This window comes from Streptomyces sp. NPDC046881, assembly GCF_040645015.1.
Lineage (GTDB): Bacteria > Actinomycetota > Actinomycetes > Streptomycetales > Streptomycetaceae > Streptomyces.
Genome location: NZ_JBEYXJ010000021.1, coordinates 1 through 95,309, shown reverse-complemented (window position 1 = coordinate 95,309; position 95,309 = coordinate 1). Strand labels below are relative to the sequence as shown.

The 95,309-nt window shown below is 72.2% G+C and carries 97 protein-coding genes, 5 tRNA genes, 4 pseudogenes and 1 riboswitch; of the genes and pseudogenes, 48 read left to right on the top strand and 58 right to left on the bottom strand.

Annotated elements, in window-relative coordinates:
* Positions 1-140: 140 nt before the first annotated feature.
* Positions 141-743, top strand: coding sequence for an oligoribonuclease (gene orn, locus ABZ923_RS13690; protein ID WP_361470573.1), 603 nt, complete (start codon positions 141-143; stop codon positions 741-743).
* Between the two features lie 129 nt (positions 744-872).
* Positions 873-945: transfer RNA gene (locus tag ABZ923_RS13685), tRNA-His, on the top strand.
* Between the two features lie 117 nt (positions 946-1,062).
* Here ABZ923_RS13685 and ABZ923_RS13680 read toward each other — a convergent pair.
* Positions 1,063-2,118, bottom strand: a complete 1,056-nt coding sequence (locus ABZ923_RS13680; RefSeq protein WP_361470571.1) for a LacI family DNA-binding transcriptional regulator — start codon at positions 2,116-2,118, stop codon at positions 1,063-1,065.
* 308 nt (positions 2,119-2,426) lie between these two features.
* Here ABZ923_RS13680 and ABZ923_RS13675 point away from each other — a divergent pair, with 308 nt between their 5' ends.
* From ABZ923_RS13675 to ABZ923_RS13660, 4 genes are all read left to right on the top strand, one after another.
* Positions 2,427-3,758, top strand: coding sequence for an ABC transporter substrate-binding protein (locus ABZ923_RS13675; RefSeq protein WP_361470570.1), 1,332 nt, complete (start codon positions 2,427-2,429; stop codon positions 3,756-3,758).
* Positions 3,755-4,780, top strand: a complete 1,026-nt coding sequence (locus ABZ923_RS13670) for a sugar ABC transporter permease (protein ID WP_361470568.1) — start codon at positions 3,755-3,757, stop codon at positions 4,778-4,780. The genes ABZ923_RS13675 and ABZ923_RS13670 overlap by 4 nt, the downstream gene beginning before the upstream one ends.
* Positions 4,777-5,661 (top strand): carbohydrate ABC transporter permease, encoded by an 885-nt coding sequence (locus ABZ923_RS13665; RefSeq protein WP_361470566.1) that lies wholly within the window; start codon positions 4,777-4,779, stop codon positions 5,659-5,661. The genes ABZ923_RS13670 and ABZ923_RS13665 overlap by 4 nt, the downstream gene beginning before the upstream one ends.
* A 100-nt stretch (positions 5,662-5,761) precedes the next feature.
* Entirely contained in the window at positions 5,762-7,192 is a 1,431-nt protein-coding gene (locus ABZ923_RS13660; RefSeq protein WP_361470565.1) for a GH1 family beta-glucosidase, read from the top strand.
* 73 nt (positions 7,193-7,265) lie between these two features.
* Here ABZ923_RS13660 and ABZ923_RS13655 read toward each other — a convergent pair whose 3' ends face one another.
* From ABZ923_RS13655 to ABZ923_RS13645, 3 genes are all read right to left on the bottom strand, one after another.
* Positions 7,266-8,738, bottom strand: coding sequence for a cellulose binding domain-containing protein (locus ABZ923_RS13655; protein WP_361470564.1), 1,473 nt, complete (start codon positions 8,736-8,738; stop codon positions 7,266-7,268).
* Positions 8,739-8,849: 111 nt separating this feature from the next.
* The gene (locus ABZ923_RS13650; RefSeq protein WP_361470563.1) at positions 8,850-10,253 is read right to left on the bottom strand and encodes a HAMP domain-containing sensor histidine kinase; all 1,404 of its coding nucleotides are present in this window, start codon (positions 10,251-10,253) and stop codon (positions 8,850-8,852) included.
* Positions 10,253-10,969, bottom strand: a complete 717-nt coding sequence (locus ABZ923_RS13645; RefSeq protein WP_361470561.1) for a response regulator transcription factor — start codon at positions 10,967-10,969, stop codon at positions 10,253-10,255. The genes ABZ923_RS13650 and ABZ923_RS13645 overlap by 1 nt, the downstream gene beginning before the upstream one ends.
* A 98-nt stretch (positions 10,970-11,067) precedes the next feature.
* Between ABZ923_RS13645 and ABZ923_RS13640 the strand changes: the two genes are divergently transcribed.
* Complete coding sequence (locus ABZ923_RS13640; protein ID WP_361470559.1) at positions 11,068-11,580, top strand: hypothetical protein; 513 nt, start codon at positions 11,068-11,070, stop codon at positions 11,578-11,580.
* Positions 11,581-11,658: 78 nt separating this feature from the next.
* Here the strand turns inward: ABZ923_RS13640 and ABZ923_RS13635 are convergent, their stop codons facing one another.
* From ABZ923_RS13635 to ABZ923_RS13625, 3 genes are read right to left on the bottom strand one after another with little or no spacing between them, the layout of a single operon-like run.
* Positions 11,659-11,793, bottom strand: a complete 135-nt coding sequence (locus ABZ923_RS13635; RefSeq protein WP_361470557.1) for a hypothetical protein — start codon at positions 11,791-11,793, stop codon at positions 11,659-11,661.
* Positions 11,794-11,817: 24 nt separating this feature from the next.
* A complete protein-coding gene (locus tag ABZ923_RS13630) occupies positions 11,818-12,684 on the bottom strand; it encodes a fused MFS/spermidine synthase (RefSeq protein WP_361470555.1) in 867 nt (288 codons plus the stop codon).
* Between the two features lie 48 nt (positions 12,685-12,732).
* Complete coding sequence (locus tag ABZ923_RS13625; RefSeq protein ID WP_361470553.1) at positions 12,733-13,143, bottom strand: hypothetical protein; 411 nt, start codon at positions 13,141-13,143, stop codon at positions 12,733-12,735.
* A 265-nt stretch (positions 13,144-13,408) separates the two neighbouring features.
* Here ABZ923_RS13625 and ABZ923_RS13620 point away from each other — a divergent pair, with 265 nt between their 5' ends.
* Positions 13,409-14,893: a hypothetical protein gene (locus ABZ923_RS13620; RefSeq protein WP_361470552.1), complete on the top strand. Its 1,485-nt coding sequence runs from the start codon at positions 13,409-13,411 to the stop codon at positions 14,891-14,893.
* A 10-nt stretch (positions 14,894-14,903) separates the two neighbouring features.
* On the opposite strand, the gene ABZ923_RS13615 is transcribed toward ABZ923_RS13620, so the two are convergent.
* On the bottom strand, positions 14,904-15,500 hold the full coding sequence (locus ABZ923_RS13615; protein ID WP_361470550.1) for a histidine phosphatase family protein: 597 nt from the start codon (positions 15,498-15,500) through the stop codon (positions 14,904-14,906).
* Between the two features lie 237 nt (positions 15,501-15,737).
* Between ABZ923_RS13615 and ABZ923_RS13610 the strand changes: the two genes are divergently transcribed.
* The 5 genes from ABZ923_RS13610 to ABZ923_RS13590 all read left to right on the top strand — a co-directional run bounded on the left by ABZ923_RS13610 (position 15,738) and on the right by ABZ923_RS13590 (position 21,914).
* A complete protein-coding gene (locus ABZ923_RS13610) occupies positions 15,738-16,718 on the top strand; it encodes a phosphatase PAP2 family protein (protein WP_361470548.1) in 981 nt (326 codons plus the stop codon).
* Position 16,719: 1 nt separating this feature from the next.
* Entirely contained in the window at positions 16,720-17,802 is a 1,083-nt protein-coding gene (locus ABZ923_RS13605; protein ID WP_361470580.1) for a hypothetical protein, read from the top strand.
* Positions 17,793-19,382 carry a hypothetical protein gene (locus tag ABZ923_RS13600; RefSeq protein ID WP_361470546.1) on the top strand — a complete coding sequence of 530 codons (1,590 nt, stop codon included), beginning with the start codon at positions 17,793-17,795 and terminating at the stop codon, positions 19,380-19,382. Before ABZ923_RS13605 ends, ABZ923_RS13600 begins: the two co-directional genes overlap by 10 nt.
* Positions 19,379-20,716, top strand: coding sequence for an AAA domain-containing protein (locus ABZ923_RS13595; RefSeq protein ID WP_361470544.1), 1,338 nt, complete (start codon positions 19,379-19,381; stop codon positions 20,714-20,716). The genes ABZ923_RS13600 and ABZ923_RS13595 overlap by 4 nt, the downstream gene beginning before the upstream one ends.
* Before the next feature lie 100 nt (positions 20,717-20,816).
* Positions 20,817-21,914, top strand: a complete 1,098-nt coding sequence (locus ABZ923_RS13590; protein ID WP_361470543.1) for an LLM class flavin-dependent oxidoreductase — start codon at positions 20,817-20,819, stop codon at positions 21,912-21,914.
* On the opposite strand, the gene ABZ923_RS13585 is transcribed toward ABZ923_RS13590, so the two are convergent.
* Complete coding sequence (locus ABZ923_RS13585) at positions 21,893-23,698, bottom strand: bifunctional diguanylate cyclase/phosphodiesterase (protein WP_361470541.1); 1,806 nt, start codon at positions 23,696-23,698, stop codon at positions 21,893-21,895. The genes ABZ923_RS13590 and ABZ923_RS13585 overlap by 22 nt on opposite strands.
* Before the next feature lie 331 nt (positions 23,699-24,029).
* On the opposite strand from ABZ923_RS13585, the gene ABZ923_RS13580 reads away from it, so the two are divergent.
* Complete coding sequence (locus ABZ923_RS13580) at positions 24,030-25,289, top strand: M6 family metalloprotease domain-containing protein (protein WP_361470539.1); 1,260 nt, start codon at positions 24,030-24,032, stop codon at positions 25,287-25,289.
* A gap of 84 nt (positions 25,290-25,373) precedes the next feature.
* On the opposite strand, the gene ABZ923_RS13575 is transcribed toward ABZ923_RS13580, so the two are convergent.
* The 5 genes and pseudogenes from ABZ923_RS13575 to ABZ923_RS13555 form a co-directional block, all read right to left on the bottom strand.
* Positions 25,374-25,447: transfer RNA gene (locus ABZ923_RS13575), tRNA-Lys, on the bottom strand.
* On the bottom strand, positions 25,438-26,007 hold the full coding sequence (locus ABZ923_RS13570; protein WP_361470537.1) for a bifunctional DNA primase/polymerase: 570 nt from the start codon (positions 26,005-26,007) through the stop codon (positions 25,438-25,440). Before ABZ923_RS13570 ends, ABZ923_RS13575 begins: the two co-directional genes overlap by 10 nt.
* Before the next feature lie 109 nt (positions 26,008-26,116).
* Positions 26,117-26,485 carry a hypothetical protein gene (locus ABZ923_RS13565; protein ID WP_361470536.1) on the bottom strand — a complete coding sequence of 123 codons (369 nt, stop codon included), beginning with the start codon at positions 26,483-26,485 and terminating at the stop codon, positions 26,117-26,119.
* A gap of 104 nt (positions 26,486-26,589) precedes the next feature.
* A complete protein-coding gene (locus ABZ923_RS13560; RefSeq protein ID WP_361470534.1) occupies positions 26,590-27,321 on the bottom strand; it encodes a decarboxylase in 732 nt (243 codons plus the stop codon).
* A pseudogene (locus tag ABZ923_RS13555) lies at positions 27,318-27,467 on the bottom strand (decarboxylase); the annotation flags it as partial. The pseudogene ABZ923_RS13555 and the gene ABZ923_RS13560, both read right to left, overlap by 4 nt.
* 118 nt (positions 27,468-27,585) lie before the next feature.
* Here ABZ923_RS13555 and ABZ923_RS13550 point away from each other — a divergent pair.
* Together ABZ923_RS13550 and ABZ923_RS13545 are read left to right on the top strand one after the other, a co-directional pair.
* The gene (locus tag ABZ923_RS13550; protein WP_361470532.1) at positions 27,586-28,539 is read left to right on the top strand and encodes a D-2-hydroxyacid dehydrogenase; all 954 of its coding nucleotides are present in this window, start codon (positions 27,586-27,588) and stop codon (positions 28,537-28,539) included.
* 28 nt (positions 28,540-28,567) lie between these two features.
* On the top strand, positions 28,568-29,974 hold the full coding sequence (locus tag ABZ923_RS13545; RefSeq protein WP_361470531.1) for an amidase: 1,407 nt from the start codon (positions 28,568-28,570) through the stop codon (positions 29,972-29,974).
* 110 nt (positions 29,975-30,084) lie between these two features.
* Here ABZ923_RS13545 and ABZ923_RS13540 read toward each other — a convergent pair.
* Positions 30,085-30,153, bottom strand: a pseudogene (locus ABZ923_RS13540) (hypothetical protein); the annotation flags it as partial.
* Between the two features lie 143 nt (positions 30,154-30,296).
* Between ABZ923_RS13540 and ehuB the strand changes: the two are divergent.
* The 6 genes from ehuB (at position 30,297) to ABZ923_RS13510 (ending at position 34,389) form a co-directional block, all read left to right on the top strand.
* Positions 30,297-31,211, top strand: coding sequence for an ectoine/hydroxyectoine ABC transporter substrate-binding protein EhuB (ehuB, locus tag ABZ923_RS13535; RefSeq protein ID WP_361470529.1), 915 nt, complete (start codon positions 30,297-30,299; stop codon positions 31,209-31,211).
* Positions 31,211-31,858, top strand: coding sequence for an ectoine/hydroxyectoine ABC transporter permease subunit EhuC (gene ehuC, locus ABZ923_RS13530; RefSeq protein ID WP_361470527.1), 648 nt, complete (start codon positions 31,211-31,213; stop codon positions 31,856-31,858). The genes ehuB and ehuC overlap by 1 nt, the downstream gene beginning before the upstream one ends.
* On the top strand, positions 31,855-32,505 hold the full coding sequence (gene ehuD / locus ABZ923_RS13525; RefSeq protein WP_361470525.1) for an ectoine/hydroxyectoine ABC transporter permease subunit EhuD: 651 nt from the start codon (positions 31,855-31,857) through the stop codon (positions 32,503-32,505). The genes ehuC and ehuD overlap by 4 nt, the downstream gene beginning before the upstream one ends.
* Positions 32,495-33,277: an ectoine/hydroxyectoine ABC transporter ATP-binding protein EhuA gene (ehuA, locus tag ABZ923_RS13520; RefSeq protein WP_361470523.1), complete on the top strand. Its 783-nt coding sequence runs from the start codon at positions 32,495-32,497 to the stop codon at positions 33,275-33,277. The genes ehuD and ehuA overlap by 11 nt, the downstream gene beginning before the upstream one ends.
* A 194-nt stretch (positions 33,278-33,471) precedes the next feature.
* A complete protein-coding gene (locus tag ABZ923_RS13515) occupies positions 33,472-34,224 on the top strand; it encodes an IclR family transcriptional regulator C-terminal domain-containing protein (RefSeq protein WP_361470521.1) in 753 nt (250 codons plus the stop codon).
* 91 nt (positions 34,225-34,315) lie between these two features.
* A tRNA-Lys gene (locus ABZ923_RS13510) sits at positions 34,316-34,389 on the top strand.
* Here ABZ923_RS13510 and ABZ923_RS13505 read toward each other — a convergent pair.
* The 5 genes and pseudogenes from ABZ923_RS13505 to ABZ923_RS13485 form a co-directional block, all read right to left on the bottom strand.
* Positions 34,355-34,550, bottom strand: a pseudogene (locus tag ABZ923_RS13505) (acyl-CoA synthetase); the annotation flags it as partial. The gene ABZ923_RS13510 and the pseudogene ABZ923_RS13505 sit on opposite strands and share 35 nt — an antisense overlap.
* Positions 34,551-34,581: 31 nt before the next feature.
* Entirely contained in the window at positions 34,582-35,049 is a 468-nt protein-coding gene (locus ABZ923_RS13500) for a DUF3592 domain-containing protein (protein WP_361470520.1), read from the bottom strand.
* Positions 35,050-35,168: 119 nt separating this feature from the next.
* A complete protein-coding gene (locus tag ABZ923_RS13495; protein WP_361470518.1) occupies positions 35,169-35,774 on the bottom strand; it encodes a lytic polysaccharide monooxygenase in 606 nt (201 codons plus the stop codon).
* A 125-nt stretch (positions 35,775-35,899) separates the two neighbouring features.
* Positions 35,900-37,036, bottom strand: coding sequence for an SPFH domain-containing protein (locus tag ABZ923_RS13490; RefSeq protein ID WP_361470517.1), 1,137 nt, complete (start codon positions 37,034-37,036; stop codon positions 35,900-35,902).
* A 63-nt stretch (positions 37,037-37,099) separates the two neighbouring features.
* On the bottom strand, positions 37,100-38,377 hold the full coding sequence (locus ABZ923_RS13485; protein ID WP_361470516.1) for a peptidoglycan-binding protein: 1,278 nt from the start codon (positions 38,375-38,377) through the stop codon (positions 37,100-37,102).
* Between the two features lie 186 nt (positions 38,378-38,563).
* Between ABZ923_RS13485 and ABZ923_RS13480 the strand changes: the two genes are divergently transcribed.
* Both ABZ923_RS13480 and ABZ923_RS13475 read left to right on the top strand, forming a co-directional pair.
* Positions 38,564-38,637: transfer RNA gene (locus ABZ923_RS13480), tRNA-Lys, on the top strand.
* Between the two features lie 76 nt (positions 38,638-38,713).
* Positions 38,714-39,403 carry a FadR/GntR family transcriptional regulator gene (locus ABZ923_RS13475; RefSeq protein ID WP_361470514.1) on the top strand — a complete coding sequence of 230 codons (690 nt, stop codon included), beginning with the start codon at positions 38,714-38,716 and terminating at the stop codon, positions 39,401-39,403.
* A gap of 27 nt (positions 39,404-39,430) precedes the next feature.
* Here ABZ923_RS13475 and ABZ923_RS13470 read toward each other — a convergent pair whose 3' ends face one another.
* The 5 genes from ABZ923_RS13470 to ABZ923_RS13450 form a co-directional block, all read right to left on the bottom strand.
* Positions 39,431-40,096, bottom strand: a complete 666-nt coding sequence (locus ABZ923_RS13470; protein WP_361470512.1) for a class F sortase — start codon at positions 40,094-40,096, stop codon at positions 39,431-39,433.
* Between the two features lie 8 nt (positions 40,097-40,104).
* On the bottom strand, positions 40,105-40,665 hold the full coding sequence (locus ABZ923_RS13465) for a hypothetical protein (RefSeq protein WP_361470510.1): 561 nt from the start codon (positions 40,663-40,665) through the stop codon (positions 40,105-40,107).
* Between the two features lie 129 nt (positions 40,666-40,794).
* A complete protein-coding gene (locus tag ABZ923_RS13460) occupies positions 40,795-41,574 on the bottom strand; it encodes an HAD-IIA family hydrolase (protein WP_361470509.1) in 780 nt (259 codons plus the stop codon).
* A gap of 802 nt (positions 41,575-42,376) precedes the next feature.
* Entirely contained in the window at positions 42,377-43,360 is a 984-nt protein-coding gene (locus tag ABZ923_RS13455; protein ID WP_361470508.1) for a hypothetical protein, read from the bottom strand.
* A gap of 290 nt (positions 43,361-43,650) precedes the next feature.
* The gene (locus ABZ923_RS13450; protein ID WP_361470507.1) at positions 43,651-44,826 is read right to left on the bottom strand and encodes an ROK family transcriptional regulator; all 1,176 of its coding nucleotides are present in this window, start codon (positions 44,824-44,826) and stop codon (positions 43,651-43,653) included.
* Positions 44,827-44,882: 56 nt separating this feature from the next.
* Here ABZ923_RS13450 and ABZ923_RS13445 point away from each other — a divergent pair, with 56 nt between their 5' ends.
* The 3 genes from ABZ923_RS13445 to ABZ923_RS13435 all read left to right on the top strand — a co-directional run bounded on the left by ABZ923_RS13445 (position 44,883) and on the right by ABZ923_RS13435 (position 47,415).
* The gene (locus ABZ923_RS13445) at positions 44,883-45,956 is read left to right on the top strand and encodes a Gfo/Idh/MocA family oxidoreductase (protein ID WP_361470505.1); all 1,074 of its coding nucleotides are present in this window, start codon (positions 44,883-44,885) and stop codon (positions 45,954-45,956) included.
* Entirely contained in the window at positions 45,956-46,453 is a 498-nt protein-coding gene (locus ABZ923_RS13440; RefSeq protein ID WP_361470503.1) for a heme-degrading domain-containing protein, read from the top strand. Before ABZ923_RS13445 ends, ABZ923_RS13440 begins: the two co-directional genes overlap by 1 nt.
* Before the next feature lie 95 nt (positions 46,454-46,548).
* Positions 46,549-47,415 carry an LLM class F420-dependent oxidoreductase gene (locus tag ABZ923_RS13435; protein WP_361470501.1) on the top strand — a complete coding sequence of 289 codons (867 nt, stop codon included), beginning with the start codon at positions 46,549-46,551 and terminating at the stop codon, positions 47,413-47,415.
* Positions 47,416-47,463: 48 nt separating this feature from the next.
* On the opposite strand, the gene ABZ923_RS13430 is transcribed toward ABZ923_RS13435, so the two are convergent.
* The 4 genes from ABZ923_RS13430 to ABZ923_RS13415 all read right to left on the bottom strand — a co-directional run bounded on the left by ABZ923_RS13430 (position 47,464) and on the right by ABZ923_RS13415 (position 50,211).
* A complete protein-coding gene (locus tag ABZ923_RS13430; RefSeq protein WP_361470500.1) occupies positions 47,464-48,321 on the bottom strand; it encodes a fumarylacetoacetate hydrolase family protein in 858 nt (285 codons plus the stop codon).
* 135 nt (positions 48,322-48,456) lie between these two features.
* A complete protein-coding gene (gene yidC, locus ABZ923_RS13425; RefSeq protein WP_361470499.1) occupies positions 48,457-49,167 on the bottom strand; it encodes a membrane protein insertase YidC in 711 nt (236 codons plus the stop codon).
* A gap of 97 nt (positions 49,168-49,264) precedes the next feature.
* Complete coding sequence (locus tag ABZ923_RS13420) at positions 49,265-49,588, bottom strand: DUF6412 domain-containing protein (protein ID WP_361470497.1); 324 nt, start codon at positions 49,586-49,588, stop codon at positions 49,265-49,267.
* 74 nt (positions 49,589-49,662) lie between these two features.
* Positions 49,663-50,211: a helix-turn-helix domain-containing protein gene (locus ABZ923_RS13415; RefSeq protein ID WP_361470578.1), complete on the bottom strand. Its 549-nt coding sequence runs from the start codon at positions 50,209-50,211 to the stop codon at positions 49,663-49,665.
* Between the two features lie 136 nt (positions 50,212-50,347).
* Here ABZ923_RS13415 and ABZ923_RS13410 point away from each other — a divergent pair, with 136 nt between their 5' ends.
* Complete coding sequence (locus tag ABZ923_RS13410; protein ID WP_361470495.1) at positions 50,348-51,739, top strand: MFS transporter; 1,392 nt, start codon at positions 50,348-50,350, stop codon at positions 51,737-51,739.
* A gap of 19 nt (positions 51,740-51,758) precedes the next feature.
* On the opposite strand, the gene ABZ923_RS13405 is transcribed toward ABZ923_RS13410, so the two are convergent.
* From ABZ923_RS13405 to ABZ923_RS13395, 3 genes are all read right to left on the bottom strand, one after another.
* Positions 51,759-52,559 carry a class E sortase gene (locus ABZ923_RS13405; protein ID WP_361470494.1) on the bottom strand — a complete coding sequence of 267 codons (801 nt, stop codon included), beginning with the start codon at positions 52,557-52,559 and terminating at the stop codon, positions 51,759-51,761.
* A 214-nt stretch (positions 52,560-52,773) separates the two neighbouring features.
* On the bottom strand, positions 52,774-53,502 hold the full coding sequence (locus tag ABZ923_RS13400; protein WP_361470492.1) for a TIGR03943 family protein: 729 nt from the start codon (positions 53,500-53,502) through the stop codon (positions 52,774-52,776).
* Positions 53,499-54,515 (bottom strand): permease, encoded by a 1,017-nt coding sequence (locus ABZ923_RS13395; protein ID WP_361470491.1) that lies wholly within the window; start codon positions 54,513-54,515, stop codon positions 53,499-53,501. The genes ABZ923_RS13400 and ABZ923_RS13395 overlap by 4 nt, the downstream gene beginning before the upstream one ends.
* A 115-nt stretch (positions 54,516-54,630) precedes the next feature.
* Between ABZ923_RS13395 and ABZ923_RS13390 the strand changes: the two genes are divergently transcribed.
* Both ABZ923_RS13390 and ABZ923_RS13385 read left to right on the top strand, forming a co-directional pair.
* Positions 54,631-55,647 (top strand): tetratricopeptide repeat protein, encoded by a 1,017-nt coding sequence (locus tag ABZ923_RS13390; RefSeq protein WP_361470489.1) that lies wholly within the window; start codon positions 54,631-54,633, stop codon positions 55,645-55,647.
* 57 nt (positions 55,648-55,704) lie between these two features.
* The gene (locus tag ABZ923_RS13385; protein ID WP_361470487.1) at positions 55,705-58,854 is read left to right on the top strand and encodes a DUF3427 domain-containing protein; all 3,150 of its coding nucleotides are present in this window, start codon (positions 55,705-55,707) and stop codon (positions 58,852-58,854) included.
* Between the two features lie 23 nt (positions 58,855-58,877).
* On the opposite strand, the gene ABZ923_RS13380 is transcribed toward ABZ923_RS13385, so the two are convergent.
* A complete protein-coding gene (locus ABZ923_RS13380) occupies positions 58,878-59,213 on the bottom strand; it encodes a hypothetical protein (protein WP_361470582.1) in 336 nt (111 codons plus the stop codon).
* The gene (locus tag ABZ923_RS13375) at positions 59,161-59,511 is read right to left on the bottom strand and encodes an ATP-binding protein (protein WP_361470576.1); all 351 of its coding nucleotides are present in this window, start codon (positions 59,509-59,511) and stop codon (positions 59,161-59,163) included. Before ABZ923_RS13375 ends, ABZ923_RS13380 begins: the two co-directional genes overlap by 53 nt.
* A gap of 229 nt (positions 59,512-59,740) precedes the next feature.
* On the opposite strand from ABZ923_RS13375, the gene ABZ923_RS13370 reads away from it, so the two are divergent.
* Both ABZ923_RS13370 and ABZ923_RS13365 read left to right on the top strand, forming a co-directional pair.
* On the top strand, positions 59,741-60,586 hold the full coding sequence (locus ABZ923_RS13370) for a helix-turn-helix transcriptional regulator (RefSeq protein WP_361470485.1): 846 nt from the start codon (positions 59,741-59,743) through the stop codon (positions 60,584-60,586).
* Positions 60,586-60,783 (top strand): DUF397 domain-containing protein, encoded by a 198-nt coding sequence (locus ABZ923_RS13365; protein WP_361470484.1) that lies wholly within the window; start codon positions 60,586-60,588, stop codon positions 60,781-60,783. Before ABZ923_RS13370 ends, ABZ923_RS13365 begins: the two co-directional genes overlap by 1 nt.
* Before the next feature lie 76 nt (positions 60,784-60,859).
* Here the strand turns inward: ABZ923_RS13365 and ABZ923_RS13360 are convergent, their stop codons facing one another.
* From ABZ923_RS13360 to ABZ923_RS13350, 3 genes are all read right to left on the bottom strand, one after another.
* Complete coding sequence (locus ABZ923_RS13360) at positions 60,860-61,666, bottom strand: DUF6551 family protein (RefSeq protein ID WP_361470482.1); 807 nt, start codon at positions 61,664-61,666, stop codon at positions 60,860-60,862.
* Positions 61,667-62,204: 538 nt separating this feature from the next.
* Positions 62,205-62,690 (bottom strand): DUF2267 domain-containing protein, encoded by a 486-nt coding sequence (locus ABZ923_RS13355; protein ID WP_361470480.1) that lies wholly within the window; start codon positions 62,688-62,690, stop codon positions 62,205-62,207.
* 297 nt (positions 62,691-62,987) lie between these two features.
* Positions 62,988-63,416: an Hsp20/alpha crystallin family protein gene (locus ABZ923_RS13350; protein WP_361470479.1), complete on the bottom strand. Its 429-nt coding sequence runs from the start codon at positions 63,414-63,416 to the stop codon at positions 62,988-62,990.
* A 157-nt stretch (positions 63,417-63,573) separates the two neighbouring features.
* Between ABZ923_RS13350 and ABZ923_RS13345 the strand changes: the two genes are divergently transcribed.
* Positions 63,574-63,879 carry a hypothetical protein gene (locus tag ABZ923_RS13345; RefSeq protein WP_361470478.1) on the top strand — a complete coding sequence of 102 codons (306 nt, stop codon included), beginning with the start codon at positions 63,574-63,576 and terminating at the stop codon, positions 63,877-63,879.
* A gap of 97 nt (positions 63,880-63,976) precedes the next feature.
* Here ABZ923_RS13345 and ABZ923_RS13340 read toward each other — a convergent pair whose 3' ends face one another.
* Positions 63,977-64,927 (bottom strand): helix-turn-helix domain-containing protein, encoded by a 951-nt coding sequence (locus tag ABZ923_RS13340; protein WP_361470574.1) that lies wholly within the window; start codon positions 64,925-64,927, stop codon positions 63,977-63,979.
* 370 nt (positions 64,928-65,297) lie between these two features.
* Between ABZ923_RS13340 and ABZ923_RS13335 the strand changes: the two genes are divergently transcribed.
* Positions 65,298-65,786, top strand: a complete 489-nt coding sequence (locus ABZ923_RS13335; RefSeq protein WP_361470476.1) for a hypothetical protein — start codon at positions 65,298-65,300, stop codon at positions 65,784-65,786.
* A 3-nt stretch (positions 65,787-65,789) separates the two neighbouring features.
* Here ABZ923_RS13335 and ABZ923_RS13330 read toward each other — a convergent pair whose 3' ends face one another.
* Both ABZ923_RS13330 and ABZ923_RS13325 read right to left on the bottom strand, forming a co-directional pair.
* Entirely contained in the window at positions 65,790-67,340 is a 1,551-nt protein-coding gene (locus tag ABZ923_RS13330) for an MFS transporter (RefSeq protein WP_361470475.1), read from the bottom strand.
* A gap of 60 nt (positions 67,341-67,400) precedes the next feature.
* The gene (locus ABZ923_RS13325) at positions 67,401-68,714 is read right to left on the bottom strand and encodes a DUF445 domain-containing protein (protein ID WP_361470473.1); all 1,314 of its coding nucleotides are present in this window, start codon (positions 68,712-68,714) and stop codon (positions 67,401-67,403) included.
* A gap of 195 nt (positions 68,715-68,909) precedes the next feature.
* Between ABZ923_RS13325 and ABZ923_RS13320 the strand changes: the two genes are divergently transcribed.
* Together ABZ923_RS13320 and rdgB are read left to right on the top strand one after the other, a co-directional pair.
* Positions 68,910-70,244: an SGNH/GDSL hydrolase family protein gene (locus ABZ923_RS13320; RefSeq protein WP_361470472.1), complete on the top strand. Its 1,335-nt coding sequence runs from the start codon at positions 68,910-68,912 to the stop codon at positions 70,242-70,244.
* A 26-nt stretch (positions 70,245-70,270) separates the two neighbouring features.
* Positions 70,271-70,873 (top strand): RdgB/HAM1 family non-canonical purine NTP pyrophosphatase, encoded by a 603-nt coding sequence (rdgB, locus tag ABZ923_RS13315; protein ID WP_361470470.1) that lies wholly within the window; start codon positions 70,271-70,273, stop codon positions 70,871-70,873.
* Between the two features lie 51 nt (positions 70,874-70,924).
* Here the strand turns inward: rdgB and ABZ923_RS13310 are convergent.
* From ABZ923_RS13310 to bcp, 4 genes are all read right to left on the bottom strand, one after another.
* Positions 70,925-71,008, bottom strand: a tRNA-Leu gene (locus ABZ923_RS13310).
* Positions 71,008-71,565, bottom strand: coding sequence for an HNH endonuclease (locus ABZ923_RS13305; RefSeq protein WP_361470468.1), 558 nt, complete (start codon positions 71,563-71,565; stop codon positions 71,008-71,010). Before ABZ923_RS13305 ends, ABZ923_RS13310 begins: the two co-directional genes overlap by 1 nt.
* The gene (locus ABZ923_RS13300) at positions 71,562-72,224 is read right to left on the bottom strand and encodes an HNH endonuclease signature motif containing protein (RefSeq protein ID WP_361470466.1); all 663 of its coding nucleotides are present in this window, start codon (positions 72,222-72,224) and stop codon (positions 71,562-71,564) included. The genes ABZ923_RS13305 and ABZ923_RS13300 overlap by 4 nt, the downstream gene beginning before the upstream one ends.
* Before the next feature lie 138 nt (positions 72,225-72,362).
* Positions 72,363-72,830 carry a thioredoxin-dependent thiol peroxidase gene (bcp, locus tag ABZ923_RS13295; protein ID WP_361470465.1) on the bottom strand — a complete coding sequence of 156 codons (468 nt, stop codon included), beginning with the start codon at positions 72,828-72,830 and terminating at the stop codon, positions 72,363-72,365.
* A 93-nt stretch (positions 72,831-72,923) separates the two neighbouring features.
* Between bcp and ABZ923_RS13290 the strand changes: the two genes are divergently transcribed.
* The 3 genes from ABZ923_RS13290 (at position 72,924) to ABZ923_RS13280 (ending at position 74,111) form a co-directional block, all read left to right on the top strand.
* Positions 72,924-73,253, top strand: a complete 330-nt coding sequence (locus tag ABZ923_RS13290; RefSeq protein ID WP_361470463.1) for a DUF3618 domain-containing protein — start codon at positions 72,924-72,926, stop codon at positions 73,251-73,253.
* A 22-nt stretch (positions 73,254-73,275) separates the two neighbouring features.
* Positions 73,276-73,635 (top strand): co-chaperone GroES, encoded by a 360-nt coding sequence (locus tag ABZ923_RS13285; protein ID WP_014672972.1) that lies wholly within the window; start codon positions 73,276-73,278, stop codon positions 73,633-73,635.
* Between the two features lie 50 nt (positions 73,636-73,685).
* A riboswitch (guanidine-III (ykkC-III) riboswitch) is annotated at positions 73,686-73,756 on the top strand.
* 34 nt (positions 73,757-73,790) lie between these two features.
* Positions 73,791-74,111: a multidrug efflux SMR transporter gene (locus tag ABZ923_RS13280; RefSeq protein WP_361470461.1), complete on the top strand. Its 321-nt coding sequence runs from the start codon at positions 73,791-73,793 to the stop codon at positions 74,109-74,111.
* Positions 74,112-74,126: 15 nt separating this feature from the next.
* Here the strand turns inward: ABZ923_RS13280 and ABZ923_RS13275 are convergent, their stop codons facing one another.
* The gene (locus tag ABZ923_RS13275; protein WP_361470459.1) at positions 74,127-76,886 is read right to left on the bottom strand and encodes a transglycosylase domain-containing protein; all 2,760 of its coding nucleotides are present in this window, start codon (positions 76,884-76,886) and stop codon (positions 74,127-74,129) included.
* Between the two features lie 1,182 nt (positions 76,887-78,068).
* On the opposite strand from ABZ923_RS13275, the gene ABZ923_RS13270 reads away from it, so the two are divergent.
* The 4 genes and pseudogenes from ABZ923_RS13270 to ABZ923_RS13255 form a co-directional block, all read left to right on the top strand.
* Positions 78,069-78,869, top strand: a complete 801-nt coding sequence (locus ABZ923_RS13270; protein ID WP_361470457.1) for an ABC-2 family transporter protein — start codon at positions 78,069-78,071, stop codon at positions 78,867-78,869.
* Complete coding sequence (locus ABZ923_RS13265; RefSeq protein ID WP_361470456.1) at positions 78,862-79,689, top strand: ABC transporter permease; 828 nt, start codon at positions 78,862-78,864, stop codon at positions 79,687-79,689. Before ABZ923_RS13270 ends, ABZ923_RS13265 begins: the two co-directional genes overlap by 8 nt.
* Before the next feature lie 10 nt (positions 79,690-79,699).
* Entirely contained in the window at positions 79,700-80,671 is a 972-nt protein-coding gene (locus ABZ923_RS13260) for an ATP-binding cassette domain-containing protein (RefSeq protein ID WP_361470454.1), read from the top strand.
* Positions 80,672-80,680: 9 nt separating this feature from the next.
* Positions 80,681-81,331, top strand: a pseudogene (locus tag ABZ923_RS13255) (DUF1707 domain-containing protein); the annotation flags it as partial.
* Positions 81,332-81,359: 28 nt separating this feature from the next.
* Here the strand turns inward: ABZ923_RS13255 and ABZ923_RS13250 are convergent.
* The 3 genes from ABZ923_RS13250 to ABZ923_RS13240 form a co-directional block, all read right to left on the bottom strand.
* Positions 81,360-81,761 carry a hypothetical protein gene (locus ABZ923_RS13250; protein WP_361470452.1) on the bottom strand — a complete coding sequence of 134 codons (402 nt, stop codon included), beginning with the start codon at positions 81,759-81,761 and terminating at the stop codon, positions 81,360-81,362.
* A 115-nt stretch (positions 81,762-81,876) separates the two neighbouring features.
* A complete protein-coding gene (gene rph / locus ABZ923_RS13245; protein WP_361470451.1) occupies positions 81,877-82,611 on the bottom strand; it encodes a ribonuclease PH in 735 nt (244 codons plus the stop codon).
* A 76-nt stretch (positions 82,612-82,687) separates the two neighbouring features.
* Positions 82,688-82,921 (bottom strand): PTS glucose/sucrose transporter subunit IIB, encoded by a 234-nt coding sequence (locus ABZ923_RS13240; protein ID WP_030347750.1) that lies wholly within the window; start codon positions 82,919-82,921, stop codon positions 82,688-82,690.
* A gap of 155 nt (positions 82,922-83,076) precedes the next feature.
* Here ABZ923_RS13240 and ABZ923_RS13235 point away from each other — a divergent pair, with 155 nt between their 5' ends.
* Both ABZ923_RS13235 and ABZ923_RS13230 read left to right on the top strand, forming a co-directional pair.
* Entirely contained in the window at positions 83,077-84,363 is a 1,287-nt protein-coding gene (locus ABZ923_RS13235) for a PTS transporter subunit EIIC (RefSeq protein WP_361470449.1), read from the top strand.
* Positions 84,364-84,540: 177 nt separating this feature from the next.
* Complete coding sequence (locus tag ABZ923_RS13230) at positions 84,541-85,806, top strand: PTS transporter subunit EIIC (protein ID WP_361470447.1); 1,266 nt, start codon at positions 84,541-84,543, stop codon at positions 85,804-85,806.
* A gap of 57 nt (positions 85,807-85,863) precedes the next feature.
* On the opposite strand, the gene ABZ923_RS13225 is transcribed toward ABZ923_RS13230, so the two are convergent.
* A complete protein-coding gene (locus tag ABZ923_RS13225) occupies positions 85,864-86,616 on the bottom strand; it encodes an MBL fold metallo-hydrolase (protein WP_361470445.1) in 753 nt (250 codons plus the stop codon).
* A gap of 236 nt (positions 86,617-86,852) precedes the next feature.
* On the opposite strand from ABZ923_RS13225, the gene ABZ923_RS13220 reads away from it, so the two are divergent.
* Complete coding sequence (locus ABZ923_RS13220; protein WP_361470444.1) at positions 86,853-87,311, top strand: type II toxin-antitoxin system PemK/MazF family toxin; 459 nt, start codon at positions 86,853-86,855, stop codon at positions 87,309-87,311.
* A gap of 9 nt (positions 87,312-87,320) precedes the next feature.
* On the opposite strand, the gene ABZ923_RS13215 is transcribed toward ABZ923_RS13220, so the two are convergent.
* The 8 genes from ABZ923_RS13215 to clpS form a co-directional block, all read right to left on the bottom strand.
* Positions 87,321-87,782: a hypothetical protein gene (locus ABZ923_RS13215; protein ID WP_361470442.1), complete on the bottom strand. Its 462-nt coding sequence runs from the start codon at positions 87,780-87,782 to the stop codon at positions 87,321-87,323.
* A 70-nt stretch (positions 87,783-87,852) separates the two neighbouring features.
* Positions 87,853-88,803, bottom strand: coding sequence for a cysteine synthase (locus tag ABZ923_RS13210; protein ID WP_361470440.1), 951 nt, complete (start codon positions 88,801-88,803; stop codon positions 87,853-87,855).
* Positions 88,804-88,820: 17 nt separating this feature from the next.
* Positions 88,821-89,099: a MoaD/ThiS family protein gene (locus tag ABZ923_RS13205; RefSeq protein WP_361470439.1), complete on the bottom strand. Its 279-nt coding sequence runs from the start codon at positions 89,097-89,099 to the stop codon at positions 88,821-88,823.
* A 101-nt stretch (positions 89,100-89,200) separates the two neighbouring features.
* On the bottom strand, positions 89,201-89,296 hold the full coding sequence (locus ABZ923_RS13200) for a putative leader peptide (protein ID WP_019065921.1): 96 nt from the start codon (positions 89,294-89,296) through the stop codon (positions 89,201-89,203).
* A 79-nt stretch (positions 89,297-89,375) separates the two neighbouring features.
* Positions 89,376-89,798: a M67 family metallopeptidase gene (locus tag ABZ923_RS13195; RefSeq protein ID WP_358637252.1), complete on the bottom strand. Its 423-nt coding sequence runs from the start codon at positions 89,796-89,798 to the stop codon at positions 89,376-89,378.
* 137 nt (positions 89,799-89,935) lie between these two features.
* Positions 89,936-91,369, bottom strand: a complete 1,434-nt coding sequence (locus ABZ923_RS13190) for an amino acid permease (RefSeq protein WP_361470436.1) — start codon at positions 91,367-91,369, stop codon at positions 89,936-89,938.
* A 341-nt stretch (positions 91,370-91,710) separates the two neighbouring features.
* Complete coding sequence (locus ABZ923_RS13185) at positions 91,711-92,316, bottom strand: DUF2017 domain-containing protein (RefSeq protein WP_361470434.1); 606 nt, start codon at positions 92,314-92,316, stop codon at positions 91,711-91,713.
* Positions 92,317-92,326: 10 nt separating this feature from the next.
* Entirely contained in the window at positions 92,327-92,644 is a 318-nt protein-coding gene (clpS, locus tag ABZ923_RS13180; RefSeq protein ID WP_004000915.1) for an ATP-dependent Clp protease adapter ClpS, read from the bottom strand.
* Between the two features lie 57 nt (positions 92,645-92,701).
* On the opposite strand from clpS, the gene ABZ923_RS13175 reads away from it, so the two are divergent.
* Both ABZ923_RS13175 and ABZ923_RS13170 read left to right on the top strand, forming a co-directional pair.
* Positions 92,702-94,048, top strand: coding sequence for a nicotinate phosphoribosyltransferase (locus ABZ923_RS13175; RefSeq protein WP_361470433.1), 1,347 nt, complete (start codon positions 92,702-92,704; stop codon positions 94,046-94,048).
* A 95-nt stretch (positions 94,049-94,143) separates the two neighbouring features.
* Positions 94,144-94,737, top strand: a complete 594-nt coding sequence (locus tag ABZ923_RS13170; RefSeq protein ID WP_361470431.1) for an isochorismatase family protein — start codon at positions 94,144-94,146, stop codon at positions 94,735-94,737.
* Positions 94,738-94,863: 126 nt separating this feature from the next.
* On the opposite strand, the gene ABZ923_RS13165 is transcribed toward ABZ923_RS13170, so the two are convergent.
* Entirely contained in the window at positions 94,864-95,184 is a 321-nt protein-coding gene (locus ABZ923_RS13165; protein WP_361470429.1) for a hypothetical protein, read from the bottom strand.
* Positions 95,185-95,309: the final 125 nt, after the last annotated feature.

Genomic DNA, 95,309 nt, shown 5'->3' with positions numbered 1-95,309 from the left:
GGGCAGCTGTTTGGGTGGGCGGCGTGTTTTTTTGGGTTGGGGGGGGGCGGGGCCCGCCGCCCGGGTGGGGTGTTGGGGGCGCTTCGAGGGGGGCGCCACGGTCGGTCCAGCTCAGCGCGGCGCGCCGTAAGGTGAGACACATGAACGATCGCATGGTGTGGATCGACTGCGAGATGACCGGCCTCTCGCTGTCCGACGACGCGCTCATCGAGGTGGCCGCCCTCGTCACCGACTCCGAGCTGAACGTACTCGGCGAGGGGGTGGACATCGTCGTCCGCCCGCCTGCCCGGGCCCTGGAGACGATGCCGGAGGTGGTCCGCCAGATGCACACCGCGTCCGGGCTGCTCGCCGAGCTGGAGAACGGTACGACCCTGAAGGACGCCGAGGAGCAGGTGCTGGCGTACGTGAGGGAGCACGTGAAGGAGCCCGGCAAGGCGCCCCTGTGCGGCAACTCGGTCGGTACCGACCGGGGCTTCCTGCTGCGGGACATGCCGACCCTGGAGGACTACCTCCACTACCGGATCGTCGACGTGTCCTCGGTCAAGGAGCTGGCCCGCCGCTGGTACCCGCGGGCGTACTTCAACAGCCCGGAGAAGAACGGCAACCACCGGGCCCTCGCCGACATCCGCGAGTCCATCGCCGAGCTGCGCTACTACCGCGAGGCCATCTTCGTGCCGCAGCCCGGCCCGGACTCCGACACCGCCAGGGCGATCGCCGCCAAACACGTCCTGCCCGCGCAGTAACCGCCCGGGCGGGCTCCCCCGGGGGCCGCTCGGCGGCCCGCGCGAAAACCTGTGCGCGAGCACCCCTTCGGACCCTGTAGACTTCTTCTCGGCCGGTCGGGGAAACGACAAGTTCCACCACCGGTCATGGTGGGTGTAGCTCAGCTGGTAGAGCACCTGGTTGTGGTCCAGGATGCCGCGGGTTCGAGTCCCGTCACTCACCCTGAAGGTTCAGCCGGTGACTCCGTCGCAAGACGGGGCACCGGCTGAACGCGTTCCGGGGCCCGTTCGGATCGCGTGCGAGCCGGGACCGGCAGACGGGTCGATCTGCCGATCCCCGCTACGACGACGCCCGGACCACCAGTTCCGTCGGGAGCACCGCCCGGCGGCGGTCCAGGCCGCGGGACGCGGGTGGGCGGCGGTCGGCGATCTCGGTGAGAAGAAGGTCGATCATCGCGCGGCCCATCTCCTCGATGGGCTGGCGGACGCTGGTGAGCGGCGGGTCCATGTGGCGGGCGATGGCGGAGTCGTCGTAGCCGACCAGGGCGACGTCGTCGGGGATGCGGCGGCCCGCCTCGCGCAGCACCTGGCGGGCGCCGGCCGCCATCACGTCCGAGCCGGCGAAGACCGCGTCCAGGTCGGGGTGGTGGGACAGCAGGACCGTCATCGCCCGGCGGCCGCCCTCCTCGGTGAAGTCGCCCGGCTCGATGAGCAGGTCGTCGGCCGGGTGGCCCGCGTCGCGCAGCGCGTCGCGGTAGCCGTCGACGCGGCGCTGGGCGCCGTAGACGTCCAGACGGCCGGTGATGTGCGCGATCCGGCGGCGGCCCCGGCCGAGCAGGTGCTCCACGGCCGAGCGGGCCCCGCCGTAGTTGTCCGAGTCCACCGAGGTGAGCGACTCGGCCGCCGAGCGCGGGCCGCTGATCACGGCGGGGATCTCCAGCTGGGACAGGAGATCGGGCAGGGGGTCGTCGGCGTGGACGGAGACCAGCAGGACACCGTCGACGCGGTGGGCCGCCAGGTACTGGGCCAGGCGCTGCCGCTCGCGGTCGCTGCCCGCGAAGATCAGCAGCAGCTGCATCTCGGTGTCGGAGATCTCGGCACCGACCCCGCGCAGCATGTCCGAGAAGTACGGCTCGGCGAAGAACCGGGTCTCCGGCTCGGGGACGACCAGGGCGATGGCGTCGGTGCGGTTGGCCGCGAGGGCGCGGGCGGCGGTGTTGGGGACGTAGCCGAGTTCGGCGACGGCCGCCTGGACCGCGGCGCGGGTGGCGTCGCTGACCCGGGGGGAGCCGTTGATCACCCGGGAGACCGTGCCCCGCCCGACCCCGGCCCGCGCGGCGACCTCTTCGAGCGTGGGCCGCCCTCCGCTCCGGCCCCGCCCTCCGTGGCTTGCCATGGGCTCCGCCTTTCTCGCCGTGTCTGTTCTGGCTGGAATCTAACAGTCCTGGCCAGAGTGGTGAGCGGTGCCAGGTGGCCCGCGAGGGCAGTTAACAGGCAGATAACTGAACGCGGTTCGCCCTGTCCGCTCCCTTGACACCCTGGCGGGAACCGACGACCCTTCAACACATCACTTGTGGGAGCGCTCCCACAGTACCTGACACCTACACATTCCGCACGTTCCCCGCCCGAGCCGCAGCGAGTACGAACGGGCCCAATTCCAGCAGTTGGCCGGGGGGTCGGCACGTCAGGCAACAGGAGGACGTAATGCGCACGAGCATCCGCCGGTCCCATCGGCTGATGGCCTTCACGGCCGTGGCCGCACTGACCACCGGGCTGCTGGCCGGCTGCGCCAGCGACTCGGACGACGGCTCGTCGGACAACTCGGGCGGCGACGGGGGTGGCGGCAAGGGCAGGATCACGCTGACCATCGGGACCTTCGGCGTCTTCGGCTACAAGCAGGCCGGCCTCTACGACGAGTACATGAAGCTCCACAAGGACATCAGCATCAAGGAGAACGTCACCACTCGTACCGACGTCTACTGGCCGAAGGTGCTCACCCGCCTCCAGGCCGGCTCCGGCACCGACGACGTCCAGGCCATCGAGGTCGGCAACATCACCGAGGCCGTGCAGACCCAGGCGAACAAGTTCGTCGACCTCGGCAAGGAGGTCGACAAGTCGCAGTGGCTGGACTGGAAGCTCGCGCAGGCCACCACCAAGGACGGCAGGACCATCGGCCTCGGCACGGACATCGGCCCGATGGCGATCTGCTACCGCAAGGACCTGTTCAAGAAGGCCGGTCTGGAGACGGACCGGACCAAGCTGGCCGCCCAGTGGAAGGGTGACTGGCAGAAGTACGTCGACGTGGGCAAGCAGTACATGAAGAAGGCGCCGAACGGCACCAAGTTCGTGGATTCCGCCTCCTCGGTGTACAACGCGGCCCTCGGCGGCGCCGAGACCCGGTACTACGACAAGGACGGCAACGTCGTCTGGGACGAGTCCGACGGTGTGAAGAAGTCCTGGGACGCGGCGATGGCCGTCGCCACCAGCAACATGTCGGCCAAGCTGAAGCAGTTCGACAAGCCGTGGGACCAGGGCTTCGCCAACGGCACCTTCGCGAGCGTGGCCTGCCCGGCCTGGATGATCGGCTACATCGAGCAGAAGTCCGGTGACTCCGGCAAGGGCAACTGGGACGTGGCGGCGGCCCCGACCGCGGCCAACTGGGGCGGCTCCTTCCTGGGCGTGCCGACGGCGGGCAAGCACCAGAAGGAGGCCATCGAGCTGGTGAAGTGGCTGACCGCGCCGGAGCAGCAGGCGAAGGTCTTCGCCAAGCAGGCCAGCTTCCCGTCGACCCCGTCGGCGTACGCCGGCCTGAAGCCGGCCGCCGACACCACGACGTACTTCTCGAACGCGCCGATCACGCAGATCTTCGCCGACTCGGCGAAGACCATCCCGGTCCAGTACTTCGGCGTCAAGGACCAGCCGATCAACAGCGCGCTGACCGACGTCGGCATCCTCCAGGTCGAGCAGAAGGGCAAGTCGCCCGAGCAGGGCTGGGACGCCGCGAAGAACGAGATCAAGGACGTGCTCGGCCAGTGAGCAGCTCCAAGCAGGCTCTCGCGCATCCCGCGTCGAGCGCCGAGGCCGCGCCCGGCACCTCGCCGGGCGCGGCCCGGGGCGCTCGCGGTCGCGGTGCGCCGTCGGCGCCCGACTCCTGGCGCAGCCGGCTGTACCGCTGGGACATGAAGGCGTCGCCGTACGTCTTCGTCGCCCCCTTCTTCCTTCTCTTCGGGGCCTTCTCGCTGGTCCCGCTGCTCTACACGGCCTGGTACTCGCTGCACGACGTGCAGCTGTCGGCGCTCGACCACCAGACCTGGGCGGGCCTGGACAACTACCGGAACCTGCTGTCCTCGGACTTCTTCTGGAACGCCCTGAAGAACACCCTCAGCATCGGCGTCATCTCGACGGTGCCGCAGCTGCTGGCCGCGCTCGCGCTCGCGCACCTGCTCAACTACAAGCTGCGCGGCTCGACCATGTGGCGCGTGGTGATGCTGACCCCGTACGCCACCTCGGTGGCGGCGGCGACCCTGGTGTTCACGCTGCTGTACTCGTGGGACGGCGGCATGGTCAACTGGGTCCTCCACTTCTTCGGGGTGGATCCGGTCAACTGGCGTGAGTCCGACTGGGGTTCGCAGTTCGCGGTGTCGTCCATCGTGATCTGGCGGTGGACCGGTTACAACGCGCTGATCTACCTGGCCGCCATGCAGGCGATCCCGGCCGACCTGTACGAGTCGGCGGCGATCGACGGCGCCAACCGCTGGCAGCAGTTCCGGCACGTGACCATTCCGCAGCTGCGGCCGACGATCCTGTTCACGGTGGTCGTCTCCACCATCGGCGCGACCCAGCTCTTCGGTGAGCCGCTGCTGTTCGGCGGGGTCAGCGGGTCCAAGGGCGGCTCGGAGCACCAGTACCAGACGCTCGGTCTGTACATGTACGACCAGGGCTGGATCATCGGCAACCTCGGCAAGGCGTCCGCGATCGCCTGGTCGATGTTCCTGATCCTGCTGCTCGTGGCCGCGGTCAATCTGCTGCTCACCCGACGGCTGAGGAAGTCCCAATGACCACCACTGAAGCGACCCTGCCCCGGGAGGCGGGCCGGCGCCGCGGCCGGATGGGCGCGGGCAAGCAGCTGCACGCCGGCCCGGTGACCTACCTCGTGCTCACCGTGTTCGCGCTGGTCTCGCTGGCCCCGCTGGTGTGGACGGCGATCGCGGCCTCCCGCACCGACCGGCGCCTGGCCCAGACCCCGCCGCCGCTGTGGTTCGGCGGCAACCTCTTCAAGAACCTGGAGGCGGCCTGGGACCAGGCCGGACTCGGCACCGCCATGCTGAACTCGGTGATCGTGGCGGGCACCATCACGGTGAGCACGGTGCTGTTCTCCACGCTGGCCGGCTTCGCCTTCGCCAAGCTGCGGTTCCGGTTCTCCAGCGTGCTGTTGCTGCTGACCATCGGCACCATGATGATCCCGCCGCAGCTGGCCGTCGTACCGCTGTACCTGTGGATGTCGGACCTGGGCTGGTCCAACCAGCTCCAGACGGTGATCCTGCCGAGCCTGGTGACCGCGTTCGGCACGTTCTTCATGCGGCAGTACCTGGTGCAGGCGCTGCCGACGGAGCTGATCGAGGCGGCCCGGGTGGACGGGGCGAGCAGCCTGCGGATCGTGTGGCACGTGGTCTTCCCGGCCGCGCGTCCCGCGATGGCGGTGCTGGGCCTGCTGACGTTCGTGTTCGCCTGGAACGACTTCCTGTGGCCGATCATCGCCCTGACCCAGCAGAACCCGACCGTGCAGGTGGCCCTGAACTCGCTCGGCACCGGGTACGTCCCCGACCAGGCGGTGATCATGGCGGGCGCGCTGCTCGGCACGCTGCCGCTGCTGGTCGCCTTCCTGCTGTTCGGCAAGCAGATCGTGGGCGGGATCATGCAGGGCGCGATCAAGGGCTGATCCGCCCGTCCGTCTTCGAGGGGGCCGGGTCACCGCCGTCCCGGCCCCTCCTCCCCCACTTCATCCGTCGGCTCCTCCGACCCTTCATGGGAGCGCTTCCATGCCAGACTCCGTTTCGTCCGTGACGTTTCCTCCCGCCTTCCTCTGGGGCGCCGCGACCTCGGCGTACCAGATCGAGGGGGCGGTGCGGGAGGACGGCCGCACCCCCTCGATCTGGGACACCTTCAGCCATACGCCGGGCAAGACGGCCGCCGGCGAGACGGGGGACGTCGCGGTCGACCACTACCACCGCTACCGCGACGACGTGGCGCTGATGGCGGAGCTGGGCCTGACCGCGTACCGCTTCTCCGTCTCCTGGTCCCGGGTGCAGCCGACCGGCCGGGGGCCGGTGGTCCAGCGGGGGCTGGACTTCTACCGCCGGCTGGTCGACGAGCTGCTGGCGCGGGGCATCAAGCCGGCGCTCACCCTCTACCACTGGGACCTGCCGCAGGAGCTGGAGGACGCGGGCGGCTGGCCGGTGCGGGACACCGCGTTCCGGTTCGCCGAGTACGCCCAGCTCGTCGGCGAGGCGCTCGGTGACCGGGTGGAGCAGTGGATCACCCTCAACGAGCCGTGGTGCAGCGCCTTCCTGGGGTACGGCTCGGGCGTGCACGCCCCGGGGCGCACCGACCCGGCGGCCTCGCTGCGCGCGGCGCACCACCTCAACCTGGGGCACGGGCTGGCCGCTTCGGCCCTGCGGGCGGCGATGCCGGCCCGCAACCAGATCGCGGTCAGCCTCAACTCCTCCGTCGTACGGCCGCTCTCCCAGGACCCGGCGGACCTGGCCGCGGCCCGCCGGATCGACGACCTGGCCAACGGCGTCTTCCACGGCCCGATGCTGCACGGCGCGTACCCGTCGTCGCTGCTGGAGGCCACGCGCTCGGTGACCGACTGGTCGTACGTCCTCGACGGCGACCTCCGCACGATCAACGCCCCGCTGGACGCGCTGGGCCTGAACTACTACACGCCGACCCTGGTCTCGGCCGCGTCCGGCGAGGCCAAGGGCCCCCGGGCGGACGGGCACGGCTCCAGCGAGCACTCGCCCTGGCCGGCCGCGGACGACATCCTCTTCCACCAGACTCCCGGCGACCGCACGGAGATGGGCTGGACGATCGACCCGACGGGCCTGTACGACCTGATCACGCGCTACACGCGCGAGGCGCCGGGCCTGCCCCTGTACGTCACCGAGAACGGCGCGGCCTACGACGACAAGCCCGACCCCGACGGCCGGGTGCACGACCCCGAGCGCATCGCCTACCTGCACGGGCATCTGTCGGAGGTGCGCCGCGCGATCGCCGACGGCGCGGATGTGCGCGGGTACTACCTGTGGTCCCTGATGGACAACTTCGAGTGGGCGTACGGCTACGGCAAGCGGTTCGGCGCGGTGTACGTGGACTACGCGACGCTGGAGCGGACGCCGAAGTCGAGCGCGCGGTGGTACGCGCAGGCGGCCCGGACGGGGGTACTGCCGCCGGTGGAACCCGCCGTGTGACAGGCGGGGCGCGGCCCGTCGTGGGAGCGGGCCGCGCCTCTGGTACGCGAGCTATCTCTTCTCTGCGCGGGAGTTATCCCTTGTACGCCGCGAACGCCTTCGCGAAGGCGGACTTCTCCTGGATGACGGAGCTGCAGGTGGCGTCGGCGGTGGGCTTGGTGCCGCCCGCGCACTGCTGGTCGCGGGTCGCGGACCACATGGAGAGCCAGCCGAGGCCCTTGGACTTGGCGAAGTTCACCAGCTGGGTGGCGTCCTCGACCTTGAAGATCTCGGAGGAGACGTCGTTGACGCCGATCATCGGGGTGACGGCGACGGTCTTCCAGGCGGCGGTGTCGGACAGCCCCAGCACGCTCTTGACCTGGGCCTGGGTGGCCGTCGCCGCCTGCTCGGCGTACGTGCCCATGTCACCGCTGTACGCGGGGCCGTAGTCCATCGCCATGATGTTCACCGTGCTGATCTTCACGCCGTTGGCCTTGGCGTCGGCGAGCAGGTTCACGCCGTCCTGGGTGAGGCCCTCGGGCATCACCGGGAGGGTGAAGGAGACGTCCAGGCCCGGGTGCTGGGCCTGGAGCTTGGCGATGGCCTGGGCGCGGCGGGTGTTGGCGGCGGTGTTGGGCAGCGCGCCGCCCTCGACGTCGAAGTCCACCTTGGTCAGCTTGAACGCGTCGACCGCCTTGCCGTAGGCCGCCGCCAGCGCGTCCGCGGAGGAGCAGGTGGTGGCCAGCTCGGAGCCGGAGGCGCCGCCGAAGGAGACCCGGACGTCGCCGCCCTTGGCGCGCAGCGAGCCGATCTGCGCGGCCACGGCGTCGCCGGTGAGGTCCGTGACGCCGCCCCACTTGGGGGTGCAGCCGCCGCCGTCGGTGAGGAAGGCGAGGTTGTAGTTCTTCACGCCGGTCGCGTCGGCGGCGCCGAGGAGGTCGAAGGCCGGGTAGAGGCTGGTGTCGACGTAGGGGGCGAAGCCGGCGGAGCCGGTGGTGCCGGTCCCGGAGTCGCCCGTGGGGGTGGGCGTGGCGGTGGGCGTGGCGGTCGTCTTGGTGGGGGTGGGCGTGGGAGTCGACTTGGTGGGCGTGGGGGCCGGCGTGGTCTGCGTCGGCCGGCCGCTCGGCTCGGGGGTCGCGCCGCCGTCGGCGGAACACTGTGTGTCGTCGATACGACAGCCGGTCGGGTCGCCGCTGCCGCTCACCACGAAGCCGACGGTCACCGACTTGCCGGGGGCCAGGCCGTCGGTGTCCCACTTGGCCGGCTGCACGGTGACGTGCCGGCCGCTCACGCTGGACTCGCCGTTCCAGAGCGAGCCGAGCTTGGCGCCCTCCGGGAGGTCGAACTCCAGTGTCCAGGTCTTCTCGGCCGCACCGGTGTTGTTGGTGACGACGTACTGGGCGGTGTAACCCGTCGACCATTCGCTGGTCTTCGTGTACGCCGCGTTCACCCCGGCCGCGTTCGCGGTGCCGGTGAGCAGGACCGCGCCGCCGCCCGCCACGGCCGCGGCCACCAGGCCGCCTATCGCCTTGTTCCTGCCACTGATCCTGCGCCGGTGCGTGCTCATGCGCGTGCCTGCCTTCGCTGTTCACGGGGGGTGGGGTGTGGCAGCACGCTAGCGACCGGGAACAGGACAAACGGCTTGTTCCGGCCGCCGGTCGGAGACCTTAGGGTTCGCTTAAGGAAGGGATCGGGGACGGTTAAAGGTCGAGACCAATTTGCCCGGTCGGCGCCTCCGGGCGACCCCCCGCCGTCTGCGCCCCGCCGGCCCCCGCGCGTCCAGCTGGAACCAGATCCGCACCTCCGTGCCGCCCAGCACCGAGGCGCCGATGCGGACGTCTCCGCCGGTGGACTCGGCGAGCCGGCGCACGATGTCCAGGCCGAGGCCGGTGGAGCCGGTGGTGCCGGAGCCCCGGCCGCGGGCCATCGCCGCCTCGGGGTCGGGTATGCCGGGACCCGCGTCCGAGACGAGCACGATCACCGCGTCCTCGCCGTTGTGCACGTCGACCGCGAAGGCGGTGCCCTCGGGGGTGTGCCGGAAGACGTTGCCGAACAGGGCGTCGAGGGCGGCGGCCAGGTCGGCGCGGGCCACGGGTATGCGCACCGGCCGGTCCACGCCGGCCACCCGCCACTTGCGGCCCTCGTCCTCGGCGAGCGCGGACCAGAACTCCATCCGCTCACGCACCACTTCGGCCGCGTCGCACCCGGCGCCGGGCCCGGCGGCGGCCGTCTGCGGCTTGGCCTCCCGGGCCGTGCGGATGATGGTGTCGACCTCGCTCTCCAGCTGGGCGACGGCGGCGCGGGTCTGCTCGGCGGCCGGCCCGGCGCCGAGGGAGGCCGCGTTGAGCCGGAGGACGGTGAGCGGGGTGCGCAGCCGGTGCGAGAGGTCGGCGGCCAGTTCCCGCTCGTTGGCGAGGAGTTGGACGACCTGGTCGGCCATGGAGTTGAACGCGGCGGCGGCGAGCCGGAGTTCGGTCGGGCCCTCCTCCCGCACCCGGGCGCCCAGCTTGCCCTCGCCCAGGTCGCGCGCGCCCTCGACCAGCCGCCGGGCGGGCCGCACCATGCGCACCCCGAGCCGGTCGGCGACGGCCACCGAGCCGACGATCAGCGCGAGCCCGACGGCCGCGAGCACCGCCCAGGCCGTGCCGACGCCGTGGGTCACCTCGGACTCGGGGACGTACACCTCGACCACGGCGATGGCGGTGGAGCCGAGCGCGACCGGCTGGAGCAGGGTGGAGCCGCCGGGCACGGTGGTGGTGGAGGCGCGGCCCAGTTTCCGTACGGCCTGGATGTCGCGGGCGGTGGCGCGCTGCCGGCCGATGTCGAGCGCGCTCCGGCCGCCGTCGGCGGGCAGGTGGACGGCCATTCCGGAGTCGGCGCCGGCCGAGGCCACCACGCGCTCCAGCTGGTCCCGGTCGGTGGTGATGGACAGGGCGGGCGCGACCGCGGCGGCCTGCCGCTCGGCGTTCGAGAAGGCGCGGTCGCGGGCCATCTCCTTGACGACCAGGCCGAGCGGGACGGCGAAGGCGACCACGACCATCGTGGTGACCGCCAGGCAGACCTTGACCAGGGCCCACCTCATCACGGGACCTGCCCGTCGACCGAGGGGTCCGCGGGAGGTTCGAGCTTCACACCGACACCGCGCAGGGTGTGCAGATAACGCGGCCGGGCGGCCGTCTCCCCCAGTTTCCGGCGCAGCCAGGACAGGTGGACGTCGATGGTCTGGTCGTCGCCGTAGGACTGCTGCCAGACCTCGGCGAGGAGTTCCTTGCGCGGGACGACGACCCCGGGGCGGCCGGCCAGGAAGGCCAGCAGGTCGAACTCCCGGCGGGTCAGGTCGAGCCGGACGCCGTCCAACGCGGCCTGGCGGCGCAGCGGGTCGACGGTGAGCCCGCCGACGCGCAGGACGGCCGGGGGCGGGGCCTCCGCGCCGGCGGAACGGGCCCGGCGCAGCACGGCCGCGATCCGCGCGGAGAGGTGCTCGACGGAGAAGGGCTTGGTGAGATAGTCGTCCGCCCCCGCGTTCAGCAGCCGGACGACCTCCGTCTCGTCGTCCCGGGCGGTGGCGATGATGACGGGCACGTCCGTGATGCCGCGGAGCATCTTCAGGGCCTCGGAGCCGTCCAGGTCGGGCAGTCCGAGGTCCAGGATGACCAGGTCGAAGCGGAAATGGGCGACCTCGCGCAGCGCCTCCAGTGCCGTACCGACGCTGCGCACGGTGTGTGCGGCGTCGGTCAGATGCCGGATGAGCGCCGAGCGTACGAACTGGTCGTCCTCGACGACGAGCACACTTGCCATGCGCCGCACCGTACGCCATGCGGCCGACCCGGGCGGGCGCCTGTGGATAACCCGGGGCATGTGCACACGGCGGTACCGCTGGGGCAGTATGGCCCGCGATGCGCAGAGGACTCGTACACGTACTGGCATGGCTGCTCGCGACGGGAGCGTCGGTCACGCTGTCGTGGTGGGGTGTGCACTCGGTGATGGCGGGGACGGCGTACGACCCGCCGCGGGCCCTGCCGGTCACGGCGGCCGACGCGGACACCCGGGACGTGCGGCCCGCTTCCCGGACGCCCTCTCCCTCCCCGACCCCGTCGCACGCGCGGCCGTCCCGGCCGGCGCCCACGCCGACGCGCATCCCGGCCCGCACCCGGCCGCCCTCCCCGACCGCCTCCGCCACCGCCTCCGGCCGGGTCAGGTCCTACGACACCGACGGCGGCCGGGCGGTGTTCGACCTGGGTCCGGCCGACGCGACGCTGGTCTCGGCGACCCCCGGGACCGGCTGGGGAATGCAGGTGTGGAAGACGGAGAGCTGGATCCGGGTGGAGTTCAGCCGGGGCGCGGACCGGGTGTCGGTGTTCTGCACCTGGCACGACGGGCCGCCACGGGTGGAGGTCGGGACCTACTGAGCGGAACGGCCGCCCCGGCCGACCGGCCGGCGGGGGGGCGGCCTTCACCGCGGCGCTACGACCACGCGCCCGCCGGGGTCATTGGGCGCAGACGACGTAGACGGTGCCGCTGGCCGCGGCGCCGTTGACCCGCTGGCGGATGTCCCCCTTCCAGCCGATCGGCTGGCCGGCGGAGTTCTGGACCGGCTCGGTGCGCGCGACGTGACGGGTCACCAGATCAGCAGCAGCCGCGGGACCCTAGCGGAACACCGAGGGCGGCGGGGCCGGGGAGGCCACCGCGGTCTCGTCCGTCACGGGCGGCGCGCCACCGGTGAAGTCGGTGAGCTGCCTGCCGTGTTCGACCCGGCCGGGGTGCGGGTCGGAGGCGGCGCGGCGGGTGAGGTCGGCGAGCGGCAGCGGGGTGTCGGCGGCGACCAGGATCGCGTTGCCGAAGCGCTTGCCGCGCAGCACGGCCGCGTCGGCGATCAGCGCGAGTTCCCCGAACCGGGCCGCGGCGGTGGCGATCTGCCCGCGCAGGTGCGCGAGCGGCGGACCGTCGGCGAGGTTGGCCGCGTAGACGCCGGAGGGCTTCAGGGCGCGGCGGACCTCGTCCAGGAACTCGGTGGAGGTGAGGTGGGCGGGGGTGCGGGCGCCGCTGAACACGTCCGCGACGACCAGGTCGGCCCAGCCGTCCGGCACCTTGGCCAGGCCCGCGCGCGCGTCGACGGCGCGCACCCGGATCCGCGCGTTGGCGTCCAGCGGCAGCTCGCGGCGGACCAGGTCGACCAGGCGCGCGTCCCGCTCCACGACCTGCTGGGTGGAGCGGGGCCGGGTCGCGGCGACGTACCGCGCGAGGGTGAACGCGCCGCCGCCGAGGTGCACGGCGTGCACGGGCCTGCCGGGCGGGGCGACGAGGTCGATGACATGGCCGAGACGGCGCTGGTATTCGAAGGAGAGGTGGGCCGGGTCGTCGAGGTCGACGTGCGACTGGGGCGCTCCGTCGATCAGCAGCGTCCAGGCCCGGCCGCGGTCCGGGTCGGGCACGAGCCGCGCGATCCCGCCGTCGACCGGTTCCTCGACGGCGACGGCGGCCGGCCTGCGCCGCGTGTTCCTGGACCTGCCCATGGGGCCATTTTCGCAGCTGCCGCGAGCGGGAGCGGCCGCGGGCGGGCGTCAGCGGCAGTTGTCGGCGGCCTCGAGCAGACGGGCCGCCTCGCCCAGGGCCCGGCGCAGCACCACCGGGTCGGTGGCGAGGTCGGCCTCGCCGGGCGGCAGCAGCCAGCCGGATCCCGCCACCGGCGGCTCGGGGGCCAGCCGCAGCCCGCGGCCGTCCGTCTCGGTGCAGGTGCTGCCGGGCAGGTCCCAGCCGGCGGCCGTACCGGCCGGCACCAGGAAGCCGAGGGTGCCGCAGCCGTCGTCGTGCAGCACGGGGCCCACCGCGTCCGCGGCTCCCCGCCGCAGGATGTCGACCGCCTCCAGCCCCTGCCGGGTCGGCACCGTCACGAGGTCGCATGCCGTGTCACCCGCCGTGCACGACGACGCCGGCGACGACGTACAAGGTTCGTTGCTCTGGCTGGTCTCCATGCCGGCCTCCACCACACAGCCCTGTTGCGGTCCGTGGGGTCCAACGCGCGAGCGCGTCAACGGCTACGGCACAAGTGCGCCGCAAAGGATGGCACTTCATGGCAGATCGTGGATGAGATATCCGGTTTGTAGCCAAACACCGCGTGGCGGGTCCTTCACAGCAGGTACGTTCATGCCCGCCGGAACCGAGGCGTCACACGGGCAACTCGTCCCGAAATCATCCCGGTCCGGCATGGTTCGACGGTTCGCACGAGAGGACCCGGCCATGGCGTCGTCAACCGTGACCTCGTCACAGCCCGAACGGCCAGCCCGGCCGAACCTCGCCTTCCGGCAGCTGCGCGGCCGGCGCTCACCGGCCGAGTTCGCGGCGCTGGTGCGGCGGGCGGCACGGGAGATCGGTGAGCGGGTGAGCTGTGACGCGCGCTACATCGGCCGGGTCGAGGCCGGCGAGATCCGCTGCCCCAACTACGCGTACGAACGGGTGTTCCTGCACATGTTCCCCGGCCGCACCCTCACCGACCTCGGCTTCGCCCCCCGCTCGGCCGTCCGCGGGCGCGCGGCGCGGACGGCCGTGGAGGCGCCGCAGCCGCACCCCGCGGACGCGGGGCCCGGTGAGTCACGCGCGGCCGGGGAGCCGTATGACCCCTACGACACGCAGGACACGCACGATCCGCACGACCGGTACGAACCGCACGAGCCCTGTGCGGAAGTCCCCCTGAACCACGAGGAGAGCGACGTGCTGCGTCGCGCATTCATGACCGGCGGAGGCGCCACGGTGGCCGCCGCCACACTGGCCCCGCTGGGGCTCGCCACCGGCGCCGCGGCGGCCGAACGGCCGCTGCGGCGGGCCGGAACCCCTGAGGTGGCCGCACTGGAGGAGGCCGTCCGCCGGATCCGGCTGCTCGACGACCGGCACGGCGCGGACGGCCTCTACCGGCGCGCGGCCGCTCCGCTGCGCGCCGCCTACGCGCTGCTCGACGCCGGCGCGACCCGGCAGACCACCGCCGACCGGTTGCACGCGGGCGCCGGTGAACTCGCCATCTCGGTGGGCTGGCTGGCCCACGACTCCGGGCGCTTCGACGATGCCCGCTCGCACTACGCGGAGGCGCTGGCCACCGCCCGCATGACCGGAGACCCGGCCCTGGAGGCGCACGCCTTCTGCAACACCGCGTTCCTGGCCCGGGACGCCGGGCGCCCCCGGGAGGCGGTCCGGGCCGCGCAGGCCGCGCAGCGCGCCGCCCGGCCGCTCGGTTCCGACCGGCTGATGTCCCTGCTCGCGCTGCGCGAGGCGGGCGGCTGGGCGGGGCTGGCCGACCGCACCGGCTGCGCGCAGGCGCTGGCCCGCGCGCACGCCCTCTTCGAGCGGGGCCGCTCGGACGCCGACCCCGAGTGGATGAGTTTCTACGGAGAGGCCGAGCTGGAGGGACTGGAGGCGCAGTGCTGGTCCACGCTGGGCGACTGGGGGCGGGCGTCCCGGCACGCGCGGCGGGCGGCGCACCTGCAGGACCCGCACTTCACCCGCAACATCGCGCTCTACACCGCGGAGCTGGCCGACGACCTCGCCCGCGAGGGCCGTCCCGACGAGGCGGCGGAGGCGGGGCTGCGGGTGCTGTCGTTGCTGGACCAGGTCCAGTCCTCCCGCATCCAGACGATGCTCGCCGGGACCGCGCGGGTGCTGTTGCCGCACCGGCGGGCGTCGGGGGTGTCGGAGTTCCTGGACCGCCACGCCTCGCTGCCCCGGCGGGTGTAGGGGCGTCCCGTCAGCCCGCAAGGTGCCCCAGGTCGTTCCAGCTCTCGATCGCCGGTTCCCCGTAGGCCCAGCCGAGGACGGACAGCGAGGTCGGGTTCAGCCGGATGCGCGCGGCGAAGTCCAGCCCCAGCCCCAGCCACCGCGCGCCGATCGACCGCAGGATGTGCCCGTGGGCGAAGACCAGGACGTCGCGGTCGGCCGAGCGGGCCCAGGCGACGACCTCGTCCGCGCGCGCGGTGACCTCGGCGAGGGTCTCACCCTCCGGGACCCCGTCCCGCCAGATCAGCCAGCCGGGCCGGACTGCCTGGATCTCGGCCGGGGTCATGCCCTCGTACGCGCCGTAGTCCCACTCCACGAGCGCGTCCCACGTCGTGGCGCGGTCGCCGAAGCCGGCCAGTTCGCAGGTCTCCCGCGCGCGGGACAGCGGACTGGTGCGCACCTCGGCGTCCGCCAGCCCGTCCAGCGGCGGCCGGTGCAGCCGCTCGCCGAGCAGCTTGGCCCCGCGCCGCCCCTCCTCCAGCAACGGCACGTCGGTCCTGCCGGTGTGCTTGCCGGACAGCGACCAGGCCGTCTGTCCGTGCCGGGCCAGCAGGATGCGCGGTGCCATGCGAGACCTCTCCGGTGAGCGAACGGATCCGGGAAGAGGACCCGGAACAAGTGGATGCGGTCCTTCCATCATCGCGCACCCCGATTCCTGGCAACCCGCCGGGCGCTCCCGGCGTCTTCGTGGACTGGAAACCCACCGAAGGTGTCCGGAGCTCCCCTCATGGGCCGAGTGGCGACACCGTAAAGTGGCACGGTCGCCCGCCGGGGCGCCGTACAGCAGAAGGGGGAGGGCGATCGGATGCCGCAGACCGAGACACCGGGCACCGAGGTGGTCCCGCGAACCCGGCTGCGCTGGTGGACCGAGCTGCCCCTGATCCTGCTGGTCTACGGCTGCTACTCGGCCGGCCGGCTCCTCGCGCGCGGTGACGTCGGCAGCGCCGTCGACCACGGCGTGGCGATCCTGCGCATCGAGAAGGCCCTGCACCTCGACGCCGAGCACCCGCTCAACCGGCTGTTCACGCGCGAGGCCTGGCTCGGGGTGCCCGCCGACTTCTGGTACGCCTCGCTGCACTACCTGGTCACGCCGGTCGTGCTCGTCTGGCTGTTCCGGGCCCGCACCGAGCACTACCGGGCGGCCCGCACCTGGCTGATGACGTCCACGTTCATCGGCCTGATCGGCTTCACCCTGCTGCCGACCTGCCCGCCCCGCCTGCTCTCCGCCGGCCACGGCTTCGTGGACACGATGGCCCAGTACAGCTCCTACGGCTGGTGGGGCGGCGAGGCCAGCGCCCCGCGCGGCATGGGCGGCATGACCAACCAGTACGCGGCGATGCCGAGTCTGCACGTGGGCTGGGCGCTGTGGTGCGGGGTCATGCTGTGGCGGTACGGCGGCACCCGCCTGGCGAAGGTCTTCGGTGTCCTCTACCCGCTGCTCACCGCGATCGTGGTCATGGGCACCGCCAACCACTACTTCCTGGACGCGGCCGCGGGCGTCGCGGTGATGGGCGTCGGCCTCCTGCTGGCGCCGCGCGTGATGCGGGGCGTGGACCTCGTCCGCGTCCGGCTGTCCCGCGGCACCGCTCCGGCACCGGCTCCGGCTCCGGCTCCGGCTCCGGCTCCGGCTCCGGAGGGCACGGGTTCCCCGATTGTCAGTGCCGGATGCCAGACTTCGGCGGGTGAGCGAATTCCACGGCAGCGCGAGTCGCGGCTCGACCCCGCGGCCGGACCGGACGCCTCCCCCAGCGACGCGGGCGAAGGGACTCCGGCACCGGCTCGCTGAGCTGCGCGGTCCCGACGTACCGGCCAAGGCCCTGGACGCCCGTGCCCTCGCCGCCCTCGCGGCGAACCCGGGGTGCGCCCGGCGGGCGGTCCTGGACGGCGCCGGGGTGGACAAGGCCCGGCTGGCGACCGCGCTGGGCGCGCCGTCGGGCTTCGGGCAGTCGCAGTTCGCGCTGACCCGGGGCAACGCGTTCGAGGCGCGGGTCAAGGCGGACGGCGGCGCGGAGCTGCTGCGGCTGGTGCACAGCCGGCTCGACCCGGGCGCCGAACCGCCCGCCGGGGCGGCCGTACCCGACCTGAGCGCGCACGGCCCCGAGGGGCGTACGGCCCGTACCGCACTGGCGCTGCGCGAGGCCGCGCAGGCCGGCGGCTGGACGCTGCTGGACCATCCGATGCTCGCCCTGGACGTGGCGGGTTCGCCCGCCTTCCTGGAGCCGGACGCGGTGGTGGTGCACCCGGACGGCAGCTGGTCGGTGGTGGAGATCAAGTCCTTCCCGATGGTGGACGGTTCCGCGGACCCGGCGAAGGTGGGCGCGGCGGCCCGGCAGGCCGCGGTGTACGTGCTCGCCCTGGAGGAGGTCGCGGCGCGGCTGGACCCCGCCCCGCGCGTGCGGCACCGGGTGCTGCTGGTGTGCCCGAAGGACTTCTCGAACCTGCCCGCCGCCTCCGCCGTCGACATCCGCAGGCAACGCGCCGTCACCGCCCGCCAGCTGGCCCGGCTCACCCGGATCGAGGAACTCGCCGGCGCGCTGCCCGAGGGCACCTGCTTCGCGCCCGACCGGCCCGCCGAGGAGCTGACGGCGGCCGTGGAGGCGGTGCCGGCGACCTACGCGCCCGAGTGCCTGTCCGCCTGCGAACTGGCCTTCCACTGCCGGGACCGGGCCCGCGCGGCCGGCGCGGTCACCCGTCTCGGCCGGCCCCTGCGGGCCGAACTGGGCGGCCTGGCCACGGTCGAGGAGGTGCTGGCCGCCGCCCGCGGCGAGAGCGGCGACCCGGACGACCCGGCGGTGGCCGCCCTGCGCCGGGCCGCGGCCCTGCGCGCGGAGGCACTGGCGGCGGCCGCGGAGGTGTCCGCGTGTCCCTGATCACCACCCTCGCCCGGCTGGAGGCCGTCGGCAGCGGCCGGGCGCAGCCCGCGGCGACCGTCCGGCACCGGCATCTGTCCGACCGTCCGCTGGTGTTCGTGCCGCTCACCACCGCCGGTGAGACCGGCGCCCCGCTCGGCGCGCTGGTCGGCACCGACCGGGACGCGCCCCGCCTGCTGGTCGTACCGCAGCCCCGCGACCGCGATCTGCGCTTCACGTTCCTGGCCGAGCTGGCCGACATCGTCCTGCCGTACATCGACGCGTACGCGCAGTCGGTGGAGGCGGCCGAGCGCACCGAGACCGACCCGGAGACCGGCAAGCGGGTCAAGGTGGCGGCCGAGCTGTGCGCCGACGCGCCCCAGCTGATCGTGCCGAGCCGCACGGGTCTGGACCTCGTCCGGCTGCTGGGCCGCTCGATGCGGTTCCGGCGCACCGCCGAGCAGGACCCGGACGCGCCCTACCCGGCGCCGCCCCGGGTGCCGCTGCTCGGCCGCTGGCTGACCCACTACGGCGAGCGGGCCCGGGTCCCCGGCTCCTCGCTGCTGCTGGCCCTGACCGACGTGCTCTCCCGGCACTGGGCGACCGGCCAGTCCGGCCTGGAGGACCAGCACCTGGGCGCGCTGCTCGCCTGGATCGACCCCCCGGAGGGCCTGACCGGCGCCGAGGCCGCCCGCCGGGCCGAGCTCGCCCGGGACGCCGACGGGCAGTTGCTGTGCCCGCCGGCCGGCCCCGCCACCGATCCGGCGTTCGACAACAAGCTGCTGGCCCCGGCGATCGAGCGCTACGACCGCGCGCGCACCGCCTTGGCCGCCGCCGAGGACCCGCTGGAGGCCGACGGCCGGCTGGCCGCGCTCACCCGGGCCGAGCGGGAGATCCGCGAGCTGGTCGAGAGCCGCACCCGGCCCACCTGGGACGCGGTGTGGCGGGGCCTGGACCTGCTGCGGACGCTGCCGGCCGGCGCGCACGTGGAGGGACGCTGGACCCGGGACCGCTGGTCGTTCACCGCGCACCGGGACCGGGTGCTGGCCGGCGAGCCGCCGCAGCCGCGCCGGGACGACGCGGTGACGGCGGCGAACAAGCTGGCCACGCGCGAGCGGGAGCAGGCCCGGCTGGAGGCGCAGGAGGCGCTGGACGATCCGCTGGTGATGGCGGGGCGGCGGCTGGCCGGGGAGGCGTTCGCGGGCGAGGTGACCGACGTCGTGATGGCGTACAGCGAGGGCAGGCGGCCGAGCCCGCGCCCGCTGGTGACGGTCCGCACGGAGGACCGGCCGCATCTCGCGGAGCGGGCGCGGGTGTACCGCTCGCTGGGCGGCCGGCCGCAGTCGGCGGAGTTCGTGGGCGAGGAGGCCGAGGGCGTCCTCGTGCTGCGGATCCTGGACCGGATGGGCCGCGGCAAGGAGCCGGAACCCGGGTCGGTGCCGGAGAAGGGCGACCGGGTCTGCTTCACGCTCTTCGAGCACGAGCAGCGCGGCGGTGCGAAGCTGCCCGATCCCGAGGAGACGCCCTGGACGCACGGCGGCCCGCCGGGCGAACCGGCGCCGGAGGCCCCCGATCCCGTGACCGAGGAGGACGTGCTGTGACGACCGTCGACTTCGACCCCGGGGCCGAGGCCGCCCGCGCCACCGACGCGATCCTGGACGACACGCTGCACGGCGGCCGGCGGGGCGTGGTGGTGGACTCGCCGCCGGGCGCCGGCAAGTCGACCCTGGTGGTCCGCGCGGCCCTCGAACTCGCCGGTGCGGGCCGCCCGCTGATGGTGGTGGCGCAGACCAACGCCCAGGTGGACGACCTGGTCCTGCGGCTCGCCGAGAAGAACCCGGACCTGCCCGTGGGCCGGCTGCACAGCAGCGACACCGACGCGTACGACAAGGCGCTGGACGCCCTGCCGCAGGTGCGTACGTCGGCGAAGGCGGCCGAGCTGACCGGTCTGCCGGTGGTGCTGTCCACCGCCGCGAAGTGGGCGCACGTGAAGGTGGACGAGCCGTGGCGGCATGCGATCGTGGACGAGGCGTACCAGATGCGCTCGGACTCCCTGCTCGCCGTGGCCGGCCTGTTCGAGCGGGCGCTGTTCGTGGGCGACCCCGGGCAGCTCGACCCCTTCTCCATCGTCGGCAGCGAGCAGTGGGCGGGGCTGTCGTACGACCCCTCGGCGTCCGCCGTCACCACCCTCCTGGCCCACAACCCGGACCTGCCCCAGCACCGCCTGCCGGTCTCCTGGCGCCTGCCGGCCTCGGCGGCTCCCCTGGTGTCGAGGGCCTTCTACCCGTACACCCCCTTCCGCAGCGGCACGTCCCACGGCGACCGCCGGCTGACCTTCGCGGTCCCCTCGGACGGCTCCGGCCCGGACCGGGTGATCGACGAGGCCGCGGAGTCCGGCTGGGGCCTGCTGGAGCTGCCCGCCCGGCACACCCCGCGCACGGACCCGGAGGCGGTCCGGGCGGTCGCGACGGTCGTCCGGCGCCTGCTGGACCGGGGCGGCGCGGCGGTCTCGGAGCGCGCGCCGGAGCCGGCACCGCTCACCGCGGACCGGATCGCCGTCGGCACCGCCCACCGCGACCAGGCGGCGGCGGTCCGCGCGGCCCTGGCCGACCTCGGCGTGCCGGACGTGACCGTCGACACCGCGAACCGCCTGCAGGGCCGGGAGTACGACGTCACGGTCGTCCTGCACCCGCTCTCCGGCCGCCCCGACGCCACCGCGTTCCACCTGGAGACCGGCCGCCTGTGCGTCCTGGCCTCCCGCCACCGCCACGCCTGCATCGTGATCTGCCGCGCCGGCGTGACCGACCTCCTGGACGACTACCCCTCCACGGAACCGGTCCAGCTCGGCACCCTGGTGAAGTTCCCGGACGGCTGGGAGGCCAACCACGCGGTCCTCTCCCACCTCGCGGAACACCGCATCAGCTGGCGCCCCTGACCACCACCCCGGCATCCGTCCGGCACCGCGGCCGGAATAAGCGGAGAGTCTCTCCTGTTAGCACCGGGACAGCTCAGGACCGAAGCAGGAGGCTCACACCGTGGTGGCAGACGAGGCAGACGAGATCCGGGGAAAGAGCCACGGCACCGCCCCCGCGCCGCTCTCCGTGCTGGACCTGGTGACGGTGGGCGCGGGCAGTACCGCGACCGACGCCCTGCGCACCAGCGTCGCGCTCGCCCGGCTCGCGGAGTCCCGCGGGTTCCACCGGTACTGGGTCGCCGAGCACCACTCCATGCCCGGCGTGGCCTCCTCCTCGCCCGCCGTGATCCTCGCCCACCTCGCCGCCCACACCGACCGCATCCGGCTCGGCTCGGGCGGCGTCATGCTGCCCAACCACGCCCCGCTGGTGATCGCGGAGCAGTTCGGCACGCTGGAGGCCATGGCGCCGGGGCGGATCGACCTGGGCCTGGGCCGGGCGCCGGGCACGGACGGGGCCACCGCCGCCGCCCTGCGCCGCAGCGACACCCTCAACGAGGGCGCCGACGACTTCCCGCAGCAGCTCGCGGAGCTGACCCGGTTCCTGGACGACAGCTTCCCGGACGGCCACCCCTACGGCCGTATCCACGCGATCCCCGGCCCCGTGCAGGGAACCACCCCCGGCGGCGTCCAGTCCCCGCACCGCCCGCCGATCTGGCTGCTCGGCTCCTCCGGCTTCAGCGCCCGGCTGGCCGGCATGCTGGGCCTGCCGTTCGCCTTCGCGCACCACTTCTCCGCGCAGAACACCATCCCGGCCCTGGACCTGTACCGGCAGACCTTCCGGCCCTCCGCCGTGCTGTCCGAGCCGTACGCCCTCATCGGCGTCTCGGCGATCGCCACGGACGACGAGCGGGAGGCCCGTCGGCAGACCCGCGCGGTGGCCCTGAACATGCTCCGGCTGCGCACCGGCCGCCCGGGCCTGTTCCCGGACCCCAAGGACGTCGAGAGCTACGAGTTCAGCCCGATGGAGGAGGAGTTCGTCGCCTCCTGGACGGCCAACATCGTGCACGGCACCGCCGACGAGGTCCGCGCCGGCCTGGACGACCTGCACAAGCGCACCGGCGCCGACGAGCTGATGCTCACCTCGCACGCGCACCGCGGTGAACTGCGCCTGCGCTCGTACGAGTTGATCGCGGACGCCTACGGGTTGCCGACCACGTAGGCCTGCTCCCCCAGCAGCTCGGAGATACGATCCGGCGACACCGGGCGGGAGTACAGCCAGCCCTGGCCGGTGTCGCAGCCGATCCGGCGCAGCCGGGTGGCCTGCGCCGAGGTCTCCACGCACTCCGCGGTGACCGTCAGGCCGAGCCGGTGGGCGAGCTGGATCATCGCCTCCACGATGACCTCGTCGGCCGGGTTGGGGGCGACCGCCTTCTTGTCGCCCTCGTACTGGAAGCCGCGTACGAAGGAGCCGTCCAGTTTCAGCGTGGACACCGGCAGCCGGCTCAGGTAGGCGAGGTTCGAGTAGCCGGTGCCGAAGTCGTCGATGGCGATGCGCACGCCCATGTCGCTCAGGGCCTGCAGCGCCTGGAGCGGGCGGCCCGCCGAGCCCATCACCGCCGACTCGGTCAGTTCCAGCTGGAGCAGGTGCGGGGCGAGTCCGGTCTCGGCGAGGACCTCCGCCACGTCGGCCACCAGGTCCGAGTCCCACACCTGCCGTACGGCGACGTTCACGCTGACGAAGATGGGCGGTTCGCCGGGGCGGTCCAGCTGCCAGCGGCGGGCCTGGCGGCAGGCGGTGGCGAGCGCCCAGCGGCCGAGCTGCACGATCGAGCCGTCCTCCTCCGCCAATCCGATGAACCGATTCGGCGTCAAGGTGCCGAACTGCGGGTGATGCCAGCGGATCAGCGCCTCCACGCCGTTGAGCCGGCCGTCCTCCATGGCCACCAACGGCTGGTAGTCGAGCACGAATTCACCGCGTTCGATGGCGGGACGGAGCGTGGAGGACAGCGCCTGACGGGTCATCCGGTGTGCGTTGCGCTCGGGGTCGAACAGGGTCCAGCGGCCCTTGCCGTCGGCCTTCGCCCAGTACAGCGTCGTATCGGCCGCCTGCATCAGGCCCGTTGCCGTCGTACCGGCCGCGTGCCGCTCGACGACGCCGATGGACGCGGTCAACGACAGCCGCTGACCGGCCAGTTCGAAGGGTTCCTCCAGCGCCTTCAGCGCGGACTCGGCGAGGTCGGCGAGCTGTTCGGTGCCGGTGGAGTCCTCCACCAGCAGCGCGAACTCGTCGCCACCGAGCCGGGCCACCAGGGGAGTTGCCGCGCGGGCGTACCCGGCCTCGTCGGCGACCCGGGTCAGGCGTTCGGCCACGGCCGCCAGGAGGCGGTCCCCGACGCGGTGGCCGAGGGTGTCGTTGACGGCCTTGAAGCCGTCGAGGTCCAGGTAGCACAGGCCGATCCGGCCGGTACCGCTCTGTTCGTACGACTCCGCCTCCAGCGCGGCGGTCAGGCGCTCGAAGAACAGCGTGCGGTTGGGCAGCCGGGTCACCGGGTCGTGCATCTGCAAGTGTCTTAGCTGGGCCTGGAGTTCGCGGCGCGAGCTGATGTCGGCGACCGACATCAGGACGCCGGGCTCGCCGCCGGTCAGCGGGACGACGGTGACCTGCACCCACACCGAGTGCCCCTCGGGGCGTTTGAGGCGGCGGGTGCAGCGCAGGCGGGCCTGCCGGCCGCGCAGCACCTCGCGGTAGGCGTGCCAGCTGCGGGCGTCGGAGGCCAGGTCCACCAGGTCGGCGGCGACCCGCCCGCGGAGGGTGTCCGGGTCGGTGCCGAGCAGCTCGCCGAGGGCGGCGTTGGCGCTGATGACGTAGCCCTCGGGGGCCACGACCGCCATGGCGAGCGGCGCGGTCGCGAAGACACGGTGGTAGGTGGTGTGGTGACTGTCTGTGACGGCCGACCGGTCGAGGTCTGCCGCGGGCGTCGGCCCTTCGGACGTTCCGCTCACCGCTCGCTCCCGCAGTGCACTCGATCTGTGTCCGTGCCTGTCCGTGCCGGAAAGTGTGCCGATCATAGAGGCTGGCCCCCGGCCCTTCCAGCCACTGTCCAGTGTCCCGGACCGACCACAGGTTCTGACAGATCGTTTCTGCCCGCACCTGGACGGGTTCTACAGGCCCCCGACCAGTTGTGACGTTCCGTGAGTGTTTCGGGGTGTCGGGCGCCGGGGCGCGCCGGTGTATTTCGGGGGCGCACTCACCCTTCTGGTGCAGGCAAACAGGGCAAACTGCGGTAAATGCCAGCAATCTGGGTGCGGGTCCCGCGAACCGCATCCGGAGGTCATGTCCGTGCCCAAGCTGCGCAGCACCGCCGCCGTGTTCACCACGATGTCGGCGCTCGCCGCGACCTCGATCCTCACCGGTCCGTCGGCCGCCGAGCCGTTCTCGACGGCCCCCTGCGCGCTGCACCGCACCGAGGCCCACCACTCCGAGGGCGTGGACGGCTGGAACCCCGCGTACACCCGCCCGACCGGCGCACTCGACGCCGTGATGGTCTTCCTCTCCTTCCCGGACGCCACCCCGCGCACCACCCCCGCCCAGCTGACCGCCGACCACTTCCCGGCCACCAGCCGCTTCTACGAACAGGCGTCCTACGGCAGGTTCACCCTGCGCCCGCACCCGTTGCGGCACTGGCTGCGCATGCCGCGCCCGTCGACGTCGTACGCCATGCGGCGGGACTGGAACGCCGAGGACCGGGCCGCCTACCTGCGGGACGCGTTCGCCGCGGCCGACAAGGAGGTCGACTTCTCGCGCTATCCGGTCGTGTACCTGGTCGCCGATCCGGACGCGCCCGGCGTCGACTCGGACGCCACGAAGGTGGTGAACCTCGAAACCCCCCTGCACGTGGACGGCACCGACATCCACCGGGTCGTCACGGTGTTCGAGCACCATCCGCCGGACCGGCTGGTTCTCGCCCACGAGACCGGCCATGTCTTCGACCTGCCCGACCTGTACCACCGTCCGGTGGACGGCAAGGGCGACTGGGACACCTACGTGGGCGACTGGGACCTGATGGGCAGCCAGTTCGGACTGGCGCCGGATCTGTTCGGCTGGCACAAGTGGCGGCTGGGCTGGCTGGGACCGCGCCAGGTGGCGTGCGTGCGCGGCACCACCCCGACCCGGCTCACCCTGGAGCCCCTCGCGGCCGGGCCGGGCGTCACGGTGCCGGGCGCGGGCGGCACCCCCGCCTTCGGCCTCGGTGACGGCGTGAAGCTGGCGGTGGTGCGCACCGGCCCGGACACCGCCCTGGCCGTCGAGGCGCGCGGTGCGGCCGGCAACGACCGGGTGTCCTGCCGGCAGGGGATCCTGGTCTACCGGGTGCACGGCGGTGCCGAGTCCGGCGACGGACCGGTCCAGGTCGTGGACGCCCACCCGCGCACCGACGCCTGCTGGGAGAACTCGGTCTACCCGCCGCTCGCCGACGCGCCGGTCTTCCTCGGGGAGAGCTTCACCGTGCCGGGTGAGGGCGTGAAGGTGGAGGCGGAGGGCCGGACGGCCTCGGGGGCGTGGACGGTGAAGATCACACCGGGGGTCGAGGGCTGAGGATCCGGCGCCGCGAGCGGCCGCAGGTGTATACGAAAACGGCGGGCCGGATTCTTTCGAACCGGACCCGCCGTTTCCTTCGCGTGCGCCGCCAGGGACTCGAACCCCGGACCCGCTGATTAAGAGTCAGCTGCTCTAACCAACTGAGCTAGCGGCGCCTGCTGACGTCGTAGACATTAGCATCCTGGTCGGCAGGAGGAAAAATCGAAATCCGTACCGCCGCCCGGGCGGCGCGCACGGCCGCCCAGAGCAGCACCTCGGGGCCGGGCAGCCAGGGGTGCCGAGCGTCCGGGGGGACCAGCCAGCGGGCGGAGCCGGAGGCGTCCTCGCAGGTCAGGGGCGGTACGGTCACCGCATCGCCGACGCCGTGGCACAGCAGCGGGGGCACCCCCTGGGCCCGCTGCGACCCCCACTCCTCCCAGTCCAGCAGCGAGGGCAGCCGCTGGGCCGTGCCCGGGGCGGCGAACAGCAGCATCCGGCCCCGGAACACCGCGACCGGGCCCGAGCCCGCGCCCTGGTCCCACAGCCGGTCCAGCATGCGGCGCCCGAAGACCGCCGGGGCGCTCACCACGTCGAAGACGGTGCCGCAGGGCAGGACGACCGGGGCGCCCGGGCGCTCCTCCCACAGGGCCAGGGTGCTGCGCGCGTACGTTCCTGCCGAGGCGAGCCAGGCGGCGCCGTCGGAGCTGACACGGGTGACGTTCGGTGCGCTGCTCATGTACTACATGTACAGGCGGTGAGCGGGTCGTTCTTCTGGGTTGCCGAAAAGCGGGACAGGGGCGGTCGAGGAGGAGTATCTTGCCCGCCTGGCATATGCCGTCCGGGTGTTACAGCGGATCGGCGGGCGTGCGCCCCTCCGGCTCGCCCCGCATCAGGTCCCGTCCGAACTCGACCATCTTCTTCGCGTAGTCCTCGGTCCACTCCGCCCGCTCGGCGATGTCCGCCGGGGTCAGCCGGTCGAACCGGCGGGGGTCGGCGAGCTGGGCCGCCGCGATGGCCTGGAACTCCACCGCCCGGTCGGCGGCCGCGCGGAACGCCTGGGTCAGCTCCGTCGCCCGGCTCAGCAGCGCCCGCGGGTCCTCGATCGACTCCAGGTCGAAGAAGTGCTCCGGATCCCCGGCCGCCTCAGCGGGCTCGAAGAGCAGGGGCGCGGGGCGTAGCCGCGGTTCGTTCCGACGCGGCGTGGGCTCCGCCATGTCTTGTCTCCTCCTCGTACGGTTCACCGGCACCGCCTCCGGGCGGGCCACCGTCCATTGTCCCGCGCCCACGCAAGGGGACCCACGGCCAGGAGGAACGGGGCCTACACCTGCACCAGCGGCTCCCGGGTGAAGAGGCTCCCCAGCGACGGCGCGTTCACCCGGCGGTCGGCGAGCCGCAGGGCCTCCCACACCGTGACCTGGTTGGCGGTGAGCACCGGCTTGGACAGGGCCTTCTCCAGCAGGCCGAGGTGCGCGACGGTGTGCAGGGCGGTGTCCGGCAGCAGCACGGCCTGCGCGTCGGCGGCGTCGGCCGCGCGGGCCAGCGTGAGCACGTCCTCCTCCCCCCAGGTGCCGACCTCCGCCGCGGTGCCGATGCCCGAGGAGCGCACCGCGGTCACCTCCAGGCCACCGGCCCGCAGGAAGTCCGCGAACAGGCCGGTGACCTCGTCCGGGTAGGTGGCACCGACGGCGACCCGCCGTACGCCGATCTCCCGGGCCGCGTGCACGAAGGCGAACGACGTCGACGAGGCCGGCATCCCGGCCAGCCGGGCCAGGGTCCGCACCTGTTCCTGGGCGCCCTCCCAGCCGTGCACGAAGCTGCCGCTGGTGCACGCCCACACCACTGTCTCGGCCCCGGCCAGCCGCAGCTCCTCCACACCCTCGGCGAGCCGGGCGGCGGAGCCCGCCTCGCGCAGCGCGTCCACCCGGTGGGCGTCCTCGCCGATGTCGGTGTGGCACAGCTCCACCCGGATGTCGCTGCCCAGGAGCTGCTCGATGCGTGGATAGTCGTCCTCGGCGGAGTGGCCCGGGTAGAGGAATCCGAGTGCGGTCATGTCCAGCCTTCCTGCTGTTCTTCGGGCAGTACGGGCCGTGCGCGGGCAGCCGCGTCCAGCGGCGCCCGGCAGGGGCCCACGGCTCGGGTACCCAGCCGACGCGGCGCAGCCCACCTCGTGACCTGGTTGGCCGAGATGGCCGGAACCGGCCTCACGCTGGGAGACGAGTGGGCAACGGATCGTGGGGACGCCCGTGTTGACGAAGGTGGGTTCGGGTGCGAGCGTGGTCAATCCGCGCATGTCAGACGCCGGGAGCCGCCCCGCATGACGCCGACCGTCCCCACTGTGCTGGTCCTCGACGCCGATCCGCCGCCCCGGCTCGGCCGCCTCACCGGGCGCGCCCGGATCGTGCACACGGACGCGGCGCACCTGGCCGAGCGGCTGCCCACCGCGGACGTGCTGCTGGTGTGGGACTTCACCTCGCCCGCGGTGCGCGAGGCGTGGCCCGGGGACGGGCCGCGGCCGCGCTGGGTGCACACGGCGAGCGCGGGCGTGGACCATCTGATGTGCCCGGAGCTGGCCGCGTCGGACACGGTGGTGACCAACGCGCGCGGGATCTTCGACCAGCCGATCGCCGAGTACGTGGCGGCCCTGGTGCTGGCGGTCGCCAAGGACCTGCCGCGCACGCTGGAGTACCAGCGGGAGCGGACCTGGCGGCACCGGGAGACCCGGCGGGTGGCGGGCACGCGCGCGTGCGTGGTCGGCTCGGGCCCGATCGGCCGGGCGATCGCCCGCACGCTGAAGGCGCTGGGCGTGACGACGGCGCTGGTCGGCCGGGTGCCGCGGACCGGCGTCCACGGACCGGACGACCTGGACCGGCTGGTCTCCCGCGCGGACTGGGTGATCGTGGCGGCCCCGCTGACCGAGCAGACGTACCGCATGTTCGACGCCCGCCGGTTCGGCGTGATGCAGCCCTCGGCGTTCTTCGTGAACGTCGGCCGGGGTGCCCTGGTCGACGAGGAGGCCCTCGCGCTGGCGCTGTCCCGGCGCTGGATCGCGGGCGCGGCGCTGGACGTGTTCGCCACCGAACCGCTGCCCGGGGACAGCCCGCTGTGGGAGCTGCCGGGGCTGATCGTGTCCCCGCACATGAGCGGCGACACGATCGGCTGGCGGGACGAACTCGGCGCGCAGTTCGTGGAATCGTACGAGCGGTGGGCGGCGGGCAGGTCGCTGCCGAACGTGGTCGACAAGACGCGTGGTTACGTGCCCGGCCACTGAACGCCTGTCACCGACCCCTGGAGGGTGCATGCAGCTCACCGACCTGACCGCCGGCCGGCTCCTGGACGGTTACCGCAAGGGCGAGTTCAGCCCGGTGGAGGTCACCGAGGAGGCGCTGGAGCGGGCGCGGGCCGGGGGGCCGGAGGTGAACGCGTTCGTACGGCTCACCGAGGAGGACGCGCGCGCCCGGGCCCGGGAGTCGGAGGCCCGCTGGCGGCGCGGGGAGCCGGCCGGGCTGGTCGACGGGGTGCCGGTGACGGTCAAGGACGTCCTGCTGCTGCGCGGCCATCCCACCCTGCGCGGCTCGAGGACCGTCGGCGAGCAGGGGAGCTGGGACGAGGACGCGCCGCCGGTGGCCCGGCTGCGCGAGCACGGCGCGGTGTTCCTCGGCAAGACGACCACGCCCGAGTACGGCTGGAAGGGCGTCACCGACTCCCCGCTGACCGGGATCACCCGCAATCCCCACGACACCACGCGCACCGCCGGCGGCTCCAGCGGCGGCAGCGCGGCGGCCGTGGCGCTCGGCGCGGGCCCGCTGTCGCTGGGCACGGACGGCGGCGGCAGCATCCGCATCCCGGCCGCGTTCTGCGGGATCTTCGGGCTGAAGCCGACGTACGGCAGGGTGCCGCTGTATCCGGCGAGCGCCTTCGGGACGCTGTCGCACACCGGGCCGATGACCCGGGACGCGGCCGACGCGGCCCTGCTGCTCGATGTGATCGGCACGCCCGACCCGCGCGACTGGTCGGCGCTGCCGCCCGCGCCGGGCTCCTTCCGACAGGCGCTGCAGGGGGGCGTGCGGGGGCTGCGGGTGGCGTACTCGCCGACGCTGGGCGGGCAGGTCGCGGTCCAGCCGGCGGTCGCCGCCGCGGTGCGGCGGGCGGTGGCCTGCCTGGCCGGGCTGGGGGCGTACGTCGAGGAGACCGACCCCGACTTCAGTGATCCGGTGGACGCCTTCCACACCCTGTGGTTCACCGGCGCGGCCCGGCTGACGCAGAACTTCTCACCGCGCCGCCGGCAGCTGCTGGACCCCGGGCTGCGGGAGATCTGCGCGCAGGGCGCCCGGATGAGCGCGCTGGAGTACCTGGCCGCGGTGGACGTCCGGATGAGCCTCGGGCGGCGGATGGGACGCTTCCACGAGCGCTACGACCTGCTGGTGACACCGACACTGCCGCTGACCGCGTTCGAGGCGGGGCCGGAGGTGCCGAAGGGGTCGGTGTTCCGGCGCTGGACGGGGTGGACCCCGTTCACCTATCCGTTCAACCTGACCCAGCAGCCCGCGGCGAGCGTGCCGGTGGGGCGGGACGGGGCGGGTCTGCCGGTGGGGATGCAGATCGTCGCCGCGCGGCACCGGGACGATCTGGTGCTGCGGGCCGCGCACGCGTTGTACGAGGCCGGTCTTCCCCTGTCCGGGACCGTCGGGCACGCCGGGAGCTGAGGGTCTCCCCCGCCGCCCCGCTGCGCCACGGGTCGTCGCACGCCTGGGCCGATCGGGGTGACCGTCGGGTGCTCCGGTGGGGGTTCCGTGGAGGCGAAGGGCGGGAAGAGGGCACAGATCTCGTTGCGCGCGGACCCGGCGTGGCCGCCCTCGCCGGTGAGCGGCAGCGCCTTTCCCACGGCCGCGCAGGTCAGGGGCGCGCGGTCGGTCAACGGGCGTGCCGTGCGGTGCGTGTTGCGCCGGGTCGGCGGGACGGTGACGCATCGTTCGGCCGGGAAAAACAGGGTGCATAGCCCGAATGCGCTTGGGTAGCCGCGCCGCCATGGCTCGACCACTTGGCAACGACGTACACACGATCCGGCCGGAACACAGACACACCCGGCGCTCGGTGCTGGCGGGTCTCGCCGCGTTCGGCGCGCTGGGCGCGGCGGGCTGCACCCGGGTGGCGTCGGCGTCCGGCAAGGGCGGCGGCGATCTGCTGGAGCGGCTGCGCGCGCTGGGTGTCGTACGGCTCGGGATCGCCGGGGAGATCCCCTTCGGGTACATCGACAGGAACGGGAAGCTCACCGGGGAGGCGCCCGAGCTGGCGCGGGCGGTCTTCAAGCGGCTCGGCGTGGACCGGGTGCAGCCGGTGCCGACCGAGTTCGGCTCGCTGATCCCGGGGCTGAAGTCGCAGCAGTTCGACGTGGTGGCCGCGGGGATGTACGTCACTCCGGACCGCTGCGAACAGGTGATCTTCGCCGATCCGGACTACCGGATGCCGGACGCCTTCATCGTCCGCAAGGGCAACCCGCTGGGCCTGCGCACCTACGCGGACGCGCTGCGCAGGCACGCCAAGGTGGCCACCGGGACCGGGTACGCGCAGATCCAGCACGCCGTGGAGGCGGGGTACAAGGAGAACGACCTCGTGATCGTCCCGGACCAGGTCGCCGGGCTGAACGCGGTGGAGTCCGGGCGGGTGGACCTGTTCGCGGCCACGGCCGTCACCGCCCGGCTCGTCGCCCGGGGCTCCGCCGGGGCCGAGTCGACCGAGCCGTTCGTCGCGCTCGTCGACGGCAAGCCGAAGGCGGACGGCGGGGCGTTCGCGTTCCGGCCGGCCGAGACCCGGCTGCGGGACGCCTTCAACGCCGAGCTGCACAAGCTGCGCCGCAGCGGGGAGCTGTACCGGATCGTCCGGCCCTTCGGTTTCACCAAGGCCGAGATGACGACCCTGACCGCGAAGGAGTTGTGCGGCTGATGACTGCGGGACTCTGGGGACTCGTCCTCCAAGGCTTGGGCACCACGGTGCAGTTGCTGGTGTACAGCGCGCTGCTCACCCTCGTGGTCTCCTTCGTCGTCGGTGCCGCGCGCACCCACCGCTCGCGGCTCGTCCGCTTCTTCGCGGGCCTCTACACCGAGGTGTTCCGCGGCATCTCGGCGCTGGTGATGATCTTCTGGGTGTTCTTCGTGCTGCCGGTCGCCTTCGGCTGGCAGCTGGTGCCGATGTGGGCCGGCACGCTCGCGCTGGGCCTGACCTACGGCGCGTACGGCTCGGAGATCGTGCGCGGCGCGCTGGCCGCGGTGGACCCGGCCCAGCGGGAGGGCGGGATCGCGCTCGGCTTCTCGCCCTGGCAGCGGCTGCGGCTGGTCCTGCTGCCGCAGGCGGTGCCGGAGATGATCCCGTCCTTCTCCAACCTGCTGGTCGAGCTGCTCAAGGGCACCGCGCTGGTGTCCATCACGGGCATGGGCGACCTGGCGTTCAGCGGCAACCTGGTGCGCCTCGCGCTCCAGCAGAGCGGCCAGATCTACGCGTACCTGCTGCTGATCTATTTCGTGATCGCGTTCCTGCTGACCCGCGGCATGCGGGTGCTGGAGCGCCGGCTGAAGGCGGAGGTGGCCCGGTGAACTGGGACTGGGGAGCCGTGTCCGACTTCCTGCCGTACTTCTGGAAGGGCCTGGTCGTCACCCTGGAGGCGCTGGCCCTGGGGTCGCTGATCTCGTTCGCGCTGGGCCTGGTGTGGACCCTGCTGCTGCGCACGCCGACCCGGTGGGTGCGCTGGCCGGTGGGGGTCTTCACCGAGTTCGTGCGGGACACCCCGCTGCTGGTGCAGCTGTTCTTCCTGTTCTACGTGCTGCCGGAGGCGGGCGTGACCCTGTCTCCGCTGATCACCGGGGTCCTCGGGCTCGGGCTGCACTACTCGACGTACACGATGCAGGTCTACCGGGCCGGTATCGAGGCGGTGCCGCCGGGCCAGTGGGAGGCCGCGACGGCGCTCAGCCTGCCGGTGCGGCGCACCTGGACGGCGGTGATCCTGCCGCAGGCGGTCCGCCGGGTGGTGCCGCCGCTCGGCAACTACGTCATCGCGATGCTGAAGGACACGCCGATGCTGATGACCATCGGCGTGCTGGAGATGCTGGGCCGGGCGCGGCTCGTCTCCCAGCAGCACTTCCAGTTCACCGAGCCACTGACGGTGATCGGGGTCGCCTTCGTCGTCGTCTCGTACCTGGCCTCCCTTTGTCTGCGCACCCTGGAGCGACGCCTTGTCCGTTGAGACCAGCAAGCAGCCGGCCGTGACCGGCACCCAGCCGACCGAGCTGATCCGCCTGGAGGGCGTGACCAAGCGGTTCGGGGACAACACCGTCCTCGACGGCCTGGACCTGTCCGTGGACGCGGGCCGGCACGTCACCCTGATCGGTCCCTCCGGGTCCGGCAAGACCACGATCCTCAGACTCCTGATGACCCTCGCGAAGCCGGACGAGGGCACGATCACCGTGGACGGCCGGCGGCTGTTCCCGGCGCCGGAGAAGCAGGTGCGGGAGGTCCGCAAGAAGATCGGGATGGTGTTCCAGCAGTTCAACCTGTTCCCGAACATGTCGGTGCTGCGCAATCTCACCGAGGCGCCGGTGCGGGTGCTCGGCCTGTCGAAGGACGAGGCCGAGGCGCGGGCCCGGGAGCTGCTGGACCTGGTGGGCCTGGCCGACAAGTGCGACGCGAAGCCGACCCGGCTGTCCGGCGGACAGCAGCAGCGGGTGGCGATCGCCCGGGCGCTGGCGATGCGGCCGCGGGTGCTGCTGCTGGACGAGGTGACCTCCGCGCTCGACCCGGAGCTGGTCGCGGGCGTGCTCGACCTGCTCCGCGACATCGCCCGCAGCACCGACATCACGATGCTGTGCGTGACGCACGAGATGGGCTTCGCCCGGGACATCTCCGACCAGGTCCTGATGTTCGACGGGGGCCGGGTCATCGAGGCCGGGCCGCCGGAGCAGATCTTCGGCGACCCGGAGCAGCGACGCACCCGGGAATTCATCAGCGCGGTCCTGTGAGGGCGCGGGGTCCGGGCGGGAAGAGCCGAGGTCCACTCACTGGGGCATGACTCTGGCATATGCCAGAGGATCACCACCCCAGTTGGGGGCCCGGGCGCGCCCGGACAATCTCGCCAACCCCCTCTCGTCCGCGGTCCTTTCGCGGCTATCGTGGAGACGATCCGCCGACCCGGATCGTGGCCGAGGGGACCGACATGAGGATCGAGCCGACCGCCCCGTACCACTCCGCCCAGGACGCGCTGCGCGTGCTGGAGACCGTGGCCCGGCACTCCGCCGGCGTCACCGACACCCAGCTGGCCCGCCGCACCGGCCTCGGCGCCGAGCGGCTCACCGCCCTGCTGCGGATGCTGCGCCGCGAGGGCTACGTCGAGCAGATCACCGACGGCGCGTACGTCACCGGCGACACCCTGCGCCGGCTCACCTCGGCGCACGACCGGGAGCGGGCCCTGCGCGACAAGCTCCAGCAGACCCTGGACCGGCTGCGCGACTCGGTCGGCGCGGCGGTCTACCTCAGCCGGTACCTCGACGGCGAGGTCCGCGTCACCCAGTACGCCGCCGGGCCGGCCACCCCGGCGGTCAACGAGTGGGTGGACTTCCGCTTCTCCGCCCACGCCACCGCCGTCGGCAAGAGCCTGCTGACCCAGCTGGACCACAACGCCCGCCGCGACCACCTCTCCCGGCACAAGATGGCCCGTCTGACCTCGCGGACGATCACCAGCGACAAGCTGCTGCTGTCCCGGCTGGAGTCGCAGCCGCCGACGGTGCCGGTCCTGGACCTCCAGGAGTACGCGGTCGGCACGGTCTGCGCGGCGGTGCCGCTCACCGCGGGGTCCTCGGTGGGCTGCCTGGCCGTGTCGCTCCCGGTGGAGCACGCGCACCGGCTGAAGCAGGCGGCGGAGACCCTGAACCGGAGCGCGGCTCCGGTGGTGCTGTCGCTGACGCTCTAGCTCCGGCCGTGGTCACGAGCACCCCTCGGGACCAGGTAGTATTTTCTTCGTCGCCGGCCGCGGAGGAAAAACCGAGGCAGGCGGGAGTCATGCGCCGCTAGCTCAGTTGGTTAGAGCAGCTGACTCTTAATCAGCGGGTCCGGGGTTCGAGTCCCTGGCGGCGCACGTGATCGAAGGCCCCTCGCGGAAGCGAGGGGCCTTCGGCGTCCTCGGTGGTCAGCGTCCCGGTACGCCTCCTCCCCCGGCGGCCGCCACCACACCGGGTCGGCGCACGCACAGCCCTCCCGCCGCAGCCGGGCCCGTTCGATCTTGTTCGTCACCGGCATCGGCCGCCGGCGCCGGGGTGGCCCTGGAGGGCTACGGCATCATGCCGCCGGGCTCGGAGAACATCATGTGGGCCACGGCCATGAAGCCGATGCAGAAGGCGCCGGCCACGCCGAGGAGGACCAGACCGGCGCCGGTGCCGGCGGCGAGCCTGCCGCGCGCCGGGGGCAGCGCGGTGGCGCGCTGGGGAAGCTCCGGCAGGTAGCGCACGGTCACGAAGTCGCCCTCCAGGACGGTGGCGGGACCGTTCTCCTCCTCGAAGCGCACCGTGCGGCCCTCGCGGGTGGTGAACTCGTAGACGTGGTGCACCGTCGTGTGCACGGAGGTGTCCCCGCCGCCTCCGCTGGTGGTCGTGAACATCCGCAGGCAGCGCGCCTCGGCGGTGAGGCCGTGCGCCCACGTCCTGCTGATCCGCCGGGCACGGCGGACCAGCAGGTACGCGGCGAAGGCGATGCCCGCGAGCATGAGGGCGGGGACGGCGTAGAAGAGCGACTCGAACATGAGGTTCCCCCGAGGAAGGTCCGCCGCTCCCGGTCGAGCGGTGTGGCGGGAACCTACCCGGCGCGTGGGGCGCCGGCCCTCAAGGGAACCTCAGTTTCCGTCCCGTACCGGAACGCGGATCAGAAGGTGACGTCCGAGCAGGCGTAGAACGCGTTGCCCGTGTCGGCGATCGTCCACACCGCGAGGATGACGTGGTGCCCGCTCAGTCCGCTCGGCAGGGTGCCGCTGTGGCTGAGGGTGGCCGGCGGGCGCTGGCCGTTGTAGGGCACCGTCAGGAACGGGGTGAGGTTGAGGTCCGAGCGGGCGAGGTTGTGGTTCTGGTTCCAGCCCGGCTTGGTGATGTAGTACTTGAAGTCCGTCGTGGCGTGCATGGCGGTGAACTGCCAGCGGAACGTGTACGACTGGCCGCCCGTCACCCTGGTGGTGGGCCAGGCCGCGCCGGACGGCGTCCTCGGCGAGCTGAGCGGGGCGAACTGGCCCAGGCCCGCGTTGCAGAGCTGCCCGTCGGCGGGCCCCGCGGCCGGGAAGCCCTTGGGACCCTCGACGCTCTGCGGCTCCCACTGGATCTGGCCGCAGTTGGCGACGGTGCCGTTCTGACAGAGCTTCTGCCTGCTGATGGGGAGGTCGGTGTAGCCGTGCCCGCTGGCGCCGCCGGTGGAGAGCGCGAAGGCTCCCGCGGTGACCGCGCCCAGCACGACCGCGGACAACTTGGTCTTGGTGCGCATGCTGCCGCTCCTGGGGAACGTGGGGAGTTCGGTGAGCCGTGCAGGTTAGGTCTAGACCAAGTCTCAGATTATTGCCGCTAGTTGAACATGTCCATACCAATCGCGAACCCTCTGTGCGTCCGCTCCTACACCGGCTCCCCGCGCCCCGAGCAGAACGCCACCGTCAGGTCACGGACCAGCACCTTGCGCTCGTAGTCGTCCAGTTCGACCAGGCCGCGCATGGTCAGCCGGGTCACCGTGTCCTCCACCGAGTCCACCACCGAGCTGAGCATGCTGGCCCGCTGCCGGGCGTCCAGCGCCGCGATCCGGCGCCGGTGCATCCCGGCGGCCACCTCGGGGGCGTAGTCCACCCGGACCGGCTGCACCGAGAACACCTCCACGCCGACCGGCGCGGTCTCCGTCGCCACCAGCCGGGTCAGCGCGTCCCCGGCCGCCGTCGTCCCGCCCCGCGTCCCGCCCGCCGGCTCCACCGGCACCCGGGCCAGCGCCGCCTCCACGCACTCGCGCAGATAGGTCTCGTGGTCGTCGATGCCGAGCAGGGCCCGCGCGGTGTCCCGCACCCGCCACACCACCAGCACCACCACGCGCAGCGCCACCCCGTCGGGGTCCGTCGCCGGCATCGCCTCGCTGCGCCAGTGCCGCAGCCGCACGTCCACCCGGCGGCGCAGCACCAGCGGGTTCACCCACAGCAGCCCGGTGCGCCGGACCGTCCCCCGGTACCGCCCGAACAGGCCCAGCACCCACGCCCGTCCGGCCCGTCCCCGGGCCAGCCCGCCGAAACCGAACGCCCCGAGCATCCCGGCCCCGGCGTACGCGGCCCAGTGCGCGGGACCGAGACCGGCGCCCGTGGACGCCGGCAGCCGCAGCGCCTCGGTGGCCAGCGGCGGCAGCAGTCCCGCCCACCAGGTGGTGGCCAGGCAGCCGGTGACCCCGCAGGCCCCGGCGAGCACCCCGGCCGCGCCGGGCAGCACCCGTGCCGGGCGTTCCGCCAGCTCCGGGTCGGTCTCCGGCAGCGGGCGCCTGCGCACCGGCACCGGGCGCCGTTGGCGCGGCTGTTCGCCGGTGCCCTGCCGGCGGGCCACCACGGCCGGCCGGAGCGGCACCTTCACCGGGTCGGGGTCGTCCCGGAAGAGCAGGTGGACGGGGATCTCGGTGGTCGCCTCGTTCTGGATCAGGCGGGCCGGCCGGGTGCCGGGGCCGGCGGCCACGCCGTCCGACTGCCCCTCGGATCCGGGCGGCGTGTGGGATGCGGTCGTACTCATGCGTGCTCCAGCCTCCGCGCCAGACGCGTCATGAACGGGAAAAGGGGTGGGGTGGGGGCCCGGTCAGGCGAACAGGCGGCGCCAGGTCTCCGGTCCGGGGTAGCCGTCCGCCGCGCCGCCGCGCCAGCCCTGGGCGCGCTGGAAGGCCTCGACGGCCCGCCGGTCCGCCTCGCCCCAGTGCGGGCCGGGGCCGAGGCCGTAGAACCGGCCGAATCCTTTCTTCACCAGCTGGGCGCCGAGCCGGGTGATGTGGTCGTTGCTCTGGCCCGGCCGGAAGTACTGCCGGCCGGGATAGCCGGGGACCCCGTGCGAGGCGGGTCCGGCGGCCGTGACGTCCTTGCCCTGGCCCGTGGCCAGCAGTTCCCAGGTGCGCCGGCCGGGGATGCCGTCGGCGTCGGCGCCCGTCCAGCCCTGGGCCCGCTGGAAGGCCTGGGTGGCGCGCCGGTCGGCCTCGCCCCAGACCGGTCCGGGCCCCTGGGCGTAGGAGGAGCGCGCGCCCCTGGCGATCAGCATCTGGCCGAGCAGGGTGACGTACTTGTTGCGGGCGCCTGGGCCGAAGTAGGCCGCGCCCGGGTAGGCCACCACCGCCTTCCCGCCGGGCGCCGGCCCGGTGGCGGCCGCGGCCTTGGTCAGGCCCTTGTAGCGGTAGGGGACGTACTTGGTGGCGTTGCTCCAGTAGGGGTAGGGCGTGGTCTGGCGGCGGGTGTGCGGGGGCGTCTGCTCGTAGACCGTGTAGTAGGTGTGCGTGTAGTCCGTCCAGCCGCCGAAGATCACGACGTGGGAGCCTTTCTCGGGGTTGTCGGGGTTGTGGTACAGCAGGATGTCGCCGGGTTGCAGCTCCTCCTTGGTGATCTTCACGCCGAACTCGCCGAGGCTGCCGGTCCACTCGTTGTTCGGCAGCCCCCAGGCCATGGAGACATAGCCGGAGCAGTCCTGCCGGTAACCGTCGGACCAGAAGGCGTACATGCTGTACGGCACCTGCGCGGCGACCCAGACCTTGGCGCGGTTGATGATCGCCGTCCGGGTGGTGGCGGGGAGCGGGGCGGTCGGGGACCCCCCGGGCTTGCCCGCCGGGCCGTGCAGCGGGGCCTTGGCGCCCTGGGGGGTGTCGGGTTCGCCGTCGCCGGGCAGGGCCTGGCGGTGCGGGGAGTGGTCGGGGGTGAGGGCGGCGGCCTGCGGGACCGTGCCGAGGACGGCGGACGCGGCGGCCACGACCACCACTCCACGGGCCGCCGGACGGCTACGGCCGGACAGGGGACGGAGGGCCGGACGCTCGTGGGCGCAGCCGCGACAGTCGCAGCCGCTCGCCGGGTCGATGTCCTCGAACACGGGAGCGGCCATGCGATCTGCCTCACATTCGGGGGTGGTTTGTCCGCGAGTGTGCACGTTGATCAGTTTCCCAACTGGGTACGGAACGCGCATTTTGACGGTCCGAATGATGTACACGACCCCCCGGGTGGCCGCTCCGCCCCCTCCCGGTGGTCAGGAGCACCCCTGGGGGTCGGGTAGAGTTTTCCGTGTCAGCAGGCGCCGCTAGCTCAGTTGGTTAGAGCAGCTGACTCTTAATCAGCGGGTCCGGGGTTCGAGTCCCTGGCGGCGCACCGACCGGAAGGCCCCTCGCGGAAGCGGGGGGCCTTTCGTATGCCCTCCGCCCGAATGGCCGGATACCCTCTCGCCATGGCAGCCCGGGACCTTCAGGAGCGGATCAAGAAGCTGATCGTGGACCAGCGGCTGCCCTCGGGCGCCCCGCTGCCCACCGAGCCGGAGCTGATGCGGCTCCTCGGGGCGAGCCGGAACTCGGTGCGGGAGGCGTTGAAGGCGCTCCAGGCGATGGGCATCGTGGAGATCCGGCACGGGTTCGGTACGTACGTCGGCTCGATGTCGTTCGCGCCGATGATCGAGGGGCTGGCCTTCCGGACCGTCGCCGGCCACTACCGCGGCGAGGACTCCCTGCTCCAGCTGCTGGAGCTGCGCGAGGCCGTCGAGACCGGGCTGGTGTCACGGCTGGCCGGGCGGCTGTCGGAGGCGGACCTCGTGGCGCTGGAGGCGCTCGTGGAGCGCATGGAGCGGGAGGCCGCCGAGGGCACCGGACTGGCCGAGACCGACCGCGCCTTTCACGCCACGCTCTACCGGGGGCTGGACAACGTGCTGCTCGGCGAGGTGCTGGAGGCCTTCTGGGACGCCTTCCACCGGGTGCAGCAGGACCTCGTGGAGGTGCCACAGGATCCGCGGGTCACCTGCCGCCAGCACCGGGAGATCCTGGACGCGGTGCGCTCCGGTGACTCCCTGCGCGCGGAACGGGCCATACGCGACCACTTCGGCAACCTGCGCAGCCGCCTGTCCCCGGTGGCGGCGGCCCAGGGCTGACCGGCCGGGGGTGGGCCCGGTGGGGGTTCAGCCCGTCGTGCGGGTGAGGTACGCCGAGACGACCACGTTCGCCGTGTAGCTGCCGGTGGCGCGGTCGAAGGTGCCGCCGCAGGTGATCAGGCGGAGTTCGGCGCGGCCGGGGACCCGGGGGCCGTAGGCCTGGTGGGCGTCGAAGGTGTCGCGGGACAGGACGCGGATGTCGTCGACGGTGAACTCGGCGACCTTGCCGTCCGCGCGGAAGACCCGGACCGTCCCGCCGGGCTCGAGGGTGCTGAGCCGGTAGAAGACGGCGGGCCGGGTCGCGGTGTCGACGTGGCCCACCAGCAGGGCCGCGCCGGCCGCGCCGGGTTCGGGACCGGCGCCGTACCAGCCGACGACGCCCGCCTGGTCGTACGGCGGCGGGTCCACCGCGCCGTGGGCGTCCAGGCCGCGGGCCACCACCGGGGCCTGGATACCCAGCCGGGGGATGTCGACGCGCTGGGGCACCGCACCGGCCAGGGGTTGCGCCGGGCGCGGCAGCCGGGCGGGGTCGGCGTCCCGGCCGATGGCGAGGACGTCGCCGGCGGCCGGCCCGCCCGCGTCCGCATCCGTCACCCCGCGTCCCCACAGCCACAGCCCGAACAGCAGCAGGGCCCAGGCCAGGCCGGTGACGAGCCGCCCGGTGCCGGTGGTGCGCCCGTCGTCCTCAGACATGGCGGGGCTCAGCGGGGATCGCGGCTCCGGCGGGCGCGCAGCCCGACGGCGACCGCGGCGATCCCGGCGAGCGCGAGGCCGGTCACCGCCTGCAGGGTGTCGGGGCCGGAGCCGCTGGTGGCCACCGTGGCGAAGTGCGCGGTGCCGCCGCCGCCCGCGGGGACCGGCGCGACGGGCGAGGCGCTGCCGGCGCGGGGCTCGACGGACTCTTCCGCGCGGCCGGTGCCGCCCGCCTCCGTGACCGTGATCGTGCCGGTGCGCACGTTGCCGGCGCAGCTGACCTTCACGGTGTAGGCGCCGGGGGTCAGGGCGGAGCGGACCCGGGTCTCGCCGGTCAGGCTGCCCTGGGCTTCGGTCAGCCGGGCGTCGGCGACGAAGGCGGACGAGGCGGCGGTGCCCTGCTCGCCGGTGCAGCCGCTGACCCGCAGGGTGATGTCGTCACCCGGCGCCGGGACGGCGGGGGTCACGCCGACCGAGCCGCCGTCCGCCGCGTGGGCCACCGGGACGACCGCGGCGGACGCGGCCGCGACGAGGAGTCCGGTACAGAGTGTGAGGCGTAGTGAGCCCATCGTGAACCTCCAGTACCTGGAGACTCCCCCGGACCGGGCGCCCCCGCATCCTCGGGAGGCGCCCTGTTGCTCCGAACGGGTGACGCCTGGTTTCGGCCGGGCCGGCCCGGCAGGGTCACCGGGGCCGGCTCAGACCAGGTCGACCAGGTCCGCGATGGAGTCGACCACCCGGGACGGGCGGAAGGGGTAGCGGTCGACGTCGTCCGGCTGGGTCACCCCGCTCAGCACCAGGAACGTACGCATCCCGGCCTCCAGGCCCGCGAGCACGTCGGTGTCCATGCGGTCGCCGATCATCGCGGAGGTCTCGGAGTGGGCGCCGATCGCGTTCAGCCCGGCCCGCATCATCAGCGGGTTCGGCTTGCCGACGAAGTACGGCTTCTTGCCGGTCGCCGCGGTGATCAGGGCGGCCACCGAGCCGGTGGCGGGCAGGTCACCCTCGGTGGACGGGCCGACGTTGTCGGGGTTGGTGGCGATGAACCGGGCGCCGTTGTTGATGAGCCGGACGGCCTTGGTCAGGGCCTCGAAGGAGTACGTGCGGGTCTCGCCGAGGATCACGAAGTCGGGGTCGTGGTCGGTGAGGATGTAGCCGATGTCGTGCAGGGCGGTGGTCAGGCCGGCCTCGCCGATGACGTAGGCGGTGCCGCCGGGCCGCTGGTCGTCCAGGAACTGGGCGGTGGCCAGGGCCGAGGTCCAGATGTTCTCCACCGGCACGTCCAGACCCATCCGGCGCAGCCGGGCGTGCAGGTCACGGGCGGTGTAGATGGAGTTGTTGGTGAGCACCAGGAAGGGCCGGCCGGACTCGCGCAGCGCCTTCAGGAAGGCTTCGGCGCCGGGGATCGGGACACCCTCGTGGATCAGGACGCCGTCCATGTCGGTGAGCCATGACTCTATGGGCTTGCGGTCTGCCATGCTGTGCGTCTCCTGGCGTACGTACGGTCGGAAAGCGGGGGCGCCGGAACCACGGCGTACCGACGCCCCCAGCCTAGTCAGGAGGGCGCGATCCTGACCCCGTCGATCACACGCTCCCCGACGGGCAGGACCGGCGGCCGGGCACGGCGACGGGGTCGAGCGGGTGGGCTGCGCAGAGCGCCGGGTCCGGCCCGGATACCCACGCGACGGGCGGCGTATGCGCGCTGCGGGCGGTCCCGCCCGTCTACGGTGAGCAGCAGAGAAGGCCGAGTCCGGCGCGGGCACCTCCCGACGGGCCGCGTACGCGCGCTCCGGGCGGTCCCGCTCGTCGGCGGTGAGCAGCAGAGAAGGCCGAGTCCGGCGCGGGCACCTCCCGACGGGCCGCGTACGCGCGCTCCGGGCGGCCCCGCCCGTCTACGGTGAGCAGCAGAGAAGGCCGAGTCCGGCGCGGGCACCTCGCGACGGACGGCGTACGCGCGCTGTGGGCGGCCCCGCTCGTCGGCGGTGGGCGGCATCGGCTTCGGGTGCCGCACGGGCTCGCCCGGGGTGATCCGGAACCCGGCGGTGAGTGCCTCGGGCGCGGGGATCGGTCGGGGGTGACGCCCGTACGGCCTGCCGTCCGCCCCTCCCGGCGCGCGCCCTCGCCTGACCTGCGGGGGACGACGGCCGGGCCCTGCGGCGCCTGTCCCTCGACGCCGCCCGCGCCTCTCCGGTACCGGCTCTCCCGCACGGTCTCGCGGGTCGCGTCGGGCCGCTCGGCGATGTCCCGGCCGCGTGGGGACGGAGCCGCTGCGGGGCCGGGTCAGCCGCGGGTGCGGAGCAGGAGGTAGGCGCCGGCGCCCACGCCGAGGAGGGCCAGGGCCGCGAGGAGGCCGTGGGTGAGGTCCGGGCCGGTGCGGGCCAGCTCGTGCGCCCGCTCGCCGGCGTCCTCGGCCTGCTGGGCGAGCGCGGGCGAGGAGTCGTCCGGGGCGTCGGTGCCGGAGGCGGTGGGCGACGCGGTGCCGGACGGGGCGGTCGGCACGTCCCCGGTCTGCTGCGCGGTACCGGACTCCGGCACGCCCTGCGTCTCCCGCACCCCCCGCGTCTCCTGCGCGGCCTCGGCTTCCTGCGCGGCCTCGGCCTCCTGCGCCTCCTCGGTCTGCTGCACCTCCTTGGTCTCCGGGGTGTCCTGCTCGCCTTCCCGGCCGATACCGAAGCGGTACGCGTTGGACTCGCCGACCCAGTCCCCGTCCTGGCCCCTCCGCTGTACGACGGCCGCGTTGGCGGTGACCTGGTCGGCCACGGCGTCGGAGGGGAGCGCCAGCCGGACCCGGACGCTGACGGTCTTGCCCGGCGGCACGGTGAACCCGGCGAACCCGCTGCCGTCCAGCACCCCGACCAGTTCCTGCTCGTCGGTGGTCTCGAAGGCCACCGGCCGGGGCGTGGAGCCGTCGTAGAAGTCCAGCTGGGGCTGGTCCGGTCGCAGGGAGCGCTCGTCGTCGACGAGGACCACGACCGGGTGGATGCCGGCGCAGGTCTCACGGGTGGTGTTGGTCAGGTCGATGTACCAGGTGCCGTACCCGCCGCCGGCCTCGTAGGAGCGGGGGCCGCCGCGGATGCGGGTGGCCAGCGGGAAGGTCCGCGTGTCGGCGGCGGCGCAGGACGGGGGCGTCGTCGTGTCGGCGTGGGCGGAGTCCGGCGACAGGGGGGCGACGACGGGGACGACGGCTGCGGTGGCGACGGCTGCGGCGAGGCGGAGGGACGGGGACGGGGACGGGGACGGGGACGGGGACGTGCATAGTCGCATGAACACATGAGCATGCCGGGCGGGGCGGGGGGCGGGCGGCGCCGCGCCGGGGGTGGGGCCGGAGTCCGCTCGATCAGCGGAGCGGTGCGGTCGTGGCCGACGGCGCCGCGGCGGTACCGGCCGCCGCCACCGTGCGGGCCCGCGGTGGCCGGTTGCGCAGTTTCCCGCGCCCCTGGGCGTACTGCGGTGCCGCCGGCCTCGAAGGTCGCCCGCGTCCCTCTCGGGGCACTGCGGTGCCGCCGGCACGGAAGACTCCCCGCCCGGCTACCGGAGCGGGCTCGGCAGACCCGTCACGCGGCCCGGCCGAACAGCGGCGCCAGCAGCAACTGTGCCGCCCCCTCGGCCACCACCCGCTCCCCCCGCGGAGCGACCCGTACCGGGACGGGGGCCTCGGTTGTGCCCTCCCGGTGCGCCCGGGCGCCCAGCACCTCGCTCACGCCGCGTACGTACGCCTCGGGTGCCCCGGCGACGGTCCGCCCGCCGAGCAGCACCGTGTCGATGTCCAGCAGGCCCACCAGGTTCCCGGCGGCGACCCCCAGGACACGCGCCGCCTCGGCCACCTCCCCCCGTGCGACGGCACCGAGGCACAGGACCTCCACGCACCCCCGGTTCCCGCACTCGCACCGCGGTCCGTCCAGCTGGATCACCTGGTGCCCGAACTCCCCCGCCCCGGTCCGCACCCCCCGGTGCACGCTCCCGCCGATCACCAGTCCGGCCCCGAGCCCGGTACCGAGGTGCAGGTAGGCGAAGGACCCGCCGGCGACGCCCTCCCCGTCCCCGACCGCCAGTCCGAGCGCCGCCGCGTTGGTGTCCTTGTCCACCACCACCGGCAGCCCGAGCCGTTCCGCGAGCGCGTCCCGCAGCGGGAAGCCGTCCCACTCAGGGAACCCGGTGACCCGGTGCAGCACCCCGCGCGCATGGTCCAGGGGCCCCGGCAGCGCCACCCCCACCCCCAGCAACGAGACCGCCCGGGCGGGTCCGCCCGCGTCCAGGGCAGCGGCCCCCAGCCCCCCGGCCACCTCCCGCACCCCCGCGCACACCGCCCCCAGCACGGCCTCCGCGCCCGCCCCGAGATCCAGTTCCCCGCACAGCTCCGCCACCACGGCCCCGTCCAGATCCACGAGCACCACCCGCAGTGCGTCGCGGTCCAGGTGCACCCCGACCGCGTGCCCCGCCTCCGGCACCAGCCGCAGCACGGTCCGCGGCTTGCCCCCGGTCGACGCCCGGCGGCCGGCCTCCGCGGCCAGCCCCTGCTCCCGCAGCCTCGCGGTGATCTTGCTGACGGCCTGCGGGGTCAGCCCGGTGCGCTCGGCGAGTTCCAGCCGGCTGATGCCCTCGGCCCCGGCGTCCCGCAGCAGCCCCAGCACCAGCGCGGTGTTGTGGCTGCGCAGCACCCCGAGGTTCGCCCCCGCGGACACCCCGCCCCTCGGTCCCGTCCCCGTCGTCCCCACGCTCACCCTCTTCACACCCCCATTGTCCGCACCGCTTGCACTTTCGCAACAGCGTTGCCAAAGTAGGAGGCATGACTGCTACCCCCCTCCGCGTCGGCCTGATCGGCTACGGCCTCGCCGGCTCCGTCTTCCACGCCCCGCTGATCGCCGCCACCGAGGGCCTCGCCCTGGACACCGTGGTCACCTCCAGCCCGGAGCGGCAGCAGCAGGCCCGCGCCGAGTTCCCGGACGTGCGGCTGGCCGCCCGTGCCGAGGAGCTGTTCGACCGCGCGGACGAGCTGGACCTGGTCGTCGTCGCCTCCCCGAACAAGACGCACGTCCCGCTGGCCACGGCCGCCCTGGAGGCCGGTCTTCCGGTCGTCGTGGACAAGCCGGTGGCCGGCACCGCGGCCGAGGCCCGCGAGCTGGCCGCCCTCGCCGACGAGCGCGGCCTGCTCCTGTCGGTCTTCCAGAACCGCCGCTGGGACAACGACTTCCTGACCCTGAGCCACCTCCTCGCGGACGGCGCACTCGGCGACGCCTGGCGCTTCGAGTCCCGCTTCGAGCGCTGGCGCCCCCAGCCCAAGGGCGGCTGGCGCGAGTCCGGCGACCCCGCAGAGATCGGAGGTCTGCTCTACGACCTCGGCAGCCACGTCGTCGACCAGGCCCTGGTCCTCTTCGGTCCGGCCACCGAGGTCTACGCCGAGACGGACATCCGCCGCCCGGGCGCCGAGACCGACGACGACACCTTCATCGCGCTCACCCACGCGAGCGGTGTCCGCTCCCACCTCTACGTCTCCGCGACGACCGCCCAGCTCGGCCCCCGCTTCCGCGTACTGGGCTCCCGCGCGGGGTACGTCAAGTACGGTCTGGACCCCCAGGAGGCGGCCCTGCGCGAGGGCAGCCGTCCCGGTACCGTCGCCGACTGGGGCGCGGAGGACCAGTCCCTGTGGGGCCGTATCGGCTCCGGCGAGTCCCCGCTGTCCGGCGGCGGCACTCCGGTACCGACCCTGCCGGGCGACTACCCCGCGTACTACGCGGCCGTCGCCGCCGCCCTGCGCGGCACCGGCCCCAACCCGGTGACCGCCCTGGAGGCGGCCGCCGCACTCGACGTACTGGAAGCGGCCCGCAGGTCCGCCCGAGACAAGGTGACGGTGACCCTCTGATGCAGCACTCGCAGACCACGCCCGAACTCGCCCCGAGCCTGGAGGAGCTGGAGGACCAGGAACGCCGGCTGGTCTTCCGGCGGTTCACCCACGAGGACGCCTGGGCCCTCGGCTCCCTGCTGGTCGAGCTGGCCCGGGAGCGCCGGCTGCCGATCTCCATCGACATCCACCGCGCCGGCCAGCAGCTCTTCCACGCCGCCCTGCCGGGCACCGCGCCGGAGCAGGACGCCTGGATCGGCCGCAAGCGCCGGGTGGTGGAGCGCTACCGCGCCGCCTCCTACCTGGTCGGCGCCCGCTTCCGCGCCAAGGGCACGACCTTCGAGGAGGCCTCCCGCCTGGACCCCGACGAGTACGCCGCCCACGGCGGGTCCTTCCCGATCACGGTCGAGGGCGTGGGCGTGATCGGCGCGGTGACCGTCTCCGGCCTGCCCCAGCTGGAGGACCACCGGTTCGTGGTGGAGGGGCTGGAGAAGTTCCTCGGCCGTTCCGCCGGTTGAGCGAACGGCGGGAATCACGGAGGTACCCCTCCGGTTGGCAGTGACGGAAGACGTGATGATCACGGCACCGCACACCACCGGAGGGATCACACCGGATGACCACCTCGCTGAAGGAGACCGTCGGCCGCCACGGCGTCTGGAGCGTCGAGCTGCGCTCGGAGGACCCGGCCCGGCGCGGCGAACTGGACGAGGCCGCGGCCGAGTTGGAGGAGCTCGGCTACGGCGCCCTCTGGCTGGGCGGCAACAGCACCGCCGCCCACGCGGCCCCGCTCATCGGCGCGACGCGCCGCATCACCGTCGGTACCAGCATCCAGAGCGTCTGGCAGCAGGACGCCGCCACCACCGCGGCCTCCTTCGCCGAGGTGGAGACGGCCCATCCCGGCCGCTTCGTCCTGGGTCTCGGCGTGAGCCACGGCCCGCGGGTGGAGGGCTACCACCGCCCGTACGCGGCCATGACCGGATACCTCGACGAGCTGGACAAGGCGGGCGTCCCCGCCGGCCGCCGCGTGCTCGCCGCGCTGGGCCCGAAGATGCTGGGCCTGTCCCGCGACCGCGCGGCCGGCGCGATCCCCTACCTGGTCACGCCCGAGCACACCGCGCAGGCCCGCGAGATCCTGGGCGACGAGGTGCTGCTGGCCCCGGAGTTCAAGGTGGTCCTGGAGGCCGACCCGGCCCGCGCCCGCGAGACGGCCCGCGCCTACCTGGGCCGCTACCTCGAACTCCCCAACTACACCAACAACTTCCTGCGCCTGGGCTTCTCCGAGGACGACGTCGCCGACGGCGGCAGCGACCACCTCGTCGACGCGGTCTTCGCCTGGGGCGACGAGTCCCGGATCCGCGAGCGCATCACCGCCTTCCACGAGGCGGGCGCCGACCACGTCGCCCTCCAGGTGGTGACACCGGCCACCGGCACGGTCCTCCCCAGGGAGGAATGGCGCCGGCTGGCTTCCCTGCTGGGGTGAGTCCGCCGGGCCGGGGCGCGGGCCGTGTCCGACGCGCGCCCCCGCCCGTCAGGCGTCCTTCAGTTCCTGCCGCTGCCGTCCGAGCCCCTCGATCTCCAGCTCGACCACGTCCCCGGCCCTCAGGTACGGCTTCGGCTCGGGCCGCCCCATGGCCACCCCCGCCGGCGTCCCCGTGCTGACGACGTCCCCGGGGTACAGCGTCATGAACCGGCTGAGGTACCGCACGACCTCGCCCACGGGGAAGATCTGGTCGGCCGTCGTACCGTCCTGCTTCAGCTCCCCGTTCACCCACAGCCGCAGCGGCAGCCGCTGCGGGTCCGGGACCTCGTCGGCCGTCACCAGCCACGGCCCCAGCGGGTTGAACGTCTCGCAGTTCTTGCCCTTGTCCCAGGTGCCGCCGCGCTCGATCTGGAACTCGCGCTCGGAGACGTCGTGCGCCACCGCGTACCCGGCGACGTGCGCGAGGCCCTCCTCGGCGGAGTCCAGGTAGCGGGCCGTGCGGCCGATGACGACCGCGAGTTCGACCTCCCAGTCGGTCTTCACCGAGCCGCGCGGCACCAGCACCGTGTCGTGCGGCCCGACGACCGTGTCCGGCGCCTTGAGGAAGACCACCGGCTCCGGCGGCGCCTCGACGCCCGTCTCGCGGGCGTGGTCGTGGTAGTTGAGGCCGATGCACACGATCTTGCCGATGCGGCCGAGCGGGGGGCCGATCCGGAGTCCGGCCGCGTCCAGCGCGGGCAGCTCACCGGACTCGGCCGCCGCCCGCACCCGGTCGAGCGCGGTGTCGTCGGCGAGGAGCGCGCCGTCGATGTCGTCCACGAGGCCCGACAGGTCCCTGAGGGTCCCCCGGGCGTCGAGCAGCGCGGGACGCTCGGCCCCTGCCGTACCGACTCGCAGCAGCTTCATGGTCACCATCTCCCTCGATCGCGGGCGCCCGCCGACGGGTGCAGCCATCGGAGGACTGGCTGATCCTCCAATTCGGTGGTCCAGTCCGCAAGACCCTGTTCACGTACTGGACCGCAACCGGACGCCCGGGACCGCTCAGCGGGACAGCAGCGCCTGTTCCGCCGCGCTCCAGGCGGTGCTGGTGACGACGTACAGCGCGGCGGCGAGCGGGACGACCGCCACGGTGACGAGGGTGAAGAAGGACAGGAACGGGGTGACCCGGGTGACGGCGGCGAGACCGGGCACCTGGCCGTCGGCGGCGGCCGGGGCGGGCTGCTCGGCGAGCATCCGCCGGGCACGCCGGAAGTTGACGGCGGCGACGGCCGCGACGACGGCGAAGAGGCCGAGGTAGACGACTCCGGCCGGGCCGAACGCCCCGCCGTCCGTCAGCGCGTCCGCCCAGCGTCCGCCGAGCGGTGCCGCGAACAGCCGGTGGCCGAGCAGGGCGTTGTCCTCGCCGCCGATCGTGGAGCTGGAGAAGAGGTGGTAGAGCAGGAAGAAGGCGGGCACCTGGAGCAGGCTGGGCAGGCAGCCGGAGAGCGGCGAGACCTTCTCCTCGGCGTGCAGTTCCAGCACCGCCTGCTGGAGCCGCTGCGGGTTCCCGGCGTGCTTCTCGCGCAGTGCGGTGATTCTCGGCTGGAGTGCGGCGCGGGCGCGCCGGCCGCGGGCGGCGGCCCGGGACAGCGGGTGGACGAGGAGCCGTACGAGCGCGGTGAACAGGACGATCGCGGCGGCCGCCGCGGAGGCGTGGAAGAGCGGGGTGAGCAGGTCGGCCAGGTGCTCGACCAGACGGGCGAAAACGGACATGGGTGAGCCCTCCGGGGGTCTCGTCGTGCCGAAAGGAGCGGAGAACGGCAGGACGACCCGCGCGGGGTCACGTGCGGAAGAGGTGCGAAGACGTGCCCTACGCGGCGGTCGCCGGACCGGCGTGGCCGGGTGCTCGGGGCCGCCGCCGGCCGGGCGCGTCGGGATCGCGCTGGGGCAGGAAGGCCGTACGGCGGGCCCGGTCGCGTATCGCGGTGCGGACGCGGGTGGGCGGTACGGCGGGCACGCTGCGCGCGGCCAGCAGGGCGCAGGCGGCGAGCGCGGCGGCCGCGGTGGCGGTCGCGGCGAGGGCGACGGCGGTGCTGAGGCCGCCGGTGCCGAGGAGCGCGGCCTGGAGCAGCAGCAGCTGCGCCAGGAGCAGCAGGAGGGCGAGGGGGCGCGCGACGGCGACACGGCCGGTCATCAGCACTCCCCCCTTCGTGTGACTGCCCGTCGCATGACGGTCCGTCGTACGACTACCTTCCGTATGACTGTACGTCAGTGTGCCAGGTGCACCGGATCGGTCTCCAGGGGCTCCAGCAACCGCTTGGGCCGCAGCAGCGCCCTGCTGACCGGATCCGCCGGGGCGGGGTCCAGTTCCGGCCCCGGCACCATCACAACGTCCGCGACCGGCACGAGAGTTCCGCACGCCGCGCACTTCCCCAGCGGCTCGATGTCCCCGCCGCAGTCCGCGTGCCGGAAGGAACGCAGCCGGCCGGCGTCGACGTGCTCGCGGCCCCAGTGGCCGAGGGCGCGCAGCACGGGCCAGAGGGCGGCACCGCTTTCGGTGACGACGTACTCGTCCCGGGGCGGCGACTCCTGGTACCGGCGCCTTTCGAGGATGCCCTCCTCGGTGAGCGTCCGGAGCCGGGCGGACAGGACGGCGCGCGGGATGCCGAGGTGGACGAGGAAGTCGTTGTAGCGCCGGACGCCGTAGATCGCGTCGCGGACGACGAGCAGCGTCCACCGCTCGCCCACGACCTCCAGCGCGCGGGCGATCGAGCACTCCTGCGTCACGTAGTCCTTACCCAGTGCCATGTCCTCCACTGTAACCACTTGGCGGACATGGGTTCAGTCAACGAACCCAGGGTGCTACGGTGACGGTGAACGCTCGATTCAATGAACGAACCGAGCGCGGCAGACCCCGGTGGAAGGGCCGGGGCCCCGAAGGACAGGACAGGCCATGACCCGGCTCGACTCCGCCACCACCCCCGCGACCGGACGCGGCGCCACCGCCCGGGACACCCCCGTACGCCCCCGCGCCACCCTCGCCCTGACCAGCGCGGCCACCGCCGTGGCCCTCATGGCCTACACGGCCCCCATGGTCACGCTGCCGGACACCGCGGCCGCCCTGCACACCCCGCTCTCCGCCCAGGCCTGGCTGCTCAACGGCGCCCCCCTCGGCCTCGCCGCCCTCCTCCTGGTGGCCGGCAGCCTCGCCGACGACCACGGCCGGCGCCGGATCTTCCTCTCCGGCACCCTGGCCCTCGGTCTCACCACCGCCCTCGGCGCGTTCACCACGACCACCTGGCAGTTCACCCTGGCCCGCATCGCCCAGGGCGCGGCCAGCGCCGCCCTGCTGGCCAGCAGCCTCGGCCTGATCGTGCACGCCTTCCCCAGCCCGCGCGGCCGGCTGCACGCCACCGGCGTGTGGGGCGCCTTCGTCAGCGGCGGCATCGCCGTGGGCCCGCTGCTCGCGGGCGCGCTGCCGAGCTGGCGGGCGGGCTACCTCGTCCTGGGCGCCGCCGCCCTCGTCGTGGCCGCGCTCGGCACCCGGGCGCTGGCCGAGTCACGCGCCCCGCGCGGCGGCCGCCCGGACGTGCTCGGGGCGCTCACCTTCGGCCTGGCCCTGGTGGCCCTGGTCGCTGCCCTGACCCTGGGCCGGGACGGCTGGCTGCGCGCCCCGGTCGGCCTGCTGTTCGCGGCGGCCGTCGCGCTGGTCGCGGTGTTCGTCGCGGTGGAGCGCCGGACCGGCACCCCGATGATCGACCTCACCCTGCTGCGGCACGCCCGCTTCCTGGCCTCCTCCGCGGGCGGCCTGTTCACCGGCCTGGCCGTGATCGGCCTGTTCAGCTTCCTGCCCGCGCTGCTCCAGCAGGCGCTCGGGCTGCCCCCGCTCGGCACGGCCTGGCTGTTCCTGCTCTGGTCCGGTCTGAGCTTCGCCGTCGCCCTCCAGGTCAAGCACCTGGCCGGCCGGGTCGCCCCGCGCACCCAGCTCGCCCTCGGCTTCGCCCTGCACACGATCGCCATGGCGATGATGCTCGGCGCGGTCGGCTCCGGCTCCTGGCCCCGCCTGCTGCCCGGCCTGATCGTCGGCGGCGTCGGCAGCGGCCTGCTCAACGGCGCGCTGCCGCTGCTCGCCGTCGAGTCGGTGCCGCCCCAGCGGGCCGCGATGGGTTCCGGCGCCCAGCAGACCTTCCGCTACATCGGCTCCTGCGCCGGCGTGGCCCTGACCATCGCCGTCGCCACCTCGGCCGACGGCCCGGCCCGGGGCGCGAACCTCGCGCTGCTGGTGTCGGCGGGGCTGGCGGTGGCGGGCGCGGTGAGCGTGCTGGCGCTGCGGGAGCGGGCGTGAGGGGCGCCGGACCGGCGGCTCACCGGGGCCGCGCGGACATCAGCCGGGCCCACACCACCAGCCGGTACCGGGAGGTGAACTCGGGGGTGCAGGTGGTCAGGGTGAGGTAGTGACCGGGCTCGTGGTAGCCGTACCCGGGCCGGACCAGCGAGCGCGGGACGGGCCGGACGACCCCCGAGTCCAGCGCCGACGTGCGCGGCAGGATCCGGTCGACGGCGTAGGTGTACGTCGCCGTCCGCGTCTCCACCTCGACGGCGTCCCCCCGCCGCAGCCGGGGCAGGTACCGGAAGGGCTCGCCGTGCGTGTTCCGGTGCCCGGCGAGCGCGAAGTTCCCGGCCTGGCCCGGCTGCTGGGTGCCGCGGTAGTGACCGACGTACCCCTTGTTCAGCACGTCCGCCTTGCCGACACCCTCGGCGACGGGGACACGCAGGTGCAGCCGGGGGATGGTGAGCACCGCGTACGCCCGGGACCGCCGGGGTGCCGCCTCGGGGGCGGACGGGTGCCCCGGCGGGCGGGACGTGACGGGGGCGGAGGCGGATGCGGCGGACCCGGGGGCCGAGGCCGTACCGGGACCGCCGGGCAGGGCGCCGGGGCCGGCCGTCGTACCGCCGCCCCACTCCCGTTCCAGCGCCGCCACCTCGCGCGCGGCCCCGCGCCGGGCCTCCCGGTTGGTCCACCACAGCTGGTGCACGACCAGCAGCAGGAGGACCAGCCCGGCCGTCACGAGCACCTCGCCCCCGCCCCACAGCACCCGCCTGCGCCGGGCGCTCCTGCGCCGATCGCCGTGCCGTACGACCCGCACACCCGCCGCAGCCCGCATCCGCGCCCACCTCCACCACAGCCGCCCGCACGATAGGCGCGGCGCCCTCAACTGGCCAGAGGAACCAGGGCACCCGCCGCGGCCACGACTTTGCGGCGACCGCTACACCCCCCGCTCCGACACCCACCTGACCGGCAGGTCGGTGTCCGTGCCCTTCGCGGCCAAGTCCGTGCAGACCCTGCAGACCGACGGCGTCACCGTGTGACGCGCCGGTTCAGCCCAGCGGCAGGGCGTCCTGGTAGCCGTTCGCCGGCCGGCGCACCTTCGTGACGGTACGGGCGTCCAGTGCGACCGGCGCGGAGCCGGTGCCCAGGGTGCCGCCCGGGTGCCAGGTCCCGGTGACCGTCACCCACGTGTCGGCGGGCAGGACGGGCCCGCCGTGGATCCGTACCTTCACGGACTGGGCGTCGGCGGCGCAGCAGTTGAGGATGATCCGGGTCAGGTCCCAGCTTCCGCCGTCCCCGGGGGTCACGAACCCGGTCATCCGGATCGTGCGCCCCTCGATGGCCTGCCCCCGGTCCTCCCGCACCCGGCTGGTGAAGTCGGAGAGGGTCATGGGCAGCGGCGAGGTGCGCGGCAGCGGATCGAAGTCGCTGTCGTGGACGACGGCCTTCGCCGGCTGCCGGGCGGCGGTGTAGGCGCCGAGGGCGGGCGGGGCGTACACGAGCAGGCTGAGCGCGGGGAGGAGGAGCAGCCAGGAGACGCGGGGCACACCGGAGTGGCCGTGGTCGTGGCCGTGCTCCTCGGCCTCCTCCGCCCGGTCGAGGACCGCGCTCGCGATCCCCAGCAGGAGCAGGACGACCCCGGAGGCGATGAGCGGGAGCCGCATGCCCTCCTTGACGTACCGCAGGCAGAGGTCGGTGAAGAGGGAGACGTGCAGCAGCCCGAGCCCGCAGAGGGCGAGCAGCCCCGCTTGAAGCGAACGCTTCCCGGCTCGTTTCACAGCAGCCCCCATCCGGTCAGCGCGCTGCACGCGACGGCGACGACGACGGTGGCGGCGGAGAACCGCACCGCGAAGGCCCGCCCGAACGTCCCCGCCTGCAGGGCGATCAGCTTCAGGTCGACCATGGGCCCCACCACCATGAACACCAGCCGCGCGACCGGCGGGAACCCGGTCAGCGAGGCCGCCAGGAAGGCGTCGGCCTCGGAGCACACCGCGAGCAGCACGGCGAGCCCGGCGAGGAACAGCACGGACAGCCAGGGCGCCGCGGCGAAGGTGTCCAGCACGGAGCGCGGGACGGCGACGTTGAAGGTGGCCGCGGCGACGGCGCCGAGCACCAGGAAGCCGCCGGCGTGCAGGAAGTCGTGCTGGAACCCGCGCCGGAACTCGTCGATGCGGCTGTGCCCCTGCCGGTGCCCGGTGTGCCGTACGACGGGCTTCAGCCACTCGGCCCGCCCGAACCGGAGCCACAGCCAGCCCATCACGAGGGCGGTGGCGAGGGAGGCGAGCAGCCGGGCCGCCACCATGGCGGGGTTGCCGGGGAACGCGATCGCGGTGGCGGTGAGCACGACCGGGTTGACGGCGGGCGCGGACAGCAGGAACGCGAAGGCGGCGGCCGGGGTGACGCCACGGCTGATGAGACTGTTGGCAACCGGCACCGAGGCACACTCGCAGCCTGGCAGGACCACCCCCGCGACCCCGGCCACGGGTACGGCGAGCGCGGGCCGGCGGGGCAGGATCCGGCGGAACACGCCCTCCGGCACGAAGGCGTTGATCGCCCCGGACAGCGCCGTACCGAGCAGCAGGAACGGCAGCGCCTGCACGGTCACGGCCAGACACACGGTCCGCCAGGCCTGTACGGCCGGGGCGTCCCCCCAGCGCCCGAGCAGGAAGAGGACCGTACCGGGGACGACGGCGGCACCGACGAGCAGGAGGGGCCAGTGCCGGGGCGGTTCACGCCCCTCGTCCAGGACAGCCGCTTCATCGGTCACGACCAGCGCACCCGTCTTCTGCATGCCGGCTCCACCCCGTGTAGATGTCGGCACCGAAGATATCCAGATATCCATACCGCGGTGCACGCCCCCCGGGGGCGCCTCACTTTTGTCACCGCCCGGCAGTACGGTGTCCCCCATGCGCCCCGACACGCCTGCCGAGAACGTCGACCACACCGCCGAAGCGGCACGCCTGGAGCGGACCGCCGGCCTGTACCCAGAGGACGCCGAGACGCTCCTCCTGCGGGCGGCGGCCCACCTGGAACTGTCCGGCGACCGCCCCGCGGCGACCACCCTCTACGACCGCCTGCTCGCGTCCGCCGCAACACTGGACAACCCGGCCCTGGTCCGCGCCCTGAAGGCGTCCAACCTGTGGGAGTACGGCCACGAGGCGGAGGCACGCGCGATCATCGAGGGCATCCGCACCACGGCCCCCCGGGACCCGGCCCCCTGGGTGATCGTGGCCGAGGCCCTCGAATCCCACGACGAGCTGGAGGCGGCGGCGAAGACGTTCACCGAGGCCGCCCAGCTCCTGCTGGAGCCTTCGGACGAGCCCCCGGCCGCCACCCACCCCCTCCTCTACGGCCGCCACCGCGTCCGCCGCATGCTGGGCCTCCCGCACGACGACTGGGACACCCTCGCCGACACCCTCCACACCTCCCCGGTCTCCCTGGACGAACTCCACGACCCCAAACGCGTGTGGTCCCTGGGCTCGGACAACCCCGCGGAACTGCAGGCGGAGATCCACCGCCTCCGCGCCGAGCTCGGCGCCTACCGCGAGGCCCTCTCCCGCCCGTTCCCGGTGGCGGTCCTGCACTGGCCGGCCCCGGAACTCTCGGAACTGCTGTCGGCGTATCCCGCCCTGTCCGCGGAGTACCCGTCCCACGCCGAACACCTGGCGACCATAGAGTCCTCCCTCCGCGAACTCTCCGCCTCCGGCACGCCCAACCTCGGCATCGTCACCGGCACGGTCCCCTCCTACGAGGCCTTCGCAGCCTCGGAGGGCACGCCCCCGACGGACCCCACCCTGCTGCCCCAGTACGCGACGACACTGGCGGCCCGGGGGCGGGCGGTGGCTTGGCCGCCGGGGAAGGGGGCGGGGTGTTGGTGTGGGGCGGACCGTGTCTATGGGGACTGTCACGGCACGACCGTCTGACGCACAGAACAGCCTGTTAGAACAGAGGGACACTGACACGTATCTGAGGGGATCGTGGTGGCGGAAGCGGGGGATCCGGCACAGCCGGTCGCTGGGGTGTACGAGAAGCTGATCACTCAGAGCGTGTACGACGAGATGAGTCGGCTTGAGGCGATGGGGTGGAGAGCAATCGACGCGGAGGTCAGCGTCGAGTCCTCGCCCCATGTTCTGGCCCGACACATCGGTGAGGTGGTCGCCCGCAGGCTCACTCAGGTCCCACCTGAGCAGCACGTTCCGCTCATAAACCAGCTACTCGAATCCCTCGCCGCCGGTACGGCTGGCCAGAGCGACGCCGACCCTGTGAGCACGGTGGCTAAGGGACCACGACAGTTGCTCGCCCTCGCCAGGCAGGAGGCACCGGGCGCCTACGCGATCCGCCCTCTTACCCCGCTCTCTGAGGCGTCCTTGCTAACCAACTCACCGGAGGACGTCAGCCTGGGGGCGGAACTGCGCGCCGAACTGGCAACCGCGGACCGCATTGACCTGCTCTGCGCGTTTGTGAAGTGGTACGGCATACGGGTGCTAGAGGACGCTCTCCGCGCCGCGAAAGACCGGGGCGTGGAGATCCGGGTCATCACCACCACCTACATGGGTGCCACAGACCGCCACGCGCTTGACCGACTCGTCCGCGACTTCGGCGCCACCGTCAAAATCAACTACGAGACTCGCTCCACGCGGCTGCATGCCAAGGCCTGGCTGTTCCGCCGCAACACGGGGTTTGACACCGCCTACGTCGGCAGCTCCAACCTGTCCAAAGCCGCTCTGCTCGATGGCCTGGAGTGGAACGTACGTCTGTCATCGGTCTCCACACCAGCCGTTCTGGACAAGTTCGAAGCAACGTTCGACGCGTACTGGAACGACATCGCCTTCGAGACGTACGACCCCGATCTCCACGGTGAGCGCCTCGACGGAGCACTGGTCCAGGCGAGCGGTGGCGCGTCCCCGAGCGCCGACCAGAAAATTAACCTTTCAGGCCTTGAGGTGCGCCCCTACCCGCACCAGCAGGACATGCTGGAGCGGCTCACTGTCGAGCGTGGGATCCGCGGGCGGCACCGGAACCTGCTCGTTGCGGCCACTGGCACGGGAAAGACCGTGATGGCTGCACTGGACTACCGCAATCTGTGCAGGAGCTGGCCCAACGGACGACCCAAGTTGTTGTTCGTCGCCCATCGCAAGGAAATACTCAATCAGTCCCTGCGTACGTACCAAGAGGTGTTGGACGACGCTTCCTTCGGAGAGCTGCTGCACTCCGGGCAGGATCCACGGGACTGGAACCACGTCTTCGCCAGCGTGCAGTCACTGAACGTTCGGCGGCTGGAACAGTTGACTCCTCATCACTTCGACATCATCGTCATTGACGAGTTTCATCACGCCACCGCTACCACTTACCGCCGGGTTATCGACCATTTCGAGCCAAAAGAGTTGCTCGGCCTGACGGCCACCCCCGAGCGGATGGATGGCCTCAGCGTCCAGGACGAGTTCTTCGAGGGGCGCATCGCTGCCGAGATGCGATTGTGGGAGGCTCTGGAGAACGATCTGCTGTGTCCGTTCCACTACTTCGGCCTACCAGACGGCACAGATCTGAGAAACCTGGGCTGGCGGAAGGGGACGTACGCCGATCAGGAGCTCGACAACCTGTACACAGGCAACAACGCGCGTGCCCGGATCGTGGTGAAGCAGATTCGGGACAAGGTCTCAAACCCCGCAGCGATGCGTGCGTTGGGTTTCTGTGTGAGCAAGAGGCATGCCCACTTCATGGCGGACTTCTTCACCACGGCCGGGTTCCAGGCCATTGCACTAGACAGCGACTCGCCGGCTGCCGTGCGCAGCCAGGCGTTGAGAGACCTGCGTGACGGCAAGTTGCAGGTGATTTTCTCCGTCGACCTGTTCAATGAGGGACTCGACATCCCTGACGTCGACACACTTCTCCTGCTCCGTCCCACCAACAGTGCGACGATCTTTCTCCAGCAATTGGGACGGGGCCTGAGGCGAACCGAGACCAAGCCAGTGCTCACGGTCTTCGACTTCATCGGACAGCACCGAGCGGAGTTCCGTTTCGAGGAACAGTTCCGAGCCATGACGAACCTCTCACGCAACCGGCTTGTCGAACACATCGAGCATGACTTCCCCCAACTGCCGTCTGGCTGCCAGATCCTCCTGGAGGGCAAGTCCAAGGATCTCGTACTCGACAACATCCGAAGCCAACTCGGCGCAACAGTCAGAACTTTGGTGAGCGAGGTCAGGGCCTACGGCACGCTACGCCTCGCGGACTACCTCCGCGAGAGCCGTCGGGAGATCAAGGAGCTGTACAAGAACGACACCTCCTGGACGACCATCCTGCGCCGAGCGGGACTGATTGAGGGAGTCGCACCGACGGGGGAAGCGGCGCTACTCAAAAAGATTCATGCCTTTCTCCACGTCGATGATCCCCAGCGTGCCAGGGCCTACCTCCGACTCCTCGAAGATGAAGCCCTGCCATACGAGGAACTGAGTCCAATGGAACAGTCCTATGCCCGCATGCTGTTCTTCAACATCTGGGATAACGCCGGCGGTTTCACCAGCTTCGGTGAAGGCCTCGACTCGCTGCGCTCCCAACGGGAGTTCCGGGACGAACTGAGGCAGGTGCTGTCACACGTCATCGAGCGGGCAGACCACTTCCCCATCCCGCTGTCAGGCCGCCTCAGCAACGTTCCACTAATGGTCCACTGTTCGTACAACCGCTCCGAGATCCTCGCCGCGCTAGGGGTGGCGCGCTTCGGCGGCCAGATGCCCCGGTCCTTCGCGCAGGGCGTGCAGTGGGTTGAGAAGCTCCGAACCGACGCCCTGCTCATCACCTTGGAGAAGAACGAGAAGGACTTCTCGCCAACCGTCCGGTACAAGGACTACGCGCTCAGCCCGACGCTCTTCCACTGGGAGTCCCAGAACTCAACGGCCTCTGACTCCGGCACCGGCATGCGATACCGGGAGCACAGGCAGCGAGGCAGTGAGGTCCTGCTGTTCATGCGTCGCTACAAGAGCACGGACACAGGCAAGCCACAACCGTGGATGCTCCTTGGCCCGGCGAGCTACGTGACGCACACGGGCAGCAAGCCCATGGCGATCACTTGGCGCCTCAAGCACGAGCTACCGGCCGATGTGTGGACGTACTCGGCTATCACCGCGAGCTGACCGACGGTTGTCCACGCTGACGATCAGTGGGCGAGGTCGGCTTCGAAGTGGGCCTGCGCACGTTCCAACACCTCGTCCGGGTCCCTGCCGTGTGCGCCGAGCCAGTGCAGCAGGTCGGCGATCACGCTGATCGCCGTATCCTCCGCCGCTGCGGTCCTCAGCCGACCAGTCTGGGGCTCCGTCGGCAGCTTCCTCGCGTCCGCGTAGAACCCGAGCACTTCCGCTGCTCGGGACACGCGGGGGCCTGTGGTGTGTCCGTCAGCCGTGGTCAGGCTGGTGCGCAGCTCGCACCATGTCGCCTTGTACTCAGGGAACAGGTCGACGCCCCAACGCTCGGTGATCGCGTCGATGAGGGACATCCCCCCGCCCCGTCTCGGCCTCCGAGTCCGCATCGGTCAGGGCGGGAAGGGCACGGGGGGCGGGGTCGTGGACTTCGAGGCGCAAGCGGGTACCGCTCATGCAGACCGCTAGCGTGGTCGGGGTGCCGGGGCCCACATGCTTGATGACGTTCGCGACCAACTCGCTGACGCACAGTTGGGCAGCCTCGCTGACTTCCGGCAGTCCCCAAAGCTCGATGTGGAGCCGCAAGACCCGCCGCAGCGGGGCGACTTCTTTCGCCTCGGCCAGAAACGGCAGGGTCCACTTCTTCCGCGGCATACAACCGGTGCAGTGCATGACCTACTCGACTCCCTCGCTCGCCCCAGCAAGGGCACTCTGTGCCCCTTGTGCCTAACAGCAACCAGAGTGGCAATGAGAGTTTCAATGGAACTCTCACAACGACCGAAACGGTGCATGTCTGCTGGATGCGCGCCCCGGCGCACGCGCCCTTGCAGTCCCTCTGAGAGGGCGAGGACGATCTACGACATCGACAGGAAGGGCCGTAGGCATGGCGGTTGGACCCACCACTCGCAGGCGTCAACTAGGAGCAGATCTACGTCGACTTCGGGAGTCGGCGGGTCTGACCCTGGAGGATGCGGGAGCTCGCGTCGGCATCTCGAAGGCGACACTCAGCCGGTACGAGACCAAGGAGGGCACGGTCAAGTGGCCGGCCGTCGACGCCCTCTGCCGCGAGTACGACGCTCCCGACGAGGAACGGTTGGCGCTGGTCGAGTTGGCCAAGGGCGCCAAGATCCAGGGCTGGTGGCGCTCCCTCGCCGACCCCATCCCCGAGTCAATGAACCTCATGCTGACCCTCGAAGACGAGGTCGTACGCGAGGATCACTACGCCTGTATGTACATTCCTGGCCTGCTTCAGACCAGGGCGTATGCGGAAGCCGTGCACCGGGCTTCGGAAGTGCAGTGCCCAGAGCGCGAGATCCAACACATGGTCGACATCCGCATGAAGCGTCAGGAGCTGCTGGATCGCCAAGACCCACCGCACATCTGGTGTGTCATTGATGAGGCGGCCATCCGACGGTTGGTCGGGGGTCGAGAGGTCATGCGGCAGCAGTTGGACCACCTGCTCACACAAGCGCGACGACCGCACGTCACCGTCCAAGTGCTTCCATTCGAACGAGGTGCTCACGCTGCTGCCGTAGGCAGCTTCGCCGTCCTGCGCGGGCAGACCCGAGAACTCGACGTGGTGTACGTGGACCTCATCGGTGGTGGCCTCTTCATGGAGAAGCCGAAGGAACTGGACCGTTATAAGTTGGCGTTCGAATACCTCAGCGCTCAAGCACTCGACTTCGAGTCTTCGGCCGAGCTCATTGAGCGGATCAACAAGGAGCCCTGATGGCAGCATCGCTGGAACTTCACTGGTTCAAGTCCTCTTACAGCGGCGGCAGCGGTACCGAGTGCGTGGAGTGCGCGTACACATCTGGTAACGCGTTCATACGTGATTCAAAGTGGGGCGAAGGCTCTGTGATCCATGTCCAGCCTGGTACTTGGCACGTCTTCATCGGCGCCTTGGCGCAAGACGCCCTTAAGTAACACAGGCGGAAGAGGGGCCCCGGCGCGTGCGCCCAGGGCCCTCCGTAATCGCCGAGGACTACTGGCGGCTCGGGGCTCAGCCCTCGATTCGGTTGGCCGGCCGACGTCCCTTGTTCCAGGCATCCAGAACAAGGCGGTAACACACGCTGATCCTGGACCCGGTACCGCTGTTGTTGAAGCCGCCATTGGACGAAGCGCTCAACACCTGAGAGCGCCACTTCGCCGCCGTGGCGGTGCGCTCAAGCCTCTTCGCGAGCTCGGGGTCGTTGACGAGGTCGCCGTGGCGACCGAGGAACATCCCGATACCGCCCAGGAGCATGCCGTCCCAGGACTCGGCACTACGCCCCCATGCCTCTTCCGCGATCGTGAGCGTGCGATCGAGCACATCAGCCCCGTAACGATCCGTGATCTGGAGGACACCCGACACAGCTCCGACACTGTTGGTCGAGGAAGAACCAAGGCTCAGCCTGTGGGCCTTCAGAACGCGGTCAGTGTCGACAAAAAGCGGCACACCACCGGTGAGGCCGACGTGGTACTCGTCGATCGGGCGCGGCTTGTGAGACTCACGGTTCTTGATCAGGAAGAGTATGGCTTCCTGCTCCTGAGTGAGTCCGTAGTGGATATCGGCTCTGATGGTCTCCAACCCCGCCAGTTCAGAGGCACGCTTGCGGTGCTGGCCATCAACGATGTACCGCGCTCCGTCCTCGCGCTCCGAGACGATGATGGTTCCGATCGCCTCACGGACGAGATTGTTCGCGATCGACTGAGCGCGACGCTCATTCAAGGTGCGCTGAGCCTGCGGATCGATGAGGAGCTCCGCGATCTTGACCTCTACGCCGTGATCAACCGCGTGCTTGGGCAGGTCGTAGCTGTACTTGGGCATGAGAGCCTCCTGACGCCGCGTCAAGGGAGTTGGGCTGCTGCCGGATTGGGGGATGGGCGTCGAAGGGCAAGTAAATCATCTGATCACAGGGCCTGACAGCGAACTGCGGCCACTGCCTCTGTCTCAGCCCCGACTCCGCTGCCGTGCACGGATCAGGCGTCGTGCCGGATGGCGTTAACCCACACCGTTTCAGGGACGCCAGCGGGACGGGGGATGCCGTAGGCCGCAAAGGTGCCGTGGGGCCGCCCGCTTCTTCGGCCAGTGTCGTGCTTCCGTGAGCCGAGTAAAGGGCGCTGCGCGTCGCCTTCGGCGATGGCCCTCCGGGCCACCCTTGACTCGGCTCACTCCAGCACGGGGAGGAAGCGAGCGGGCAGCCCTGGGAAGGTGGTCGGCTCCGGTTCGTCGGGCCCTGGCGTTGGCTGCGTTCGCATCGTTGGTGAGGCGCGCGGTTGCGTTGCGTACGGACGCCGGGCCGGTTTGGCGGCTTGCAGGCCGGGGCGCCGCACCAGGGTGTGCGGCGCCCGTCAGCTTCGTGGCTTTACGCCGTCCCCGCCAGGTCCGCCCGGCCGAACAGCAGCGCGTAGCCCGACGGGAGTTGGGTGAGGACTCGGGTGGTCAGGGATTCGCCGATGTGGGTGGAGAGGGCGCTCAGGACCGAGCTGACGTCCCAGCGGGCCGTCGCGGGGGTCGAGCCCTCTATGCGGGTGGCCACCGACTCGACGAACTCGCGGGCCGTCAGGGGGTGGGTCGCGGGGATCTGGGAGGCGATGACGCGGCCTGCCTCCCGGGGGAGGGCCTGGGCCAGAGCCACGCGTTCGTCGCCGGTGACGTGTCCGCCCAGCGCCGAGAGGACGATGCGGGTGACGCGTTCCGCCTCCGCTCTCGTCGGGTACTGGCCCGCCTCGCGCACCGCCTCGGTCAGCTCCAGCCAGTCGGCGTTCTCCGTCGTGCTCTTGACACGTGGACGCACGGTCGGGGCGGGGGCGGGGATGGCGATTCTCGGCTGCGGGGTGGTCACGGTCATCGTGGTGGCTCCTCCTCCGGGACACTTCGGGGCACCGCAAGCCCGGTACCCCGTAATGCGGCGGGCATGGGCGGCAGTTCGGCCAATGTGCGACTGGTGAGGGTTGTGCGGTGAGTGCCGCCTTTCGGGGGTGCTCGGGGCCGTGTGGGCTGTGGGCTGTGGGGTGACGAGGGGTCGTGCGGGGGCCGGTCGTCGGCGCGTCCTGGGTGTGCCGGGTCGTCGGTGGCCGGCGGGTGCGTGCCTGTCGGTCACCGACGGGAACGCCGGCCGCCTCGGGGGTCGGCCCCCGTCGGACGGTCAGCCGCTGAGCTGCTTGCGGTCGCTGCCCGCGCCGCCCGTGATCTGGATGCGGCGCGGCTTGGCCTGTTCGGCCACCGGGATGCGCAGGGTCAGGACGCCGGCGTCGTACGAGGCGTCGATGCGTTCGGTGTCGAGGGTCTCGCCCAGGAACAGCTGGCGGGTGAAGGTGCCCGTGGGCCGTTCGGCGACCAGCAGTTCCGCGTCCTCGGGAGCGGGGTTGCGGCGCTCGGCGCGGATGTTGAGGACGTTGCGCTCGACGTCGAGTTCGATCGTCTCCGGGTCGATGCCGGGCAGGTCGAAGTGGACGAGGAAGTCGTCACCGGACCGGTAGGCGTCCATCGGCATCGCGGACGGGCGGGCGTTCGCGCCCAGCATCTGCTGCGCGAGTCGGTCGAAGTCGCGGAAGGGGTCCGTACGCATGAGCATCACAGGTCACTCCTCTCTCAGGGACTGTGGTGCGATGCCCTACGACTTCTTATATAACTCTCTGCTGGAAACTTGACAAGCCTCGACTCAGGTTCGGGGGCGCGGCCCGCCCGCGCGTTAGCCTCGGGACAGACATTCGGGATACGAGGAGGCACTTATGGCCAGGGTTCCCAGCGCGGTCGTCGCCGCCACCGGGCTCGTCGGCGGTTACGGCGTCGCCCGCTGGACCAGGAAGCGGCAGCTCGGCGGGGTCGTCCTGGCCGTCGCCGGCGCCGCGGCAGCCCAGCAGTGGCGTACCCGGGCCGGCGGGAAGGCGGCCGGCGCGCTGACCGCCGCCTACGTGGCCGCGTTCGCCGGATCCCACCCGCTCGCCAAGAAGGTCGGCGCCTGGCCCTCCGTCCTCGGCGTCGCCGGTGCCGTCGCCGCCGCCTCCTGGGCCGTCGCCGACCGCAAGGCCGCCTGAGCCCTGCTGCTCACGGCACCAGCGCCTGAGGCCCGTTCCTCGGGCCACCGCCGCCTGAGCCCGCCTCCGCAGGCCACCGCCGCCTGAGCGCCGTTCCTCACGACACCCCCGCCCGGAACGCCCTGCGGTACGCCTGCGGGCTCGTGCCCACCACCCTCCGGAAGCGTTCCCGGAAGGCCGTCGGCGAGCCGAAACCGGTCTGTACGGCGATGCGTTCCACCGGGTACGCGGTGGTCTCCAGCAGATACTGGGCCCGCCGTACCCGCGCCCGGTGCAGCCACTGCAGCGGGGTCGTACCGGTCTGCTCCCGGAAGCGGCGATTGAGGGTACGGGTGCTCATGCCGGCCTTCGCCGCGATCTCCGCCAGCGTCAGGTCCCGGCCGCAGTGGTCCTCCAGCCAGGCCAGCAGGGGCTCCAGGGTGGTGCCGGCCGGGGCCGGGGGCAGGTCGTGGACGATGAACTGGGCCTGCCCGCCCTCCCGTTCCAGCGGCATCACGGACATCCGGGCCGCGTGCGCGGCGACCGCGGAGCCGAAGTCCTTGCGGATCATGTGCAGGCACATGTCCAGCGCGGCCGCTGCGCCCGCCGACGTCAGGAGCCGGCCGTTGTCGACGTACAGGACGTTCGGGTCGACCGTCACCTCCGGGTGGCGCCGGGCCAGGTCGGGGGCCGCGATCCAGTGGGTCGTCGCGCGCAGCCCGTCCAGCAGGCCCGTCGCCGCGAGGAGGAACGCGCCCACACAGATCGACGCGATCCGGGTGCCCCGCGCCGCCGCCGCGCGCAGCGCCTCGGCGACCCCGGGCGGCAGCGTCTCCGGTGGTTCCGCGACCCCGGGCAGGATGATCGTGTCGGCCTCCGCGAGCGCCTGGAGGCCGTACGGCGCCCGCACTGTGAAGGCACCCGCGCTCACCTCCTCCCGCACCGAGCACACCCGCACCCGGTACGGCTGCCGGCCGTCGGGCAGCCGGGCCCAGCCGAAGGTGTCGACGGGGGCGGAGAGGTCGAAGGGGATGACGCCGTCCAGCGCCAGTACGGCCACGGTGTGCATGGCGAGAGAGTAGGGGTACGACGGCGGATTGCCGCCCACGGGGGGCGGGAGCGGGGCCGCCATCACCCGCCCGGTGAGCGGGGCCGCCATCACCCGCCCGGTGCGCGGGACCGCCGCCACCCGCGCGATGAACGAGGCGCCGCCACCCACCAGGCGAGCGGCACCGCCGCCACCCGCGCGGCGAGCAGTCCCGCCGCCACCCGCGCGATGAGCGAGGCCGCCGCCACCCACCCCGCGAGCAGATCCGCCGCCACCCGCCCCGGTGCGCGGCACCGCCGTCACCCGCCCGGTGAAGCCCCTGGCGAGAATCCGTCGAACCCTGGCACTCCTGCCACTCCTCCGGGATCCCCGCCGCCCCTAGCGTCCCCCTGTGACCAAGTTCCTCCTCGCCGTCCACGTCATCGCCGCGATCCTCGCCGTCGGCCCCGTGGCCGTCGCCGCCAGCATGTTCCCGCCCGCCGCGCGCCGGGCCCTGGCCGCCGGGCCCGGCGATGCCGGTACCGGTGCCGACGCCGGTACCGGTGGCAGTACCGGTGCCGGCGGGACGCTCCGTCTGCTGCACCGGATCTGCCGCGTCTACGCCGTCGTGGGCGTCGTCGTCCCCGTGTTCGGGTTCGCCACCGCGAGCCGGATGGGCGTGCTCGGCAGTGGCTGGCTGATCGTGTCGATCGCCCTGACCGCTCTCGCCGCGCTCGTCCTCGTCGCCCTCGTGCTGCCGGGCCAGGCCGCCCTCCTGGAACACGGAGGGGGGTCCACGCAGACCGCGCGGCTCGCCATGGGCACCGGGCTGTTCAACCTGCTGTGGGCCACCGTGACGGTCCTGATGATCGTCCGGCCGGGCTCCACCACCGGCGCCTGACGATCACGGCCTGCTCGCCGCCGGCGGTGCCGCAGGGCCACCGCCCGGGGTGCCGGGGCGGGTGTTCCGCGCCGCCGCCTTCGCCCGGCCCGCCACCGCCGTCAGCGGGCGGGCGATGTCCTCCAGGGAGCGGCGTTCGGCCCGTACCGCCAGCGCCGCCGCGACCAGGCCGGCCGCGCACATCAGCGCCGCGCCGATGGAGAAGGCCAGGACCGTGTCGCCGACCCGGCCGGTGCCGGTGAGGTCGGCGAAGAGCAGCGGGCCGCTGATCCCGCCGGCCGCGGTGCCGAGGGCGTAGAAGAAGGCGATCGACATCGCCCGCGTCTCCATCGGGAAGATCTCCGACACCGTCAGGTAGGCGCTGGAGGCGCCCGCCGACGCGAAGAACAGCACCGCGCACCAGCAGGCCGTCAGCGTGCCCGCGCTCAGCGAACCCCGGTCGAACAGCCACGCCGTGCCGAACAGCAGCAGGCCGGAGAGCAGGTACGTCGAGGAGATCATCACGCGGCGGCCGACCGTGTCGAACAGCTTGCCCAGCAGCAGCGGGCCGCAGAAGTTGCCGACCGCGATCACCGCGAAGTAGTAGCCGGTGCGGTCGGCGGGCACGTCGAAGAACTTGGTCAGGATGGCGCCGAAGCCGAAGGTGATCGCGTTGTACAGGAACGCCTGGCCGATGAAGAGGGAGAACCCGAGCACCGCCCGCTTGCGGTAGCGGCCGAAGACCGTGCGGGCGATCTCCAGGAAGGTCACGTTCTTGCGCTGGTGGATCTCCAGCTCGCCCTCGGGCTCCGGGAGCCGCTCGCCCCGCTCCGCCTCCACCCGGCGCTCGATGCCGGAGACGATCTCCTCCGCCTCCCGGTCCCTGCCGTGGATCAGCAGCCACCGCGGGCTCTCCGGGACATGCCGTCGTACCAGCAGGATGACCAGGGCGAGGACGGCACCGAGCGCGAAGGTCAGGCGCCAGCCGACGTTCGCGGCCAGCAGGTCGGTGTCCAGGGCGACGATCGACAGCAGCGAACCGCCGACCGCACCAAGCCAGAAGCTGCCGTTGATGATCAGGTCGACCCGGCCGCGGTAGTCCGCCGGGATCAGCTCGTCGATCGCGGAGTTGATCGCCGCGTACTCACCGCCGATGCCGAAGCCGGTCAGGAAGCGGAACAGGAAGAACCACCAGGCCTCCCAGGAGACCGCCGTCAGAGCCGTCGCCGCGAGATACACCGCCAGCGTGATCATGAAGAGGTTCTTCCGGCCGAAACGGTCGGTCAGCCGGCCCCAGAACAGGGCACCCACACAGGCGCCCGCCACGTACAGGGCGGCCGCGACACCGGTGATCTGCCCGGACGTGATGGACAGGCCGCTGCCGGGCTCCGACAGCCGGCTGGCGATGTTCCCGACGACCGTGACCTCCAGGCCGTCGAGGATCCAGACGGTGCCCAGGCCGATCACGATCGTCCAGTGCCAGCGGGACCACGGCAGACGGTCGAGTCGGGCGGGGATGTTCGTGGTGATGGTCCGGCCGGTCTCCGGCGACGGCGCTTCGGCTGCTGCACTCATGGGGCTCCCTCCACGTCGAGGCGGGTTATCGGGTGCCCGGAGCGCACCGGAACACTCCGGTCAGACCCCCAGCCCACGCGACACCGCGTAGATCACCAGGCCCGCCAGAGAGCCCACCACCGTGCCGTTGATCCGGATGAACTGCAGGTCACGGCCGATGTTCGCCTCGATCTTCCGCGTGGTGTGCTCGGCGTCCCAGCCGGCCACCGTGTCCGTGATCAGCGAGGTGATCTCCGCGCGGTACGTCGTCACGACATGCACCGCCGCGCCCTCCACCCACGAGTCGACCTTGTTCTGCACCTTCGGCTCGGTCGCCATCCGCGAGCCCAGGGACAGCAGCGCGGCCCGCACCCGCGTCCGCAGCTCGCTGCGCTCGTCCTCGGCCGCCGCCACGATCATCGACCGTACGGCCGTCCACACGGACGCGATCAGGTCCTGCACCTCGCCGCGACCCAGCACCTCGCCCTTGAGCCGCTCCACCCGCGCCCGGGTGTCCGTGTCGGACTGCAGGTCGGAGGCGAAGTCGGTGAGAAAGCGGTCCAGCGCGCCGCGCGCCGGATGCGAGGGCATGTCCCGCATCTCGGTGACGAACCGCAGCAGCTCCTTGTAGACCCGCTCGCCGACCTTCCGGTCCACGAACCGCGGGGTCCAGCCGGGCGCACCGCCCTCCACGGCCACCATCACGTCGTCCCGGTGCAGCACCAGCCAGTCGTGCGCGCGGGCCACCACCAGGTCCACCACCCGCCGGTGCCCGCCGTCGGCGACGATCCGCTCCAACGTCTTGCCGATCCCCGGCGCGATCTCCTGCGCGTCGGCCCGCCGGGTGATCGCCTCGCCGACGACCGCCTGCACGTCCGAGTCGCGCAGCACGGTCAGCGCCCCACGCAGGGCCGTGGCCAGTTCCGCCGTCACCCGGTCCGCGTGCTCCGGCTCCGCCAGCCAGGCCCCCAGCCGGCTGCCGATCCCGACCGCGCGCAGCCGCTGCCGTACGACGTCCTCGGAGAGGAAGTTCTCCCCGACGAACTCACCGAGCGAGACGCCCAGCTGGTCCTTCTTCGTGGGGATGATCGCGGTGTGCGGGATGGGCAGCCCCAGCGGATGCCGGAAGAGCGCCGTGACCGCGAACCAGTCGGCGAGCGCGCCCACCATGCCGGCCTCGGCCGCCGCCGCCACGTAGTCCGTCCACGTCCCGGCACCCGCGTTCCCCGCGGCCTTCGCCAGCACGTAGACCACCGCGACGAACAGCAGCATGCCCGTCGCCGTGAGCTTCATCCGGCGCACCCCGCGCCTGCGCTCCTCGTCGGCCGGGGTGAACGCCGTCATCGTCTTGTACGACGCCACCCGCCCCGGTGTTCCCGTCTCGGTAGGTTCCATCAGCTCCACCCGTTCGGTGATCCCGCACACAATTGTCCCTTCCTGACCGACTCCCGGAACGGAACAGGAGTTCCCGACGTCTGTCTGGAGGGGAGTCGTGGCAGGGCCCTGTCAGACCTCCCCGGCCCATGACGCATCATGGGTGAGCAAGATCGGAGCCTCGGGCTCCCATCTGTCGAGGAGAACAACACAAGAGTGGCCAAGCGTCATGGTTATGCGGTGCTCGGTGCGCTGATCGCCCTGGTCATCGCACTGTCCGCCGGCATCTACGTCACCGTCGCGGCCGATGACGGCACCCCCCGCAGCACCCTCGGCGACAACCGCCCGCACCGCGACTCCCACGCCGCCCCCGCCTCCACCGGCACCTGGGTCGGCGCCTGGGCCACCGCCCCCGTCGGCGGCGAACCCGGCACGGAGACCGCCGGCCTGGCGGGCCGCTCGGTCCGCAACGTCGTACACACCAGCACCGGCGGTACGAGTGCCCGCGTCACACTGTCCAATCTCTACGGCCAGTCCCCCCTCACCATCGGCCACGCCTCCCTCGCCCTGGCCGGCGGCGACGGCACCGCGGCCGCCGACGCGGAAACGATGCGGCGCCTCACCTTCGGCGGCAGCACCGGCGTCGTCATACCCGCCGGCGGGCAGGCCGTCAGCGACGCCGTCCACCTCACCGTCCCGCACGGCGCCGACGTCCTGATCACCACCTACTCCCCCACGCCCTCCGGACCGGTCACCTACCACCCGCACGCCCGCCAGGTGTCGTACCTCGCCACCGGCGACCGCACCGAGGACGCCACCGGCACCCCGTACACCGAACAGACCCCCTACTGGCGCTACGTGACGGCCCTCGACCTGCTCAGCAACGAGGCCACCGGCACCGTCGTCGTCCTCGGCGACTCCATAACCGACGGCATCACCTCCACCACCGGCACCAACCGCCGCTGGCCCGACATCCTCTCCGGCCGGCTGCGCAGCGCCCTGGAGAACGGCGGGCAACTGCCGCGCTACAGCGTCGTCAACGAGGGCATCAGCGGCAACCAGGTCCTCGCCGACGGCCTCGGCCGGCCCGCCGAGAACCAGAGCGGACTCGGCCGCTTCGGCCGCGACGCGCTCTCCCGCACCAACGTCAAGGTCGTCGTCATCGCCCTCGGCGTCAACGACATCCTGCGCAACCCCCGCCTCGCCGACCCCGACCGCATCCTCACCGGCCTGCGCACCCTCGTCCGCCAGGCCCACGCCCGCGGCCTGAAGGTCATCGGCGCCACCCTCATGCCCTTCCAGGGCCACCGCGGCTACACCCCGGCCCGGGAGGCGGTCCGGCAGCAGGTCAACGCCGGGATCCGGGCCGGCGGCGTGTACGACGCCGTCGTCGACTTCGACAAGGCCCTCCGGGACCCCTACGACCCGCGCCGGCTGCGCCCCGAATACGACTCAGGCGACCACCTGCACCCCAGCGACCTGGGCTACCGCACCATGGGCGAGGTGTTCGACCTGAGCACCCTGCGGGGCGCGGGGCAGGCGGAGCTCTGACCGGGAGGCGAGGAATACTGGCGGGCATGACCCGCTTGATCCTCGCCACCCGCAACGCCGGAAAGATCACCGAGCTGAGGGCCATCCTGGCCGACGCCGGACTCCCCCACGAGCTCGTCGGCGCGGACGCCTACCCCGACGTCCCCGACGTCAAGGAAACCGGCATCACCTTCGCCGAGAACGCCCTGCTCAAGGCCCACGCGCTCGCCCAGGCCACCGGGCTGCCCGCCGTCGCCGACGACTCCGGCCTGTGCGTCGACGTCCTGAACGGCGCGCCCGGCATCTTCTCCGCCCGCTGGGCCGGCCGCCACGGCGACGACCAGGCCAACCTGGAGCTGCTCCTGGCCCAGCTCTCCGACATCGATGACGCACACCGCGGCGCCCACTTCGCCTGCGCGGCGGCCCTCGCCCTCCCGGACGGCACGGAACGGGTGGTCGAGGGCCGGCTGCCCGGCACCCTGCGGCACGCCCCCGCCGGCACGAACGGCTTCGGCTACGACCCGATCCTCCAGCCGGACGGCGAAACCCGCACGTGCGCGGAGCTGACTCCCGAGGAGAAGAACGCGATCAGCCACCGGGGGAAAGCGTTCCGGGGGCTGGTGCCGGTGGTGCGGGAACTGCTGGGCTGAGAGCACAAAAAACGACCTGCGAGTCACCCTTCGATTCGCAGGTCGCTTCTGTGCGGCGGAAGGGATTCGAACCCTCAAGCCCGATCAAGGGCCACAGATCCTAAGTCTGCTGCGTCGCCATTGCGCCACCGCCGCTAGCCGCCTGCCATCGTACCGGGAGTTGCTCGCCGCCTACCGCCGCCCCTGCACCAGGTACGCGTGATCGCATGGCAGTTGGGGCACAGCAGCCGCAGGTTCTCCCGCCTGTTGTCGTGCCAGTCGCCGTCGACGTGGTCGATCTCCAGGGTCATCGGCCTGCCGCGCCACTCCGGGCCGACTCCGCACCTGGCGCACCGCTCGGGAACGCCCACTGCGCGGAGCGCCCGCCGGAGGCGTTCGGTCGCGATCCGGTGTCCGCCTTCGTGCCGCACCAGGACGGCTTCCGGCCGCTTGGCATTCGTACCCCGCTTCCCTCGCTGATGTGCCTGGCCGAGAAAGTGCGCGGTGTCGAGACCGTCTTCGGCGATCCACTTGCCGAGCAGCGCGCGTTGACCGCCGTTGTTGGCACGACCGAGGCGGCGAAGCACCTCGGCGACGGATGCCGACGCATCGGCCACCGCCCGCAGCTCCTCCGGCGCGGGTCGCACCTGCCTGCCGGTGGGCGCGGCTGCCTGGGCCAGCCGCTCGCGCGGGTACTGCGCTCCGCTGCTCATACGGCACCCGCTCGGGCACGGCTCTTGCCACGGCCTCGGTACGTGTCGGTGGTCGAGTGGCAGTTGGGGCAGAGGAACCGGAGGTTCTCTACGCGGTTGTTCCGCCAGTTGCCGTCGACGTGGTCGACCTCGAGTGGGAGTCGCTCGCCGAGCCAGAGCGGCTCGGTACCGCACAGGGCGCAGCGCTCCTCCACGCCCAGCTCGCGCATGGCCCGCTTGAGTCGCTGACTCGGGACACGCGGAGCGTGCGCCGACGTGTCCTCGACAAGGATCTCCTCGGGCGTTCGCCGGCGCTGGTTGTGCCGCATCCGCTCGGTTCGGACCGCAGGTGTGAAGTGCGAGGTGTCGATGCCGTACGCCTTGATCCGCCGGGCGATGTTGGCCTGGTGACCGCCCACGGAGTCGAGCCCGAGTCGGCGCACGACCTCATTGGTGCTCGTGGAAACCGCGACGACCGGCTCGAGAACCTCGCGCGTCCACTTCACCCCCTCCGGCGCGAAGTGCGACGTGTCGACCCCGAGCTTCTTCATCCGCCGCCTGACGTAGTCCCGCCTCGAACTCCTCGGATCCACCCCCAGCCTCTCCAGCGCCTCCGACAACGTCCTCGCGCCGCGAGCCGCCGTCTCCAGCCGTTCCTTCGTGTACGCGCTGGCCCCCATCGAGCCCCCTCCGTCCCGGGCAGGTGTTCCTTGCCCGTACGGAGTAACGAACCGGTTATCGGACAGTCACGCCCGGAATCACGGAAAACGGCCCGCGCCGGGGGTTCCGGTGCGGGCCGTTGTCGCGGTGGGGGCGGGTCAGATGCCCAGGTCCTTGATGATCTTGGCTACGTGGCCGGTGGCGCGGACGTTGTAGAGGGCGCGTTCCACCTTGCCCTCCTCGTCCACGACGATCGTGGAGCGGATGACGCCCAGGTAGGTCTTGCCGTAGTTCTTCTTCTCGCCGTACGCGCCGTAGGCTTCGGTGACCTTCTTGTCGGGGTCGGCGAGCAGGGTGATCTTCAGGGACTCCTTCTCGCGGAACTTCGCCAGCTTCTCCGGGGCGTCGGGGGAGATTCCGATGACGTCGTAGCCGGCGCCGGCCAGGAGCTCCAGGTTGTCCGTGAAGTCGCAGGCCTGCTTGGTGCAGCCGGGGGTCAGCGCGGCGGGGTAGAAGTAGACGATGACCTTGCGGCCCTTGTGGTCCGAGAGGGACACCTCGGTGCCGTCGGCGTCGGGGAGGGTGAAGGCGGGGGCCACGTCCCCCGGCTGGAGTCGCTCGCTCATCGGGCCAGCGTAACCGGGGGGCCTTGCGGTGCGGCGCGACCCAGAGCTGACAAACTGTTCGGAACAGCATCAGGAGACTTCGGAGGCCGTACGGTGGCGGACACGTCGGACACCAGAACCCCGGCGCAGATCGAGGCGGACATCAGGCGCCGCCGTGAAGTGCTGGCCGAGACGCTCGACGAGATCGGGGTGCGGGTGCATCCGAAGACCATCGTCGGGGACGCCAAGGCCAAGGTGATCGCGAATGTCGATCACACGGTCGGGCGGGCGTATGTGCAGGTCAACCGGGCCGTCAGTGAGGTGCGGGCCCGGTTCGTGGATGAGGAGGGGGCGCCCCGCCTGGAGCGGGTCGTGCCCGTCGCGCTCGTCGTCGTGGGGGTCGTGGGGCTGCTCGCCCTCGGGGCCCGGCGGCGCAGGGACTGACCGGGGCAGGTAGGTTCGAGCCGTGAGCGCCAACAGAAACGAGCACAGCACTCCCCACCACGACAAGCTTCCGATCCGGATGCTGCACGACCGGGTTCTCGTGCGGCAGGAGACCGGTGAGGGCGAGCGGCGGTCGGGGGGCGGCATTCTGATTCCCGCCACCGCGGCGGTGGGGCGGCGGCTGGCCTGGGCCGAGGTCGTGGCCGTCGGCCAGAACGTACGGACGGTGGAGCCCGGCGACCGTGTCCTGTTCGACCCGGAGGACCGGGCGGAGGTGGAGGTGCGGGGCGTGGCGTACGTGCTGATGCGCGAGCGCGACCTGCACGCCGTGGCCGCCGACCGGTTCGAGGGGTCGGAGGACTCCACGGGCCTGTACCTGTAGCAACGCGTAGCGAAGAGGGCCGGTGACGGTGGTCACCGGCCCTCTTCGTCGTGTTTTTGCTAGGTTCGGAAGGAACCCGACGAGACGCGCCGTACCGGGTCGAAGGCAAAGACGACGCAGCGGAGAAGAGCCGTCACGTCTCGGAGGTGCCTGTCATGGCCTGGGTTCTGCTCGTCGTCGCCGGTCTGCTGGAGGTCGGCTGGTCGATCGGGATGAAGTACAGCGAGGGTTTCACCCGGCTCGTCCCCAGTGTGTTCACCGGCGCGGGCATCGTCGCCAGCATGGTTCTGCTGTCGTACGCCGCGAAGTCCCTGCCCATCGGTACGGCGTACGGCGTGTGGGTGGGGATCGGCGCGGCCGGGGCGGCGGTGCTCGGCATGGTGGTGCTGGGTGAGCCGGTCACCGCCGCCCGGATCTTCTTCGTGTGTCTGCTGCTGGTCGCCGTGGTGGGGCTGAAGGCGACCAGCGGCCACTGACAGGCCGGGCGGGCCCTAGGTGCCGGGGAAGCCTCCGGCACCCGCGTCGGTACCGGAGGTGTCGCCACCCGTCGTGCCGCCGCCCGGCGTTCCGCCCCCGGTGTTGGCGCCTCCGCCGGTCGTGTCGCCGCCCGTGGTCCCGCCGCCGGTGGTCGGGCCTCCGCCGGTCGTGTCGCCGCCGGTGGTCGCGCCGCCGTCCGTGGTCGTACCGCCGTCGGTGGTGGGGTTCCCGCCGGTGGTGGCGCCGCCGGTGGTCGGGGTGCCGGTGGCGCCGCCGTCGGTGGGGGTGGCCGTGGCGCCGTCGGTCGGGGTCGCGGTCGCGCCGCCGTCGCTGGGGCCGCCGTCGGTGCCGGGCGTGGCGCTGCTGGTGGTGGCGGGCGGCTCCTGGATCTGGTCGGCGCCCGGTTCGAGCTGGAGGTCGAAGTCGCGGACCGGCTTGCCCCGCAGCGCGTCGCGCGTGTACTGCGCCCAGATCTGGGTGGGCGGGCCGCCACCGTTCATGCGGGCCTGGCCGAGGGCCCCGTACAGCGGCTGGTGCTTGGCGGTCACCGGGTCCTGGCCCATGACGGAGACCACCGTGGCCAGGTCGGGGGTGTAGCCGGCGAACCAGGCGGCGGTGTCGCTCTCGGCGGTACCGGTCTTGCCGGCCGCGGGGCGGCCCGCGGCCTGCGCGGCGGTGGCGGTACCGCTCTGCACCACGCTCTGCAGGACGGAGGTGGTGGTGTCGGCGGCCTCCCGGCTGACGGCCTGCTTGGCCGCCTCGTCGGGCAGCTTGACCTCCTCCGTGCCCTCCTTGGTGATCTTCTCGACCAGTGTGTACGTGCCGTGCTTGCCGTGGTTGGCGAGCGTGGCGTAGGCCTCGGCCATGTCCAGGACGCTGGCGGTGGCGGTGCCGAGGGCGATGGACGGGTACGGCTGGAGGTCCGGGGTGTCGGAGGGGACGCCGAGGTCGATCGCGGTCTGCTTGACCTTGGCGGGGCCGACGTCGACGGCCATCTGCGCGTACACGGAGTTCACCGACAGGTCGGTGGCCTTGCGGACGGTGATCGGGCCGTACGACCGCTGGTCCTCGTTCTCGGGGGCGTAGGCGCCGCCGGTCCAGCCCTGGACGGGGCGCTGGTTGGTGCCGTCGTAGACCGTGTTCGGGGTGATGGTGCGGCCGTCCTGGGTGGTGGACCCGTTCTGCACGGCGGAGGTGAACACGAACGGCTTGAACGTGGAGCCGACCTGGAAGTCGCCGCGGGTGGCGCCGTTGGTGTACTGCTTCACGTAGTCGATGCCGCCGTACATGGCGACGACCTTGCCCGTTCTGGGGTCGACGGAGGCGCCGCCGGCCCGGACGTAGGTGTCGGCCTTGCGGTTCTTCTTGTCCAGCTTGGACATCAGCTGGTCGTCGACCGCCTTGACGAAGGCGTCCTGCCGCTTCTTCTGGATGGTGGTGGTGATGCGGTAGCCGCCGGCCGCGAGGTGGTCGGCGTCGATGATGTTGTTGGTGGTCAGGTAGTGCTTGACCGCCTCCACGAGGTAGCCGCGCTGGCCGGACATGCCGGTGGAGATCGTCTGCTCCTTCGGCATCGGGAACTTCATGCCGGCGCGCTTGGACTCGCTCAGCCAGCCCTTGGTGACCATGCCGTTCAGGACGTAGTTCCAGCGGGCGACGGCGGCCTTCTTGTTCTCCGGGTGGGCCACGACGTCGTACTCGCTCGGCGCGTTGACGAGCGCGGCGAGGTAGGCGGCGCGGGCAGGGTCGAGGTCGGCGGCGTCCCTGCCGTAGTAGGCCTGGGCGGCGGCCTGGATGCCGTAGGCGTTGCGGCCGAAGTAACTGGTGTTGAGGTAGCCCTCCAGGATCTCGTCCTTGGACTTGTTCTGGTCGAGCTTGATCGAGATGAAGAACTCCTTGGCCTTGCGGGTGACCGTCTGTTCCTGGGCCAGGTAGTAGTTCTTCACGTACTGCTGGGTGATGGTCGAGCCGGACTGCTTGCCCTTGCCGGTCGCGGTGTTCCACCCGGCGCGGAGCATGGCCTTCGGGTCGACGGCCGACTCGGTGTAGAAGTCGCGGTCCTCGGCGGCCAGTACGGCGTGCTGGGCGTCCTTGGAGACCTGCGCGAGGCTGACGTTCTCGCGGTTGACCTCGCCGTCCCGGGCGAGCTGGGAGCCGTCGGCGTAGAGGTAGACGTTGCTCTGCTTGGTCGCGAAGGCGTTGGCGGGCGGGATCTTCACCATGGAGTAGCCGAGGTAGAAGAGCCCGACGAGCAGCAGCACGCCGATGACGAAGGTGCCGAGCACCATGCGCCACGTGGGCAGGATCCGCCGCCATCCGGTCCGCTTGGGGCGCTTGCCCTTCTTGTCCTTGGCCTTGCCGTTGCCCTTGCCGCCGGCGGAACCACCGTCGGCGGCGGAGAGAACGGTGGTCGCGTCCTCGGCGGAGGGGGTGGCGGCGGCTGCGGCGGTCCCCTTCGCGGCCTGGGCGCCGGCGGCGGCGCCGGCGGCGGGTGTGGCGGCGGCCTGGGCGGCGGCGCCGGCGGCGGCAGCGGTACCGGCGGCGCGCGCGGCACGGGCGGCGCGGGCGGCGGCCGGGGAGGAGGCGGTGCCGGTCCCGGCCGCGCCGTTCGGGCCGGCGGGACGCGGAACGGTGGGGCCGGGGGTACGGGGGTTACGGCTGTCGGAGTCCGACTCCGCACCGGCGCGGGGCGCGTCGACCCGCCGGAGCACCTGCGTGGTCTCGGGCGCCTCAGCGGCCTTCGGCCCCCGGGGCGGGGTGACCCGCCGAAGCACCTGGGTACTCTCGGCCGGCTGCTCGGCGGAGCCCCCGGACCCGGCCGGCTTCTTGCCGCCGGATCCCTTTGCGGCGTCCGGGACATCACCGACGGCCGCCGCACCACGACCGGACACCGGACCACTGCCGGACGCCGAAGACCCGGAACCCGAGCCGCCCTTGACCGCCGGAACACCACCCGAGGCCGAGCCACGCCCGGACGCCGAAGCACCACCGGACGCCGGGCCGCGGCCGGACGCCGAAGCGCCGCCGGAGCCCGCGCCCCCGTCGCGCGCCGAAGCGCCGGTGGCGGCCGTGTCTCCGGCTGGGCCCGCGGCACGCGTCGGCTCCGTCCGGCTGCCGCGGGCCGCCTGGCGGGCCCGGGCGATGGAAGCCGTCCGGTCCTGCGCCCCCGAGTCCGCCGCGCCGGAACCCGTCGCACCGGACCGGTCACGAGACGCAACGCCGGAACCGTCACGGGACCCCGAGCCCGGCGCACCGGACCGGTCACCGGAGCCGGAACCAGCCAGGCCGGACCGGTCACCCGAGCCGGAGCCCGAACCGGAACCGGAACCCACCGCGCCGGAACCGCCACGCGACGCCGAACCCTGCGCACCAGAACGGTCACCAGACCCCGAACCCGCCAGGCCGGACCGGTCACCCGAGCCCGAGCCCGAACCCGCACCCACCGCGCCGGAACCGCCACGGGACCCAGAACCCGCCGTACCGGAACCGTCCCGGGACCCCGAGGCCTGCGCACCCGGACGGGCGCCGGACGGGGAGGTCGGGCTGTCCGTGCCGGTGGGGCGGTTGCCGGGGGTTGCCGGGCGTTCGGTGTCGGCGGGCTGCACGGGGGGTGTGGGGCGTTCCCGCCTGCCGTCGTCGGGGGCTGGTGTGTGCGGCTTGCGGCCCCCCGGGGTGCCGGGCCCTTCAGCCGGCAGCGGCCGTTTCGGTGCCCCGCCGTCGTTCGGCTGCTGCGGCTGCGGCTCGTCGCTCATCTCGTGCACGGACTCCTGTTTCGCGTCGTACGTTCCCGTACGCCTCGTACGCTTCTGCGCTCCCCCTGTTTGAAGACTCTCGCACCTGGCGTTCCGTTCCCGGATTCCGGCACGCTTCCGGCCGGAAAACGCGTGGCCGTCCACCGGACCTCCGGACTAGGCTCCTGCGCTTCGGTGTCGAGCAGTCCGAGGAGGTCGACTGGCGTGGGCGCGGGACGGTTGTACGCGGCCGTCGCGGCAGGGGGGTTCCGACGGTACGCGACCTATCGGGCCGCCACTGCGGCAGGGGTGTTCACGAACACCGTCTTCGGCCTGATCCTCGTCTACACGTACCGCGCGCTGTGGGACGAGAAGCCGCATCTCGGGGGGTATGACCAGGCGCAGGCCGTGACCTACGTCTGGCTCGGGCAGGCGTTCCTGTCGACCCTCGCGATCGGGGGTGGCGGGGTCGAGGACGAGTTGATGGAACGCATCCGTACGGGGGACGTGGCGATCGACCTGTACCGGCCGGCCGATCTCCAGCTGTGGTGGCTGGCGGCGGATCTCGGCCGGGCGTTCTTCCAGCTGCTGGGCCGGGGGCTGGTGCCGTTCGTGTTCGGCGCGCTGTGCTTCCCGGTGTACCTGCCGTCGGACGCGGGCACCTGGGCGGCGTTCCTGGTCGCCGTCGGGCTGGCCATGCTGGTCGGGTTCGGCATCCGCTACCTGGTGGCGCTGAGCGCGTTCTGGCTGCTGGACGGCACCGGTGTGGTGCAGATGGCGTGGCTGCTGGGCTTCTTCTGCTCGGGCATGCTGCTGCCGCTGAACGTGTTCCCGGGCGCGCTCGGCGAGGTCGTACGGGTCCTGCCCTGGTCCTCGCTGCTCCAGGCCCCGGCGGACGTTCTGATGGGGCACGCGGACCCGCTGCCCACGTATCTCTTCCAGGCCGCGTGGGCGGTGGCGCTGCTGGGGGCGGGCCGGCTGGTGCAGTCGGCGGCGACGCGCCGGGTGGTGGTGCAGGGTGGCTGAGCGCGGGAGGTACCGGACGGCCGACGGCGTGCGGGCGTACCGGCTGGTGGCGGGGATGTGGGTGCGGTCCACGATGGCCTACCGCGTGTCCTTCGCGATGACGACGTTCGGGAACTTCGCGGCGACCTTCCTCGACTTCGTCGCGATCATGTTGATGTTCTCCCGGGTGGACGCGCTGGGCGGCTATCCGCTGCCCGAGGTGGCGTTCCTGTACGGGCTGTCCGCGGCCTCCTTCGGGCTGGCCGACCTGCTGATCGGGTCGATGGAGCGGCTGGGCCGGCGGGTCCGGGACGGCACGCTGGACACCCTGCTGGTGCGGCCGGCGCCGGTGCTGGCGCAGGTGGCGGCCGACCGGTTCGCGCTGCGCCGGCTGGGCCGGGTGGTCCAGGGGGCGCTGGTGCTGGGCTGGTCGCTGGCGCGGGTGGACGTCGACTGGACGGCGGAGCGGCTGCTGCTGATGCCGGTGACGGTGCTGAGCGGCTGCGGGATCTTCTGCGCGGTGTTCGTGGCCGGCGCGGCGTTCCAGTTCGTGGCGCAGGACGCCTCGGAGGTGCAGAACGCCTTCACGTACGGCGGTACGACGCTGTTGCAGTATCCGCCGACGGTGTTCGCGAAGGAGCTGGTGCGCGGGGTGACCTTCGTGCTGCCGCTGGCCTTCGTCAACTGGCTGCCCGCCACCTATGTGCTGGGGCGGCCGTACCCGCTGGGGCTGCCGCTCTGGCTGGCGTGGGCTCCGCCGCTGGTGGCGGCGGGGTGCTGTGCGCTGGCGGGGCTGGCCTGGCGGGCGGGACTTCGTTCGTACCGCAGTACAGGGAGCTAGCGTGGGTGACGTGACCGCAGGGGACGGCTTCATCGTCCTGGAGCAGGTCGAGAAGGTCTTCGAGGTGCGCCGCAAGAGCGGGTTCCTGCGGCGGGAGCGGCGCGAGGTGCGGGCGGTGGACTCGCTCTCGTTCAGTGTGGCGCGCGGGGAGATGGTCGGGTACATCGGGCCGAACGGTGCCGGGAAGTCGACGACGGTCAAGATGCTGACCGGGATCCTGACGCCGAGTGCCGGCCGGCTGCGGGTGGCGGGCATCGATCCGGCGCGGGAGCGGGTGCGGCTGGCGCACCGGATCGGGGTGGTGTTCGGGCAGCGGACCACGCTGTGGTGGGACCTGCCGCTGATCGACTCCTACCGGCTGGCGCACCGCATGTACCGGATCCCGGACGCCCGTTACCGGGAGAACCTGGACCGGCTGGTGGAACTGCTGGAGCTGGGCGACCTGTTGGACGTGCCGGTGCGGCAGCTGTCGCTGGGGCAGCGGATGCGCGGGGACATCGCGGCGGCGCTGCTGCACGATCCGGACGTGCTGTACCTGGACGAGCCGACGATCGGCCTGGACGTCGTGTCGAAGGCCAGGGTGCGGGAGTTCCTGCGGGAGGTGAACGCCGAGCGGGGCACGACGGTGCTGCTGACCACGCACGACCTGCAGGACATCGAGCAGTTGTGTTCCCGGGTGATGGTGATCGACCACGGGCGGCTGGTGTACGACGGTCCGCTCGCGGGGCTGCACGAGGCCGGGGAGGGCGAGCGGACGCTGGTGGTGGACCTGGAGCGGGAGCTGCCGCCGGTCGAGGTGCCGTCGGCGCGGGTGGTGCGGGTGGAGGGGCCGCGGCAGTGGCTGGCGTTCCCGGCGGGGCAGTCGGCGGCGCCGCTGGTGGCTCATCTGGCGGCCCGGTACCCGCTGGTGGACCTGTCGGTGCGGGAGCCGGACATCGAGGCGGTCATCGCCAGGATGTACGCCGAGAAGGCGGTCTCGTAGGCTGCTGCCATGAGCGACGACGCAGCCCCGGACCTCCGGGCGTCCGACGCCGACCGTGAGCGGGTCGCCGAGGTCCTGCGGGACGCCCTGGCCGAGGGGCGGCTCGACATGGCGGAGTTCGACGAGCGCCTGGAGGCGGCCTACACGGCGCGCACGTACGGTGAGCTGGCGCCGCTGACCCGCGATCTGCCGGCGTCCGGTTCCCCGGCGGTGTCCTTCGTCAAGGAGCCGGTGCGGGACGGGGGTTGGGCGGGCCGGATCACCGGGGGTGAGGGGTCCTCGACGGGGGCGGTGGCGATCCTCTCGGGGTTCGAGCGCAGGGGCCGCTGGACGGTGCCGCGGCGGTTCTCCTGCTTCACCTTCATGGGCGGCGGCGAACTCGATCTGCGCGAGGCGGACTTCGCCGACCGCGAGGTCGTGATCAACTGCGTGGCGGTCATGGGCGGGGTGCAGGTCGTCGTGCCGCCCGGGGTGGAGGTCGTCGTACGGGGCATCGGCGTGATGGGCGCCTTCGAGCACCCCCGGGACGACGCCCCGCCGGAGCCGGGCGCCCCCCGGGTGGTCATCGGCGGTTTCGCCTTCTGGGGCGGCGTGGGAGTGGAACGCAAGCTCCCGCGCGCCGAACGCAGACGCCTGAAGGAACAGCGCCGGCTCGACAGGGGCCGCTGACCGCGCCCGTGGGGGGCCGCTACGGCGTGCACACCTTGGTGAGTTCGCCGGCCGCGTCCGTCACCGGGCTGACATCCGGTGTGGCGTCGCCGTTCTTCACGGCCGTCCGTACGTTGCCCACGGCCTTGAGCAGGTCGTCGACGGCCTTGTTGACGTCGGCGTCGTCCGTCTTGTCACCGATCTTGCGCAGACTCTTGTCGATGGAGTCCAGCGAGGACTCCACCTGGGTGGGGTCGTTCGCGGCGTTCTCCACGGCCTGCTGGAGGTCGGTGACGCTGTCGGCGATGGCATCGGCGGTCTGCACGCAGTCCAGCGCCTTGTTCATGGCGTCGCAGCCGGTGGTGAGGCCGGCGGTGAGCGCGGCGGTCGCTACGGCGGCGGCGACGACGGTGAGCCGGCCTCGGCGTCGGCTGGCGGGCATGGCGGTGTTCCCTCCCCTGGTACGGCTGGCCGGGCGCACGCCGGTGAGCGGTGCGCCCGTACCCAGAGGGACGACGGGGAGGCCCGGCGGGTTGCCCGGGGCCTTGAAGGTCTCTTTACGCGCGGGTGGCCGCGAGTGCCGCCTGCTGGACCGCGGTCAGTTCGGCGCAGCCGGTGACGGCGAGGTCGAGCAGGGCGTCGAGTTCCCCGCGGGCGAACGGCGTGGCCTCGGCGGTGCCCTGGACCTCGACGAAGCGGCCGTCGCCGGTGCAGACGACGTTCATGTCGGTCTCGGCGCGCACGTCCTCCTCGTAGCGCAGGTCGAGCAGCGGGACGCCGCCGACGATGCCGACGGAGACGGCGCTGACGGTGCCGGTGAGCGGCTGCCGGCCGGCCTTGATCAGCTTCCTGCCCTGGGCCCAGGCGACGGCGTCGGCCAGGGCGACGTAGGCGCCGGTGATGGCCGCCGTGCGGGTGCCGCCGTCGGCCTGGAGGACGTCGCAGTCGAGGACGACGGTGTTCTCGCCGAGCGCCTTGTAGTCGATGACGGCGCGCAGGGAGCGGCCGATGAGCCGGGAGATCTCGTGGGTGCGGCCGCCGATCCTGCCCTTGACGGACTCGCGGTCGCCGCGGGTGTTGGTGGCGCGGGGCAGCATGGCGTACTCCGCGGTGACCCAGCCCTCGCCGCTGCCCTTGCGCCAGCGCGGGACGCCTTCGGTGACGGAGGCGGTGCAGAGGACCCTGGTGTCGCCGAAGGAGACGAGGACGGAGCCCTCGGCGTGCTTGCTCCAGCCGCGTTCGATGGTGACCGGGCGGAGCTGTTCGGGAGTACGGCCGTCGATGCGAGACATGGCGATGAGCCTAGCCGTACACGGCGCAGGGGCTCCTCCCGCGTCGGGAGGAGCCCCTGCCGGTGAACCCGTCGGCTCACATCATGTCTTCGATCTCCGCGGCGATCGGGTCGGCGTCGGTGCCGATGACGACCTGGACGGCGGTGCCCATCCGGACGACGCCGTGGGCACCGGCGGCCTTCAGGGCGGTCTCGTCGACGAGGTCGGGGTCGGACACCTCGGTGCGCAGCCGGGTGATGCAGCCCTCGATCTCCTCGATGTTGTCGATGCCGCCGAGCCCGGCGACGATCTTCTCAGCCTTGCTGGCCATGTTCCTTCTCCCTGCTCCGAACCGCTTTGTCGCAGTAACCCACAGTTGGCCCATCTTCGCGAGCGGTCTTGCCGTCCGTGCCGAATGATGGCGATCACGACAGCGGAACCGTCCGTCGACTGGTCTACACCACCGTGGGGAAGGTCGCCAAACCCATGAGTGCCCAGAGCCCGGCAAGCCCCGCCAGGACCCGCTGGAACCAGCTGTTCCAGAGCATGCAGAAGATGGGCCGCAGTCTCCAGCTGCCCATCGCCGTGCTGCCGGCGGCGGGCATCCTGAACCGGCTGGGGCAGCCGGACGTGTTCGGCAGCGACGGCCTGGGCTGGACGAACGTGTCGAAGGTGATGAGCGGGGCGGGCGGCGCCCTGCTCGACGGGCAGTTGGGGCTGCCGCTGCTGTTCTGCGTGGGTGTGGCGATCGGCATGGCGAAGAAGTCCGACGGTTCCACGGCGCTCGCGGCGGTGGCGGGTTTCCTCGTCTACTACGGCGTGCTGCGTCAGTTCCCGCAGACCTGTCCGGCGGGCGCGAAGGTGGCGGTGACGGGCTGCCAGGCGGCCGACGGCACGGTGTCGGCGTTCACGTACCAGAACCCGGGCGTCTTCGGCGGCATCGTCATGGGCCTGCTGGCGGCCTTCTTCTGGGCCCGGTACCACCGCACCCGGCTGGTGGACTGGCTGGGCTTCTTCAACGGACGCCGGCTCGTGCCGATCATCATGGCCTTCGTCGCGATCGCGTTCGCCGTGGTGTGCCTGTTCGTCTGGCCGCCGGTCGGCGCCGCGCTGGAGGGTTTCAGCGGATGGCTGCGGGACGCGGGCTCCTGGGGCGCGGGCCTCTTCGGCGTCGCGAACCGGGCGCTGCTGGTGGTGGGCCTGCACCAGTTCCTGAACGTGCCCATCTGGTTCCAGTTCGGCAGTTACACCAAGCCCGACGGCACGGTGGTGCACGGCGACATCAACATGTTCCTGCAGGGCGACCCGAACGCCGGCCAGTTCACCTCGGGCTTCTTCCCGGTCATGATGTTCGCGCTGCCGGCCGCCGCGCTGGCCATCACGCACTGCGCGCGGCCGGAGCGCCGCAAGGAGGTCGGCGGCCTGATGCTGTCGGTGGCGCTGACCTCGTTCGTCACCGGCATCACCGAGCCGCTGGAGTACTCGTTCCTCTTCGTCGCGCCCGCGCTGTACGCCGTGCACGCCCTGCTCACGGGTGCCTCGATGGCGGTGACCTGGGCGCTCGGGGTGCACGACGGCTTCAGTTTCTCGGCGGGACTGATCGACTACGTGATCAACTGGCACCTGGCGACGAGACCGTGGGCGATCATCCCGATCGGCCTGTGCTTCGCGGCCGTCTACTACGCCGTGTTCCGGTTCGCGATCACGACGTTCGACCTGCGGACACCGGGGCGGGAGCCGGTGGACGAGGTCGAGGACGTCACCAAGGTCTGAGCAGGGCCGGACCGGGGCCGAGGGCACACAGCGTGTAGCGCCGCGGTAGCGGATTCGCGGGTTCCTTACGCCGCCTTCATCGTGCTACAACAGGTCTACACCACAAGTGGTGTAGACCAGAGACGCTGCCGTCCCCTTCCATGGTTCCCGGGCGGCGCCTTGCCTATGGAGGAAGTTGTGACCACGGCCAGCGCCGCTCCCGCGGCCGAGAAGAAGAAGGGCGCCGGCGCGATGGCGGTGCTGCAGCGCATCGGCCGCAGCCTGATGCTGCCGGTGGCCGTCCTGCCGGCCGCCGCCCTGCTGGTGCGCCTCGGCAACACCGACATGCTGGGCCGCCCCTCCTTCCCCACGTTCCTGACGAAGATCGCCTCCTTCATGGCGGCCGGCGGCAACGCCATCCTCGACAACATGGCGCTGCTGTTCGCCGTGGGCATCGCGATCGGCTTCGCGAAGAAGTCGGACGGCTCCACGGCCCTCGCGGCGGTCGTCGGCTACCTCGTCTTCAAGAACGTGCTCGGCACCTTCACCGACAAGAACCTGCCGAAGGTCGCGACCGTCGTCGACGGCAAGATCGTGATGCAGAACGCACCGGTGGACGCCAAGGTCCTCGGCGGTGTGGTGATGGGCATCGTGGTGGCCCTGCTGTACCAGCGCTTCTACCGCACCAAGCTGCCCGACTGGGCGGGCTTCTTCGGCGGCCGCCGGCTCGTCCCGATCCTGTCGGCCTTCGCCGGCCTGGTCCTCGGCATCGTCTTCGGCTACATCTGGCCGGTCCTCGGCACGGGCCTGCACAACGTCGGCGAGTGGCTGGTCAAGTCGGGCGCGGTCGGCGCCGGCATCTTCGGTGTCGCCAACCGTGCGCTGATCCCGATCGGCATGCACCACCTGCTCAACTCGTTCCCCTGGCTCCAGGCGGGCGAGTACCACGGCAAGAGCGGTGACATCGCGCGCTTCCTGGCCGGCGACCCGCACGCGGGCCAGTTCATGACCGGCTTCTTCCCGATCATGATGTTCGCGCTGCCGGCCGCGTGCCTGGCCATCGTCCACTGCGCCCGGCCCGAGCGCCGCAAGGTCGTCGGCGGCATGATGTTCTCCCTCGCGCTGACGTCCTTCGTCACCGGCGTCACCGAGCCCATCGAGTTCACCTTCATGTTCATCGCGCCGGTCCTGTACGCGATCCACGCGGTCCTCACCGGTGTCTCGATGGCGCTGACCTGGGCGCTGGGCATGAAGGACGGCTTCGGCTTCTCGGCGGGCGCGGTCGACTTCGGCCTGAACCTGGGCATCGCGAGCAACCCGTGGGGCCTGGTCCTGGTCGGCCTGTGCTTCGCGGTGGTCTACTACGTGATCTTCCGCTTCGCGATCACCAGGTTCAACCTGCCGACGCCGGGCCGCGAGTCCGACGAGGAACTGGCGGAACTGCAGAAGGCCGAGGCGAAGTAGCCAGGCACCGCGAGGGCCCCGGAACCCAGGTTCCGGGGCCCTTTCGCCTGTCCGGCGTCAGATCTCGTACGTGGTGCGCGGCGCGGCCAGTTCCACCGGCCCCGCGAACACCTCACGGGCGTCCCGCAGGTTCACCTGCGGGTCGGTCCACGGCGGGACGTGGGTGAGGACCAGGCGGCGCGCTCCCGCGCGCGCGGCCGTCTCCCCCGCCTCGCGCCCGTTGAGGTGCAGGTCGGGAATGCTCTCCTTGCCGTGCGTGAACGCGGCCTCGCACAGGAACAGGTCGGTGTCCCGGGCCAGCTCGTCCAGCACCTCGGTGACGCCCGTGTCGCCCGAGTACGTCAGGGACTTCCCGCCGTGCTCGATCCGGATCGCGTAGGCCTCCACGGGGTGGCGGACCCGCTCGGTGTGCACGGTGAACGGGCCGATCTCGAAGGTGGACGGCTTGACCGTGTGGAAGTCGAAGACCTCGCTCATGGAGGAGGCGGAGGGGGTGTCCGCGTAGGCCGTGGTCAGGCGGTGCTCGGTGCCCTCGGGACCGTAGACCGGCAGGGGGGCGCAGCGGCCGCCGTCGTGGCGGTAGTAGCGCGCCACGAAGTACGCGCACATGTCGATGCAGTGATCGGCGTGCAGATGGCTGAGGAAGATCGCGTCGAGGTCGTAGAGACCGCAGTGGCGCTGCAGCTCGCCAAGGGCGCCGTTGCCCATGTCGAGGAGCAGCCGGAAGCCGTCGGCCTCGACGAGGTAGCTCGAACAGGCCGATTCCGCGGACGGGAACGACCCCGAGCAGCCGACGACGGTGAGCTTCATGAAGCAGAAACCTCCGCTGGCGGGAAAGCTGTGGGCGGGACGGGGACCCCTCGGGACGAGGGCTGTCGAGGGTCGTGCGGTTTGTCGAGCGTAAGGCGCAAAAGCACGGGTCGCTCCTCCGCCAGGGGCCGTTGTGGGCGAACTCACCTGTGCTGTCACCGGTTCGGCTGGACCTGGGGCGCACGAGGATCGGCCAAGGGCGCGCACTGTGCGACGCGCGCCGGTAACGTCGTCGTATGGACACGTCCTGGTGGCTCGCGCTCGTGGCGGTGGTACTGCTCGCGCTGGTCGCCACGCTCGTCGACGGCTGGGGCGGGGGCCGCCGTCCCGGCGGACGGCGGCTGCGGCCCCCGGGCCGGCCGGGCGCGCGCACCGCGCACGCGGTGCGGCCCTCCCCCGGGGACATCTGGTGGGCGAACGTCCCCTTCGAGGACCGCGGCGGGGTGAAGGACCGCCCCTGCCTGGTGCTGGCCGTGCGTGGGGACCGGGCCACGGTCGCGAAGATCACCAGCAAGTACCACGACGAGCGCTCCGGGGTGATCCCGCTGCCGCCCGGCGCGGTCGGCGACGCCCAGGGCCGGCCCAGCTTCCTGGAGACCGACGAGCTGCGCGAGGTCCCGGTGACCGGCTTCCGCCGCCGGGTGGGCGTGGTCGACCCGGTCCTGTGGGACCAGGTACGGCACCTGGCGGGCTAGCGGCGGAAGCTAGTCGACCCGGACGGTGACCGACCATTCCTCGATGCCCTTGCAGGACACCGTCCCCGGTGCGGTGGGCTCGGCGCACAGGGGGCGGGACGACGTGAGCTTCACCGTGCCGGCGGCCACCGCCCGGTACGCGGCCGTGGCGTCACCCGGCTGGAGTACGAAACCGGCGTTGACGGCCTGCAGTGCCGTACCGCTCGCGGTGACCGGCTTCCAGGGGCGGGCCCGGGTGCCGTCCAGGGACAGCCGGACCTCGCCGCCCTTGGTCACGCAGACGGTACGGCCGTGATCGGCGGCCGTCAGGTCCGTCCGGCCGGTGCAGCCGCCGGCGGACCGGGTGGGGGACGGCGTCCCGCCGCGCGGCGGCGCCGACACCTTGTCGCTGCTCCCGGTGCCCTGCTGGGAGCCGCAGCCGGCGAGGATCAGCGCGGCCGCCGCGAGGGCGAGGGGTGTCGTACGGCGCATGGGGTCCGCCTTTCTGCAGATGTCCTGGTGCAGATGTGACGTACCACCGACGCGCCCGGATCCCCCGCCGTCACGCCCAGAGCTGGCCCTGCAGTGTCGCGATGGCCTCCTCCGTGGTGGCCGCGGTGTAGACGCCGGTGGACAGGTACTTCCAGCCGCCGTCGGCCACGATGAAGACGATGTCGGCGCTCTCGCCCGCCTTGACGGCCTTGGTGCCGACGCCGATCGCCGCGTGCAGGGCGGCGCCGGTGGAGACGCCCGCGAAGATGCCCTCCTGCTGCAGGAGTTCACGGGTGCGGGTGACCGCGTCGGCGGAGCCGACCGAGAAGCGGGTGGTGAGGACGGAGGCGTCGTACAGCTCGGGCACGAAGCCCTCGTCGAGGTTGCGCAGGCCGTAGACCAGGTCGTCGTAGCGCGGTTCGGCGGCGACGATCCTCACGTCCGGCTTGTGCTCGCGCAGGTAGCGGCCCACGCCCATGAGGGTGCCGGTGGTGCCGAGACCGGCCACGAAGTGGGTGATCGAGGGCAGGTCGGCGAGGATCTCCGGGCCCGTGGTCGCGTAGTGGGCGCCCGCGTTGTCCGGGTTGCCGTACTGGTAGAGCATCACCCAGTCGGGGTGCTCGGCGGACAGCTCCTTGGCCACCCGCACGGCGGTGTTGGAGCCGCCGGCGGCCGGCGAGGAGATGATCTCGGCACCCCACATGCCGAGCAGGTCCCGGCGTTCCTGCGAGGTGTTCTCCGGCATCACGCACACCATGCGGTAGCCCTTGAGCTTGGCCGCCATGGCGAGGGAGATGCCGGTGTTGCCGGAGGTGGGCTCCAGGATGGTGCAGCCCGGGGTGAGCCGGCCGTCCTTCTCCGCCTGCTCGATCATGTGCAGGGCGGGACGGTCCTTGACCGAGCCGGTGGGGTTGCGGTCCTCCAGCTTGGCCCAGATCCGGACCTCCGGGGACGGCGACAGCCGCGGCAGGCGCACCAGAGGGGTGTTGCCCACCGCGGCCAGCGGGGAGTCGTAGCGCATCGCTGCTCGGTGACCGATCAGCGCATGCCGCCGGCGACGGCCGGCAGGATCGTCACGTTGTCGCCGTCGGACAGCTTGGTGTTGATGCCGTCCAGGAAACGGACGTCCTCGTCGTTCAGGTACACGTTGACGAAGCGGCGCAGCTGCTCGCCGTCCACGATGCGGGCCTGGATGCCGGCGTGCCGGGTCTCGAGGTCGGCGAACAGGTCGGCGAGGGTGTCGCCGTTGCCCTCCACCGCCTTCTGACCGTCGGTGTACTGGCGGAGGATGGTCGGGATGCGGACCTCGATGGCCATGGCTCAGGGCTCCTGTCGGAAGGTGTCGTCGGTTCGGTCAGGCGCGCGCGGCACCGAGCGGCGCGCCGCGGCTCACGGCCGGACGGCGGCAGCGGGGTCGATCAACAGATGGCGCTGTTCAGCCTGCACAGGTCGACGTGCAGCCGCGCCACGAGCAGCGTGCCCGGCGCCTTGTCGCTCACGTCGAGAAGAACCATGGGCTCATCGTATCGATTCCCGGGCCGCGTCCCGGAGTGTGATTCCGCATGCCGGACGGATTTCGTCCGGTGGGCGAGATCAGTAGGCCTGCACGACCTTGACCTCCTCCTCCGTGACCTCGCCGTCCACGATCCGGTAGGAGCGGAACTGGAACTCGCCGAGGCCGTCGGTGTCCGCGGTGGAGACGAGGACGTAGTGGGCGCCGGGTTCGTTGGCGTAGGAGATGTCGGTGCGCGAGGGGTAGGCCTCGGTGGCGGTGTGGGAGTGGTAGATGACCACCGGGTCCTCGTCCCGGTCGTCCAGCTCGCGGTAGAGCTTGAGCAGATCGCCGGAGTCGAACTCGTAGAAGGTGGGCGACATCGCCGCGTTCAGCATGGGGATGAAGCGCTCGGGGCGGTCCGAGCCCGCCGGGCCCGCCACCACGCCGCACGCCTCGTCGGGGTGGTCCTTGCGCGCGTGGGCGACGATCTGGTCGTACAGGGCCTGGGTGATGGTCAGCATGGGGGTCAGGATAAGCAGAGGGGCCGTCCCGTACCGAGGGGTGGTACGGGACGGCCCACATCGCGGACGTCCTGAGCGGCAGCCGCCGGGGGCGCCACGAGTGCTCCCGGCGGCCGGACGTCCTTTCCGGGGGTCGGTCAGCGCTTGCGGAAGGCCGCGGCCTCCGGGTTGCGGCGCTTGAGCACCAGGTAGGCGACGCCGAGGATCAGGGCCCACAGCGGCGCGCAGTAGAGCGAGACCCGGGCGTCCTTGTCGATGCCCATCATCACGATCACCATGCCGATGAAGGCGAGCGCGAACCAGCTGGTGAACGGGGCGCCCGGCGTGCGGAACTCCGAGCGGGGCAGTTCGCCGCGGTCGGCCTTGGCCCGGTAGCGGAGCTGGCAGAGCAGGATGACGATCCACGCCCACATGCCGGAGATGGTCGCGAAGGACACCACGTAGTCGAACGCCTTGCCCGGCCACTGGTAGTTGATCCAGACGCCGACCAGCATCAGCGCGGCGGAGAACGTGGTGCCGACGAGCGGGGTACCGCTGGGCGTCAGCTTGGTGAAGATCTTCGGACCCTGGCTGTTGAGCGCGAGGTCGCGCAGCATACGGCCGGTGGAGTACATGCCGGAGTTGCAGGACGACAGCGCGGCGGTGAGCACGACGAAGTTGACGATGCCCGCGCCGGCGGCGAAGCCCATCTTCTCGAAGGCGGCCACGAAGGGGCTCACACCCGGGTGGAAGTTCGTCCACGGCACGACCGACAGGATCATGATCAGCGCGCCGACGTAGAAGACGGCGATGCGCCACGGCACGGTGTTGATCGCCTTCGGCAGCACGGTCTTGGGGTCCTTGGACTCGCCCGCGGTCACACCGACCAGCTCGACGGCGAGGAAGGCGAACATCACCATCTGCAGGGTCATCAGCGTGTTGCCGACACCGTGCGGGAAGAAGCCGCCGTCGCTCCACAGGTGGCTGACGGAGGCCGTGTCACCGGCGTCGGAGAAGCCGACGGTGAGGATGCCGGCGCAGATCAGGATCATGCCGATGATGGCGGTGACCTTGACCATGGAGAACCAGAACTCCAGCTCGCCGAAGAGCTTCACCGAGATCAGGTTGGCGCCGTACAGGACGACCGTGAAGATCAGCGCCGACACCCATTGCGGGGTGTCGAACCAGTAGGTCATGTAGGAGGCCGCGGCGGTGACCTCGGTGATGCCCGTGACCACCCAGAACAGCCAGTACGTCCATCCGGTCACGAAACCGGCGAACGGCCCGATGAACTCGCGCGCGTACTCCGAGAACGAACCCGACACCGGGCGGTACATCAGCAGCTCGCCGAGTGCCCGCATGATGAAGAAGATGACCAGGCCCGCGATGGCGTACGCCAGGATCAGGCTGGGGCCGGCCTTGGAAATGCCCTTGCCCGCGCCCAGGAACAGGCCGGTGCCGATGGCACCGCCGATGGCGATCATCTGGATCTGCCGGGCGCCGAGCCCGCGCTGATAGCCCTCGCCCTCGCTGCCCTCCGCCCGCACGGCCTCGTTGCCGTCGCGATGCTGGTCGACCTGCGCTGAGGTCATGTGTGGTGCGCCTTTCTCCATGCCGACCCGGGCCTTTCGTCGGCCTCGGATCGGGTCTCGATCCCCCCGGATGATGGAGCTGTCTGCCTGGCCGACGGTCGTCGGCTCGGTGGCGCACCCGGCCGGACATGGGTGGTGTCGGCCGGGCGGTCGTGAAGATTTATCACGGCCGCAATATTGATCACAGAGGGGTGGTGTGGCGCATCACACAGGTAAAAGCGGACAAAGAGCGCCCAAATGCGGCAAACACGGCCACAAAGGTGACGGGATCGTTATCCGGATTTGAGCGTCCTCTGAGCGAACACTCAAGCGGGGCAAAACCGTACGAGCCGGGCGCAGCGCTACGGCATCAGGGTCGTCACCAGGGTCTCCTGGAGGCCGCCCAGCCACAGATAGGCCAGCACCATCGGCTTGCGCGGGTCCTCCTCCGGGAGCCGGTAGAGCAGGTCGGTGTCGTCCTCCTCGGTGATCTCCAGCCGGGCGCCGATCGCCAGCCGCAGGTCGTTGAGGGCGCCGAGCCACTGCCGGGACTCCTCCGGGGTCAGCTTGAGCACCGCCCCGCCCTCGTCGACCGGGGCGAGCGCGTCCAGGCTGCGGATCACGCCGAGCGCGTTCTCCCGCTTGCCGGCCCGCAGGTCGTTCTCGGTGTAGCGGCGGAACTCCGCCGAGTGCGCCCGCCGCTCCTCGGCCTCGGCCGAGGTGGCGGGCGCCTCCTCGGGGTCGCTGTAGGCGTCGGGGAAGAGCCTTCTGAGCACCGGGTCGGCGGGCGGCTCGCTCGGACCCTCGGCGAACAGCTCGGCGAGCGGGTCCTCGGGGGTGTCGGCGCCGGGTCCGGGACCGATGAGTTCCAGGAGCTGGACGGCCAGCGACCGGATGATGGAGATCTCGACGTCGTCGAGCGCGACGGCCGCGCCGCCGCCGGGGAGCGGTTCGAAGTGTCCGGGCATCTGCGTGCGTTTACTTCCGGTCCTGCTGGAGGGTGGCCCACAGACCGTAGCCGTGCATCGCCTGCACGTCGCGCTCCATCTCCTCGCGGCTGCCGCTGGAGACGACCGCCCGGCCCTTGTGGTGGACGTCGAGCATGAGCTTGGTGGCCTTGTCCTTGGAGTAGCCGAAGTACGTCTGGAAGACGTACGTCACATAGCTCATGAGGTTGACCGGGTCGTTGTGCACGATCGTGACCCAGGGGACGTCGGGCTCGGGTACGGCGAAGACCTCCTCCGCCGACTCGGTGCGTTCGATCTCTACGGGCGCGGGTGACGTCACACAGCCCATGCTGCCACGGCCTCCATAAATCGTCACACCGACGAAAAGGGAGTACGATTCCTCGTCATGAACACAGCGGACCTTGGGCTGCCGGTGGACGTTCCCTCGACAGCGCTCTTCACGGACCAGTACGAGCTGACGATGCTGCGCGCCGCTCTGAAGGCCGGTACGGCCGAACGGCGGAGCGTGTTCGAGGTCTTCACCCGGCGGCTGCCGAACGGGCGCCGCTACGGCGTGGTGGCCGGCACCGGCCGCGTCCTGGACGCGGTGGAGAACTTCCGCTTCGACGCCGGGGTGCTCGGCTTCCTGCGCGAGCGGGAGATCGTCGACGAGGAGACCCTGAAGTGGCTCGCCGGCTACCGCTTCAGCGGCGACATCTGGGGCTACCCCGAGGGCGAGGTGTACTTCCCGGGCTCGCCGATCATGCGGGTCGAGGGCAGCTTCGCCGAGTGCGTCCTGCTGGAGACGGTGATCCTGTCCATCCTCAACCACGACTCCGCGATCGCCGCGGCCGCCTCCCGGATGGCCTCCGCCGCCGGTGACCGACCGCTGATCGAGATGGGCGCCCGCCGCACCCACGAGCTGGCGGCGGTGGCCGCCGCCCGCGCCGCCTACGTCGGCGGTTTCGCGACCACCTCGGACCTGGCGGCCGGCTTCCGCTACGGCATCCCGACCGTCGGCACCTCCGCCCACGCCTTCACCCTGCTGCACGACCGCGAGCGGGACGCCTTCCAGGCCCAGGTCGACACCCTCGGCCGGGGCACGACCCTGCTGGTGGACACCTACGACGTCGCCGAGGCCGTCCGCACCGCGGTGGAGGTGGCCGGTCCCGAGCTGGGCGCGGTCCGCATCGACTCCGGGGACCTGCTGCTGGTCGCGCACCGGGTGCGGCAGCAGCTGGACGAGCTGGGCGCCACCGATACGAAGATCATCGTGACCTCCGACCTGGACGAGTACGCCATCGCCTCGCTGGCCGCCGCGCCCGTCGACGCGTACGGCGTCGGCACCCAGCTGGTGACCGGATCCGGGCACCCGACCTCCTCGATGGTCTACAAGCTGGTCGCGCGCGCCGAGTCCGCCGATCCGAAGGCGCCGCTGGTGCCGGTCGCAAAGAAGTCCAGCGGCGGCAAGGTGTCCGTCGGCGGGCGCAAGTGGGCCGCGCGCCGGCTGGACGCGGACGGCGTCGCGGAGGCCGAGGTGATCGGCACCGGGCCGGTCCCGGCCGAGCTGGCCGACCGGCAGCTGCTGGTGCAGCTGGTCAAGGGCGGCGAGGTGGTCGCCCGCGAGCCGCTGGACGTGCCCCGGGACCGGCACATCGCGGCCCGCGCGAACCTGCCGCTCTCCGCTACACAGCTGTCCAGGGGGGAACCCGTCATTCCGACGGAGTACGTGCACGGGCGCTCGGGTAGCTAGAGCGGGACCGCCGTCCGCCCTCGAACGCCCCCTCCCGCACGGGCCCGGAAGTCTCTAGGCTCAGTTACTTCACTCTCAGTCGAAGGACACCCACCATGCGCCGCGCCTTGATCGTCGTAGACGTGCAGAACGACTTCTGCGAGGGGGGCAGCCTCGCGGTGGCCGGTGGTGCCGACGTGGCCGCCGCCATCACCGAGCTGATCGGCCAGGCGGCGGGCACGGGGTACCGGCACGTGGTGGCCACCCGCGACCACCACATCGCGCCCGGCGGCCACTTCGCGGACAACCCCGACTACGTCCGCTCCTGGCCCGCGCACTGCGTCGCGGGCACGGAGGGCGTGGGCTTCCACCCGAACTTCGCCCCCGCGGTCGCCTCCGGCGCGGTGGACGCGGTGTTCGACAAGGGCGCGTACTCGGCGGCCTACAGCGGCTTCGAGGGCGCCGACGAGAACGGCGTCCCGCTGGCCGACTGGCTGCGCGCCCGCGAGATCACCGAGGTGGACGTGGTGGGCATCGCCACGGACCACTGCGTACGGGCCACCGCCCTGGACGCCGCGCGGGAGGGCTTCCGCACGCACGTCCTGCTGGACCTGACGGCCGGCGTGGCGGGCGAGACCACCGAACGGGCCCTGGAGGAGCTGCGGGAAGCGGGCGTGGAACTCACCGGCAAGCCCGTGGTGAGCGGCTAGGACCGTCGGCCCGGGGGGCTGTCGGCCGGTTCGGCACCGCCGGTCACCGCCGTCGCGGCCGATCGCCGTCGCGGCGTGGAGAAGGGGCGCGCGTCCGAAGGGCGCCGACCACGCGCCCCGCGACCCCTACTGCACCACCGACGGTCTGCGGAGCAGCGCGCGGATCGGGTGCCACAGCTCGTTCACGATGACACCGTTGTCGGCGGGGGCCGTGCGCCATATCAGGCCGTCGGGATGGTGCAGCACCGCGGTGATCTCGTCCGGGGTGGGCGGCTCGGCGTTGCCCCGGAGGTAGATCGCCCGCAGCCCCAGGTTGCGGAGCCTGGTCAGGGCCCGGGCCCGGTTCTGGGCGTGCACCAGCACCCGGACCCCGGCGGGGCCGTAGGGCAGGTTCAGCGCCACCACCACGGTGCCGTTCGGCAGCTTGCAGAAGCCTCCAGCGGCCATGCGGTCACATCCCCGTTTCGGTCGGTGTCAATAAGCGGTCCACAGGACGCACCTAAACACGATCGGCGGCAACCCGCCAAAGGGTTGCCGCCGATACGCCAGTTACCTGCGATGATGCGGACAAC

Excerpts from the sequence above, each read along its gene's own strand:
- orn (WP_361470573.1), top strand. The coding sequence starts at position 141 with ATGAACGATCGCATGGTGTGGATCGACTGCGAGATGACCGGCCTCTCG.
- ABZ923_RS13680 (WP_361470571.1), bottom strand. The coding sequence starts at position 2,118 with ATGGCAAGCCACGGAGGGCGGGGCCGGAGCGGAGGGCGGCCCACGCTC.
- ABZ923_RS13675 (WP_361470570.1), top strand. The coding sequence starts at position 2,427 with ATGCGCACGAGCATCCGCCGGTCCCATCGGCTGATGGCCTTCACGGCC.
- ABZ923_RS13665 (WP_361470566.1), top strand. The coding sequence starts at position 4,777 with ATGACCACCACTGAAGCGACCCTGCCCCGGGAGGCGGGCCGGCGCCGC.
- ABZ923_RS13660 (WP_361470565.1), top strand. The coding sequence starts at position 5,762 with ATGCCAGACTCCGTTTCGTCCGTGACGTTTCCTCCCGCCTTCCTCTGG.
- ABZ923_RS13655 (WP_361470564.1), bottom strand. The coding sequence starts at position 8,738 with ATGAGCACGCACCGGCGCAGGATCAGTGGCAGGAACAAGGCGATAGGC.
- ABZ923_RS13650 (WP_361470563.1), bottom strand. The coding sequence starts at position 10,253 with ATGAGGTGGGCCCTGGTCAAGGTCTGCCTGGCGGTCACCACGATGGTC.
- ABZ923_RS13645 (WP_361470561.1), bottom strand. The coding sequence starts at position 10,969 with ATGGCAAGTGTGCTCGTCGTCGAGGACGACCAGTTCGTACGCTCGGCG.
- ABZ923_RS13640 (WP_361470559.1), top strand. The coding sequence starts at position 11,068 with ATGCGCAGAGGACTCGTACACGTACTGGCATGGCTGCTCGCGACGGGA.
- ABZ923_RS13630 (WP_361470555.1), bottom strand. The coding sequence starts at position 12,684 with ATGGGCAGGTCCAGGAACACGCGGCGCAGGCCGGCCGCCGTCGCCGTC.
- ABZ923_RS13625 (WP_361470553.1), bottom strand. The coding sequence starts at position 13,143 with ATGGAGACCAGCCAGAGCAACGAACCTTGTACGTCGTCGCCGGCGTCG.
- ABZ923_RS13620 (WP_361470552.1), top strand. The coding sequence starts at position 13,409 with ATGGCGTCGTCAACCGTGACCTCGTCACAGCCCGAACGGCCAGCCCGG.
- ABZ923_RS13615 (WP_361470550.1), bottom strand. The coding sequence starts at position 15,500 with ATGGCACCGCGCATCCTGCTGGCCCGGCACGGACAGACGGCCTGGTCG.
- ABZ923_RS13610 (WP_361470548.1), top strand. The coding sequence starts at position 15,738 with ATGCCGCAGACCGAGACACCGGGCACCGAGGTGGTCCCGCGAACCCGG.
- ABZ923_RS13580 (WP_361470539.1), top strand. The coding sequence starts at position 24,030 with ATGTCCGTGCCCAAGCTGCGCAGCACCGCCGCCGTGTTCACCACGATG.
- ABZ923_RS13570 (WP_361470537.1), bottom strand. The coding sequence starts at position 26,007 with ATGAGCAGCGCACCGAACGTCACCCGTGTCAGCTCCGACGGCGCCGCC.
- ABZ923_RS13565 (WP_361470536.1), bottom strand. The coding sequence starts at position 26,485 with ATGGCGGAGCCCACGCCGCGTCGGAACGAACCGCGGCTACGCCCCGCG.
- ABZ923_RS13560 (WP_361470534.1), bottom strand. The coding sequence starts at position 27,321 with ATGACCGCACTCGGATTCCTCTACCCGGGCCACTCCGCCGAGGACGAC.
- ABZ923_RS13550 (WP_361470532.1), top strand. The coding sequence starts at position 27,586 with ATGACGCCGACCGTCCCCACTGTGCTGGTCCTCGACGCCGATCCGCCG.
- ABZ923_RS13545 (WP_361470531.1), top strand. The coding sequence starts at position 28,568 with ATGCAGCTCACCGACCTGACCGCCGGCCGGCTCCTGGACGGTTACCGC.
- ehuB (WP_361470529.1), top strand. The coding sequence starts at position 30,297 with ATGGCTCGACCACTTGGCAACGACGTACACACGATCCGGCCGGAACAC.
- ehuC (WP_361470527.1), top strand. The coding sequence starts at position 31,211 with ATGACTGCGGGACTCTGGGGACTCGTCCTCCAAGGCTTGGGCACCACG.
- ABZ923_RS13515 (WP_361470521.1), top strand. The coding sequence starts at position 33,472 with ATGAGGATCGAGCCGACCGCCCCGTACCACTCCGCCCAGGACGCGCTG.
- ABZ923_RS13500 (WP_361470520.1), bottom strand. The coding sequence starts at position 35,049 with ATGTTCGAGTCGCTCTTCTACGCCGTCCCCGCCCTCATGCTCGCGGGC.
- ABZ923_RS13495 (WP_361470518.1), bottom strand. The coding sequence starts at position 35,774 with ATGCGCACCAAGACCAAGTTGTCCGCGGTCGTGCTGGGCGCGGTCACC.
- ABZ923_RS13490 (WP_361470517.1), bottom strand. The coding sequence starts at position 37,036 with ATGAGTACGACCGCATCCCACACGCCGCCCGGATCCGAGGGGCAGTCG.
- ABZ923_RS13485 (WP_361470516.1), bottom strand. The coding sequence starts at position 38,377 with ATGGCCGCTCCCGTGTTCGAGGACATCGACCCGGCGAGCGGCTGCGAC.
- ABZ923_RS13475 (WP_361470514.1), top strand. The coding sequence starts at position 38,714 with ATGGCAGCCCGGGACCTTCAGGAGCGGATCAAGAAGCTGATCGTGGAC.
- ABZ923_RS13470 (WP_361470512.1), bottom strand. The coding sequence starts at position 40,096 with ATGTCTGAGGACGACGGGCGCACCACCGGCACCGGGCGGCTCGTCACC.
- ABZ923_RS13465 (WP_361470510.1), bottom strand. The coding sequence starts at position 40,665 with ATGGGCTCACTACGCCTCACACTCTGTACCGGACTCCTCGTCGCGGCC.
- ABZ923_RS13460 (WP_361470509.1), bottom strand. The coding sequence starts at position 41,574 with ATGGCAGACCGCAAGCCCATAGAGTCATGGCTCACCGACATGGACGGC.
- ABZ923_RS13455 (WP_361470508.1), bottom strand. The coding sequence starts at position 43,360 with ATGCGACTATGCACGTCCCCGTCCCCGTCCCCGTCCCCGTCCCCGTCC.
- ABZ923_RS13445 (WP_361470505.1), top strand. The coding sequence starts at position 44,883 with ATGACTGCTACCCCCCTCCGCGTCGGCCTGATCGGCTACGGCCTCGCC.
- ABZ923_RS13440 (WP_361470503.1), top strand. The coding sequence starts at position 45,956 with ATGCAGCACTCGCAGACCACGCCCGAACTCGCCCCGAGCCTGGAGGAG.
- ABZ923_RS13435 (WP_361470501.1), top strand. The coding sequence starts at position 46,549 with ATGACCACCTCGCTGAAGGAGACCGTCGGCCGCCACGGCGTCTGGAGC.
- ABZ923_RS13430 (WP_361470500.1), bottom strand. The coding sequence starts at position 48,321 with ATGAAGCTGCTGCGAGTCGGTACGGCAGGGGCCGAGCGTCCCGCGCTG.
- yidC (WP_361470499.1), bottom strand. The coding sequence starts at position 49,167 with ATGTCCGTTTTCGCCCGTCTGGTCGAGCACCTGGCCGACCTGCTCACC.
- ABZ923_RS13420 (WP_361470497.1), bottom strand. The coding sequence starts at position 49,588 with ATGACCGGCCGTGTCGCCGTCGCGCGCCCCCTCGCCCTCCTGCTGCTC.
- ABZ923_RS13410 (WP_361470495.1), top strand. The coding sequence starts at position 50,348 with ATGACCCGGCTCGACTCCGCCACCACCCCCGCGACCGGACGCGGCGCC.
- ABZ923_RS13405 (WP_361470494.1), bottom strand. The coding sequence starts at position 52,559 with ATGCGGGCTGCGGCGGGTGTGCGGGTCGTACGGCACGGCGATCGGCGC.
- ABZ923_RS13395 (WP_361470491.1), bottom strand. The coding sequence starts at position 54,515 with ATGCAGAAGACGGGTGCGCTGGTCGTGACCGATGAAGCGGCTGTCCTG.
- ABZ923_RS13390 (WP_361470489.1), top strand. The coding sequence starts at position 54,631 with ATGCGCCCCGACACGCCTGCCGAGAACGTCGACCACACCGCCGAAGCG.
- ABZ923_RS13380 (WP_361470582.1), bottom strand. The coding sequence starts at position 59,213 with ATGTCCCTCATCGACGCGATCACCGAGCGTTGGGGCGTCGACCTGTTC.
- ABZ923_RS13375 (WP_361470576.1), bottom strand. The coding sequence starts at position 59,511 with ATGCCGCGGAAGAAGTGGACCCTGCCGTTTCTGGCCGAGGCGAAAGAA.
- ABZ923_RS13370 (WP_361470485.1), top strand. The coding sequence starts at position 59,741 with ATGGCGGTTGGACCCACCACTCGCAGGCGTCAACTAGGAGCAGATCTA.
- ABZ923_RS13365 (WP_361470484.1), top strand. The coding sequence starts at position 60,586 with ATGGCAGCATCGCTGGAACTTCACTGGTTCAAGTCCTCTTACAGCGGC.
- ABZ923_RS13360 (WP_361470482.1), bottom strand. The coding sequence starts at position 61,666 with ATGCCCAAGTACAGCTACGACCTGCCCAAGCACGCGGTTGATCACGGC.
- ABZ923_RS13355 (WP_361470480.1), bottom strand. The coding sequence starts at position 62,690 with ATGACCGTGACCACCCCGCAGCCGAGAATCGCCATCCCCGCCCCCGCC.
- ABZ923_RS13350 (WP_361470479.1), bottom strand. The coding sequence starts at position 63,416 with ATGCTCATGCGTACGGACCCCTTCCGCGACTTCGACCGACTCGCGCAG.
- ABZ923_RS13345 (WP_361470478.1), top strand. The coding sequence starts at position 63,574 with ATGGCCAGGGTTCCCAGCGCGGTCGTCGCCGCCACCGGGCTCGTCGGC.
- ABZ923_RS13340 (WP_361470574.1), bottom strand. The coding sequence starts at position 64,927 with ATGCACACCGTGGCCGTACTGGCGCTGGACGGCGTCATCCCCTTCGAC.
- ABZ923_RS13330 (WP_361470475.1), bottom strand. The coding sequence starts at position 67,340 with ATGAGTGCAGCAGCCGAAGCGCCGTCGCCGGAGACCGGCCGGACCATC.
- ABZ923_RS13325 (WP_361470473.1), bottom strand. The coding sequence starts at position 68,714 with ATGGAACCTACCGAGACGGGAACACCGGGGCGGGTGGCGTCGTACAAG.
- rdgB (WP_361470470.1), top strand. The coding sequence starts at position 70,271 with ATGACCCGCTTGATCCTCGCCACCCGCAACGCCGGAAAGATCACCGAG.
- ABZ923_RS13305 (WP_361470468.1), bottom strand. The coding sequence starts at position 71,565 with ATGAGCAGCGGAGCGCAGTACCCGCGCGAGCGGCTGGCCCAGGCAGCC.
- ABZ923_RS13300 (WP_361470466.1), bottom strand. The coding sequence starts at position 72,224 with ATGGGGGCCAGCGCGTACACGAAGGAACGGCTGGAGACGGCGGCTCGC.
- bcp (WP_361470465.1), bottom strand. The coding sequence starts at position 72,830 with ATGAGCGAGCGACTCCAGCCGGGGGACGTGGCCCCCGCCTTCACCCTC.
- ABZ923_RS13280 (WP_361470461.1), top strand. The coding sequence starts at position 73,791 with ATGGCCTGGGTTCTGCTCGTCGTCGCCGGTCTGCTGGAGGTCGGCTGG.
- ABZ923_RS13250 (WP_361470452.1), bottom strand. The coding sequence starts at position 81,761 with ATGCCCGCCAGCCGACGCCGAGGCCGGCTCACCGTCGTCGCCGCCGCC.
- rph (WP_361470451.1), bottom strand. The coding sequence starts at position 82,611 with ATGTCTCGCATCGACGGCCGTACTCCCGAACAGCTCCGCCCGGTCACC.
- ABZ923_RS13240 (WP_030347750.1), bottom strand. The coding sequence starts at position 82,921 with ATGGCCAGCAAGGCTGAGAAGATCGTCGCCGGGCTCGGCGGCATCGAC.
- ABZ923_RS13235 (WP_361470449.1), top strand. The coding sequence starts at position 83,077 with ATGAGTGCCCAGAGCCCGGCAAGCCCCGCCAGGACCCGCTGGAACCAG.
- ABZ923_RS13225 (WP_361470445.1), bottom strand. The coding sequence starts at position 86,616 with ATGAAGCTCACCGTCGTCGGCTGCTCGGGGTCGTTCCCGTCCGCGGAA.
- ABZ923_RS13220 (WP_361470444.1), top strand. The coding sequence starts at position 86,853 with ATGGACACGTCCTGGTGGCTCGCGCTCGTGGCGGTGGTACTGCTCGCG.
- ABZ923_RS13215 (WP_361470442.1), bottom strand. The coding sequence starts at position 87,782 with ATGCGCCGTACGACACCCCTCGCCCTCGCGGCGGCCGCGCTGATCCTC.
- ABZ923_RS13210 (WP_361470440.1), bottom strand. The coding sequence starts at position 88,803 with ATGCGCTACGACTCCCCGCTGGCCGCGGTGGGCAACACCCCTCTGGTG.
- ABZ923_RS13205 (WP_361470439.1), bottom strand. The coding sequence starts at position 89,099 with ATGGCCATCGAGGTCCGCATCCCGACCATCCTCCGCCAGTACACCGAC.
- ABZ923_RS13200 (WP_019065921.1), bottom strand. The coding sequence starts at position 89,296 with ATGGTTCTTCTCGACGTGAGCGACAAGGCGCCGGGCACGCTGCTCGTG.
- ABZ923_RS13195 (WP_358637252.1), bottom strand. The coding sequence starts at position 89,798 with ATGCTGACCATCACCCAGGCCCTGTACGACCAGATCGTCGCCCACGCG.
- ABZ923_RS13190 (WP_361470436.1), bottom strand. The coding sequence starts at position 91,369 with ATGACCTCAGCGCAGGTCGACCAGCATCGCGACGGCAACGAGGCCGTG.
- ABZ923_RS13185 (WP_361470434.1), bottom strand. The coding sequence starts at position 92,316 with ATGCCCGGACACTTCGAACCGCTCCCCGGCGGCGGCGCGGCCGTCGCG.
- clpS (WP_004000915.1), bottom strand. The coding sequence starts at position 92,644 with ATGGGCTGTGTGACGTCACCCGCGCCCGTAGAGATCGAACGCACCGAG.
- ABZ923_RS13175 (WP_361470433.1), top strand. The coding sequence starts at position 92,702 with ATGAACACAGCGGACCTTGGGCTGCCGGTGGACGTTCCCTCGACAGCG.
- ABZ923_RS13170 (WP_361470431.1), top strand. The coding sequence starts at position 94,144 with ATGCGCCGCGCCTTGATCGTCGTAGACGTGCAGAACGACTTCTGCGAG.
- ABZ923_RS13165 (WP_361470429.1), bottom strand. The coding sequence starts at position 95,184 with ATGGCCGCTGGAGGCTTCTGCAAGCTGCCGAACGGCACCGTGGTGGTG.